The organism is Streptomyces sp. NPDC016469, from assembly GCF_040632905.1.
In the GTDB taxonomy this organism is placed as follows: Bacteria; Actinomycetota; Actinomycetes; order Streptomycetales; family Streptomycetaceae; genus Streptomyces.
In genome coordinates this window covers 1-82,916 of sequence record NZ_JBEYCQ010000032.1, presented here as the reverse complement: position 1 = coordinate 82,916, position 82,916 = coordinate 1, and the positions used below count along the sequence as shown (strand labels likewise).

At 67.7% G+C, this 82,916-nt stretch carries 85 protein-coding genes, 4 pseudogenes and 1 CRISPR repeat array; of the genes and pseudogenes, 53 read left to right on the top strand and 36 right to left on the bottom strand.

Features of this window, described 5'->3' with window-relative positions; translation table 11 throughout:
- Positions 1-304: 304 nt before the first annotated feature.
- Entirely contained in the window at positions 305-853 is a 549-nt protein-coding gene (locus ABZ565_RS29360; protein ID WP_361033317.1) for an ATP-binding protein, read from the bottom strand.
- 142 nt (positions 854-995) lie between these two features.
- Between ABZ565_RS29360 and ABZ565_RS29355 the strand changes: the two are divergent.
- A pseudogene (locus tag ABZ565_RS29355) lies at positions 996-1,136 on the top strand (IS5/IS1182 family transposase); the annotation flags it as partial.
- A 490-nt stretch (positions 1,137-1,626) separates the two neighbouring features.
- On the opposite strand, the gene ABZ565_RS29350 reads toward ABZ565_RS29355, so the two are convergent.
- Positions 1,627-2,541 (bottom strand): YncE family protein, encoded by a 915-nt coding sequence (locus ABZ565_RS29350; protein ID WP_361033314.1) that lies wholly within the window; start codon positions 2,539-2,541, stop codon positions 1,627-1,629.
- Between the two features lie 700 nt (positions 2,542-3,241).
- On the opposite strand from ABZ565_RS29350, the gene ABZ565_RS29345 reads away from it, so the two are divergent.
- From ABZ565_RS29345 to ABZ565_RS29330, 4 genes are all read left to right on the top strand, one after another.
- Complete coding sequence (locus ABZ565_RS29345; RefSeq protein ID WP_361033311.1) at positions 3,242-4,123, top strand: S8 family serine peptidase; 882 nt, start codon at positions 3,242-3,244, stop codon at positions 4,121-4,123.
- Positions 4,123-4,332 carry a hypothetical protein gene (locus ABZ565_RS29340; RefSeq protein ID WP_361033326.1) on the top strand — a complete coding sequence of 70 codons (210 nt, stop codon included), beginning with the start codon at positions 4,123-4,125 and terminating at the stop codon, positions 4,330-4,332. The genes ABZ565_RS29345 and ABZ565_RS29340 overlap by 1 nt, the downstream gene beginning before the upstream one ends.
- Positions 4,275-5,363, top strand: a complete 1,089-nt coding sequence (locus ABZ565_RS29335) for a hypothetical protein (protein WP_361033308.1) — start codon at positions 4,275-4,277, stop codon at positions 5,361-5,363. Before ABZ565_RS29340 ends, ABZ565_RS29335 begins: the two co-directional genes overlap by 58 nt.
- Before the next feature lie 739 nt (positions 5,364-6,102).
- Positions 6,103-6,531 (top strand): hypothetical protein, encoded by a 429-nt coding sequence (locus ABZ565_RS29330; protein WP_361033305.1) that lies wholly within the window; start codon positions 6,103-6,105, stop codon positions 6,529-6,531.
- 591 nt (positions 6,532-7,122) lie between these two features.
- Here the strand turns inward: ABZ565_RS29330 and ABZ565_RS29325 are convergent.
- Positions 7,123-8,442 carry a helix-turn-helix transcriptional regulator gene (locus ABZ565_RS29325; RefSeq protein WP_361033302.1) on the bottom strand — a complete coding sequence of 440 codons (1,320 nt, stop codon included), beginning with the start codon at positions 8,440-8,442 and terminating at the stop codon, positions 7,123-7,125.
- A gap of 636 nt (positions 8,443-9,078) precedes the next feature.
- Between ABZ565_RS29325 and ABZ565_RS29320 the strand changes: the two genes are divergently transcribed.
- The 11 genes from ABZ565_RS29320 (at position 9,079) to ABZ565_RS29270 (ending at position 18,395) form a co-directional block, all read left to right on the top strand.
- Positions 9,079-9,816 carry a hypothetical protein gene (locus tag ABZ565_RS29320; RefSeq protein WP_361033299.1) on the top strand — a complete coding sequence of 246 codons (738 nt, stop codon included), beginning with the start codon at positions 9,079-9,081 and terminating at the stop codon, positions 9,814-9,816.
- 2 nt (positions 9,817-9,818) lie between these two features.
- Positions 9,819-10,484: a dTMP kinase gene (locus ABZ565_RS29315; RefSeq protein WP_361033297.1), complete on the top strand. Its 666-nt coding sequence runs from the start codon at positions 9,819-9,821 to the stop codon at positions 10,482-10,484.
- Positions 10,481-11,356: an isocitrate lyase/phosphoenolpyruvate mutase family protein gene (locus ABZ565_RS29310; protein ID WP_361033294.1), complete on the top strand. Its 876-nt coding sequence runs from the start codon at positions 10,481-10,483 to the stop codon at positions 11,354-11,356. The genes ABZ565_RS29315 and ABZ565_RS29310 overlap by 4 nt, the downstream gene beginning before the upstream one ends.
- Positions 11,357-11,463: 107 nt before the next feature.
- Positions 11,464-11,934, top strand: coding sequence for an NUDIX domain-containing protein (locus ABZ565_RS29305; RefSeq protein ID WP_361033291.1), 471 nt, complete (start codon positions 11,464-11,466; stop codon positions 11,932-11,934).
- Positions 11,935-11,936: 2 nt separating this feature from the next.
- Positions 11,937-12,626: a TylF/MycF/NovP-related O-methyltransferase gene (locus ABZ565_RS29300; protein ID WP_361033289.1), complete on the top strand. Its 690-nt coding sequence runs from the start codon at positions 11,937-11,939 to the stop codon at positions 12,624-12,626.
- Positions 12,623-13,567, top strand: a complete 945-nt coding sequence (locus ABZ565_RS29295) for an NAD(P)-dependent oxidoreductase (RefSeq protein WP_361033286.1) — start codon at positions 12,623-12,625, stop codon at positions 13,565-13,567. The genes ABZ565_RS29300 and ABZ565_RS29295 overlap by 4 nt, the downstream gene beginning before the upstream one ends.
- Entirely contained in the window at positions 13,564-14,457 is an 894-nt protein-coding gene (locus ABZ565_RS29290; RefSeq protein ID WP_361033283.1) for a nucleotidyltransferase domain-containing protein, read from the top strand. Before ABZ565_RS29295 ends, ABZ565_RS29290 begins: the two co-directional genes overlap by 4 nt.
- A gap of 39 nt (positions 14,458-14,496) precedes the next feature.
- Entirely contained in the window at positions 14,497-16,371 is a 1,875-nt protein-coding gene (locus ABZ565_RS29285) for a radical SAM protein (protein ID WP_361033280.1), read from the top strand.
- Positions 16,368-17,081 (top strand): 2OG-Fe(II) oxygenase, encoded by a 714-nt coding sequence (locus tag ABZ565_RS29280; RefSeq protein WP_361033277.1) that lies wholly within the window; start codon positions 16,368-16,370, stop codon positions 17,079-17,081. Before ABZ565_RS29285 ends, ABZ565_RS29280 begins: the two co-directional genes overlap by 4 nt.
- Before the next feature lie 87 nt (positions 17,082-17,168).
- Positions 17,169-17,333: a hypothetical protein gene (locus ABZ565_RS29275; RefSeq protein ID WP_361033275.1), complete on the top strand. Its 165-nt coding sequence runs from the start codon at positions 17,169-17,171 to the stop codon at positions 17,331-17,333.
- A gap of 90 nt (positions 17,334-17,423) precedes the next feature.
- Positions 17,424-18,395 carry an HEXXH motif-containing putative peptide modification protein gene (locus tag ABZ565_RS29270; RefSeq protein ID WP_361033272.1) on the top strand — a complete coding sequence of 324 codons (972 nt, stop codon included), beginning with the start codon at positions 17,424-17,426 and terminating at the stop codon, positions 18,393-18,395.
- A gap of 893 nt (positions 18,396-19,288) precedes the next feature.
- Here the strand turns inward: ABZ565_RS29270 and ABZ565_RS29265 are convergent.
- The 6 genes from ABZ565_RS29265 to ABZ565_RS29240 form a co-directional block, all read right to left on the bottom strand.
- Complete coding sequence (locus ABZ565_RS29265; RefSeq protein ID WP_361033269.1) at positions 19,289-20,314, bottom strand: ATP-dependent DNA ligase; 1,026 nt, start codon at positions 20,312-20,314, stop codon at positions 19,289-19,291.
- Between the two features lies 1 nt (position 20,315).
- Positions 20,316-20,462, bottom strand: a complete 147-nt coding sequence (locus tag ABZ565_RS29260) for a hypothetical protein (RefSeq protein ID WP_361033266.1) — start codon at positions 20,460-20,462, stop codon at positions 20,316-20,318.
- A gap of 106 nt (positions 20,463-20,568) precedes the next feature.
- Entirely contained in the window at positions 20,569-20,778 is a 210-nt protein-coding gene (locus ABZ565_RS29255) for a hypothetical protein (protein ID WP_266541847.1), read from the bottom strand.
- Between the two features lie 79 nt (positions 20,779-20,857).
- Positions 20,858-21,235: a hypothetical protein gene (locus ABZ565_RS29250; RefSeq protein WP_361033262.1), complete on the bottom strand. Its 378-nt coding sequence runs from the start codon at positions 21,233-21,235 to the stop codon at positions 20,858-20,860.
- Positions 21,236-21,348: 113 nt separating this feature from the next.
- Positions 21,349-21,555 carry a hypothetical protein gene (locus tag ABZ565_RS29245; RefSeq protein ID WP_361033259.1) on the bottom strand — a complete coding sequence of 69 codons (207 nt, stop codon included), beginning with the start codon at positions 21,553-21,555 and terminating at the stop codon, positions 21,349-21,351.
- Positions 21,556-21,626: 71 nt separating this feature from the next.
- Positions 21,627-21,782: a hypothetical protein gene (locus ABZ565_RS29240; protein ID WP_361033256.1), complete on the bottom strand. Its 156-nt coding sequence runs from the start codon at positions 21,780-21,782 to the stop codon at positions 21,627-21,629.
- 296 nt (positions 21,783-22,078) lie between these two features.
- On the opposite strand from ABZ565_RS29240, the pseudogene ABZ565_RS29235 reads away from it, so the two are divergent.
- From ABZ565_RS29235 to ABZ565_RS29215, 5 genes and pseudogenes are all read left to right on the top strand, one after another.
- Positions 22,079-22,353 (top strand): annotated as a pseudogene (locus tag ABZ565_RS29235) (hypothetical protein).
- A complete protein-coding gene (locus ABZ565_RS29230) occupies positions 22,313-22,867 on the top strand; it encodes a DUF6879 family protein (protein ID WP_361033254.1) in 555 nt (184 codons plus the stop codon). Before ABZ565_RS29235 ends, ABZ565_RS29230 begins: the two are co-directional and overlap by 41 nt.
- A gap of 6 nt (positions 22,868-22,873) precedes the next feature.
- The gene (locus tag ABZ565_RS29225; protein WP_361033251.1) at positions 22,874-23,722 is read left to right on the top strand and encodes a helix-turn-helix transcriptional regulator; all 849 of its coding nucleotides are present in this window, start codon (positions 22,874-22,876) and stop codon (positions 23,720-23,722) included.
- Positions 23,723-23,818: 96 nt separating this feature from the next.
- Entirely contained in the window at positions 23,819-24,007 is a 189-nt protein-coding gene (locus ABZ565_RS29220) for a hypothetical protein (RefSeq protein ID WP_361033249.1), read from the top strand.
- The gene (locus ABZ565_RS29215) at positions 24,004-24,441 is read left to right on the top strand and encodes a restriction endonuclease (RefSeq protein ID WP_361033246.1); all 438 of its coding nucleotides are present in this window, start codon (positions 24,004-24,006) and stop codon (positions 24,439-24,441) included. Before ABZ565_RS29220 ends, ABZ565_RS29215 begins: the two co-directional genes overlap by 4 nt.
- A 167-nt stretch (positions 24,442-24,608) precedes the next feature.
- Here the strand turns inward: ABZ565_RS29215 and ABZ565_RS29210 are convergent, their stop codons facing one another.
- Together ABZ565_RS29210 and ABZ565_RS29205 are read right to left on the bottom strand one after the other, a co-directional pair.
- Entirely contained in the window at positions 24,609-28,085 is a 3,477-nt protein-coding gene (locus ABZ565_RS29210) for a tetratricopeptide repeat protein (RefSeq protein ID WP_361033243.1), read from the bottom strand.
- A 161-nt stretch (positions 28,086-28,246) separates the two neighbouring features.
- A complete protein-coding gene (locus ABZ565_RS29205; protein WP_361033240.1) occupies positions 28,247-28,579 on the bottom strand; it encodes a trypco2 family protein in 333 nt (110 codons plus the stop codon).
- Between the two features lie 326 nt (positions 28,580-28,905).
- Between ABZ565_RS29205 and ABZ565_RS29200 the strand changes: the two genes are divergently transcribed.
- Both ABZ565_RS29200 and ABZ565_RS29195 read left to right on the top strand, forming a co-directional pair.
- Positions 28,906-29,409: a lamin tail domain-containing protein gene (locus ABZ565_RS29200; RefSeq protein ID WP_361033237.1), complete on the top strand. Its 504-nt coding sequence runs from the start codon at positions 28,906-28,908 to the stop codon at positions 29,407-29,409.
- A 177-nt stretch (positions 29,410-29,586) separates the two neighbouring features.
- The gene (locus ABZ565_RS29195) at positions 29,587-30,021 is read left to right on the top strand and encodes a hypothetical protein (protein ID WP_361033234.1); all 435 of its coding nucleotides are present in this window, start codon (positions 29,587-29,589) and stop codon (positions 30,019-30,021) included.
- A 94-nt stretch (positions 30,022-30,115) separates the two neighbouring features.
- Here ABZ565_RS29195 and ABZ565_RS29190 read toward each other — a convergent pair whose 3' ends face one another.
- A complete protein-coding gene (locus tag ABZ565_RS29190) occupies positions 30,116-30,553 on the bottom strand; it encodes a peptidase inhibitor family I36 protein (RefSeq protein WP_361033231.1) in 438 nt (145 codons plus the stop codon).
- Positions 30,554-30,733: 180 nt separating this feature from the next.
- On the opposite strand from ABZ565_RS29190, the pseudogene ABZ565_RS29185 reads away from it, so the two are divergent.
- Positions 30,734-31,114: pseudogene (locus tag ABZ565_RS29185) on the top strand (transposase); the annotation flags it as partial.
- A gap of 17 nt (positions 31,115-31,131) precedes the next feature.
- On the opposite strand, the gene ABZ565_RS29180 reads toward ABZ565_RS29185, so the two are convergent.
- From ABZ565_RS29180 to ABZ565_RS29170, 3 genes are all read right to left on the bottom strand, one after another.
- On the bottom strand, positions 31,132-31,845 hold the full coding sequence (locus ABZ565_RS29180; RefSeq protein WP_361033228.1) for a hypothetical protein: 714 nt from the start codon (positions 31,843-31,845) through the stop codon (positions 31,132-31,134).
- A 76-nt stretch (positions 31,846-31,921) separates the two neighbouring features.
- Positions 31,922-32,134, bottom strand: a complete 213-nt coding sequence (locus ABZ565_RS29175; protein ID WP_361033225.1) for a hypothetical protein — start codon at positions 32,132-32,134, stop codon at positions 31,922-31,924.
- Between the two features lie 336 nt (positions 32,135-32,470).
- On the bottom strand, positions 32,471-32,806 hold the full coding sequence (locus ABZ565_RS29170; RefSeq protein ID WP_361033222.1) for a lysine transporter LysE: 336 nt from the start codon (positions 32,804-32,806) through the stop codon (positions 32,471-32,473).
- A gap of 387 nt (positions 32,807-33,193) precedes the next feature.
- On the opposite strand from ABZ565_RS29170, the gene ABZ565_RS29165 reads away from it, so the two are divergent.
- From ABZ565_RS29165 to ABZ565_RS29150, 4 genes are all read left to right on the top strand, one after another.
- Positions 33,194-33,361 (top strand): hypothetical protein, encoded by a 168-nt coding sequence (locus tag ABZ565_RS29165; protein WP_361033219.1) that lies wholly within the window; start codon positions 33,194-33,196, stop codon positions 33,359-33,361.
- A 76-nt stretch (positions 33,362-33,437) separates the two neighbouring features.
- Complete coding sequence (locus ABZ565_RS29160) at positions 33,438-33,992, top strand: hypothetical protein (protein WP_361033216.1); 555 nt, start codon at positions 33,438-33,440, stop codon at positions 33,990-33,992.
- Positions 33,989-34,414 (top strand): hypothetical protein, encoded by a 426-nt coding sequence (locus ABZ565_RS29155; protein ID WP_361033213.1) that lies wholly within the window; start codon positions 33,989-33,991, stop codon positions 34,412-34,414. The genes ABZ565_RS29160 and ABZ565_RS29155 overlap by 4 nt, the downstream gene beginning before the upstream one ends.
- A 176-nt stretch (positions 34,415-34,590) precedes the next feature.
- The gene (locus ABZ565_RS29150) at positions 34,591-35,187 is read left to right on the top strand and encodes a hypothetical protein (RefSeq protein WP_361033210.1); all 597 of its coding nucleotides are present in this window, start codon (positions 34,591-34,593) and stop codon (positions 35,185-35,187) included.
- Between the two features lie 88 nt (positions 35,188-35,275).
- Here the strand turns inward: ABZ565_RS29150 and ABZ565_RS29145 are convergent, their stop codons facing one another.
- Positions 35,276-36,046: an HNH endonuclease family protein gene (locus tag ABZ565_RS29145; protein ID WP_361033206.1), complete on the bottom strand. Its 771-nt coding sequence runs from the start codon at positions 36,044-36,046 to the stop codon at positions 35,276-35,278.
- A 455-nt stretch (positions 36,047-36,501) separates the two neighbouring features.
- Between ABZ565_RS29145 and ABZ565_RS29140 the strand changes: the two genes are divergently transcribed.
- The gene (locus ABZ565_RS29140) at positions 36,502-36,807 is read left to right on the top strand and encodes a DUF6247 family protein (RefSeq protein ID WP_361033203.1); all 306 of its coding nucleotides are present in this window, start codon (positions 36,502-36,504) and stop codon (positions 36,805-36,807) included.
- Positions 36,804-37,064, top strand: coding sequence for a hypothetical protein (locus tag ABZ565_RS29135; protein WP_361033201.1), 261 nt, complete (start codon positions 36,804-36,806; stop codon positions 37,062-37,064). Before ABZ565_RS29140 ends, ABZ565_RS29135 begins: the two co-directional genes overlap by 4 nt.
- A 352-nt stretch (positions 37,065-37,416) precedes the next feature.
- On the opposite strand, the gene ABZ565_RS29130 is transcribed toward ABZ565_RS29135, so the two are convergent.
- The 3 genes from ABZ565_RS29130 to ABZ565_RS29120 all read right to left on the bottom strand — a co-directional run bounded on the left by ABZ565_RS29130 (position 37,417) and on the right by ABZ565_RS29120 (position 39,072).
- On the bottom strand, positions 37,417-38,136 hold the full coding sequence (locus tag ABZ565_RS29130) for a hypothetical protein (protein ID WP_361033198.1): 720 nt from the start codon (positions 38,134-38,136) through the stop codon (positions 37,417-37,419).
- Positions 38,133-38,645 (bottom strand): hypothetical protein, encoded by a 513-nt coding sequence (locus ABZ565_RS29125; protein WP_361033195.1) that lies wholly within the window; start codon positions 38,643-38,645, stop codon positions 38,133-38,135. The genes ABZ565_RS29130 and ABZ565_RS29125 overlap by 4 nt, the downstream gene beginning before the upstream one ends.
- A gap of 220 nt (positions 38,646-38,865) precedes the next feature.
- On the bottom strand, positions 38,866-39,072 hold the full coding sequence (locus ABZ565_RS29120; protein ID WP_361033192.1) for a hypothetical protein: 207 nt from the start codon (positions 39,070-39,072) through the stop codon (positions 38,866-38,868).
- Between the two features lie 1,108 nt (positions 39,073-40,180).
- Here ABZ565_RS29120 and ABZ565_RS29115 point away from each other — a divergent pair.
- The 7 genes from ABZ565_RS29115 to ABZ565_RS29085 all read left to right on the top strand — a co-directional run bounded on the left by ABZ565_RS29115 (position 40,181) and on the right by ABZ565_RS29085 (position 46,442).
- Positions 40,181-41,713 (top strand): phage/plasmid primase, P4 family, encoded by a 1,533-nt coding sequence (locus ABZ565_RS29115; RefSeq protein WP_361033189.1) that lies wholly within the window; start codon positions 40,181-40,183, stop codon positions 41,711-41,713.
- A 151-nt stretch (positions 41,714-41,864) separates the two neighbouring features.
- Positions 41,865-42,254, top strand: coding sequence for a DUF6009 family protein (locus ABZ565_RS29110; protein WP_361033186.1), 390 nt, complete (start codon positions 41,865-41,867; stop codon positions 42,252-42,254).
- A 245-nt stretch (positions 42,255-42,499) separates the two neighbouring features.
- Positions 42,500-42,778, top strand: a complete 279-nt coding sequence (locus tag ABZ565_RS29105) for a hypothetical protein (protein ID WP_361033183.1) — start codon at positions 42,500-42,502, stop codon at positions 42,776-42,778.
- A 15-nt stretch (positions 42,779-42,793) separates the two neighbouring features.
- Positions 42,794-43,315, top strand: coding sequence for a hypothetical protein (locus ABZ565_RS29100; RefSeq protein ID WP_361033180.1), 522 nt, complete (start codon positions 42,794-42,796; stop codon positions 43,313-43,315).
- 545 nt (positions 43,316-43,860) lie between these two features.
- Complete coding sequence (gene istA, locus ABZ565_RS29095; RefSeq protein ID WP_361033177.1) at positions 43,861-45,120, top strand: IS21 family transposase; 1,260 nt, start codon at positions 43,861-43,863, stop codon at positions 45,118-45,120.
- Positions 45,117-45,932, top strand: a complete 816-nt coding sequence (istB, locus tag ABZ565_RS29090) for an IS21-like element helper ATPase IstB (protein WP_361033174.1) — start codon at positions 45,117-45,119, stop codon at positions 45,930-45,932. The genes istA and istB overlap by 4 nt, the downstream gene beginning before the upstream one ends.
- A gap of 36 nt (positions 45,933-45,968) precedes the next feature.
- Positions 45,969-46,442 (top strand): AAA family ATPase, encoded by a 474-nt coding sequence (locus ABZ565_RS29085; protein WP_361033171.1) that lies wholly within the window; start codon positions 45,969-45,971, stop codon positions 46,440-46,442.
- Between the two features lie 36 nt (positions 46,443-46,478).
- On the opposite strand, the gene ABZ565_RS29080 is transcribed toward ABZ565_RS29085, so the two are convergent.
- Genes ABZ565_RS29080 through ABZ565_RS29060 form a run of 5 tightly spaced genes read right to left on the bottom strand, consistent with a single transcriptional unit; the run spans position 46,479 to position 51,487 of the window.
- Positions 46,479-47,462 carry a DegT/DnrJ/EryC1/StrS family aminotransferase gene (locus tag ABZ565_RS29080; RefSeq protein WP_361033168.1) on the bottom strand — a complete coding sequence of 328 codons (984 nt, stop codon included), beginning with the start codon at positions 47,460-47,462 and terminating at the stop codon, positions 46,479-46,481.
- Positions 47,459-48,421 (bottom strand): phosphotransferase, encoded by a 963-nt coding sequence (locus tag ABZ565_RS29075; protein WP_361033165.1) that lies wholly within the window; start codon positions 48,419-48,421, stop codon positions 47,459-47,461. Before ABZ565_RS29075 ends, ABZ565_RS29080 begins: the two co-directional genes overlap by 4 nt.
- On the bottom strand, positions 48,418-50,112 hold the full coding sequence (locus tag ABZ565_RS29070; RefSeq protein ID WP_361033163.1) for a carbamoyltransferase C-terminal domain-containing protein: 1,695 nt from the start codon (positions 50,110-50,112) through the stop codon (positions 48,418-48,420). The genes ABZ565_RS29075 and ABZ565_RS29070 overlap by 4 nt, the downstream gene beginning before the upstream one ends.
- A 5-nt stretch (positions 50,113-50,117) precedes the next feature.
- The gene (locus tag ABZ565_RS29065; protein ID WP_361033160.1) at positions 50,118-51,200 is read right to left on the bottom strand and encodes a hypothetical protein; all 1,083 of its coding nucleotides are present in this window, start codon (positions 51,198-51,200) and stop codon (positions 50,118-50,120) included.
- 5 nt (positions 51,201-51,205) lie between these two features.
- Positions 51,206-51,487 carry a hypothetical protein gene (locus ABZ565_RS29060; RefSeq protein ID WP_361033157.1) on the bottom strand — a complete coding sequence of 94 codons (282 nt, stop codon included), beginning with the start codon at positions 51,485-51,487 and terminating at the stop codon, positions 51,206-51,208.
- Between the two features lie 41 nt (positions 51,488-51,528).
- Here ABZ565_RS29060 and ABZ565_RS29055 point away from each other — a divergent pair, with 41 nt between their 5' ends.
- From ABZ565_RS29055 to ABZ565_RS29030, 6 genes are all read left to right on the top strand, one after another.
- A complete protein-coding gene (locus ABZ565_RS29055; protein ID WP_361033154.1) occupies positions 51,529-52,014 on the top strand; it encodes a winged helix-turn-helix domain-containing protein in 486 nt (161 codons plus the stop codon).
- Positions 52,015-52,064: 50 nt separating this feature from the next.
- Positions 52,065-52,595 (top strand): transposase, encoded by a 531-nt coding sequence (locus ABZ565_RS29050; RefSeq protein ID WP_361033323.1) that lies wholly within the window; start codon positions 52,065-52,067, stop codon positions 52,593-52,595.
- 831 nt (positions 52,596-53,426) lie between these two features.
- A complete protein-coding gene (locus ABZ565_RS29045) occupies positions 53,427-54,863 on the top strand; it encodes a glycosyltransferase (RefSeq protein WP_361033320.1) in 1,437 nt (478 codons plus the stop codon).
- A 63-nt stretch (positions 54,864-54,926) separates the two neighbouring features.
- The gene (locus ABZ565_RS29040; protein WP_361033151.1) at positions 54,927-56,426 is read left to right on the top strand and encodes a DUF6056 family protein; all 1,500 of its coding nucleotides are present in this window, start codon (positions 54,927-54,929) and stop codon (positions 56,424-56,426) included.
- A gap of 1,103 nt (positions 56,427-57,529) precedes the next feature.
- A complete protein-coding gene (locus ABZ565_RS29035) occupies positions 57,530-57,745 on the top strand; it encodes a M20/M25/M40 family metallo-hydrolase (protein ID WP_361033148.1) in 216 nt (71 codons plus the stop codon).
- Between the two features lie 61 nt (positions 57,746-57,806).
- Positions 57,807-58,295 (top strand): hypothetical protein, encoded by a 489-nt coding sequence (locus tag ABZ565_RS29030; protein ID WP_361033145.1) that lies wholly within the window; start codon positions 57,807-57,809, stop codon positions 58,293-58,295.
- Between the two features lie 1,054 nt (positions 58,296-59,349).
- Here ABZ565_RS29030 and ABZ565_RS29025 read toward each other — a convergent pair.
- The 5 genes from ABZ565_RS29025 to ABZ565_RS29005 all read right to left on the bottom strand — a co-directional run bounded on the left by ABZ565_RS29025 (position 59,350) and on the right by ABZ565_RS29005 (position 63,185).
- Entirely contained in the window at positions 59,350-59,871 is a 522-nt protein-coding gene (locus ABZ565_RS29025; protein ID WP_361033142.1) for a DUF6529 family protein, read from the bottom strand.
- Positions 59,872-59,945: 74 nt separating this feature from the next.
- Positions 59,946-60,440, bottom strand: a complete 495-nt coding sequence (locus ABZ565_RS29020) for a hypothetical protein (protein ID WP_361033139.1) — start codon at positions 60,438-60,440, stop codon at positions 59,946-59,948.
- Between the two features lie 827 nt (positions 60,441-61,267).
- On the bottom strand, positions 61,268-61,915 hold the full coding sequence (locus tag ABZ565_RS29015) for a phosphatase PAP2 family protein (protein WP_361033136.1): 648 nt from the start codon (positions 61,913-61,915) through the stop codon (positions 61,268-61,270).
- On the bottom strand, positions 61,912-62,517 hold the full coding sequence (locus ABZ565_RS29010; RefSeq protein WP_361033133.1) for a phosphatase PAP2 family protein: 606 nt from the start codon (positions 62,515-62,517) through the stop codon (positions 61,912-61,914). The genes ABZ565_RS29015 and ABZ565_RS29010 overlap by 4 nt, the downstream gene beginning before the upstream one ends.
- Positions 62,517-63,185 carry a DedA family protein gene (locus ABZ565_RS29005; RefSeq protein ID WP_361033130.1) on the bottom strand — a complete coding sequence of 223 codons (669 nt, stop codon included), beginning with the start codon at positions 63,183-63,185 and terminating at the stop codon, positions 62,517-62,519. The genes ABZ565_RS29010 and ABZ565_RS29005 overlap by 1 nt, the downstream gene beginning before the upstream one ends.
- Before the next feature lie 117 nt (positions 63,186-63,302).
- Here ABZ565_RS29005 and ABZ565_RS29000 point away from each other — a divergent pair, with 117 nt between their 5' ends.
- The 4 genes from ABZ565_RS29000 (at position 63,303) to ABZ565_RS28985 (ending at position 67,517) form a co-directional block, all read left to right on the top strand.
- Positions 63,303-63,677, top strand: a complete 375-nt coding sequence (locus ABZ565_RS29000; protein ID WP_361033127.1) for a BlaI/MecI/CopY family transcriptional regulator — start codon at positions 63,303-63,305, stop codon at positions 63,675-63,677.
- Positions 63,674-64,606: a M56 family metallopeptidase gene (locus ABZ565_RS28995; RefSeq protein ID WP_361033124.1), complete on the top strand. Its 933-nt coding sequence runs from the start codon at positions 63,674-63,676 to the stop codon at positions 64,604-64,606. Before ABZ565_RS29000 ends, ABZ565_RS28995 begins: the two co-directional genes overlap by 4 nt.
- A gap of 486 nt (positions 64,607-65,092) precedes the next feature.
- Positions 65,093-67,045, top strand: a complete 1,953-nt coding sequence (locus ABZ565_RS28990) for an APC family permease (RefSeq protein ID WP_361033121.1) — start codon at positions 65,093-65,095, stop codon at positions 67,043-67,045.
- A 109-nt stretch (positions 67,046-67,154) separates the two neighbouring features.
- A complete protein-coding gene (locus tag ABZ565_RS28985) occupies positions 67,155-67,517 on the top strand; it encodes a VOC family protein (protein ID WP_361033118.1) in 363 nt (120 codons plus the stop codon).
- Positions 67,518-67,868: 351 nt separating this feature from the next.
- On the opposite strand, the gene ABZ565_RS28980 is transcribed toward ABZ565_RS28985, so the two are convergent.
- Positions 67,869-68,897, bottom strand: a complete 1,029-nt coding sequence (locus ABZ565_RS28980; protein WP_361033115.1) for a transposase — start codon at positions 68,895-68,897, stop codon at positions 67,869-67,871.
- Between the two features lie 753 nt (positions 68,898-69,650).
- Positions 69,651-70,099: direct repeats of the CRISPR family, unit length 26 nt; unit sequence CGGCCCGCGCGCGCAGGGACGGTCCC.
- Positions 70,100-70,250: 151 nt separating this feature from the next.
- Here ABZ565_RS28980 and ABZ565_RS28975 point away from each other — a divergent pair.
- The gene (locus ABZ565_RS28975) at positions 70,251-70,682 is read left to right on the top strand and encodes a DUF6300 family protein (RefSeq protein WP_361033112.1); all 432 of its coding nucleotides are present in this window, start codon (positions 70,251-70,253) and stop codon (positions 70,680-70,682) included.
- Between the two features lie 170 nt (positions 70,683-70,852).
- On the opposite strand, the gene ABZ565_RS28970 is transcribed toward ABZ565_RS28975, so the two are convergent.
- Complete coding sequence (locus ABZ565_RS28970) at positions 70,853-73,567, bottom strand: Helicase associated domain protein (protein ID WP_361033109.1); 2,715 nt, start codon at positions 73,565-73,567, stop codon at positions 70,853-70,855.
- A gap of 134 nt (positions 73,568-73,701) precedes the next feature.
- Between ABZ565_RS28970 and ABZ565_RS28965 the strand changes: the two are divergent.
- The 5 genes and pseudogenes from ABZ565_RS28965 to ABZ565_RS28945 form a co-directional block, all read left to right on the top strand.
- Positions 73,702-73,944 (top strand): annotated as a pseudogene (locus tag ABZ565_RS28965) (helix-turn-helix transcriptional regulator); the annotation flags it as partial.
- 195 nt (positions 73,945-74,139) lie between these two features.
- Entirely contained in the window at positions 74,140-74,775 is a 636-nt protein-coding gene (locus tag ABZ565_RS28960; protein ID WP_361033106.1) for a hypothetical protein, read from the top strand.
- 297 nt (positions 74,776-75,072) lie between these two features.
- Entirely contained in the window at positions 75,073-76,131 is a 1,059-nt protein-coding gene (locus tag ABZ565_RS28955) for an ABC-three component system protein (RefSeq protein ID WP_361033103.1), read from the top strand.
- Positions 76,128-76,610: an ABC-three component system middle component 2 gene (locus ABZ565_RS28950; protein WP_266526591.1), complete on the top strand. Its 483-nt coding sequence runs from the start codon at positions 76,128-76,130 to the stop codon at positions 76,608-76,610. The genes ABZ565_RS28955 and ABZ565_RS28950 overlap by 4 nt, the downstream gene beginning before the upstream one ends.
- Positions 76,607-78,445, top strand: coding sequence for a hypothetical protein (locus ABZ565_RS28945; protein ID WP_361033100.1), 1,839 nt, complete (start codon positions 76,607-76,609; stop codon positions 78,443-78,445). Before ABZ565_RS28950 ends, ABZ565_RS28945 begins: the two co-directional genes overlap by 4 nt.
- A 239-nt stretch (positions 78,446-78,684) precedes the next feature.
- Here ABZ565_RS28945 and ABZ565_RS28940 read toward each other — a convergent pair whose 3' ends face one another.
- The 5 genes from ABZ565_RS28940 to ABZ565_RS28920 all read right to left on the bottom strand — a co-directional run bounded on the left by ABZ565_RS28940 (position 78,685) and on the right by ABZ565_RS28920 (position 81,967).
- Entirely contained in the window at positions 78,685-78,882 is a 198-nt protein-coding gene (locus ABZ565_RS28940) for a hypothetical protein (RefSeq protein ID WP_361033097.1), read from the bottom strand.
- Between the two features lie 268 nt (positions 78,883-79,150).
- Positions 79,151-79,576 (bottom strand): hypothetical protein, encoded by a 426-nt coding sequence (locus tag ABZ565_RS28935; RefSeq protein WP_361033094.1) that lies wholly within the window; start codon positions 79,574-79,576, stop codon positions 79,151-79,153.
- Between the two features lie 727 nt (positions 79,577-80,303).
- The gene (locus ABZ565_RS28930; RefSeq protein WP_361033091.1) at positions 80,304-80,684 is read right to left on the bottom strand and encodes a hypothetical protein; all 381 of its coding nucleotides are present in this window, start codon (positions 80,682-80,684) and stop codon (positions 80,304-80,306) included.
- 105 nt (positions 80,685-80,789) lie between these two features.
- The gene (locus ABZ565_RS28925) at positions 80,790-81,263 is read right to left on the bottom strand and encodes a helix-turn-helix domain-containing protein (RefSeq protein WP_361033088.1); all 474 of its coding nucleotides are present in this window, start codon (positions 81,261-81,263) and stop codon (positions 80,790-80,792) included.
- Positions 81,260-81,967, bottom strand: coding sequence for a hypothetical protein (locus ABZ565_RS28920; protein ID WP_361033085.1), 708 nt, complete (start codon positions 81,965-81,967; stop codon positions 81,260-81,262). Before ABZ565_RS28920 ends, ABZ565_RS28925 begins: the two co-directional genes overlap by 4 nt.
- Between the last annotated feature and the right edge of the window lie 949 nt (positions 81,968-82,916).

Genomic DNA, 82,916 nt, shown 5'->3' with positions numbered 1-82,916 from the left:
CTTCTCTCTCTTTGCGGGGCGCGTTTTTTACTTTTTTATCCACCCTTTTTTAATACACTACCATTTTCCGGGCGGGGGGGCCCCTCACATATATCCGTCGCGGCCCACCCGCACGTCAGCTGTGTGCCCGCTGCCCAAAAACGGGCGAGAGTACGGGCATGGAAAATGCGTTGCGGGACACCCGGAGACGTTGGTCGGGGATCCCATCGAGAACCATGACCTCCAGTGATGGGATCCCCGGCCTGCGCCCGAACTTTGCTGATGGGGGGTGATGAATTCTCTCGCCGCTTCCCGGGCGGCACTGTCACTGATCCTGGCCGGCTGCTTCCGCAGGACTAAGAAATGCTGTGGCCGGGCGAAAGGGCGCCTTGTCGGGGCGCCTTCTCACGGAATCATCGGCAGTCAGCGAGGGCAGGCGGCGAAGTGTCGGGTCAGAGAGGGGCGCCGGCGTGAAGGTCGGCCCACACGGACATCCCCCACCGTCGGGACTGGATTCCCACCGGCCCTGGGTCACGGCGTCGATGATCGTGAGACCGCGACCGCACTCCGCTTCTGTCCCGGTCTGCCGCAGCCGCGGCACTTCCTTCGAGAAGTCCGACACCGTGAGCGGTGCAACCAGGAGTTCCGTTCGCGTCACGGTCACTCGCACGGTGCTCCACCGGGCATGCGCGACGGCGTTCGACATCAGCTCGGTGACGACGAGGGTGGCTGCGTCTTCGATGTCTCCCAGGCCCCACAGGCCGAGAGCCGAGGAGGCCAGGAGCCGCGCGTCGCGCGCGGCTCCTGGCCTCCTCGGCAGGGACATGCTGTAGGCGGGACGGCCGTCTTCGGCACATGCCTCCGCGATGGCCATGCGCACGCCGATCCTCACCGCCCTCTGTGTGCGTCCCTGGGCCGCGGATGGTTCTGTGTAGGACTCGTGACATGGGCTGCGGCGGTGGTGGCGGGCTCACGCATGCTCGTCACCGACCTGACGGTCGCCAGCCAGCCCGCGATGGCTCATGCACCACCGCCGCCTCGCCCGCGACTACGAAACCCGCCCCCACCGCTCGGAAGCCATGATCAAGGTGGCCATGGTCGACCTCATGAGCCGCAGACTCACCCACGAATCGACCCACAACTGGCGCGACGCCTGAACGGCAGCAGCGTCGGGCTCCTGCGAATCACAGCAGGTAGGGCCACAGGCTGACGCTGTTCCGCTCCACACTGATCTCGACCCACATTCCATCGACCACAGTCGATGGAATGTGGGTCGGCGAGGTCGAACAGGATGCAGGTTCCGGCTACTTCCAGGACGGCTCCACCATCGCCTGTCAGGCCCAGTCGCCCCCGAAAGACGATCCGACCGCCCTCCTCCTCATCCACCCCTGGTGAAAATGAAGTGGTCGGCCGTGTGTTGCTGCCCCAGGCCACGTCCTCTTCAACGGACCACTCCACATGATGTTCGCGGCCCACACCCGTCGGATCGCCGCACCAGAACGCCGCAGCGGCACCCACCTCCGAGCGCACCCGAACCGTCGCACGCCCGTCGGCGACCTGCCCCACCGCTTCCACTTGGACCAACACCCCGCAATCATCCACGGCAGGACTGCGTTGCCAAACACTCCTGCCAGGACAAAACGGTATTTAACTGGGGGAAAGGCCCACCGCCGTTACGGTGCCGTTGTCCCTGTTGGCGACATAGACGCGATCACTGTGAGGCTCGAAGGCCAAGCCCTCAGGATGGGATCCCACCGGGATGATGGCGTTCACATTGTGAGATGTGGCGTCGAGCACGGTCACCGTGCCGTCGACATGAGTGACGTAGACGTTGCCTCGGGAGTCGAGCGTCACGTCATTGGGTCCTGCAGCGACGGTGACATCAGTGACGCTGCCGTTGTCGGTGTCGATGACGGACACCGCGTCGAAGCCAAGATTAGCGACATAAGCACGATGTCGTTGAGCGTCGACCGCGATACCGGAAGGCTGCTGGTGTACCGGGACGGTAGCAACGACCTCGTTTTTTGCAGGGTCGACCACCGATACCGCGTTGGCGTCGGGGCGCGTGACATAAACGCGGTGATTTAGCGAATCGACGGCCACACCAAGGGAGCCAGTGACGCCGATGAAGTCGCGGGTGAAGGGAAGCGGATCACTACTAATGTGGAATACCGACACCCTGTCGCCAAAACGGTTCGTCATATAGGCGCGACTAAGAATATGATCGACGGCCACCCTCGTACCAAAGGATAGGCCGGGCGGACCTCCGGTACTGACGGTGGCAACGACGGCGTTGAATCTGTCGATCATCGACATGGTTCTGCTACCGCTGTTGGCTACGCAGACGCCGAACTGGGGGTCGGTCGCCACACCCTCTGGCCGCAAGCCGACGTTGATGGTGGTGCTCACAGTGTTAGTCAAGGAGTCGATCACCGAGACCGTGTTGCTACCGCTGTTCGTAACGAAGACATGATCGTGGACGTCCACCGCTACACCCACCGGCTGCACCCCCACTTGGATGTTGGCTACGACGCTCAGTTGTTCATCGCTGGGTGCATTCATGACTGCATGACCTTTGGAATCGAGCGGTTTACGGGTCCTGTTGCCGCGGTCGGCCTGTCCGGCGATCGTGGCTTGGAGAGCTAGGGGACCGGTGCGTCGCGGCGTCGTCACCTCCCATTGCTGTACGGGACTCGGGTACGAGGCCCGTACAGCCGCTCGGCATGGTGTCGCCTTCGTGCGTCGCTCACCCGGAGGTTGGCGGGGCAACCGGCAGCAGCGCAGCGCTGAGTGGCAGCAGCCTTTCCCAGTAGTGCACCACTATGCTCGCCGACCTCCAACGTGGTGTGGCCGAATTGTGTCCGCGAAGCTGACATGGAAGCCACGGCTCACTCAAGTATGGTCACAACCCCCTGAACTATGTCGAACGGGATCGCGGTGATAGCTGTCAGGTCGTCGAATTCGCAGGCAAGTTCCGAGCCGGCCACTGTCAAGGAGTCAAATATTGAATTTGCGATTGGTTGTCGTTCCAGAGGGTACTGACATCTGCGAAAAATTTTTGGCAGCGTTATGATGGCTATCGAAAGGTCTCGTCGGACGGGAAATCGAGCTACGAGAGGCCGATGACCGGCAGTCGAGTGGATCATTTGAAATCCGCAACTCCCGAACCTCTTTGGTGTTGAAGTGCTAAAGGTTTAACCAGTGCCTGTTTGACGGCTGCGTGAGGTCGAATTGGTGCACTGCTTGGCATGACGGGAATTCCATGAAGCCCTTGGATTTGGTACGCCTTCCTCCGTTGATGGCACTGACGGAGGGGACGCCACAGATTGATGTGGCACTGTTGGACGGCCCGGTTCTGCGAGAAAATTCCGAGTTGGCGATCGAGAACATGCACAGGCTTCAAGCCAAGCCGGGGCTGTTCGAGCCGTCCCATGGTGCGGCTTCGCGGCATGGGACGTTTATCGCCGGGATCCTCGCGGCACGACGTGGCCGAACGGCTCCCGCGATCTGCCCGAACTGCACCTTTCTGATCCGGCCGGTCTTCGCGGACGCGTCCGCGGGAGACCAGCATCCTCTGGGCACCACCGTCGACGAGTTGGCATCCGCCATCCTCGAAAGCATCAATGCGGGCGCACGAATCATCAACCTGAGCGTCGGGTCCACTTATCCCTCCACGGCTCGACAACCGCGACTTCGTGCGGTGCTCGACTATGCAGCCGAGCGTGGAGTGCTGATTGTCGCTGCCGCCGGAAATCAAGGAACGCTGGGAACCAGCGTCCTCACCCGCCATCCTTGGGTCTTGCCGGTCGCCGCGGTCAACCTTGACGGCCGGCCGAGTGGCCACACCAACCTGGCGCACGCGCTTGGCAAACGCGGGGTCAGTGGACCGGGCGAGAAGATCATGAGTCTCGGCATCAACGGCGACCTCTCGCCCACCTCCGGTGGCACGAGTGTCGCGGCGGCTTTCGTCACCGGTGCGGCCGCACTTCTCTGGTCGCTGTTCCCGTCAGCCGATGCCGCCGACATAAAGAATGCCGTGCTTGGTGGACGCGGAACTCATCGCAGCAGCGTCGTACCGCCGCTCCTGGACGCTTGGGGTGCGTACTCGCTGCTGTTGGAGACGAGGTCGAGGAGGGCTTCGTGATGGTGGACGAACACAGCGAGAAACGCCCGGACATGGGGAGGAGAACCCCTCACCGGGTGCGGCTGCCGGGATTCATCGAGGAGAAGGAGGTGGGACTCGGTGATGTAATCAAAAAAGTGACTTCGACCGCTGGAATCAAACCGTGCAGCGGATGCTCCCGACGCGCCAACAGTCTGAATCAATTGATGGTCTTCACGGGACGTCATTGAACGAAAAGTCTCAGAGAATGGAGAATTCGGACATGACTCCGGAACCCGCGTCCACAGAAGCCGTAGAGATCGTTCCTGCTGAGAAGCCGCAGGGCTCTGTCCCGCCTGCTCCTCCTCCAGGCGTGTCAGCGAGTCGGCCGCTCCCGACACGACCCACCGAGCCGGAGCAGCCCCCAGCGGGCAGTCCGCCGCAACAATCGTCCGGTGGCGAGCAACAGTCGGCCGCGAACGGCGGATGTTCCTCCTCCGGTGACAAGACCCCCGTCTCCTTCGTCTACGCCATCGGCCGCGTCGAACCAAGGTTCCCCAGCCTCGGCGTGGAGAAGGAGTTCGCACAGGCGGTAGGGCGGAGCGACACTGCCGGGCAAACGGACAGGCAGGCAATGCGGTCGGTCCTCGACGATTCGTCCACCAGGTATCTCGCCCGTCAGATCTGCTGGGTGTTCAGCATCGAGGGGCTCGACTCCTACATCCTGGCGCCCCGGGACCCGGCGGACTACAGCATGCTGATCGATGCTGTCAGGCCGGATTCAAACGGCGTCGACGTCGATGTGGTGATCGGCCTGCTTGGCCCCAGTGCCCCGCCACAGACGTGCGGCGGACTCGCCGTACCCATGGTGGCCTTCGACCAGTTGTACTCGTTCAGTCGTGAAGATCTGATCGACGGAATTCCGCGCCCCGAAGGCCAGTCCGCGGACACGTTCCGGGATTCGGCCGGCGAACTGTTCGACACCATTGGGCAACTGGCCGATAATGCTGGCTCAATCGACGAGCACAGGGCTCTGAACTATCTCGCGGTTCGCTACCCGGGAATCTACGCGAGGGCCGCTGAAGCTCACGCGGCGGAGAAGGCCATCAGTGGGGTCGAGGTCCGTCCCTCCCGACTGAGCGGTGCCCGGAACATCATGAATGTGATCTTCTCCTACACGAGTCGGCGGACGGACGTGACCGAGAAGTCCTTCGTCCGAGTCGACGTCACCGAAGAGTTTCCCTTCCTTCTCACGAAACTCTCTCCCTACTACGAGCGGTGACCCTCGCGGGCCGGATCCGCAATGGAGCCCGTCATGACGACACCACGATTTACTGCCGAAGCGGCGCTCACTCGGGGTGCGGCGCACGTATCGAACCCGTCAGCCGAAGAGCGGTTCACCGACCGGACGGAACGGGTGGTCGCTCAGAGCTGTGATTTCTGGGAGTGGATGGCTTGCGCTGGCACGGTGGCGGGATGCGCCCTCTCCTGCGCGGTCACCGGCAGCGAATGCTTCGACTGCTTCAAGCGAGCTGGGCGGGAGGTCTGTTACGCCTGCGTCTGAAATCAAATCCCAGGAGAATGTCATGAGCATACCAGGATTCGACGTGCTGCTCACACCTGAGAGCGAACCGATCCCCGGACCGGGAAAGCAACTGATTCCGCGGTCTTCAGCGAACACCGTCGTGCCTCAGGCTTACCCGACACAATGTCAGGGTGCCCAGGGGTTCGCCAAAACAGCCTGCTACGGCGTCGTCATGACGTGCCAGGACTGCTGCAAGAAGTGGAATTATCAGCAGTCACAGTATGTGGACGTCTGCGGATCCAGCTACGTCTGCGGCGCGTGCTTCGGCTTCGACTGGTAGACCGGAAGTTTCTGCGACCGACGGCCGTTTAATGCGGCTGCCTCCATTCCGAGGGCTGCTTGGTAACCCGTTCGAGCGGGCAATGCGCCCGTTCAGTGGGATTTGCAGGGCAGTCCTCGGTCACTTGTGATCGAGCTAATCTGCAGTCACTCGCTGATGAAGAACGAGCCAGAACGTGGGGTGATGGATATGCTCGCCATGCATTTTCTGTCTCTGACGTGCCACAAGTCGAGCCTGGGAGCGGGCGCGGATGAGATTTACTTGATAATAAATGGGCACCGCGTGTCAGCACCAGGGTTGCCCGACGTGTGGTCGTTGGATGATGGTGATTCCACCAGCCTTAACTTCTTCAACAGCGGCCTCCCTCCCGGGGTTCCGGAAACACGATTCACCATTACCTTGATGGATGAAGACACTTGGGATCTAGAATCGGACCTTTTCCATGATGATAACCTCGGAACTGTTTCCTTCACGGTAAATGATTTCGACTGGTTCGATGACTTCTGGGGCAAGATACGCGAATTCAAATTCTTTGGCAAGGGATCCAACTATTCGCTTTTCTGTCAGTTTATGGACATTGCTTGAACTCGCCCTGGCCCGCAGGCAAAGGCGCTGGCGACGGCCTGGAGCAGGGCGTCGCCAGCACCTGCCTCGAGCTTCGCCAGGCGGCTGGTCTCGTTGCCGGGGGTTCGGTGAAACGCCGCCGGGGCTGGAGCGAGGCTGTCTGCGATCCGTCGCGTGCCGGTGGAGTTTCTTAGCGACGAGCAGACCAAACGGCTCCGTGACGGGTGGTTGGCCCGGCAGCCCCGATGGCGGGCATGAAGAAAGTTCCTGATAGACGGGCTCACGGCCAAGATCACTAGTCCGCCAGGAAATTTCGCGTGCCTGCCTACCCATCCGGCATCGATCCGCCGAGCGCGGTGGTGGCATCCAGGTACAGACCGAGCACCCAGCCCGGGCTGAAATCGTGCCCGGGCGCAGACCACGCTTACCTGCCGCCCCCACCGGGGTGGTCACCGAGCCCCGCCCCGCACGATGCCCCCGGGATGCCCCGGGCCGACGTCGATCCAGCGCGGCGGCCACACCCGCACTCTGCCCGGCCGGGCAGGTCGGTTCGTCACCCATCCCTTCTCGTGCACGTCGCCCGGGCCCATTCAGCGACTCGGGGAAGGCGCGTCAGGCGGCCGCCCGCAGCGTGGCCAGTAGTTTTTGCACGCCGTGTACCGACTGGTGGGGCTGGTATTGGGGTGTGAGGGCGGCGATCTGCTGTACGCAGCGGGAGGCGCCGATGTGGTGCGCGAGTTGTAGGGCTTGGTGGGCGGTGGCAGCGCTTTGGTCGATTTCGCCCTGCTGTAGAAGGGTCTCGGCGCGGTAGGTGAGGAAAATCGCGCGCGTTTTCGCGCGGGCGGCCGGCAGCAGGGCGACGCCTTGGTCGATCTGCTGGAGGGCTGGGCCGGGTTCACCGAGGTCGATGAGACAGCGTCCGCTGTCGACGGCGAGATCGGCCTCGCCGTACCAGGAGCACCACAGGGGCGGTGTGGTGGCCGTGGCGTGAAGGAAGTGTTCTGCGGCGTCGAGGCTCCGGCGGCAGGCCTGGGCCTCGCCGTTCATGGCCAGGGCTCGGGCTTTGCGCAAGTGGAGCAGAGAGCGGGCCGTGGGGTCGGTGGTGCGGGTCAGGGCTTGGTCGAGGATGTCGATGGCCGGGGCTGCCTGGCCGAGCCAGACACTTTGGTAGGCGAGATCAGCGAGGATGCCGGCGCCGCGGTCGGTGTCGCTGGCTTGGTGTGCCGCGTGGAGCGCGGCGCTCCAGTAGTGGCCGGCGGCGGTGTGGTGTTCGTGGTCGAAGCGGTGCCAGCCGATGGTCTGGGCGAGCGAGGAGGCCAGGGCATGCAGTCGGGTGCCGGTTTCCGGGGTGTAGCGGGAGTTCTCCAGCAGGCCGACAACGGTGTCGTAGAAGCTGTCGAGGAGTTGTGTGGTGTGCTGGCGGTCGGCGGTGGCCATGTTCGCGAGGTCCTGCACGCTGGTCTCCAGCCAGCTGATCATTTCCGGGGCGACGGCTTTCCCTTCGGCAGCTGACGCTGCGACGTCGGGGTCGAGAGTTGCCCATTGCTGGGCGAGTGCCGTGAGGATGGCGGGAGCGAGCCCGAGCACGGTGCGGCGGCTGAGCATGGTGCGGCGTTGCGCCTCTCTGAGTGCGGTGACCGTCGCCCCGACGCCCAGGGGAACGGCAAGTGCGTCGGCCCCAGGAAGCCAATACGGCCACCCCGCAGCGGCGACGAGTTGGGGGTCGACGCCGAAGACATCGGCGATCAGTGACTGGAACCAGGCGTCCGGGACGCGGCTTCCGCTCTCCCACCGGGCAACCTGTTGCTTGGTGGTGCCCGCCATGCGGTCGCGGCGACGGGCGGCGCGCCTGATCTCTTCGGCCAGGTCGCGCTGGGAGAGCGCGTGCAGGGACCGGGCCACCGCGAGCGGGTGCAGAGGGAGTGCGTCCACACCCCCATCTGACCATCCGGCCGCTGTGGAGCGTGGCGAAACGGCGGATGCCGGATGACCCCCGGATGACGCCCGAACACTGGTTCCTGCGGGCGGGTTTGGGTGTACTCGCCTCGTCGGCGTCGTCGGTGCCGTGCCCTTCTGATCGGAGGCCCAGCATGGGCAACAGCAGGCTGAACCGGTCCGGCCACAGCGGTGCGCAAGGAACGGCTGCAGAACCGGCCGGGCCTGAGGCTTTCCGACCCCGGATACCACTGGGTTCGCAGCTCGCGGAGCGTTGGGAGTGCCCCCACGCCCAGGCTGCCGGCGGCTTGCGCGTCGAGGTGAGACTGTGGCGGTGCAGGCAGGCCCCGCGCACTCGGGCCAGTCCGGGGGCTGCGGGTCCTCGGATGCACGCCCCCAAATTCTGCCGAGGACGCTCGATTGAGCCATCTTCGCAGTTCCGTAGGTCAGTTCGAGAGCTCCGTGTTTTGGTAGGGGCCTCCCGCGAGATCTAGGATCGGGGAACGTTTGCCCCGGTTTCGGCCGCCAGTTGTCTGGACAGCACGCGGCCGTGATTCGTGAGCCCGGGTAGTGCGCCTGCGTCCGCTCCGTCTCCCAGTGATTTTCCGTCCGTGACCCGACGAAGGAGCCCATGTGTCACTTTCTCCACCCGGCCCGAACATGCAGGCGTCCTGGGAGGCGCTTGCAGACGGACTGCAGGTCCAGCGCCTGGCCCTGCACCTGCCGCAGCTGCGCGAACAGATTTCCAAGCCGTTGCGTGGCGTCGCGTTGTTCGCACACACCTCGCCGAGCGCACTGACCGCGCGCCCCGCCGCGCTCGCGGACCCGGCGGCCAACGCCGTTATCGACCAGGCCAGCCTCAAACACTGGCTGCGATTGCCGGCCGAATTCGGGACGGCCGGCACCGGGACGACCCCCTTGGCCGCGAGTGCCGACCAGGTCGCAGCCCTTCTTGTCGAGGCCCTCACCGATCCGGCGGTCCGTGCTGCGGTGGCCTCCGTGTGTACGGCGTCGGCTTGGTGGGTGGGCGCCTTCGCCGCCATCCGCCACCTGGGCGTCCACCACGCCTCCCTCCAGCCGGTCGATCCCACGATTGCTCTGGAGACGCTGCAGAGCGCGACGAGCATCGTGGCGCTCGGCACTGCCCAGCGGATCCTTGCCGAGCAGCTGCGCACTGGGGCGGCGGACGAGGCCGTGCACATGGCCTACTGCCGTGCGGTCACCGAGAGCATCGTTGTCGAGAGCCGGCTCCCCGAGGTGCTGGAGAAGTTGGGCGAGCTGCGGCTGGTCGACTTGGTGTCGACGTCAATCCCGTGGCGTGGCCGGTTCACTAAGTACGCCGGTGGCACCGGCGCCGGGCAGGTGGAGTAGGCATGAATCACTATCCGTTCATTGTCGTCGAGGGCTTGGATGGCACGGGCAAAACAACCCTGCGAAAGGGCCTGTTCCGCCTCTTCGAGGGCCTGTTTCGCGTCACACCGCTTGCCGTGCTGACGACCAACTTCCTCAACGCGGACGTCGTGCCGGACCTGGTGGAGGGCAAGTACCAGCCCACCGCGGCGAACCGCGACCGCTACCTGGCGGCACTCGCCGCGGACAAGCGGGCCACCACCGAGCGACTGATCGCCCCCTGCCTGCCGGCCCGACCGGTCATCGCGGACCGGTGGCTGCTGTCCGAGCTGGCCTTCTTCACGGTCAAGCACGACCTCGCCCCGAAGGACACGTATACGTGTCTCACCGAGCAGCTCCACGTGATCCCCGACCTCACGCTCATCCTGGACATCACGCCCGAGACCGCGATGGAACGGGCCGCCGACCGCTCCGGGGACGCCACGCGCCCCGACTGGGACGTGCTGGACATTCAGTCCAGGGTCCGGGAGGTCTACCAGTCCGTGGCCGACGCGCCAGCTGCGTTCCCCGCCCTGGGAAAGGTCATCCGGATCAACGCCGCGCAGGATCGTGCCACCGTCCTGCTGACCGCGTGGAAGGCCCTGACCCAGCAAGGGCTACTGCCCGACCTTGAAGGAGTCGCGCCGTGACCGCTCCCACCGAAGCCGGCATAGCCCCCCTCGTGTCGCGGCTTGCCGCCGCAACCCAGGCGCGTCGCCCGTTGCGCGCGATCGGGGCCGCGAACGCCGTGGCAGCCAAGGTTGCCGTGGAGACCGGCTTCGACGCCCTGTGGGTGTCCGGCCTGGAGGTTTCCACAGCCCTCGGCCTGCCGGACGAGAACGTGCTGGGGTCGCGCGACCTCGCCGACACTGTCCTTGCCCTCACGCGTACGGCGGAGCTGCCGGTGATCGTGGACATCGACAACGCCGGCGGCACGCTGGCAGCGGCCCGCCGGTTCGCCGGCGACCTCGCCCGCGCCGGAGCCGCTGCCCTCTGCTTGGAGGACAGTGCCTACCCGAAGGCCAACTCCTTTGCCCTGCACCGCAGCCAAGCGCTCGCCGACACCGACGCGGTGGCCGCCCAGCTGGTCGCGATGCGTGGCGTTGTCGGTACCCAGGTGGCTCTGATCGCGCGGACCGAGGCCCTGATCTGCGGGGAAAGCGTGACCGAGGCGGTGGAGCGGGCCGCAACCTACGCGGCTTGCGGCGCCGACGCGGTGCTCATCCACTCCAAGGACGCCACCGGGCAGCAGGCCCTGGCCGCGGCCGCCGCCTGGACAGGCACGGTTCCGCTGGTCACCGTACCCACCGCATTCGCGCACCTGTCTCCCGAGGACTTGGGGGCGGCCGGATTCGCCCTGGCCATCTACGCCAACCAGCTCTCGCGCGCAGCGCTCGCCGCGATGCGCAGCGTCGCGACCTCCTTTCAGACCACCGGCTCCTTCACCGCCGACGGGACCGCGCTGTCCGATGTCGCCGACCTCCTCCAGGTCGCTGACCCGGCCGCCCGCGCCTGCCTGTAAAGGGCGCCCCTGCATTGCTGCTCGGCCACGCATCCAACCCCGCACCACCAGCATCCGCCGGGCGGTAAGCCGCGGCGGGCTCGACGAGGGAAGGACCACATCACGCCATGACACCTCTGCCTCGCATCAGCGTGTCCGTCAAGGCCGCCATCGTCCACCAGGGCGAAGTCCTGTTGATGTCGTACGACGACCACTCCGGCTTCCACTACAACCTGCCCGGCGGCAAGGCGAGAGAGGGTGAGCCGTTGCGCGACGCGGTCGTGCGCAAGGTCCTGGAGGAGACCGGGCTGAGGGTCCGAACTTCTCGGCTCCTGTTCGTCGTGGAATACGTTCCCGGCAAGTACGACGGCGAGTTCGGCCCCGTTCACAAGACCCAGCACAACTTCCTCGCCGAGCTTGTCGACGACGGCACCACCCCGCGCAAGTCCGACCCGCCCGACCCGATCCAGATCGGCTTCGAATGGGTGCCGCTCAAGGACCTCGCGGAGAAGTACCTGCTGCCGCGGGTCAACCAGCAGCTGCTCGACGCACTCGCCGGAGCACCGGCCGACCGCGACGTCCTCGTGGACCGGTGGTGACCATGAACTCCCGTCGCCCCACTACGCCGAGCCTCGCCGACCTCCACGACTGGCTCCTCGAACACCATGCAGACACCGTGGACGCCGACCGCCTGCCCGCCATCCGTACCGAACTCGAACAGCTCGGCGGGCGCGGGGTGCCCGGCGACGTGGTCGAACTCGGCTGCTACAGAGGCGCCATGGCGCTATGGATGCGCACCGTGCTGGACGCCAGCGGCCAGAGCTGGCGCTCCATCCACGTCTACGACTCCTTCCAGGGCCTGCCCGAACGCGGCGAGAAGGACCCGGACCTCTTCGCCGCGGGATTTCTGCGGGCCGACCCAGAACAGCTACTCGCCCTCCACGACGGCTGGGACCGCACGCCGCCAAAGATCCACCCCGGCTGGTTCGCCGACACCCTCCCCGACCAGCTACCCGCCGAGATCGCCTTCGCCTACCTGGACGGCGACTACTACGACTCCATCCTCACCAGCTTGACCGCGTGCGTCCCCCGCATGGCCCCCGGCGGCACGCTGATCGTCGACGATTACGCTGACCTTCAGGCGAACCCGAAGGCGTGGGACGGGCTGCCCGGCGTCAAGGCAGCATGCGAGGACTACTTCCGCGCCCTCTCCCCGCTGGAGGTCGTGGAGGGGGCAGGGGACCTGGCCTTCGGCCGCTACACCGCTCCCGCCGCCGGGGCCGGTCGGTGAGCGCCGTACGCGAGGCGCCGCTGATCGTGAGCGTGCAGGGCGCGGCTGACATCGTGCTGCTGCGACGGCATCTGCCCGGCTGCGAGGTTCGGGAGATCACCACACTCGCCTCGGCGCACCCGGGCCTCGCCTCCCAGGCACAGGCGCTGGTTCTGCGCTCCGGACACCAGCTGGACTCCAAACGGCTGACACACTGGCCACGGCTGCGCCATGTAATCCGGGCTGGGTCCGGACTGGACGGCATCGATGTCCAGGCCCTCGCCGACCGTGGCGTCGCCGTGCACCGCAACCCGGAGCCGGCCGCCGATGCGGTCGCGGAATGGGCGCTGGCCGCTCTCCTCGCGCTCGCCCGCCGCATCCCGTACGGGCATGCCGCCCTGCTGCAGGGACAGCATGCCAAGCAGCAATGCCTCGCCCCGCCCGTCAACCGTATGCGGGTGGCGATCTGGGGCGCAGGCCCCGTCGGCAGGGCCTGCGCGAAGGCGCTCACCCCACACGTCGGCGAGATCGCCTTCGCGGCCCGCCGCAGCCTGCCGGCCGCACTGCCCGCACGGCCCGGCAGCGAACTGCCCGCATGGGCGGAGGCTCACGTTGTGGCGCTTCCCCTCATCGAGGAGAACAAGGGCGGGTTCGGGACCGAGTTCCTCGGCGCGGCACGAGAGAGGTGCCCGTTGCTGCTCTGCGTCGGCCGGCTCGGCACGCTGGACGTCCCTGCCTGCCTGGACGCGCTCGCCGGCGGAGGTCTCGGCGGCCTCGCCCTCGATCCTGTCGAGGAAGCCGACCTGCCGCTGTGGCCCCAAGACCGTACGACCGGTTCGCTGAACCTGATCGTCACCCCTCATATCGGTGCCCAACGGCACGATGTCCGGGCCCACCTCGACCTCTGGGTCGCCACCACCGCCGCAGCTCTCCTGAACAGTGCCGCACGGAGGGCCCGATGACAGACGCGCCGTGGCTGAACAACCGGCTCAAGATCGCTTCCAAGACGGCCACAGACCTGGCAACCGCGTACAACGGCGCGAAAGTATGGCTGGTTGGCGCGCTGGCCGAGGGCCTGGCCCACCAGCACAGCGACGTGGACCTGCTCCTCATCACCCCCGAAAGTGTCCCGGCACCGGGATCCTGCATCATCCACGGCATCCGTGTCGACGTACGGGCAGTACCCAGGAGCACCGTGCACACCTGGCGCGCCCTGCTCAACGAGTTCACCGTGACCCGCGATCACATCGAGGTGTTCCGGGCGGTTCGGGCCCGGCTGAGCGACCTCACCCTCCTGCGCACGGCCCGCCCGCTTCCGCACACACCGGGGCAGGCGGCAGTCCTGACGCCCGAACAGCGTGCTACCTACCAGCGGTGGGCGTTGGCGGACCGATGTGAAGCCGCGGCGAGCCTGGCCGAGGATCTGATCGGCCTCTCCCAGGCGGGCCTGTATCCGCACGCCGACCTCGTGTGGGTCCAGCTCGCCCGCGTTGTCGCACAGGCCGAGACCGTCGCCGCCGGAGCCGCGCTGCTCGGCGAGAAGTGGCTACCCAGCCTCCTGAGCAGCAACGATACTCATCCCACGCCGGTGCCTGCGCTCCCCGAGCCCCGCTGGACGAGCCCTGACACGCACGGTGTGGTCTTCGCTCCCGTCCAGGCCCGCCTTGCCGACGCGCTGCTCTCGCTCTGGCCCAGCGACGCCGAACCCGAACCGGTGGATACAGGGCTCGGCGACTTCGGATGGCTGCCCCAGCGCTACTCCGACGGCTGGTTCCTGCGCCGTGGCGAAGACCGCGTCCCCCTCACCGACAGGCAGATGCGGGCCTGGCCCCCGGCCCGCCGCACCCCATAGCTGTCCCATCCACTTCACCCGCACGCCGGGGAGGCCCCGATGACCAGCACACTCACCACCCCTACGACGACCCCCGGCACCGAGTTGTGGCGGCCCCTGGAAGACACCGGCCACGACACCGCGGTCTCCGTCGTCCTCAAGCTGCGCGGCGAAACCTGCGACATCGACTGCCTGTACTGCTTCGAGAAGCGCAAGCTCGCTCCCGGCGGCGCCCAGATCACCGTCAAGCACGTACGCCGCCTCGGCACGATCTTCGGTCAGAGGCCGCTCGCGATCGAACTGCACGGCGGTGAACCTCTGACCGTCGGCAAGCCCGCCATGGCCGCCCTGCTCGACGAACTCGCCGCCCAGCCCACGGTTCACCGCGTCCACCTGCAGACCAACGGCGTACGGCTGGACGCAGAGTGGCTCGACCTGTTCGACGCCCACTACCCGGGGCTGCACATCGGCATCTCCATGGACGGCGACGAACAGGGCAACTCCTGGCGCCTCGGCTACGACGGCACCGCGGCCTACCGGCACATCGTCAACGCACTGAACCTGCTCGCCGACCGCGGACGCACCTGCGGCATCGTCACGGTCGTCACCCCCGCCGTCCTGGGCCGCGCAGCGAAAGTCATCGACCACATCGCCGCCTTCGACGCCGTACGCGCCGTGCACCTCCTGCCCGCCTTCGACACCACCGTCACCAACCCGCTGGGAACCACCGGGCGGCGCCCCAGCCCCAGCCGCCGGCTCCAGGCCGAAGCGATCGGTGCCGACGGCCCGGCCTGGGCCATCACCCCCGCCCAGTACGCCGAATTCGTTCTCGACGCCACGGCACGCTGGATCGGCGCCGGCCACTTCCGCCGGATCAAACTCGACCCCGCCGTCGCCACGATCCGCCGCCTCAAGGGATTGGACACCGCCCACTGCCACTTCTCCGCGCACAAGTGCTCCCACGTCCTGACCGCATACCCCGACGGCCGCCTCGGCTCCTGCGATGAACTTCCCTGGCCCCGCGCCCATCTGCTGCCGCTCGCCGCCGCCCGCACCGAGAGCGACATCACCCAAGCCCAGCACGCAAACCCGCTGCTCACCGCCGGACGGCACCTCATGACCAAGTGCGCCGCCTGCCCCTACCACTCAGTCTGCGGAGGCGGGTGCACCGCCACCCGCTGGCGCATGGTGAAGGCCACCGGCGACGACGACGCCTACTGCGACCACCGCGCACGCCTCATCGACGGCATGGCCCACCTGCTCGCCGCCCCCGACCACCCGGCCGGAGCTCACTGCCTGCGCGCCCACTGGCGGCCTCTTGTCCCGAACGTCATGGACGACCCGGACATCTTCCTCGCCCGCTGGGACAACCCGACGGCTCCCCGACCCCCGGCCCAGCTCCTTGCGAGCGACCACGGCAACATCAACACCACCGGCCTGCCCGGCGAACACCCGGCCGACGACCTCGATCCGCACCACCCCCAATGGCGCGCCGGCATCGAGGACCGAGTCTGGCCACTGCTCGACACGATCACCCGCAGGTGGAACGCCGTCACCTACGACTCCTGCCAAGGCCACGCCCACAGCGGCACCACCCTGGCCCCGTCCCCGTTCCGCATCGGCCTGCTGCCCCGCAATCGCGCCGAATACGCCGCACTCGCCGCCCGCCTGTGCCACACACTCGCCGCCACCGACGGCTACCTGCCCGCCGCCATCACCGCACACCTCGACCGCACCGACCTCACCAGCGCCCGCACCGGCCGCCGACACCAGGCCCTCAACCTCACCCTCACCCCCGCCAGCACGTGGGATGACTACTTCACCGTCATCGACCAGGCCGTTCGCACGCTCACGCACGCCGCCCGCCACACCCCCGAGGTCACCACCTGCGCCTGCGCCACCCGCCCGCCCCGTCCCGCCCGGGAGACACGATGATCCACATAGCCGAGACGCTCACCGTCTCCAGCATCGAAAACTTCCTCACCCCGACGGAAAACGCCACGCTGCTCGCCATCATGGACGCCGCCCTCGGGGAGGACGGCCGCCGCCGCTACGACACCGAGCGCACCACCACCCTGCACTCCATCCCCGGCCACACCGCCGAGCAGACGATGGAGGTGTACGAGCCCGCCGGACGCCTCGAAATCCACCCCCCGCCCGAAGCCGCCACCACGATCCTCACCCAGGCCGTCAACCGCGCGATGCCAGCACTCCAGCGCGCCCTGCCCGCACTCACCTCCTGCCGCGACTGGATGTACGTCGAGTACGGGCCCGGCCAGCACATCACCCCGCACGTCGACGGCATCGCCCCCCACCCCGACGCCCCCGTCCGTCAACTCGCCGGGATCAGCGTCGTCCTCGAACACGCCCAAGAAGGGGGCGAGTTCTTCGTCGAAACCACCTCCGACCCCACCCTGTGGAGCCACCAGCACGGTGGTCACGGCTACCACTCCGCCATTGCGTTCACCCACGACGGTGCCGACCGCTCCGCCGACTGGTTCCGCACCATGCCGCGCACGCGCTGGAACGTGCGCCCCGCCGCCGGCACCGCCCTGCTGTACGGCTCCCAGGTCACCCACGGCACCGAACCTGTTCGGAGGGGCCGCGAACGCAAATTCATCAGCTGGCTGATCAACGAAGCGTGAGACAGACGTGCCCTCACCCATCCGGGGCCCGCCCAGCGTGCCGCACACCCAGACCAGCCCAGTCCGTACGACCTCGGAGGAAAAGAAATGCCGAACGCTGATGCATGCGTGGAGTTCCTCGCCGCCGTGGAGCAGCTGCACGACGAGCACACGGTGCGGCTGACCGCGCACACCTCCAGCGTCTCCGCCGACGCCTGGAACACCCCGGAGGCCCCCGCCCCGGACGCTCCGGCGGCGGCCAGCGCCGACTGAGCAGACCAGGCACCGCCTTGTCATCCCTGCCCCGGTGTCGGTGCCCTCGGGCCCGGCACCGGGGCCCCTTCAGTAAAGGAGTGACCCGCCGTGAACGAACTCGCCGCCGTCCTGAACCTGGACACCATCGACACCTACCGCCGCCAACGCACCGCAGCCGTCATGAAAGTGCTCCGCACCGATCACGCCTCGCCCCCGGCCGACGACGACGAACCCCTGCCGCTTCGGTACGCCCTCGCACACCACCGACTCGAAGGCGCCGAGAACGCCGCCCGCCGCGGTGACACGACCGCGCTGAACTGGTACCGCAACACCGCTGGCCCTACCCTGGCCAGCCTCGTCCGTTCCACCCGCCTCGGATCACGAATCGTGATCGCCCCGAACAAGTCCGAGATGATCCGCGGCCCGCACTCCGACACCCCTTACTACGTCCTTGGCCCCGAAACGACCAGCGCCGGTGAGCCCCTGACGTCGCTCACCGCCAACGCCCTCGACCACATCGCGACCACCGGCCTCAACGAGCTCGTCACGAAGCACGCCGCCGTGATCTGCCTGACCGGCCGGCGCCGGCCCGATCAGATCCTCCAGAGCTTCGCCATCACCCGTCTCCCGGCCACCGTGTTCACCGACCACACCGGAGACCCCGCCGTGCTGGGCCGCGACCTTGTCCATGAAGCCGCCCATAACTGGCTCAACGACGCACTGGCAGCACTCGAAGTAGCCATCCCCGACAACCTGAGGTACTTCTCCCCATGGCGTGGCACGGAACGACCGGCCTACGGCTTTCTCCACGCCTGCTTCGCTTTTCCCCTCACCGTGATCTATGCGACCCGGATACTGCCCGGTACCTCCGGAGCGGGACATGCGATCCTCGTCGATCACATACGTCAGCAGCAGGACCGGCTGTCTGCCGTCCAGGACGACTTCACCCGTGCGTTGAGGCTAGTCAGTAATCGCAGGCTGCGTGAACAGCTCGAAGCCGTCTTTCACGACGCCGTACGTGCCGCGGTGCTCAGCACGGGTGGTCCGCGCGGATCAGCCACAACGCACTCGGCGCCATGACCGGCCACTGCTGGACCGAACGCCGGCGTCTTCCCCGAAGCCGCGGCGCAACTGCGGCGGGGACCCGCCCCAGGTACCGGTCAACCAAGCCAGCCCACCCAACAAGGCGGTGATAAGCAGCTTCATGCCCTGCTCAACGACGCGCCCACCGGGTCGGATCTTCGCACCGCCGGTCGGGCCGCTGTATGCCAGGGCACCCGGGCCGGGCCCATGTGCCGTGGGGCGCCTATATCCTGCGATTCGTCCGAGGTCCCAGGGGGGAACGATGAATGTTTTCCAGGCGGAGCCTGGCACGTGGGCCGGTGTCCTGGTCAGTTTCCTTGCGATGGGCGTCGCCATATGGCAAGCACTCGTTGCCAAGCAGCAGGCGAAGCTCGCGAAGACGGCTGCTGACGACTCGCGGCGCCAAGCTGTGGCCGCCGAGGCCCAGGTCACGATCATGCAGGAGCAGCTGAATGGTGAGAACGCCGACCGGGCCGAAGCCCGCAGACCCCGCTTTAATGCCACAGCGAGTCCCATGGACTACAGCGACGCCAACCAGCGGTATGCCGAGATCGTTCTGACCCAGACCGGCGGGTTGCCCTGTCACGGATCGAGTGTCGGGCGACCGGTGACTACGTGGAGGGAATGCGTCAGGGCCGGGTCCCAAACGACGACGACATGTGGTCCCTCGGCGAGGAAGCGGTAATCGAGGGAATGGCCGCGGGTAGCGGTGAGGAAAAGCTGTTCGTGCATTTCGCATACCGACACGTCACTCCCATCCGTGTCGATCTGGAACTGCGCTGTACCGCGCGGGAGGGAGGCGGCTCCTGGACCGAGCACCTCCACCGGACAGTGACCGAACCCGTGCAGGTGTCGCCGGCGCGCAGGCGCCGATTCGGGGCATCCTTCAATTAGATCGAGTCATCCCCCTTGAACGAAGGAGGAATGGCATGCCCCAGTCTCGGAACCCTTTCAGGCGGTACGTCTCGGCGGAGTCGTACGAACCGTACGGGGTGCCGCCACACGCCGTGATCCTGGGCGGTGTCGGTGCTCACCTCGGCGACCTGGTCGGGGGCGACGAGTACGGGGTCGAGGAGGACGCGGCTTCCCCACCGAGCGGTGAACCGGACCCCGGTCCACGGATGCTCCGGGCCGGCCGGGGTAAGCAGGGCCGCGACGTCCTGGGCAGCCGCCGCCTTGAGCGGGACGGTCTTGCCCACCAGGCGGAGCCGGCCGGTGTTGTCGTAGCGGCCCAGGAGCAGAACGTTCGGGCGCCGGAGGGATCCGGTGACACCGCCGATGATCGCCTCGAACGACTCCCTGCGCCGAACCTTGGTCCAGCCGCGGACTCCGGGCCGGTACTGGCCGGTGAGGCTCTTGATGACGATCCCCTCGATCCCGGGCGTCCGAGTCCACTCGTTCAGCCACTCCTCAGCGGTCGCCATGTCCGTGGTCGAGGGGCACAGCGTCCACGGCGGCGTCAGCCCGTGTTCGACGAACAGGCCCTCCAGGAGGGCCCGGCGGGCGGCGTACGGCTCGTCCAGCAGCTCGCGGCCCTCGACCTGGAGGACGTCGAAGGCGATGAAGTGCGCCGGCAGGGCGGCGGCAAGAGCCTGAGCACCGCGTACGGTCGCGGCACGGCGCTGCAGCGCGGGGAAGGAGAGCTGCCCGTTCTCGTCGAGCACGACGAGCTCGCCGTCCAGGACCAGGCCGGACGGCAGCTGGCCGGCCGCGGAGACGAGGTCGGGGAAGCGGGACTGCAGCATCGTGCCGTGCCGCGACTGCACCAGCAGCCCCCCACCGCGGGTGTCAGTGGTGAACAGCAGGGCCCGGTAGCCGTCGAACTTCAGCTCTGCCGCCGCGCCTCCCGGGCCGGGGCGGGGAATGGCGTCGCGGGCCTGGGCGAGCATCGGCTCCAGCGGCGGGTTCAGCGTCACATCAGATGTCCGGGTGGGCGTCCGTCTTCAGCGCCCACGAACCGCCGGGACAGCCGGCCGGGAGCGGAGGGAAGCGGTGGCCTTTGACGTCGGTGCTCCAGTGGTGGCCGGCCCCGCAGTCGCACTCGTAGATACCGCTCTCGGGCACGATCTCCCCAGGACGCCACGTTCGCTGTTCGTCTCCCATACGTCTGGTGTACGTCGCCCGGGCGTGTTCGGCGACTTGGAGGAACATCCGCAGGAACGCGACGGCATCATGCGGCCTCGTACCGGTGAGCGCGGCCGCCGCGCCACTCGACCAGCGAGGAATCGTCCAGGAGCTGTTCCGCGTCGTGTAGGCCGGCACGGCGCAGGAACTCGACGACGTCCTGGTCGTCGTGGGCGAGGCCGGCGATCTGCCCGCGGATGGTGACCCGCCGCCCCCCGGTCGCGGATGGACGGTGGATGACGATGGGCGCGCTCATCCATCCAGCGTGCTCCTTTACCCCGCAGTCCGCTATCCACGGTCGGTCACCGCGGTCTGCTGCGCGGGCCGGATGAGCCTCAGCCGTGATCCGGCGTCCTGCTGTGGTTCAGGGCCGTCTTCGCTCGATCGTGGAGGTCCCTGGCCAGAGGGCTCGTCGTGCGGGGGGCCGTGGTGGAGATCAGGGTGCGGATCCGGTCGTCGCACCGTCCGGATTGCACGTGCGGGTAGTCGTCGAGTACGGCGTTCCAGGTGGCGACGGCTTCCTCCATCCGGCCTGCGGCCCACAGGCGCTCGGCGAGTAGCGCGTTGTAGCGGACCCGGGTGCGTCGATGGGTCGGCTCGCGGAGCCGGTCGGCCAGGTGCAGGCCGCACTCCGAGAGGCCCAGCGCGTCGTACGGCCGGGCGGACTGATCGCCGCCGCCGTCATCAGCCGCTACGCACTCCTCCAGGACCACGGCACCGTGACCAGCCTCACCGATAAGGACGTCAGCCGGCGCCTGCGAACCCGCCTGGTCAGCGGATACCACCCGGAGGCCGACGCCGATCCCACCGGACTCTTCACCGCGGCCTACTTCCACACCAGCAACGAACTGCGGGCGGAGGCCGCCGACGCAGGAATGACCGATACAAGGCTGTACGGCATCGAAGGCCCGGCCTGGGCATCCTCAAAGGCATCGAACGGCACACGGGCACCCCCCTCACCGACTTCAACGCCGCCCTCGAAGCCGCCCACCTCGCCGACCCGCACCCCGGCACCACCGAAATGTCCGCGCACATGCTCCTCGTCACCACAACTGCCTGATGTGCCCGCCCGGCGGCCTCTGACCCTCCACCGCCGGCACCGGCTCAGCCGATCCAGCCGATGTCGCGTACCTCGATCCCGTCGCGGTAAGCGACGAAGACGATCCAGCACGATGGCCCGAACGCCTCGGCGACCTCCTCGCCGCCCGGGGTGGGCCACGAGTCGGGGCGGCCTGCGGTCTCGACGAGCAGATTCCGCACCGCCGTCCCTCGGACGTCAGCTCGTTCATGACTTCGGTGGCCAGCCAGTCCAGTCGTACAAGTCGCATCCTGCCCCCGGTCGGTCGGTGGACAGCACGCTACGGCGAGAGGCCGAAGTCCGGACGACCCTGTGGATAACCGCCCGGTGCGTCTTTGCCGCGCGCAGTTGGTTACGACCGAGCTCGCTCCCGACGTGCGCCTGGACTGCGTCCTGTGTCCTCTTGACCGGCTCGTCGGGTCTGCGGGACGGTCAAGGTACGCAACTGCGCGCAACCCACTCGACACGGGAGCATGCAATGACGTTACGGTTCGTGGGGATCGACCCGAATACCGGCGGGGAAGGATCACCGACGGTGTGGGTGGAAGAGGAGAGCGCGGACCTGGTCATCCAGGGCGAGGAAGCCGACTCCCTCCTCAAGGACCTGGTCGGCACGACCGAGTGGGTGGCCGGCCACAAGACGGGGATTCCCCGCACGAGCGAGTGATCCGGATCCCGGCGCGCATGGTGCCGATTCTGAGGGAGGCGTGCGATGCCGCGGAACGCGCAGCTGACCACCGCGACGTTCGCTGAGCTGCTCGCCGCCACCCACCGAACAGCCGTCCATCTGGAGATGCGCGACGTCTACGCGGTCGGCGACGAAGCCGAGGACTTCGAGACCTTCCTGCGCACCGGCGTCCCGAACCTCGACCCGGGCCGCTCCTTCTGGCCCCAGTGGATGCCGCTCGTGACGGACGCGGTCGCCCGCGGCGTGGTCATGCGTCGGGCGAGGATCGTCTCCGAGCCGGTCACCGATTACATCCGCTACGAGCACGCCATCACCCCGCTCAACCTCCAGGCCGGGGAGGACGTGCGCTGGCTTCCCCGCCGCCTCACTAGCGATATCGCCTTGCCGGGCAACGACTTCTGGCTCCTGGACGACGAAGTGGTGCAGTTCCACCACTTCACCGGCACCGGCGACTGGGCGGCCAACGGCAAGGAACGCACCACCAACCCGGCCGCCGTCGCGCTGTGCCACACCGCCTTCAAAACGGTCTGGGACCGCGCCATCCCGCACGAGAAGTACGCCGTCCAGGCCACTGAGTAGGACACTGTGCCCATCTCCCCATCGTCCAGCGCGCAAGCGGCCCGTGAGGCACTCGCCGTGCGTCTTACGCACCTCCGCCGGGACGCCGGCCTCACCGGCAAGGAGCTCTCGGCCCGGTGCGGCTGGCATCCCGCGAAGACCACCCGCATCCAGAAAGGCGACGCCCCGCCCTCGGATGCCGATATCCGGGCCTGGTGCGCGGCGTGCGGCGTGGACGACCAGGCCGACGACCTCATCGCCACCGCCCGCGCGGTCGACTCCATGTACCAGGAGTGGCGCCGCCTGCACCGCACCGGCATGCGCAAGGTCCAGCAGGACTGGAACACCCTCCATGAACAGACCCGGATCTGCCGGGTCTACGTCTCCAACGTCTTCCCCGGCTTCTTCCAGACACCCGGCTTCGCCACCGCCCTCATGGAACAGATCACCGCCTTCCAGGGCACCCCCAACGACGTCGCAGAAGCCGTCGCCGCCCGCATCGCCCGCTCCCGCTTCCTCTACCAAGGCGGCCACCGCTACGTCGTCCTCATGGAGGAATCCGTCCTGCGCTACCGCACAGCCGACCCCGACGCGATGCGCGACCAGCTGCGCCACCTCCTGACCGTGATGCCGCTCGCCTCCGTCTCGCTCGGCATCATCCCCTTCACCGCGCAACGCACCATCTGGCCCCTGGAGGCTTTCTACCTCCACGACGACACCACCGTGGTGGTGGAGACGCTGACGGCGGAGATCAAGGTCAAGCAGCCGCGTGAGCTCGCCGACTACGCCAGTGCCTTCGCCGGCCTCGCGGAGATGGCCGTGCGCGGCGAGGCGGCCCGCGCCCTCATCCAGGCCGCGCTCGAGACCCTGGAGTGAAGTCCCGCAATTTCCCGCAACTTCGTTGAGCACCAGCCTGGCTGCTGCGTAGCTTCGACGGCACCGACAGACCACCGACCGGAGAGGCGGCGCCGCGTGCGCGCATCCACGGGCACCACCGTCCCGGCCGCTGAGGGCCGCGGCCTCCAGTCACCCGCCTACGGCACCCCCTCACCGGACCTGCTCGCCCGCGCGGACCGCGGGCTCGCCCGGTTCCTCGCCCGGCACACCGAGGACCAGGCCGGCCGTCGCCACGCCGAAGGCGGCGAGGACTCCCAACGATGACCGCCGACCCGAGCGGTGCCGCCCCAGCAGCGAGGCCCACCACGCACACCGGCACCCGCACGGTCCTGCACGACCCCGAAGGGGTCATCGAGGCGGAACTCCCGCCCATCCGGGAACCGTACGAGTGCCTGATCAAGGCCGCCCTGGCATGGACCGGCCCCCACACCCTCGCCGAACGCGACTACGAGCAGATCGCCCTCCAACTCACCGCCCAAGCCCGCGCCCTCGCCGCCGACGTCCACCGCCACACAGCACTGCTGCCCGAAGAGAGCGGCGCCCGGGCGCTCGCCGACATCGTCCTGGACGAAGCGCAACGCCGACTGTCCGTGCCGATCGAAGGCACCGTGTGCTGCGCCCAGAACCGGGCCCGCCTCGTACGCGCCCTTTACGAACGTCTGGAACGCCTGAAGGCCGCGAATCCCGTACGCGTCTGAACCGAGGCGATCTGGGCCAGCCCTGCCGCCCTTCATGCTCTGCTTGTGCTGCACTCAGTGCATCGCTCGTCCCTGCCGTGCCCCGGCCTCCTGCTGGTGCTGTTCCTTCAACACCTAGAACGCCTCCCGTACCGAGGGGCGGGAGCGGCCAAGAAGCAGGGGTGCCTCTACTCCGGAAGGGGTTCAAGCCAGGCGGCGACGTCCAGCGAACGTTGTAGGTTCGCACCGAAGCGCGCCCGGTTGGCTTCGGCGAGCACGCGGTAGTGGTGCGTTGCTTCTTGGACCGCAGCCAGGCCCTCCTCCCGGCGTCCCCTGTGCCCCAGCCGGACAGCAAGGTTGGTCAGTGACATGGCGAGGTCGGGTAGGTAGGCGTCCGGGTCGGCTTCAACGAGCACGCGGCGGATGCCCACGGCTTCCTCGACCGCAGCCAGGCCCTCTTCCCACCGTCCCACGTCCCCCAGCCGGACGGCGAGGTTGGTCAGGGATGTGGCGAGGTCGGGGAGGTGGGTGTCCGGGTCGGCTTCAACGAGCACGCGGTAGTGGCGCGTGGCTTCTTCGACCGCAGCCAGGCCCTCTTCGCACCGCCCCGCGTCCCCCAGCCGGACGGCGAGGTTGGTCAGGGATGTGGCGAGGTCGGGGAGGTGGGTGTCCGGGTCGGCTTCAACGAGCACGCGGTAGTGGCGCGTGGCTTCTTCGACCGCAGCCAGGCCCTCTTCCCACCGCCCCACGTCGCCCAGGTCGACAGCGAGGTTATTCAGGGATGCGGCGAGGTGGGGGAGGTGGGTGTCCGGGTTGGCTTCGGCGAGCACGCGGTGGATGCTCACGGCTTCCTCGACCGCAACCAGGCCCTCTTCCTGCCGTCGCATCTCCCCCAGCTGGATGGAGAGGTTGTAAAGGGATGTGGCGAGGTGGGGGAGGCGGGTGTCCGGGTTGGCTTCGGCGAGCACGCGGTGGATGCTCACGGCTTCCTCGACCGCAACCAGGCTCTCTTCCTGCCGTCCCATGTCCCCCAGCCGGATGGAGAGGTTGTGAAGGGATGCGGCGAGGTCGGGGAGGTAAGTGTCCGGGTTGGCTTCGGCGAGCACGCGGTGGATGCTCACGGCTTCCTCGACCGCAACCAGGCCCTCTTCCTGCCGTCGCATCTCCCCCAGCTGGATGGAGAGGTTGTTCAGGGACATGGCGAGGTCGGGTAGGTAGGCGTCCGGGTCGGCTTCGGCGAGCACGCGGCGGATGCCCACGGCTTCTTCGATCGCGTCTAGGCCCTCCTCCCGCCGCCCCATGCCCCCCAGCCGGACGAAGAAGTTGTTCAGGCACATGGCCAGGTCGGGTAGGTAGGCGTCCGGGTCGGCTTCGGCAAGCACGCGGCGGATGCCCACGGCTTCCTCGACCGCGTCTAGGCCCTCCACCCGCCGCCCCATGTCTCCCAGCCGGGTGGAGAGGTTATTCAGGGACATGGCGAGGTCGGGTAGGTAGGCGTCCGGGTTGGCTTCGGCGAGCACGCGGTGGATGCTCACGGCTTCCTTGATCGCGTCTAGGCCCTCCTCCCGCCGCCCCATGTCGCCAAGCCGGATGGAGAGATTGTTCAGGGATCCCGCGAGTTGGGGGAGGTAGGTGTCCGGGTCGGCCTTGACGAGCGGGCGATAGCGGCTGGTGATGACCTGGGCTAGGCGGGTAGCGGTGCGGAACAGACGCTGGGTGGAGCGCGGGAACCGGCTGTGCAGGTTGTTGAGGTCGTCGGGTGCGGCGTCGGGGTCGGTTACGAGGGCATTGAGGGCGGTGATGAAGGGCTGGGGGTGGTCGGCCTGGACGGCGGCGGCGATGACGTGGGAGGCGAGTTCCGCCGGCAGGTGGGTGCACAGGCGGGTGAGGTGGGCGTCGAGGCGGCCGTTGAAGACTGGATGGGCGGCGGCGCGGCTGTAGACGGTCAGGAGTTGGGCGGTTTGCGTGTCGTCGGCGCCGTCTATGAGGTGTTCGGCGATGGCGGGGTGGGCGTTCAGGATGCGTCCGATGTGGCGTTCGGCAAGCCGGTCGGGCTGGAGCGCGCCCCATGGGCGGCCCGGCGCGGCGGGCGGATAGAGGGCGGCGATCCAGGCGGTGACCAGGTCGCGCCGGTCACGTGGCTGATCGGCCAGGGCCGGAAGCCTGGACCACGTTTGGTCGGCTTGTTCCCGGTTGGCCGCACCCACAAGGTGGGCGGCGGCCAAGGCGGTTTCCAGTGTGCCGCTGCTCAGCGCCGGGGCGAGGCCGAGTGCTGTGGCGCCGTGCTGCCAGTAGCGGCGCTCGTGCCACAGCAGCCGGTCCTCCACGGTTTGCGCTCGCTCGGCTGTCAGCACTGTCGTCGCGTCGCTGTCCGCGATGGCGGTGTCGAGGAGGTCGGCGAGGGCGGTCATCTGCAGGGTCAGCGCGTTAGCGAAGGCGTCCTGGTCGAGTCGCGGGGTGGGGAGGCTGTCGGCGGCGGCGGGCCAGTCGTGGCCGGCCAAGTCACGCACCCGGGGGAGGGCGCCGGCCAGGGCGCGGGCGGCGGTGCGGTAAGCCTGTGCGCGCGGGCCTGGGGCCTGCTCCAGCGGTGCTAATAGCACGGAGGGCACATCGTCGAGGTAGTCCTCGTTGAGGCGGGTAGCGCTTCTGGCCTGGGTCCACCAGTCGCCGTCAGTGCGGGCCAGGAGCAGCACTTTGAAGGGGGTCGTGCCGGGGTGGTCGGCGGCGGCCTCGATGAGCGCGGTCAGCTGCCCGGTGCGGGTTTCGGCGTAGTCGAGGACGATCAGCAGCGGTTTGACCACATCCCGCAGCTCGCGCAGCTGCGACGCGTCGGCGTCCGAGCGTGGCCACAGCACGGCCCAGTTGTCGGCTGCCAGCAGTCCGGCCAGGTGGTGGGCGAGCCGGGTCTTGCCCTGCCCGCCGGACCCGTGCAGCAGCCACGCCCCGAACCCGCCCCGCCCAGACCACGTGCGCAGGTCGGTGAGCAGCTCGTCCCGGCCATGGAATGGCACCGTCTGCCAGCCTGCCTGCAGCAACACCGCAGGCGAAGCCGCACCCACCCCGCCCTTGCCGCCCGGGGCGTCGGCCAGGCGCTGAAACTCCACCGCCTCCAGGCCGGCCGGGTGTTCGCCGTGTTCGGCCAGCACCGCGCGGAACGCCGGGACGTGGTGCAGGACGTAGGCGGGGACGACGTTCAGCTGACTATGTGCGGAATGTGCCCGGTCGGAGGCCACCACTCCCGTCAGCAGCCGGTCGCAGAACACGGCCGCCCCGGAGAGCCCGCCCCACGGCGAGCTGCCGCCCTGGGACCACTGCGGGGGGTGTTGGAGCAGGTCCATCACGTACTGGTTGCCGACGAACCCGCTGCCCGGATTGATCCGCCCCTCCGCCTGAACTGCCTCCACCGGCTGCCCGGGCTGCTGGGCGACGTCCGGCACGCCCCAGGTCCGGCACGCGGCGCCGGGCTGGTCTGTAACCATCCGCCCCCAGTGCACCGTCCCCGGCGAAGACCACGCGGGGTCATCGAGCAGGACCAGCGCGGCGTCGTCCCGCCCGCCGGGCGTACCGCACCACACCACCCGCCCGCCACGCACACCGTCACGGCCGGGCCGGAACACCTCGACCCGCTCACCGGCCCCTGCCGCGACATGCGCGGAAGTCAGCACCAGATCTCCGCCCACCGCGTACCCGGACCCCGGACCGCCCGCACCGGCCACACCCAGCACACGACCCCGCTCCACCCCGCCCCCTCCCACAGATCTCCCGCACGCCTTGCATGCGCTGCCTGTCAGCCGCCCCGGGCAGACAGCCGGTGCCCTTCAGGTCCTCAGTCCGAGATGCGGTCCGACAGGTTCCCCGGGCCTGCGGTGCGCTCCTGGGCACCGCTGACCAGCAGGTCACCGCCGTGTGCGTTCCTCGGCGTGAGCGTGAACGACACTCGGTGAGTGCGGCCACGTGAAACCCCGGCCTGCGTCTCCGCGCCCACCGCCCACAGCTTGAACCCGGCCTTCGCCGACGCGTCCGCCCGCAACTCGACCTCGAACTCCATCTCCACCGGCCCCACCGCGAACACCACATCTGGATGCGCCCCACCCCGTGCCGCCGCCGCGACCAGCTCGTCCCGCACCGCTGCCACAGCATCTACCAGAGGAATATCCACCGACCCCACCCCAATTCGACGAACCGCTACCGCCCACACCGTAGAACCACCAGCACGCTTGTGTGGCGCGATCGAGCCTGACGGCCCTACTTCCGATGCCAGTTGGCCAAGCATGCGCACCGGGCACAGAGCGGGAGCGCCGCCCCATCCACTGGGCGCGTGCAGGATCCATGCCGCATCTGGTGGCGAAAATGGGATGAGCTGCCCCCGACGGGGAAAGGCGTCCGTCGTCGCACACACTTCCCCATGACCCTTCTTCACTTGGTGGTCACATTTGTCGGTAGGTTCCAGGGCGCTGCATCCGCACCACAGAGGGGGGACTCCTCATGCGTATTCGTCATGTCCTGACCGCTGCCGCAACCGCCGCGTCGGTCGTCTCGCTCGGACTTCTGGCCGGTGCTCCGGCCCAGGCGGCCGAGTACTCCTCGGTCCTGAAGATCAAGGGTGTCCAGTACGACGCCCCGGGCCGTGACTCCAACAAATGCTCGGGCGGCAACGCCGCAAGCGAGTACCTGACGATCAAGAACTACTCGCGCACCACGACGGTGAATCTCAAGGGCTACGTCGTCAAGGACGCCGCCGGGAACCGGTTCACGTTCACCAAGTCCCACACACTGCAGCCCGGCGACTACGTCAAGCTCCGCGGCAACCGCGGCACAGACTCCGACACCAAGAACGTCGTATACCGCCAGAACTGCAACTTCATCTGGAACAACGACAAGGACACCATCTACCTCTACAAGCCCTCCGGCGCCCGCGCCGACGTCCACTCGTACACGAAGACGGGCAACGACCGCGACGGAAACGGCTACATCACCTACCACGGGTAATCCGGTCGGCCGGCGGCCCCGGCCCTGCGATGCCCGTCGGCCATCGCAGGGCGGGGACCCGCCGACTCCCTGCTGCCAGCGACCCGCTCGCCCGCGGGAAGACTTGTCGGTCAAGCCTCGTGCGGGTGATTTGAATCTGTCGGCCGCACTTTTTGACGCGGTTCCCGTTGACCGGACATGCGGAAGATCATGATGTTGGCGGTTGGCGCCGCACTCCTTGTCTCTTTCCCGGCATCCGCGCAGGCGGCGCCCTCGCCCACGGCCGTTTTGAGCACTCACAGGTGTACCGCGAGCAGCGACTACTGCATCGTCATCGAGTACACGCGGGCCTCCCCGCACCGGGTACCGCTGCTCATTGCCCACAAGGTCTCGGGCCGTAAAGGTCACACCTACTGGGCTCGCTGGACCTACCAGAAACCCGGGAAGCGAATCACGGTCGGTGGGTGGAAGAAGTCCACGTGGACGGGCGAGAACGGGAGGGTACCCGGAGTCGCGGTAGAGACGCTGTGGGGTTACAGCGGTCGGCGCGGAGGGCCGAAGCTGCCGAAGAAGACGCTGGTGTGCACACAGTTCAAGGGCTCGAAGCAGAAAGCGTGCTACCGCCTCGGCTGACGACCTCAACGTTCACCACAGGCAGCGGGCCGGCCCGGGCAACGGTCTGCCCGGGCCGAGAGCCTCGGCCCGGGCAGCTGCCGCCTTCGTTGCGTCAGGCGCCGCAGGGCGTGTCGTTGTTCTTCAGCGAGTGCGTGGCGTCGTTCATGCCGTAGGAGCGAAGGTCGGCGATGGTGCCGCCTTCGCGTCCGACGCAGACGTGGGATCCGGTGTAGTTGTCCTTGGCGTAGACCCTCGCGGTGCGCCCGCTGTTGTTGATGACGGAGCTGCCGGCGCCGCGGATGGAGTCGGGCAGGTGCCGCACCGAGCCGTCGGTGGCGCGCTTGACGTAGGGCTGACCGACGAAGTTGATGTCGGGGTAGATACACACGAACCCGCCGGGGCAGGCGATCTTGCCCTGGGGCACGGCGGCTGCGCCCGGGCTTGTGGCGTGCGCCGGGGTCAGGCCGGTGAGGGAGGCCGCGAGGATGACAGGGACGGCGGCCGCGAGGAACGCGCTGGTGCTGGGCCGCCGGGTACGCAGGAGAGTCATGGCAGCTACCTGTCCCGGCGAAACGGTTCGCTACTCCGTCTCCGGCTGATGTTCGCCCGTACGGGGCAGCGGTGTGGAGCTCTCGCCCGGCGGGATGAAGGCGTCAGCGCCGTCGGCATCCTCGACGTGCCCCTGCTGCCAGCCCGGTTCGGGAGCTGGAAAACCGTCTACGAGCGTCGCGATAGCCCACAGCTGATTCCGGTCCTGGAACGCATCGGGGTCAAGCGCCCAAGTGGCGGCCACCCTCGTACCCGCCCCGACCACCTCGGCGGCGACAAGGCTTACAGCTCCCGCCGAAACCGCCGCTACCTGCGCAGACGCCAGATCAAGCACACCATCCCGGAGCCGAAGGACCAGCGGGCCAACCGCCGGCGCCGCGGCAGCCAAGGAGGCCGGCCCGCGGGCTTCGACACGGCGATGTACAAGCGCCGGAATGAGGTCGAGCGCACGATCAACCGGCTCAAGCACTCCAGGGCCATCGCGACGCGGTACGACAAGCGCGCTTATGTCTTCCACGGCACCGTCACCGTCGCGTCGATACGCCTGTGGCTCAGGCCCTGAATCACCGCACGGGGCCCCTACAGCAGACCCAGGACAGAGGCGCTCCACCCGACGGCCTCGGGTGTGTGCCAGCGGGGTCGCTCTCGTGTCCCGGTCATGGCCCGGCCCGCCGCGAACGCTTGCTGATGGGCCGGCTGATGTTCCTGGACCCTCCTCCAGAGCGCCTGCGCCTGCGGGTGGTGGCCGGTGCTGACGAGGAACTCGACCAAATCCTGCGCGAACCCCCACCCAGTGAGAAGTGGATCAGGAGCTGCCCGTGCGATCTGCTCGGGATCGGTGGTACTGGCGAACCATGGGAGCGCGGTGTCACGAAGGTGAGCTGCGAACTTCTCCAGTTTCGTTGGGCGCTCCTCGGGCTGGGTGAGCACCACGAAGTGCTGACCGGGCATGTCAACGAAGCTGGAGGCGCAGACGATCGACTCGACTGATTCGGGTCGGCGAACGGTCAGCTCGGGGTTGGCGCGACGCCACCGGCCCAGGCCGTCGTCGAAGACGGTCAGGCTCGTCACGGTGACCTTGATCAAGTGTCCCGATCGGTTCCACTTTGCCTTCTCCAGCTGGAGGACCTCCCGGCGAACCGAGTCCCGGCGCTCCAGCGAATTCCGAGACCTGACCCACCCGAACCCGTCGAGCATCCCAGCCAGGCAAGCGGCCCCGGCATGGACAACATCGGCTGGCTTATCGGCCTCAATCAGGCGGGTGATCAGGTCATCGGGCTGCGTCGAGGTCACCTCGCACATGATGCCGCACGAAGATCCGCCGGACAGGCCCTAGGGAGAACCAGCCCTTGGCGGAGACCTTCCTGCCTCACTCGGGCTTCATCACCTGGGCCAGGCCCTCAGAGGTGTCCTTCACCTCCGGCGGCGGCCCCGGATTGCCCCGATAGGTCACACCATCGATGGTGACCTTGCCCGTCGCTTCTGCCAGCGGACGGTGCTCGGTCAGACCATCAGCCGGCCCGCCGACGAAGGTCACCAGGACAGTGATCGAGTTCGGGTCCATCGAAGCCGTCGCCTCCACACGCTCTACTCCACTCGGGGCTGCAGCACCGTCACCGGAATCACTGCATCCCATGAGCGCAACCAGCAGGCCAGCACAGCCCACCATTCTTCGGGTCAATTCACGCATCCTGCCAGGGCCAGGTCAGACGGCTAACAACAGAGACGATCTTGTGACCTCGACGCAGCCCGGACCCCGAACGCGCGCCATCAACCGGGGACGTTCAACCGTACGCAACTGGGGCGCTGAGCCGTACTCCGACACCATGCTCCGCGACGGCACCTTCTACGAGTCACGCGTCCCCGAAACAGCTACCGCATGACCGGCCTCGGACTTGCGTAGCTGAACCAAACGGCCTCACGGACAGTCGCATCCTGTGGAGTAGAGCAGCAGGAAGAGGGCCGTCATGGCGGTCACGGTGAAACCGACAGCGGTCAGGGCGGCGGGGCCCCGACGGCGCCCCTTCGCGGGGGTGCGAAAGGTCTGCCAGGCGCCGTGGGCGAGGAGGAGGCTGAGCAGCCCAGCCCCCGCGATGGTGAAGCGCGGGCTGAGGGACCAGCTCAGGTAGGCGATCAGAGCCAGGCAGCCGAGCAGGGCACAGGCGAGCAGGCTGAGGATCACCTCGGCGACGGCTTCTCCCAGCGTCTCGACCAGGAAGTCGCCGACGCCTTTGGCTGCCCTGCGGACCCCCATGACGCTCCTCCCTCTTGCGTCGATGGCCCCGAGCGGGGCCTGGTAGGGAGGACCCCCGCCGAGCCGGAATGGTTGCCGGGATGCTCAAGAGCCGTCGACTGCGGCACACGGTCACACCTTGACGAAGGACATAGAGGCACCCCCCGGCACCGCCCGGCGCGGTCAGGCCGTGGGCGGTACCCGACGTGCGCGCCGGTCGCACCGGGGCCTGGGACGGAGGGCGCGGGCAGGGGGAGGGGGCCTGGCTGGCGCCGTACCCCGCGAAGTTGTCCCAACTCCGGCCGGTGCGGCATGAGGTGATGAGAGAGCAGAGCCATACCGCATTCCCGGGCGACGGCCTGCCTGCCCCGGAGCTCCGGGGCAGACAATCACCCGAAGGGATACCGCATGAACATCAATCACCCGCGCTCCACCGCGCAGCGCATGCTCGGTGTACTCCTGGTGGTCACCGCCGGCGTCATGGCGGCCCGCAGTCAGGCGTGGGAGAGCGCGCTGGGAACGGCGGCCGCCGTCTACACCGTCGTATCCACCATGGGCCCGGACCGGAGGAACTGACCATGCCCCGCAACAGCACGCCTTCCCGTCTCGAACTCGCCCTGATTGCCGAAGTGGACCCCGGCACGGCCACCGTGTGAGCGTCGCGCAGCTGGAGCGGTGGCGCCAGCATCTGTGGCTGCCCAGAACCACGGAGTGGCGCGGCGAGGATGGCGCCGTGCGGCCGGAGATCGTGCGCATCGCCGCCCTTCTCGCCCAGCTGTCCGGGCAGGGCCGCCGCGGCATCAGTTGGCTCGGGTGGGCTATCTGGGCACTCGCCGACACCCCGCAGACGGCCGAACGCCTGCGAGGTGCTGTGGTCTCCGCGCTGCGCACTCCCTTGGACAGGGCCGGGCTCGACGTCGCGCAGGTGCCCGTCGGCGACTCCGACGACGCCTTCGAGGCACGGCAGCAGCTCGCGGCGCAGCTGCTCCAGAACCGGCGGTCATCGCGCCTGGATCTGAACAGCACGCTGCGGGAATCCGCAGCGAGGGAGGGGGTGGAGCTGCCGCCGTCCTGGGTGCCCAACCTGCATCACCGCGCTGTCACCGGATTCGGGGCCCGCGTGCTGGTCGGCGGCACGGCCGACATCGGCTTCGAGGAGATGCTCGCTCGTGGGAGGCGGCCGCGCCGCCGGGAGCCGGGCCGATGATCGAGCACATCCGGGCCGTCCAGCAGGAGGCCGAACTCGCTGGCATCGATGTGATGGCCCTGTCCACCCTGGCCGACGGGCTCCGCGGGCTGGTGCGGACGATTGAGGAGGCGGACGACCGGACGCTGTGCGCGGCGGTGCGCGCGTGCACCAGGGCGTCCGGCACGCTCGAACGACTGTGGGAGCGAGCCGAGGAAAGGCCGGACATTCCGCAGCGGCTGATGGCGGATGTCATGTGGGACCAATGGGCCCTGGCGGGAGGTTTCGCCCCGTGCGGGACGACCGGCGAGATCGCGATCGCCATGAGCACGGTGCAGTTCCTGGCGACCCCCGGATGGGCCGACGACCTGCACCGCTACCAGGCCCTCATGGACGGCCTGCTCGCCACCGTGCCCAGTGGGCCGGTGGAGACGGCCTCGTAGCGGCCCGTCCGGGTGCCTCGCCAGGGCCAGCGCCACGCGGTAATCCCTCCTTCTTGAGGTCACCGGTTCGGGTGATCGGGACTCCCCGGCGGCCGGGCTCGGGCAGGGTCAAGACCAGGAAGCGGATACGAACGCACCACGCCACGAGCGTGGTCCGTGAGAGCAGGGGTGGGATCGTGGAGGAGACCGAGTTCGAATGGCACACCGAGGAGTTCGGCGCCTCGCACCGGGGGCGCCCGGGCCCGGTGCTGCCGGATGGCACGGAGCCGAAGCCGGTGTTCTTCGATCTGGGCAGCGGCACCCACTTTCACGAGACGAGTGACTGGTGGGTCTACGACGGCCACACCCGTAACGCTCCGCGGGCATCCGCGCTGCGCGGAGCGTGCTCGTGCGGCTGGCGCGGTACAACCCTGCACCCTGTCGACTGGCAGCAGGTCGCCGCCGAGGGCCCGGAGTGGTACGACACCAGCGGGCCGCACGCGGACTGGAAGCAGCACATGACGGAGGTTGAGCACCGCAGCGTCCCCGTTCCCGAGGACATCACAGATCTCCTTACCCGCCTGCGGGAGCGCCTGGTCGTCCTGGCCGACGACGCACCCCTGGCCGCACTCCGCATCGTCGCCGCCCTGGAGTCCACGATCGCCGAAACGGGTGCGGTCGCCGCGCACGCGGCCCGAGCCGACTCCGAGTCCTGGGAAACGATCGCCACGGGCCTGGGCCTCACTGAGCCCGAGGCCCGTACGCGTCTTCACCGCTACGCGCGCCGCTACTGAGCGGGGCCCGGGCGCTGGACGGGCTTGCGAAGCAGCCCGTCCAGCGCCGGTGCAGGGGAGTGGTGCGGGGCGGCCTGCAGCTCCTCGGTTACGGGGCCGTCTTGTACTGGACGACGGAGTCGGCGCAGGGCTCGGCGTTCTCAAGGAGCGCCTCCTGCTCGGCCTGGTCAGCGGTCAGGCCCCACCGCAGCTTCGTGGCGGTCCAGTCGACGAGGTAGGTGCAGGTGGCAGAGTCGGCAGGCGGCATCCACGCCGTCGGGTCCTTGTCGGCCTTGGAGCGGTTGGTCTTCGCGGTGACCGCGACCAGGGAGCGCTCGGCGACCAGGTCGTTGGCGTAAGCCTGTCGGCGCTCGGGGGTCCAGTAGTAGGCACCGCTGTCCCACGCCTCGGCGAGCGGCACCATGTGGTCGATGTCCAGCTTCTTCGCGTCGGTGACCTCGACATCGTCGTAGTAGGAGCGCCAACGGCCGCCGGTCAGGGCGCACCGCGCGCCCTGCTTCGGTGCGGTGACCGCCTCGGCGATCAGGACTTCCTGCCGGGTGCTGCAGCCGTCGCCGTCCTCGTCGACCCAGTGCTTGAAGCTGTCCCTCTCGTACCCGGTGCGCTTCTCCGCGGCGACGGGAATCTTCTTGATCGCGTCGGCCAGCGGGATGCCGGCCGCGTCCGGTGCTCCGCCCGGTGCGCCGGAGGGGCTGGTGGTGTCCGACTCGGTCGTGGCGGGCTTGGGGTCGGTGGCTTCAGTCGTGCCAGCGGTGCAGCCGGTCAGGACGAGGGTGGTGAGCAGGGCGGCGGGCAAGAAGCCGAGGCGGCGCAGTGTCACGGAGCACTCCAGCAGGTCCGGGGGCTGACGGGCGCTCATGGTCGCAGCGGACCGGGGCCTGTGACCTGCAATCACCGCGACTGTCACCTGATCGGGGAAGGCAGGCCCCAAGGTCCGCAGTCCGTTTGTGGCTGCGCCCTTACGGTGCGCGGCGCGGGCGGTGCTCCGTAGCCGTGGTTCGAAGCGGCGGTCGTGCCGGGATGTGCGAGTCGTGGGCGAACACACCGAGAACCAGGAGCACGGCGTCGAACCTGCGCGGACGTCGCTCACCGCGGCCCGCGCCCGGGAAATGAGGGCAGGGCTGCGCAAGGCCGTTTGGCGCTCCGTGGCGGTCCTCGCCGCGCACGCCGCCCGCGTCCGGTTCCCCCTGCTACCTGCTCTCGGTCTCGCATAGGAACGGCCCTCGCCCCGCCCGGCACGGAAACAGCGAGACCCAGGCCAAAGTTCCCTCTACTGCGCGTACCGTGAAGGGAACTACCTGCCGGGAGGACGAGATGAGCGCACAGCCCGACCACGCACCCATCACGCCGTACGCCCCCGCGCCGGGAGCGCCGGCAGAACTCCTTGCCCAGCTGCGCGCCAGCAGGCGTGCGAGCACATGGGTGCCGGCCTTCGAACAGGAGTGGGCGGCCGCTCTCGAAGAATCACGGCGTACGTTCTCCCTCGCCGGCCTGTACAAGGTCATCCAGGACTGGCAGGGCCGCATCGCGCACGCCCCGGCCGTCGACGCGTTCGTCGCCTCCGGTTACGACGACAGCGACGCCATCGACCTGGCGGAACTTCGCAGGCGGTGCAGGTGAGCGGACAGCCGTACGCGGTGCGCGTCTCCGCCGCGGCCGCCAAGGTCCTCGGCGCCCTGCCCGACCACGCCGAAGACACCGCGTGGGACATCCTGACTGCGGCCGCCGACAACCCGTGGGTCTTCCCGCAGTTCGACGCGGACGACCAAGAGGGCGAAGACGTCCGCTACGCAGCCGTCGGCCAGCTCTCCCTGACTTACTGGATCAACCGGCACCGGCACAGCTTGACGGTCCTCAACATCGTCTGGCTCGGGTAGCAACATACGCTTTCATCCGCGCGCCTTGCTCGGCCAGGGTGGCTGCTGCTCGCTTCCGACAGAGCCTGAACCTTCAAGGACGCCGGCCTCGATCTGGGCGACTGCCTCACTGGCCACCCGGACGACGCCGAGCTCCTGGTCGACGATGCCGTCCGGCGTGCCCGCGCGGGACGCAGTCGCGGGTTCGGTCCCGTTCAGTCCCGTACGGAGAAACTCCAGGTCAGCTAGGGCGACCCGATCGTTCACGGGACTGACGGGACTGAATCTGTCAGTTATTACCTCTACGGAGTCGGACCGCACGCCGGCCGCAGTCCAGCTCTTGGATCAGGGCCCGCCGGATGCGCCGGCGTGGTCAGCGCAGGTGTTCCTGGGGCGAGGTGAGGACGTCGCCGCGCGGGGTTGGCTGTCCGGTGTCCTTGGTGAAGTGCAGCCACGCGCTCAGCGCCGCCTGCAGTTCGACCACTGCCGCCCGGTCGAGGCCCTCGCCCGTCGGTCCGACGTGTAGCCGCACGCCCTGACCGGTCACCGTCCATCCGACGGGGCGCTGCCGGGCCGGGGTGAGCGCGGACCCGTGCTCAAGGGTGCGCAGCATCGCGGCGACGCGGGGCGGTAGCTCTTTCCTGCGGGGTGCCCAGGCGACGTGTTCGGGCCGGGAGGCCAGACCGAGTTCTGCACGGAAGGCGGTGATGGCCGCTTCAAGGGACTGTGGGGTGGTGGGCGCTGCGCCGATGAATGCCTCGAACAACGCCCGGAGTGCTGCCGGGGTCAGCTCCTGGTCCTCGTCGAAGGTCAGACGCACGACCGCCGGCGGAATGAGGATCCGGGTGTAGCCGTTCGTCGTGTACGTGGCGTGGTGCTTGCGCAGGTCGGCGATGGGGCGGGCGAGAGGGTGCTCGCCCTGGAACGCCGGGATGCGGGTGCTCAGCGCAAGGGACTGCTCGGGGCGGGACAGGCGCGCCCGCTTTCCGTAGATGCCCTGGGCTCGGTACAGGACGGCGGCCTGGGTCACCAGGACGGTCACCTGCCGGGTTGTGGTGTCGTTGCCCAGCCGGAATCCCACGGTCAGCGTCATGTCTGCGCGGTGGCGTGGTGGTCGGCGGCCGCGATCTGGTCGTCCAGCCAGATGACAGCGGACGGGTCGCCCTGGCCTCGGCCGGCTGCCAGGTTCCCCAGAGCTTCGGAGATGGCCCGGCCGACGCGGCGTCCGATGCCGCGTTCGAGATCGGTGTACAGGATGCCCTGCACCTCGAAGCACCAGTGCAGAATCGCAGCGAGGGACGAGCCTCCGAGAGGAACGGTGACGACACCGTCAGCGCTGGTGGTGATCTCATCCCCGGTGGCCGGGCGGAATGCGTCCGGGCGGTACCTGTTCTGGCGCTCGCGCCAGTGCTTGGCCCCTTCCTGCAAGTAGTCCCAGGTGGTGGTGTGGCAGCGGATCCGGATCACGCCGATACCGGCTGCCTTTGCCACTTCATCGGCGCAATCACGGCGTCCGGGCCAGGGGTCTGCCTCTGCCGCTCTTGCCTGTGCGGGGACAGTGCGGCGATCTGCGTTGTTGCGCCGCTTGCTCAGAATGCCCACGACGTCTCTCCTCCGAAATGCCATCACTATGTGACCGTGTGTTGTTGGCCGGTCACTGGTCCGGAGACGACCGTACGACGCGTCCGATCATCGGCGGGGAGGTTTCGCGGACTCTGTCCGACATCGGTGTCCACCGTGGCGCATTGACTTCCCGCTCCCTGGAGGAGGGCTGGTGCTGCCAGGGCAAGCTACGACCTGAAGGTCAACAAGCCCTGGATGCTCAGTCTTCGGGCGGGTAGTTGGGCACATCGACCTGCTGCACCTGGAGGTCGATGATCCACTCCGCCAGGAGCCTCCTGCTGTCGCGCAGCGCCACCACTCGGGCGAGCAGGTCGGCGGGCCTCGCAGACCCGACCGCGGCTACTTCGTCCCGGAGCCGTTCGGCATCGGACACGAGCACCAGCGCCAGGGCGCGCACGTCATCCACCGACCGGTGCGAAGGCTCGGCCCCCATTCCTTCGCTCACCCCCTCTCAACGCGCGGGCCGCACCCCGGACACGGCTCTGTCCTCCCGGAACGGCTCCGCTTGGGCGGGCTCCCGGTACCGGCGTCCTCGACGTGAACGCGCGGCAGGACCAGGAGGTGGCCGGCGTTGACGCACGGCGTGGAGAGCGAGCTTCACCACGGCGGCCACCCGCCCTTCCGCCCTCATCGGTCCTCGTTCGAGCGGGGTTCGGCGACGCTGTCGAGGTCCAGGGCTCGGTGCTTGATGTTCTACCGGAAGCCGCGTGCCGGTGCTGTGCTGGCCGTGGCTCCGACCTGACCTGTTCAGCAAGCAGTCCCCCGTCCGGGGCTGACGGGACTGAGTGCTCCAGGTTCAGAGGCTTGCGGTCGGCCGCGGCGTTCTCGGTCCCGTGCCGTGTTCAGTCCCGTGGCGTGTTCAGTCCCGTACGGAGAAAGACCAGGTCAGCGGCGGTGACTCTATCTTTCACGGGACTGACGGGACTGAACCTGTCAGTTATCACCTACATATGTACTGTCGTGTACACGCGGGCGCGCGCATATAAAAGAGTGCTCTACGTAGCTTATAACTGACGGCTTCAGTCCCGTCAGTCCCGTTGGGCAAGCCCTTGAGTCGCTGACCTGCGTAAATGTGCAACGGGGCTGAAGCCCACGGCGGCTGACGGGACTGAACTCTCACAGGAGGCCGGCGCGCGGGCCCGGCTTGCGGGACTGACGGGACTCAAGTTCCGGGACACGAGAGCAGAAGCTCTTCAAGGGGCGGGGAGTGGACTACGCTCTGCATCGCAATGCCGACAACTCAGTCCCGTCAGTCCCGTTGAACCCGTCCCTCCCCGTGGGCCGGGTGACGGCCGGGTGTGGACTGGGCGATGTGGTCCCGCACGTATTCGACAAGGACAGCCGTTGTTCCGTCAGCCCCCGAGCCCGTCGACGGTTCCCGCCGCGCTGAACGACGGCGCCTACGACTGGGAACGCCTCTTGGACGGGCTCCCGGCCCCGGCCTTCGGTGGCAGGGCTGTCCGATGCGTGTCGTACGTGCGGGCCGACTGCCGAGCCCATCTTCGAGGACGGTCATGAACGCCGAGCCGGCGGGTTTCGACGCGCAGAGCGCAGCCCAGCAGATCCTCGACCTGGCGGTGGCGCAGCCGTTGCTGCCGGCCCAGCAGTCCGACGCCCGGTACGCGGCCCCTGACGCGGGGGTGCTGCCGGACGCGCTGACCGATCGCGGGAACGCGAAGCTGTTCGCCCGCCTCTACGCCGATCAGTTCCGCTACGTGGTCGGCATGGGCTGGCACTCGTGGGACGAGTACCGGTGGAAGCTGACCGGCGGCGAGGAGGCCGCGGTCTGGGCGGCCGGTGACATGGCGGAGACCTTCGCCGACACCGATCCGAAGGGCCGGTTCAGCAGCCGCGACCTTGCCGCGCACCGCAGGCGCTCGGAGTCGACGGCCGGCGTGAAGGCCATGCTCTTCCAGGCCCAGGCTGCCCCCGGCATGCGCATGGACCCCCAGGTCCTGGACGGCGACATCTACTCCCTGTGCACGCCGGGCGGGGTCGTGGACCTTCGTACCGGCAAGCTCAGCGACCCGAACCCGCTGAGCGACATGCACTCGCGCGCCACCCAGGTCGCCCCCAGGACCATGCCGATCCCGCGCTGGCAGCGGTTCCTGAGCGACACCTTCGGCCGGGACGAGCGGGGACTGGAGACCACCAACTTCCTCCACGTCCTGCTCGGCTACTCCATCACCGGCGACGTCGGCGCCCAGGTCCTGCCCTTCCTCTACGGGACGGGCGCCAACGGCAAGTCGGTCCTGCTCGAAGTCATCACCCAGATCCTCGGCGACTACGCGAACGCCGCCCCACCGGGCTTCCTGATGGAGAAGGGAAAGTTCGCCGAACACAGCACAGAGCTCACCGAACTCCACGGCCGGCGGATCGTGGTGTGCAGCGAGCTCAAGCAGAACGACAAGTTCAACGAGTCCCGCGTCAAGCTCCTGACCGGCGGCGACCGCATCACCGCCCGCCGCATGCGGCAGGACTTCATGACCTTCGCCCCGACACACAAGCTGTGGCTGCTAGGCAACCACCGCCCCGAAGTCGGCACCGGCGGCCACGCGTTCTGGCGCCGCATCCGCCTCATCCCCTTCGAGCGCACCGTCCCGAACGAAATGAAGATCGACAACCTCGCCGCTGAACTCGTCCAGGACGAGGGCCCCGGCATCCTGCAGTGGCTCATCGACGGCGCCCGCCGCTACCTCAGCACCCGCGACCCGCTGACCGGCCCCGACTCCGTACGCGTGGCGACCGCTGCGTACGAGACGACCGAGGACCACATCGGCCGCTTCCTGTCCGAGCTCTGCACCCGAGGCACCGACGGCCGCCCGAACCCGGAGCTGCGGGTGGAGCAGAAACTCCTGTACGAGGTCTACGGCCGCTGGTGCTCGGAGGAGATGATCCGCCCCTCCACGAGCCGGGCCTTCGCGGCGCGCATCCGCCAGGAACTCGGCCTGGCCTCGCCCGCCGACATGATCAAGAACAATGCGACCAAGCTCTACCCCGGCCTCGCCCTCCTCGCCGAGGCCAGCGACGGGCAAGGAACACCGTGATGACGACGACTGGCACCCCCAGGCCGCGGGAAGAACAGCCGTACGATGGAGGGTGCCCTCCACAGCAGTTCCGCTCGCCCCACCGAAAACGGGGCAGTATGAACGCAGCATCTGCCGGCGGGCACCCGGCCGCAGACCACCAGGAGGCGACATGAGCGCGATGCCACGGGAAGGCGATCTCGCCCAGGAAGCCGAAATCGTCTGGCTGGAGAGCACCGAGGACCTCGACTACGTCCGCCAGGCCCTCGACAAGGTCACCACCCGCCGCGGCAAGCCCCGCTACGAACGCGGCGGCCGGCTCGTCGGCTACAGCAACCTCGTACCCAAGGCGCGGGCGCTGCCGGACAGCGGCCTGTTCGTCCGCCGAACGTTCTTCCTCCTGCCCCATGACCGCCCCAACCAGCCCGAAGACGCCGACGGCCCCTACGCGGTCGGCTCCCCCCTCGAAGCCGTCGACCCCCGGACCATCGACGTGGGCAAGACCGGTGCCAAGACGCCCCGCTCCCAGGCCACCGCAGAGATACAGGCCGCCTCTTCCTGAAGCAGCACGCCGCCGAGTCACCGGGGCTGTGACGCCCGGCTTTTGGTCTGCCCGGCGGGCAGTCCCCTTGTCCTCGATCCGGCTCCGGGCGTGGTACGGCTGAGGTGCGCCGTCGACCGGCGACCGGCTTGAGCCCCCCCTGGCGCCGGAGCAAAGGCGACCTGCCGCAAAACCTATATCCCCTCAATTACAGCAGCTCAGTGCCTACTTGGACGGCTGTCAGTCGTGTGTGGGAGCGTGGGGGCATGACGAACTCGCCGTTCTCCGCCGTCGACTACACCGGCGCGCCGCTTCGCGTTGGCCAAGATGTCGCCTTCATCGCAGAGCGAGATGGCCATGTGGGTCGGCCTCGCCTGTATACCAGCGAGGTCAGGCTGGTCGGCGAGGAGCAGATTGTCATCGAGTCGGGGGCAAGGTTTTTCACGATGCAGGGGCAGGACATGAGGGGACAGATGGAGGAGGATGTCGTGATCTACTTCGAAGTCATGGGACATCCCTTGGTCGCGACACAGGCTTCGGACTGATTCGGAGCCGCGATCGTGGAAGGGTTTCTCGACGGTCTGGGCCGCGCGCTCAGCGATCAGAACTGGCACGCTGCTCTGGTGATGAGCCTGACGCTGCCGGACATCTGTGTGAAGGCCTCCGACCTCAGCAAGAAGACAAACCGCCACAAGTATGCGACCTGGTTCGATGAGAATGTGGGCCATAAGTACACAAGCGCATGGCCTCTCGCGCCGGGCGAGAAGCCGCATGTCTTTCTCTCCGGGTACGACTGTTACGCCTTGCGGTGCGCAATGCTTCACGCCGGGTCTGCTGACATAACGGGTCAGGAAGTCCGTAGGGCCCTGGAGAGTTTCCACTTTTGCACTCCGGGGGTTCGGGACAACCGCTGGCACAACGTGCAGAGAGACGGCGCCCTACTCCTCATGGTTGATCAGTTCGCGCAGGACATGCTTGAAGCCGCGCACGTTTGGTGGGGAGCACTGGATCCAAACCGTCGCGATTTGGCACGAGACACTCACCTGACCTTGCTGGACTCTGATCGACTGACCTCGTTCTGAGCACGACGCGCTGTGTAGCTCAGGTGCGGCACCGCCTTCTTTTCTGGGCACCGTCGTGGACGGCAGCGCCTGACAGCTGGGGCCGGTCCGATCGCCCGTACCGGCCCCAGCTGTCAGGCGCATCCCTGCAAGGCATAGGCCACGCACGTAGCGTGGTGGCAAGGTCGCCCCCGTAAAGCGGTCACTCCGTGCCTTGGGCCGGAGCGGGAGAAGGCCGGTCTTCCCGCGCTGTAAGGACCGTGTCGACGAAATCCCGTACGAGCGTCGTGACCTCGGACGCCGTGACGTCCTTGGTCCAGAGACTGGCCGCGTGCCAGCCGCTGCACTCCAGCTGAAACCGATAGATACCGCGGGTGTGCTCCCCCTCACGAACGTACGGCAGTCGGCGGCAGCGGCCATGCCGCTCGGTCTTCTCCAGGTGCGTGCGGACGATATCCAGGTGGAAGCGTCGCGGCAGGGTCTGCTGTTCGAGGCAGCTGTGTCGCCGGTTCGTGAAAACTGACCCCCTAGCGATCCTTGAAAGTTGACCCCCCGACGCTAGGGAGGTGCTGAAAGTGGAGGACTGGGCAGAGATACGCCGGCTGCATCGAGCTGAGGGTGTGCCCATCAAGGAGATAGCCCGTCGGATGGGTGTGGCCCGCAACACCGTACGGGCGGCGCTGGCGTCCGACCGGCCGCCGAAGTACGAGAGGCCCGCTCGCGGATCGGTGGCCGACGAGTTCGAGCCGCAGATCCGGGCGCTGCTGCACGACTACCCGCGGATGCCCGCACCGGTGGTCGCCGAGCGGATCGGCTGGCCGTACTCGTTGTCTCCGTTGAAGAAGAAGCTGGCGGCCATCCGGCCGGAGTACGTCGGCATCGATCCGGCTGACCGCACGGTCTACGAGCCGGGCCAGATCACGCAGTGCGACCTGTGGTTCCCCGAGACGCGGATCCCGGTCACGGCCGGCCAGGAGCGGATGCTGCCGGTGCTGGTGATGACGCTCGGGTTCTCCCGGTTCACCACCGCGACGATGATCCCGTCCCGTCAGGCCGGGGACATCCTGGCCGGGATGTGGCTGGGGATCTCCGGGATCGGCCGCGTCACCAAGACGCTGGTCTGGGACCGGGAGTCGGCGATCGGCGGGACCGGGAAGGTGTCGGTGCCGGCTGCGACGTTCGCCGGGACCCTGGCGACACAGATCAGACTGGCGCCGCCGCGGGATCCGGAGTTCAAGGGCATGGTGGAGCGGAACAACCAGTTCCTGGAGACCAGTTTCCTGCCCGGCCGACGGTTCGCCTCGCCCTCGGACTTCAACGAGCAGTTGACCGACTGGCTCATGAAGGCCAACGCCCGCACCGTCCGCTCGATCACCGGGCGGCCGGTGGACCTGCTGGCGACCGACTACCGGTCGATGACCCCGCTGCCGCCGGTCGGCCCGGCCGTCGGACTGAGCCACCGGATCCGTCTGGGTCGGGACTACTACGTCCGGCTGGACACCGTCGACTACTCCGTGGACCCGCGGGTGATCGGCAAACTCGTCGACGTCACCGCAACCGCAGACACCGTCACCGCGTTCTGCGACGGCCAGATCGTGGCCCGGCATACCAGGTCGTGGGCAAAGGCCCAGACGGTGACCGACCCGGCCCACGCCGCCACCGCCGCGGCGATGCGCGCGGCCCTGGCCCACGACCGGCAACGCCGCGCGGCCGCCACCCGCTTCCACACCGACGGCCATGCCGTCGCGCTGCGGTCGCTGCCGGACTACGACGCTCTGTTCGGGGTCGACTTCACCCATCCATCACAGAAAGCGAGCACGCAGTGACAACCACCAAGGCGAAACCCGGCATCACGAGCGGAACCAAGGACGGGATGCCGTCGATGATCGCCTACCTGACGCGGGTGCTGAAGACCCCGACGATCGGCGCGTTCTGGGAGGAGTTGGCCGAGCAGGCCCGAGACCAGAACTGGTCCCACGAGGAGTACCTCGCCGCGCTGCTGCAGCGCCAGGTCGCCGACCGGGAGTCCAAGGGCACGGTGATGCGCATCCGCACCGCCCACTTCCCGCAGGTCAAGACCCTGGAGGACTTCAACCTCGACCACCTGCCCTCACTGCGCCGCGACGTGCTGGCGCATCTGGCGACCGGCACCTTCGTGGCGAAGGCCGAGAACGTGATCCTGCTGGGGCCGCCAGGCTTGGGCAAGACCCACCTGGCGATCGGACTCGGGGTGAAGGCCGCGCACGCCGGCTACTCGGTGCTGTTCGACACCGCCAGCAACTGGATCGCCCGGCTGGCCACCGCGCACCAGGCCGGCAGGCTGGAGGCCGAGCTGAAGAAGATCCGCCGCTACAAGCTGATCATTATTGATGAGGTCGGCTACATCCCGTTCGATCAGGACGCGGCGAACCTGTTCTTCCAGCTTGTCGCATCCCGCTACGAACAGGGCTCGATCATGGTCACCTCGAACCTGCCGTTCGGACGGTGGGGAGAGACCTTCTCCGACGACGTCGTGGCCGCCGCGATGATCGACCGCCTCGTCCACCACGCCGAGGTCCTGACCCTCACCGGCGATTCCTACCGAACCCGCCAGCGGCGCGAGCTGCTGGCCAAGGAGAACCGCGCGGGTCACGGCTGACCACGGCCGCTGCGGCAACTCCCATAGCCTCAGAGCATGACGAAGGTCTTGATCACCGGCATGTCGGGAACCGGCAAATCGACGGCACTGGAGCACCTGCACTCGCGCGGGCACCGCACGGTCGACACCGACACAGATACCTGGAGCCAGTGGGTGACGCTGCCAGACGGGTCCACCGACTGGATCTGGCGCGATCAGGCCATCACCGACCTCCTCACCGGCCATGGCACCAGCACCCTGTTCGTCGCCGGCTGCAAGACCAACCAAGGACAGTTCTATCCGCTGTTCGACCACATTGTGCTCCTCAGCGCTCCCGCGGAAGTGCTGCTGACCCGCATCGCAGCACGGACCAACAACCCATACGGCAAGCGGCCCGAAGAACGTGACGCCGTCATGGACTACCTGGCCACCGTCGAGCCACTACTGAGGGCGACCGCGACCGCCGAGATCGACGCCACCGCGCCGATCGAGCGCGTCGTCCAGCAGTTGGAAGAACTCGCCGAGCCTTAACCCGGGGACGACCGTCCCGGGTAACGAAGATCGGGGTCAACTTTCCGGGACCCGCAAAGGGTCAGTTTTCGCGAGGCGTTGACAGTTGCCGAACGCTTCGGCATCGAGAGTGAACGCCAGAGAGAACCGGCCGTGTCTGGATACCCGTGAGTCGAGATCGGCGGGCACAGGCCGCAACCCCGGCACGCCGGACAGCGCGCTGGTGAGGAAGGCCGCGCCCTTCGTCTTCGCTGCGAGCTGGTAGTCCAGGCGTTCAAGCTGGACGCCCAGTACGGCGGACTGGAACTCGCTGAGCCGCAGGTTCCAGCCCAGTTCGGGGTGGTGACCGGCGACGCCGAGGGGACGGCCGTGATCGCGTAGCGATGCGATACGTGCTGCGAGCCCACTGTCCCGCGTGACGACCGCTCCACCCTCGCCGGCGGAGATGCTCTTCGTACTGGCGAAGCTGAACACGCCGACCCTGCCCAGCGAACCGGTGTGAGCGCCGTTCCAGGTCGCGCCGAGAGACTGGGCGCAGTCCTCGACGATCGGGACACCACGTTCGGCGGCGATCCGCCCGAGACGGTCCATGTCTGCCGGGTGCCCGCCCAGGTGAACTGCGATGATCGCCTTCGTCTTCTCACTGATCGCGGCTTCCACGGACGAGGGGTCGATCGTGTGGGTATCAGGGGCGATGTCCGCGAACACCGGCACGGCGCCGAGCACGGACACCGCGGTGGCCGTCGCCACATAGGTCATGGCGGGGACGACGACCTCGTCACCGGCCCGGACTCCCAGAGCTCTCAGGGCGATCATCAGCCCGGCAGTGCCGCTCGAGACCACCGCCACGTGCGGCACACCGAGGTACTCGCCGAGCGCCCTTTCGAACGCCTCACCTTGCGATCCGCTGTGGATCCCGCCCCACCGGCGGCTGGCGAGGACACCGGCAAGCGCACCGAGCTCCCTCTGGTCGGACTGCGGCCAGGGCTGGAAGGCGCGGGTCCGTATGGGCGGCCCGCCGTAGAGGGCGAGGGTGGTCACGGCTGAACCTCCTTGGCGACCCCGCGTAGGAGGCCGCTGTGCTCGATGATCCAGGTCAACTGCTGGTGGCGGGCCCGCGCGAATGCCGGCATGCCGCGGATCTCGCCCTCGGGCGTGGTGAAGGTGCGCGTCTCCGCCGCCTGAACGGTGAGGTAGAGGTCGATCATGATTGACCGGTCCGTCGCGGGGATCGGAGCGACGGCCTGATAGGCGTTCAGATAATCCCGGAACGTCGAGCCCAGCAGGTGCGCGGACAGGCGTGGGCTGATGCAGGCCATGAAGGCCCGGACGATCTCATAGGGCCGCGGGAAGCGGGAGACTTGATCGAAGTCGATGAACAGGCAACGGTCCGGGCTGCGCGTGATGAGCAGGTTGTCCGGACGTGCGTCGCCGTGCACCCAGCTTCGGGGCATGACAGCCAGCGACTGCGCGTCGAGCCCGAACTCCGCGAGGATCTTGATCCGCCAGTCGATCGCTTCCCGGCTGGCTGCATCGTCAGTCTGCCGCCGGATCCGCTCCAGGTCTACTGCGGGAGGGTCGGGCAGCTGAAGGAAGTCGGCGCAAGGGCTCTGCGGGCTGAAGTCTTCGAAGTGGTTGTGCAGGTCGGCGAGCGCGGAGGCAAAGGCAGCCGGCTCAGCCCGCTCCGCCTGATCGACGTACTCGGCCACGGTGTACGTGGCGTCGGCGACCTGGGCGGTCCATCGGCCATCTCGCGTGAGCCGCAGGGGCGGGGCGAGGCCGGCCCGGGCCGCGTGCTGGTGTGCCTGAGCCGCGAGTTGAACGCGTGCCGGGTCGAACCGCCGATTGAACCGTTTGACGACGAGCAGCCCATGGGCCGTGGGAACCACGACGGACTGTCCGACATGCCCAGCGGGAAGCAGCCGGGCAGGTCCGCTCGCCTGCAATCCGTACTGGCTCAGGCACGCGGACAGCTCCGTCGCGCCCATCGTCGTCGTCACTTCGTCAGCACCCGATTCCCCATGACGAGGACGTCCAGTCCCGAAGAATAGAAGGTGCGGATCGCGTCCTGGGGGCTGCACACGATCGGTTCCTCTGCCAGGTTGAACGAGGTGTTGAGGACCGCGCCGACGCCCGTGCGGTCACGGAATCTCGTGATCAGCCGGTGGAAGAGCGGATTGGTGTCCACGGTCACGGTCTGCGGCCTGGCGGTGCCGTCGACGTGGACCGCGGCCGGGATGAGGCTCCGCGCCTCGTCCCGCACCGGCAGCGTGCGCTCCATGAAGTACACCGCCGGTTCCGGGCCGAAGTAGATGGCGAAATCCTCGGCGAGTACGGCCGGGGCGAAGGGCCGCCATGGCTCACGGAACTTCACTGCGTTGTTCACCTGGTCACGCATGCCCACGCTGCGGGGATCAGCGAGGATGGAGCGGTTCCCCATCGCGCGCTGCCCGAGTTCCATGCTTCCCTGGAACCAGCCGGTGATCTTCCCCTCGGCCAGAGCGTGTGCAGCGGCATCGGCCGGGTCGTCCACAGCCGGTGCGCGGAGCTTGGCCCGGGACAGTGCCTCGTCGATCGCGGTCTGCTCAAAGGAGGGGCCGTAGTAGTTGTGCTCCATAGCCGGACCGCGCTCGCCCTCAGACAGGACGCAGTGCGCGTACAGGGCCGCGCCGATAGAGGTGCCGCTGTCGTCGGGGCAGCTTGAGATGAAGACCTCGTCGAACGGCGTCGAGGACGTGATCTTCCCGTTGAAGACGGAATTCATGAACGTCCCTCCGCCCACGGCAACCCTCCTCATCCCTGTCTTCTGGTGCAGGTCGGTGAGAAGGTACTGGAGGGCGTCCTCCAGCACATGCTGGACGGCCGCGGCGATGTCATGGTGCCGGGCGGTGATGGGTTCGTCCGGCCAGCGCGGCGGCCCGAAGCGGTGGACGAACGCCTCGCTCACGGCACCGCGCGAGGGACGAAGGTAGTAGCCGAAGTAGTTGAGGTCGAGGCGGATCGTGCCGTCCTTGAAGTCGACGAGGTCCCGGAGCAGCTTGTAGGCGCTGCTGCTGGGGTCTCCGTAGGCGGCCAGCCCCATCACCTTCCACTCGTCCCGGTCGATCCGGAAGCCCAGATACTGGGTGACCGCTCCGTACAGCAGCCCTACCGAGTGGGGGTAGGGGATGGTGTCCATCGTGGTGAAGGAGTTGCGGTTCCCGACGGCGCGCAGCGCGGTGCAGTCCTCGCCCCGGCCATCGACGGTCAGTACGGCGGCCGACTCGAAGGGGGAGAGGAAGAAGGCGTTCGCCGCGTGTGCGTCATGGTGGTAGACGTAGTCGATGGTCAGCGGCTCACCGGGAGTCTGCAGGATCTGCGTGGCACACCCTTGATACGGCGCGTCCAGCAGAGCGGCGAGGTTGTTCGGGATCGAGTAGAGCCCTTCGGGATGCCAGCGTGCGCGTCCGGCATAGCGGCCGTCGGGCACGCTCAAGTCGATCGTCGGGTTCGTGCTCACCGCGATCCGGTCCACGCCACGCAGACCGTCTGGGACGGTGGACAGGCAGTACTCGATCGCGCGGGCGGGGAAGTCGCGCGAGTGCTTGCGCCGGGTGAAGCGTTCTTCCGCCGCTGCCGCCACCACGTGTCCGTCCTCGATCAGCGCGGCCGAGGAGATGTGCAGATCGCTGGCGATTCCGAGAATGCGCATCTTCCTTATCCCTCCACCGACACGCGGCATACCAGGTCTTCGATCACTCGGCTCGTCAGCGGGCCCGCGGCCGGCGGTTGGATCAGCCGGTACGCGGGAACCTGCGGAATCCGCAGCTCGGTCTCGCTCGCTGTCCAGGCCAAGGCAGCCTGCTGGGGGAAGACGTCGGCTGGACGGCGCAGCAGGTTGTGCGTCCACAGCGTCCGGCGTTCGTCATCGCTGAGCCTCTCCAGACGCGGTGTGACCGCCTCTGAATCAACGTACGGTTCGATGGCCAGGCCGAGACGACACCGAGGCGTCACCGTGCTGTCTGCCGCGGCGGCCAACTCCTGCGGGCGTATCCCCAGACGCGTCTCCAAGTCATCGCGGTGGGCTTCGACGCCGCCGAACCGCTGCGACCACCGGCGCGTGAGAGAGGTCCGCAGTGGGCCGTCGCCCAGGGCCAGTACGCTGCCCGCACGGATCCCGATCTGAATGGGGAAGCCGAGAGCGTCGTCGGCGTCCGAGTCGGCGTCCTGGACGAGGGCGAACTTGTCGTTGCCCACGAGTACGGCTTCGAGGCTGTCCAGGCAGTGCAGCAGCAGCGTCGTCTTGCCGGCCATCCGCCTCCCGACCAAGGCCACGCCCACCCCGTGCAGCGTGAAACACGCCGCGTGGAAGAACGGGCAGCCGTCCCCGAGGAGTGCGCGAAGTACGAGCGCGCGCAGTATCCGGACCGCCACCAGCTTGGGCTCGTCCCTGGTGGCTGCCGCCAGGAACAGATGGACCGTCGAGTGCGTGTCATCCACGAAGCAGACCGTGTCCGGTGCGGTGGGCAGCATCGCTCGGCGCAGGGGAGGTGTGAGCCGGGCGTCCTTGGCCGAGCCGATCCGTTCCGGGTGCGCGTCATGAATGACAAGCCGTGCTCTGGCCGGGGAATCTCCTCGCTCGAAGAAGCCTTCGGTGTACCACGCCACGTAGTCGACGACCGGTGACGGAGCGAGGATCTCAACCCCAGCCCTCTCGAGGCCGAAACGGTCTCGGCGAAGGGAAGTGGAGGGGCGTCGTGCCCAGTCGTCCAGATCGTTGACCGACAGGCTGTCCTGCACGGATGTCACCTCTCGATCAGGTAGGCGCCGCCGTTGACCAAGTCGGCCACCTGCCCCTCCAAATGATCGATCCCGCTGGTCGCCGCGACCTGCTTCGCTTCTGCCAGAAGACGGTTCGACCGGTTCTTGAACGGGTCGCACACCTTGGGGCAGATCACCGGGAGCTGGCTGCGCAGCTGTCGGCGCAGCGCGCCTTCCCAGACCGTCGCGAAGGACTCCTCCAGCGCGCTGCCGTAGCTGAAGCCGCCGGGCCGGGGGTGGTACTGAGATTGAACTCGTGAAGTCATAGGGGCTGACGTGTGGTGTCTGCCTGCGGTATCACCGAGGGATGAGGTATCCACAGGGTGGCGGGCTGACCGCTGAACGGCAGTGCAAGCGCGAGGAGTTACGGCTTCAAGCGGCGGTGCGTTTCGCCCGGGGCGAGGGCAGTTCGGCGATCGCCAGGGATCTGCGGGTCAGCGTCCGATCGGTCCAGCGGTGGCGTCAGGCGTGGGCCGAGGGCGGACCGCGATCCCTGCGATCGCAGGGGCCGGCATCACTGCCGCGTCTGAACGAGAAGCAGTTCGCCCAGTTGGAGTCGGAGCTGGCCAAGGGGCCGGCCGCGCACGGCTGGGAGGACCAGCGCTGGACTCTGAGCCGTGTGAAGACGGTGATCGGACGGCGCTTCCACCTCACTTACACGATCCAGGGTGTACGCAAGCTGTTGGTGCGTAACGGCTGGTCCTGCCAGGTTCCGGCCCGTCGTGCCATGGAGCGCGATGACGACGCGGTGGCCGGGTGGGTCAAGGAGGTGTGGCGCCGCGCGGAAGGCTAGCGGCGGCTCGTGGAGCCTGGCTGGTCTTCGAGGACGAGGCTGGCTTCTCCATGACGCCGTCGCAGGCAAGGACCTGGTCCCAGCGCGGCCGGACCCCGGTGGTGCGGGTCCGTGGCCGCTCTCGCAGACGCATATCGATCGCCGCGCTGACCTGTTACAAACCGGGCCACCGATCCCGGCTGATCTACCGGCCGCGACGAGACGACGGCCGGCGCGACGAGCGCAAGAGCTTCTCCTGGCGCGACTACCGCGATCTTCTGATCGCAGCCCACCAGCAGCTCGGCGGTCCGATCGTCCTCATCTGGGACAACCTCAACGTGCACAAAGCCAAAGGTCTGCGGGAGTTCGCCGCCTCCCGGGACTGGCTCACCATCCTCTACCTGCCGCCCTACGCTCCCGACCTCAATCCGGTCGAGGGCATCTGGTCCCTGCTACGTCGCGGCTGGCTCTCCAACATCGCCTTCTCCACGCCAGAACATCTGATCCGCACCGTCCGGAGCGGCCTACGGCACATCCAGTACCGCAGCAACCTCATCGACGGCTGCCTCACCGAGACCGGCCTGACCATGAGATCGGCATGACGACACCACGAGTTCAATCTCAGTAGTTGCCTTCGAGGACGACTTCCAGCGCGGTCCAGGTCAGCCGGTAACCGGGATGCCCGCACAGACTACGGCGTCCCTAAATGCCGTCGTCGCCGATAAGCGCGAGGCTGTCAGCACGGCCTGCGCCCTCGTGGCCGACCTCCTTGCCGACAACCGATGGCTCCGAGAGGCGCCAGGTAAATAGGCAGGAAGAAGGGCCTGCGCCGATCTCTCGCCGTGCGCCCAGTGAGCGGCGACGGGAGAGGTATGGGCAGCAGTGAGCAAGCCGAGGCGGTGCAGTGCCACCGATGAGGCGAGGCTGATGAGCGTTCATGACCTCAGACGAGGGCTGCCGGTGAGCTCTCCGGAGTCAGGCCGGTGAGCGAGGCCGCGAGAAGGCGTCCGAGCTGATGCGGGCGTGTGCGCAATTAGAGTTTTTCCTGTCCACGGCTCGTGCGGTGCTCGGCCGGCGGGATCAATCGCGGCGATTTCGATGGCTGGATAGTGGCCTGTTAAAGGCCCTTCCTCTCTCCAGTGTCTATCATTCGGCTTCCCCCATAGCGCTTCTACTCTTCTTCTGATGTCTGTACTGGATGACATCCCGGATGTAATCGCAGCAAGAGGCGGACATTCCAGCGGCAGCGCTCCCCAAGGATTTCCTTGGTCGATCTGCATGGCATTAATATTTTCTTCGGATGTTCGGAAGTTGGAGCGCTGCGCGTGATCCCGATCCGTCGCCTCGCCGCGTTCCTTCCGTGCACGCTTTACCATGCTGCGGGAATAGGATGCGGGTTCATTGCCCTTTTGACTGCTTCCGTTGGGGGTTGGGTGAGGGACTGTCAACTTTCCGTCGTGGTGCCATGCTTTAACGAGGAGCAGGCTGTCGGTGTTTTCCATCGGACGCTGGTCGATGTGCTCGAACCGACGGGCGAGAGTTTCGAGGTCTGTTATGTGGACGACGGCAGCGAGGACCTCACCCGTACTCGGCTGGCGTCCTTGGCATCCACCGATGTACGGGTGCGCTTCATCGCTTTCAGTCGCAACTTCGGTAAAGAGGCTGCGATGCTGGCCGGGCTGCGGATGAGTCGCGGTGAGTCGGTGGTCCTCATGGACGCCGACCTTCAGCACCCTCCCGACCTCGTACCGCGCATGCTGGAGTTGCAGCGGCACGGCTACGACCAAGTCGTCGCCCGCCGAGACCGTGCGGGCGAGGGGTTGGTAAGGTCGTTCCTCAGCCGCTCCTATTACCGCATCATGGGTCACTTCATGGACGTGTCCGTGGTCGACGGCGAAGGGGACTTCCGGTTGCTGTCGCGCCGCGCCGTGGACAGCGTGCTCACCCTCCCCGAATCGAACCGCTTCTCCAAGGGCATCTTCTCCTGGATCGGCTTCGACACCATCAGCTTCACCTATCACAACGCCGAGCGAGTGGCGGGGCGTTCCAAATGGGGCGGCAGACGCCTGCTCAACTACGGCATCGACGGACTGCTCTCCTTCAACAGTCGCCCGCTGCGCCTCGCCATCTACGCCGGTCTGCTGCTCGCCCTGACCGCGGCGGCATACGCTGCATGGATCGTTGCGGGCGTGGCGCGCGGCGGCGTCGGAATTCCCGGGTACGCGAGTCTGCTGACAGCCGTGGTGGCCCTCGGTGGAATCCAGCTCGTCACGCTCGGGATCGTCGGCGAGTACGTCGGGCGCATCTACTGTGAGACGAAGAACCGGCCGCACTACCTCATCCGTGAATCAAGTGTCCACCCGGATCCACCGGTCCCACCGAAACCGCCGGTGCTCTCCCGGGGCAGCGCCTCGAGTTCCTCCGGCCCGATGAGGTTCCGTACCCTGCGCCAGTTCTTCACCTTTGCGGTGATCGGTGTTGTCAATACCATCGTCTACCTGGCGGTATACGCGGCACTCAACCACTGGATCCCCTACCTGGCCTCCCACGTCATCGGATACTGCATCAGCATCGTTGGGTCCTTCCTTCTCAACTCGTTCATCACTCTGCGGATCAAGCCGACTTGGCGCTCCTTCCTGCGCTATCCGCTGTCGAGCCTCGTCAACCTCGTACTCTCCGGTGTCCTGCTCTATATCGGTGTGAGCCATCTCGGCATTGGAAAGAACATCGCCGCGCTCGGAGCAGGGATCCTCGCGACACCGTTCTCCTTCCTCGTCGCTCGGTGGGCCATTACCTCGGGTGCTGCCGCCTCCTTGGCACCGGAGACCGGTCAGGTCTCCGACACCCGAGCAGGAACGACTGGCGACTGACAAGACGCCGCGCCACACCGCAGCACGCAAACAGCGGCATCGAAACGAAGGGGACCGAGCAGCATGACCGCAGAAACACCGAAAGCGGCGGGAACCCCACGGCCCCCGGGCACTGCGGCCCAGCAGACCCGTCGCGCAACCGGACGCAAGTTCGGGGCTCCCTTCTGGGCGGCCGTCCTGGCCGTCTTCCCGCTGGGACTGCTGGGCGCGGCGATGTGGATCGGCCGGCTGGTACGGCCCGGCGGAGACGACTGGTGCTTTCTGCCTGTGCTGCGGGACGACGGGGTCGCGGGGATGATCGGGAAGTTCTACCTCCACGACAACGGACGCATCGCGAACGCTCTGATGGTCGCGGCGTACGGGGCCTTCGGCGTGGCTGGCCACCAGTGGTTCGCCGCCGTCAGCGGAGTACTGATCCTGGCGGCCGTGTGGGCGCTGGTCGCCGCCGCCCTGCGGCGTGCCGGGCGAACCGCCCCACGCGGCATCCCGCTGCTCACCACATCAATGATCGTGGCGGTATTCCTCTTCTCCACCCCGAACACATACAAGACGTACTACTGGCCCGCCTCCTCCGTCTCCCACACACTCGCCCCCGCCCTGGCCGCCGCGGCGGTGATCCCGTTCCTGCGCGCCCGGACCCGCCGCGGACACACGATCGCCCTCTGCGTCTGCGCACTGGCGGGCCTGTTCATCGGCACCCTTTCCGAAGGAACCGCGATCACCGCGGGCGTCCTGCTCTGCACCGTGCTGCTCCTCAGCTTCCGCTCGCCGCCCGGACTGGAACGCACCCGCACCCGCCGTTGGTGCGGCGTCGCGCTCGCCGCCCTGCTCCTGGCGGGAATCATCCTCTACACGTCACCCGGCTCCCGCGCACGCCGTTCCCGATTCAATACCGGTGCCACCTCCATGACCGAGCCTCAGTCGCTCGGCGCCGCGCTGCGCACTTTCAGTGACATCCTGGGAACCGTCGTGACCACCTGGACCTACCTCGGCGCCCTGGCTGTGGGCGTACTGCTCGGCGTCCTGCTACGTGCTGCCGACGCGCGCACCGACGGCCCCCAGCTCAGTCGGCCATTCCTCCCCGCTGCGGCAGGTGCGGCCGCCCTCCTGGTGGCCGGATACCTCTGCACCCTCATCACGCTGCCCGCCTTCCGCCACAACCTGATGACGTATGGCACCCGCACCTGGAACGACTACCTCTTCGTGTACGTACTGCTCCTCACGGCAGTCGGCGCCCTGCTTGGCAGAGCCCTGCGGGACGTCTCTGGATATGCCGCCGCTTTCACGGTTGGGGCTGCGCTGCTGTGCGTGGCCACGTGCGTGGGGCTCGCCATTCCCCTGCTCGGACTCGAGCGGGACATGGCCGCCCGAGCAGCTCACTGGGACAAGCAGGACCAGGTCCTGCGGGAAGGCGCACAACAGGGCGCCGAAGTACTGCCCTATGTCCCCGCGTCCGTGGGGCACATGCGAGACCCCTTCGGCAACCACGGTCGCAAGCTGTGGCCCGCCACCTGCGTGGCCGACTTCTACCACCTGAAGCGGATCACCTACGCGACAGACTGACCCGGCTCGGCCACCATGCCACAAAGGGCTCGGTCTACCACCGGCTGCCCGCCGGGTGCCAGGTCGGCTCAGGCCGCAGAGGTGCACACGGGCGCAGGACCAAGCGCGGATACATGGCTGCCAAGTTGTCTGGAACAAACGGAGGGCACCGGATTCGGCACGCCTGTATGCGTCACCAGGCCGTGGAAGGACTCCCTGTTCCGGTACACCGTCCTGCTGACCGGGATAGGGAGACCCCTCCGACAGCAACTCTGGGGAAACCCTCATACCCGGCGGCCCACGCCCCCCGCCCTCCGGACCGCGCCCGGACATTCCCGCGATCACGCCGTTGTGAGGCGGCACGCGTATCGAAGGCGGTTTTGTCCTCGCAGCCCCCGGCTGGGGGCTGCGAGGACCTGTGCGACGAGGCCGTCTACGCCGTCGCTCCCGGCCGCGAGGGCGACGACGCGGCCCTCCTCCTCGCCCGCGCCAGGTCCTGCAGGGACGCCGCGGCCTGCTGGGAACCGCCGCCGGAGCCGCGCTTCGCAGGCACCGTCCCGGGAGCTGGCGAGCGGGCAGCTGGCGGCTTGCGGAACTGACCGATGCCACAGAGCTCATCGTCAGCGAACGTGTCACCGACGCTGTCCGCCATGGCAAGCAGTCCCTGACCTTGCGTGCTGATGGCCACCAACCGGGAACTGTTCCGAGTTCACCGGCGGGGGCAGCACCTGGCCACCGTGCGGCTGGCCGTGGAGACCGTCGAGGGCGGCCGGCGCCTCTTCCTAGTCATGCACCTCGCCACCGCTGGGGGACACGCGACGAGGCACGGGGGAAGACCGTCTGGGCGAGTCAGCTTAAGAGGCGTGGGCACCTGGCTCCGGCTTTGCGACAAGTCCGGTTGAAGGCGCGTGCCGCAGGACCCAGTTCGCGGGACACGGCCGCACGGCCCACCGGACATGAGCGCATGAGCGACACGGACAACAGCGGCGACGTCCCGGCAGCATCCCTTCTGCTCGTGAGACTGCCCGGGCGGAGGACCTTGCGGACCTCTAACGGGATTTGTCTACCCGAACTCTCCTTCGCGGTGACCCGCACCGCCGGCCCCGATCGGCTGCGCGGGCTGAATGGACGTCACCACCGGTCTCGGCCGCACAGGCGTCGTCGGTGTCCTGGACAACGGCGACGGCCCCCAGCTCCTGCTGCGCGCCGACTTCGACGGCCTTCCCGTCATGGAACAGACCGGTCTGCCGTACGCCAGCGAGACTGCGGGCGTGATGCACGCCTGCTGTCACGACATGAACGTCAACTGCCCGCTGGGCGCGCTGGACCTGCGGGCCTAGGGCAGAGCGCACTGGCCGGGGAGGGCTCTCGGCAGTCTTCCCGCCGGCGGAGGAGATCGGCTTGGGGCCCAGGCCATGGTCGATGGCGGCGCTCTTGCACACGGCCGGCAAGCCGGACATCGTCCTCGGCCAGCATGCCGGCCCCTTTCCCGCCGGCACGATCGGCTGCCACGCAGGCCCCGCGCTCGCCGCCACGGATGCGCTCAAGGCCGCCCTCCACGGCAAGGGTGCCTACGGCTCCCGATCCGAGGCCGCGATCGAGCCGGTGGTGATGGCCGTGTCCACCGTGATGAGGCTGCTGACCGTGGTCTCGCGCGAGATCGCCGGCGGCGACAGCGCAGTGGTCAGCGTGGGCGCCCTCAACGCGGGGACGAAGGGCAACGTCATCCCGGACACCGCCGTGCTGAAACCCGGCATCCGCACGTACGACGAAGCGGTACGCAAGACGGTCCCGAGCGCGGTGAAGCGCATCGTCGAAGGCAAGGCGGCGGTGCCGGCGCCACACGGAGCCTCGACTACGAGCCGATCGACACCTTTCCCAGCCTGGTGAACGACGAGTCCGCCGTGGCCCGTACCCTCGCCGCCTTCCGCGATCACTCCGGCCAGCCTCAGGTCTTCGACCCCGGGCCGGCGACCGGCAGCGAGGACTGCGGCGTCCTCGAAACCGCGCCGGACACACCCGTCCGCTATCGGTTCTCGGCGGCATCGACCCGCAGACGTCTACAAAGGCGCAGCGGCCCGGGACGGTCAACCGTAATGCCCCCTCCAACCCCTCCCCGTACTTGGCACCGGTCATCAAGCCCACCCTCTCCACCGGCGTCGAGACGATGACCGTCGCGGCCCTCACTGGCCGCCGGGAAAGGGAAACCGCCTCGCAAACGGGCGCCCGCGTGATCGTCCTGGCACCCCGACCCGCCCTGGACGGCCTCGGCCGTGCCCCGGCAGCCCCTCACCAGTACGACCACGAGGGCATCACCCGCAGCCTCCTTCCGGCACCCGCCCGTGCTCCCAACCGCCGGGCGGGATGCGATTGTGGAGTCCGGGTGACTCTGCGGCGGGCCTTGGACGGACGATCGTGGTCGTTCATGTGGCGCCTGGCGCAGCGGCGCCTCTCGGTCAGGCATCAGGGTCCCGTGTGGACCGGCGCCCGGCGCAGTGCTGCCTGCGGATCTTGTTGGCGTCGCGTCGGGGACTGGGGCAGGGCCGGTGATGCGGAGCTCCCGGGCCGTTGCTTTGACGGCTCCGCCCCGGGAGCTTCGGCGTGCTGACGCCAAACGGGGTCGGCCCGGGCGCAGCCGTTTCAGGTTCCCCTGTAGAAGGCGACTGCGTCAGTGACGCGCGGCCCTGCGAGATGCACATCACCTGTTCAGCGCTCATCGGTGAGTGCCTCGGACGGCGGGCAAGTGAGTCGAGGGGAGGTGCCGCAGCGTCAGTAGTCTGTGGCCAGGGCGATGGCGGCAACGAAGAAGCCGACGAGGCCGACTGTCGCGGCGATGGGTTCGGCAAGGGCTGGGCGCTGCCGGCCTGGACCTTGCATGGGTAAGTGGAACGAAAAGCCCCATTACGGGGCGACCTAATGCCGCCGCGTGCCCGGAGCGGGGGTTTCAGACGGAGGAGAAGCCTGGTGCCGAGTCGCCGTTGAGGGCCCACAGGGCGGCGGTGTACCAGAGGAGGGCCACGCCGAGTACGAGCAGGGCGCCCACCGCTGGGAGCAGCCAGCCGGGCAGGCGTCTGCTGCGCACGACGATCAGTTTGGCTACGAACGCACCGTAGAGGGCGCATCCGGCGAAGGAGTGGATCGTGGCCCGCGGGGACATCGTCTCGATCCCGTAGGTAGTAAGACAGTGGTAGGAGATCGGTAGCGAGAAGAGGAGGCTGAGAAAGCCGAGCGCGCGGTGTCCCCGGCGCACCGGTCGGGGCGAGGAGCGGGTACCGGGCACGCGGCCGTACATCCACAGGGCGAGGCCGAGCTGAATGATGGCGAAGCCGAGCAGGGCGGTGCTGAGCTGGGCCTTGAGTTCGACTGCGGCGCTGCCGTGCTCCCCGAAGAGCCCGTTGCTGTAGCGCGGTGTGTGGTGGGTTCCGAAAAGGTAGATCCCGACAGCTACCGCGCTAGGCAGCAGCACGACAAGCACGACACTGGTTGAGAAGGCTTTGCGGTCGGCTTCGCCTTGGCGCGAACTCATGCCGTTCTACTGGCTCAGCTCTCGACCTGCTTGCCCTTGGCGTCCAGGACGTACCACTCGGCGCCGAACTGGTCGAGGGCCTGGCCGTTCGTCTGGCCAGGCTTCTTGTCGCCGGTGTAGTAGTACAGGGGATGGCCGTTGTACGTGACCTGCTGGTCTCCGCCGGAGCGTTTGGTGATGTCGAGAAGTTTCTGGTTGACGCCCTTGCCGGCCTTGGCGTTCCCCTTGCTGAGCAGCGGAGGCCAGGCTTTGGCGCAGTCACCCGTGCAGTTCGATTTGTTCTTCTTGTCGGCAAGGAAGAGGTAGAGGGTGCGGCCCTTCTCGTCGACGAGGATGGCGCCGAGCTTGTCCACGGACTTCGTGTCGACGGCGGCCGGTTTCGAGGGCGAGGCACTGGGAGTGGAGCCGTATGCCTCCTGCGATGTGTCGCTCGTACTGTCGGAGCACCCGGTCAGGGCTGCGGCGAACAGGACGGAGGCACAGGCGGTGGCCATGGTGGCACGCTTCATCTACGGCTCCTTGGGAGGGTGCGCGGCGTGGCCCCATGTCTCTCCCCGTCGGTGCCTGCCCACTCACAGTGCCATCCTCAACGCCACTCACCCGGCGCAAGTGCTCTCCCGCGAGACCCCTCACGAGGCGGTGGGCACCTTCATCCCCGAGTACATTGTCGGCGGCTGGTGGGGAAAGCCTCCTGCTTAACCGGTCCGGACCACCTCCCTGGGGTGTAAGAGGCCCTCGGTCGAGGCGATGAGGGCGGCCAGCAGTCCGATCCCCGCGGCGGTGCAAGTGAAGCGCACCGGGTCGAGGACCAGGTCACCGTTGACGGCTGGATCCTTCGGGCCTGTCCGTCTGCTCGCTGCCCGCAGGCGGCGAGCTCGGCGAGGTGGAATGCGTTAGCCAGGTAGTCGTCACGGACTGCGGAGGATCCGGTGAGCCGGCCAGTGATCGTGTGATGCGCTGTGAGAATCAGGGCCCCGTCGCGGACGGGATTCACCAGGGAGTCGTCAGCGTAATGCGCCTGGGAGGCGCCGAAGGTGGATACGGGTCGAGGCTGCGCCCGCTCCTCGACGACCATCTCCTGGTGGACCGCGAACCGTCTGGATCGCCGAGGCCGGCGAGAGGGGCGCAGTATCCGTTGGGCCGCAGGACTTGGCACACGCCCCGGCCTACCCCGTCCGCAGTCCGACGTCTGGCATGACCGCGTCGACCTTCGGCGGCCGGGCGCAGGCACTCTAGTTCCGGGCGGGCGTCGGGTCGAAGCCTTCATCCCGCAGGCCGCGCAGGATTACGTCGCGCAGGGCGTGGTCGCCTTCCACGACGAGGATCCGGCCATGGGTCACCTCGCAGTGGCTCGACTGGCCAGCAGGTACGCGCAGGCGGTCAGAGCCAGCCATGCGGTGGCAAACAGCCAGGCTCCGATGACGTCGCTGACCCAGTGCACGCCGAGGTAGATCCGGCTCAGGCCCACGGCCATGCCCCACATACCGATCAGGACGGCGGCCACGGGCGGGAGACGCGGACCACGCACATACAGCGCGGCCATCACAAGGCCCGCGGTCATCGCACTGGTGGAGGCGTGGCCTGAAGGGAAGGACCAGCCCGATGCGAGCGTTGCCCAGTCGGCGCGCGGTGGTCTGGGACGCGAGACCAGTGCCATGACTGCGTAGCGCAGTGCCTGCCCGGAACCGAGACAGAGCGCGAGTGCGGCCGCAGTGGCGGCCCGCCGCCTGACGGTGCCGTGCACGCACAGGCCCGCGAGGAGGACTACGACAAAGGGGATGACACCGGTGCCGGTCGCGGTGACGGCGCGGGCGAGGGCCAAGCCGGCGCCGGGCCGATGCGTCACGGACCAGTGGTGCAGCATCGCGTCGCCGGGCAGCAGCCTGGGCGCCGCACCGACCACGACTACGGTGATCAGGGTAAACGCCCCTGTTGCCGCCAGGGCCACGCCGCTGCACAAACGTGCACGCGGGCGACGGGTCACGCGGCAACCAGCAGCGGTCGAAGCGGGCCGTCCTTCAGCCACGCGGCAATGGCGTCCTGCCTGCGCCGCACCGGCCAAGTGGTGAGGAACGCGACCAGGGCGCCGACAAGGAGCCCGGCCAGGACATCGTGCGGGTAGTGCACGCCCACCCATACCCGGGAGGCGGCCATCAGCCCCGCTGCGGCCAAGGCGATGAGGCCCAGTCGGCGCGAGACGAGAAGGAGCGCGAAGGCCGCCGCGGAGGCGAGGGCCGCGTGGTTGCTGGGGAAGGACCAGTCACTGGGCGCCGGGCACGCTTCGAGGCTGGCGACGTGCAGCTGGTCGCAGGGCCGGTCCTCGTGGACTGCCAGTTTCAGAAGGGAGTCGACGCCATAAGCGAGGACGGTGACCAGGGGGACGGCCAGCGCGGTCACCACCGTTGGCGCCCCAGCCCGGCGGGCCTGCCACCAGGCGACGAACATCAACAGGGCAAACACTCCCAGTCCGTAGGCCGACCAGGTGGTGACCAAGCTGTCGACCCATTCGGGCGCCCGGTGGGCGAGAGTGACGATCTTGAGGTAGGCGGGGCCGTCGATGGCCGAACCGTCGTAGGCGAGACGCATCAAGGGTTCTCATTCCGTTGCTTGGCGGCCCGCCGGGAACGGAGCAGTTCTGCTGCGAGCGGCACTAGGGACACAGCGACGATCACCGCGATGATCGGCAGCAGGTAGCGGTCCACGTTGGGGACGGAGGAGCCGAGGGCGTATCCGGCCAGGACCAGGCCGGCCGTCCACGCCAAGCCACCTGCCGCCTGCCAGACAGTGAAGACCCGGGCGGGGACGTTCAGCGCTCCGGCGAGCGGGTTCAAGACCGTGCGCACGACGGGGACGAAGCGGGCCAGGACGATCGCCTTGGCGTGGCCGTATCGCTCCAGTAGCACTTCGGCGCGCTCGGCACCCTGGTGCAGGCGCGCGGACCGGCTTCGGGAGAGGGCCGCTGCACCTGCCCGGCGCCCGATGAAGTATCCGCACTGGGCGCCGGCCAGCGCACCGGCCGCCGAGGCGACCAGGACCCACGGCAGGGACAGCGTCGCAGGCTTGTCCGCGCTACCCGCGCACAGCAGGCCGGCGGTGAAGAGCAAGGAATCGCCGGGCAGGAAGAAGCCGACCAGCAACCCGGTCTCGGCGAACATGACCACCGTGATACCCAGCACGCCGAAGGCAGACAGCAGCGACTGAGCGTCGAGGACGTTCACCGCGAGCGAAGTCGCGGTGACGGCGGGTACGGCCATAAACGGGTGGCCTCTCACTGAATGCGGGCAGGGGGCGGTTGGGACAGGACAGCCGATGACTACAATGCGGTAGACGGTCTACCGCACTGTAGACGATCCGGAAGCGAGGGGAACGCAATGGCGGAGCACGCTGCCGAGCGCAGAGCGGCTGGGGAGCTGGAGACGAGCGTGCTCGCGGCGCTGTGGGCGGCGAACGGCCCCCAGACCGCCGGCCAGGTACAGCGCAGCCTCACGGTCGAGCTGGCCCGGACGACCGTGACAACGGCCCTGACCCGCCTCCACGCGAAAGGGGCCGTCGGCCGGGAACGTTCCGGTCGCGGATTTGCCTACTACCCCGTCCGGGACGCCCACGGTCTGACCGCTCAGCGTATGCACCACGAGCTCGACAAGGACCACGACCGCCACAGCGTGCTAGCCCGGTTCGTCTCCGACTTGGATCCCGAGGACGAACGCATACTGCGAGACCTGCTGGGAAACGGTGACGGCCAGTGATCACCGCCCTGATCGTGCCACTGCTGATGCCACTCGCGACGCCGGTACTCGTTCGGCTGGTGGAGTTCCGTCAGCGTCCCGCGGCTGCGATGTGGGCGCTGACCGCGACCGCGTGTGTGCTGGCGGCCGGTTGGATCGCGGCACTTGGCGGCCTTCTTCTCACAGGGATGCTCGCCGTGTCACCCCTTGCCCGACTCGGCCATCTGATCCACCCCCTGAACGCGGCGCCGCCCCCGGTCGCCTACCCGGCGGCCGCGCTCGCCGTCGGCACGCTTCTCATCTGCGTTTGCGCCGTGGCCCGGGCGGCGCTGCGCCAACTCCACCAGTACCGCACCGCGCACGCGCAGCTGCGCGACGCGCCCTCTGCGGGAGGCCTCAGTGTCCTGGACACCCCAGAACCCGACGCCTACGCCCTTCCCGGAAGCCCGGGGCGCATCGTCGTGACCTCCGGCATGCTGCGCGCCCTGGACGGACAGGAGCGAGAGGCTCTCCTCGCTCACGAACGGGCTCATCTGGCGGGGCGACACCACTACTTCCTCGCCGTAGGTGACCTTGCCACCCGCTGCCATCCCGCGATGCGCTCACTGCGTGACGCCATCGCCCTGGCTGTCGAGCGAGTCGCTGACGAAGCCGCCGCGACCGCGGTCGGCAACCGTCATCTGACAGCGCGCGCCATCGGTCGCGCAGCCCTTGCCAAGAGCACCGGCGTTCCCATCCGGCCCTCCTTCGCCGCAGGAGCCGCAGGCGGACCCGTGCCGCGGCGCGTGAAGGCACTGCTCCAGCCGGTGGCAACTTCTCGCAGACTGGCAGTCGCGGCAGCCGGCCTGCTACTTGCCTGCTCAGCCGCAACAGGTGGCGGAGCCGCAGCTGGGCTCGTGAGTCTGCATCACAATGTAGAGATCGCCCAGGGCGAAGTGCCGGACGGCTGACCGGGCGGCGCTCGCAGGATCGACCGCCGCCGCGACCTTCCTGCGCTCGTCCCCGCCGTCGGACCTCAGCTATCCGCATCGGGCCCCGCAGCCGGGCCTTGGCCCCTCGCTTCGACCTCGCCAACGCGCGTACACCCGCAATGGAGCCAGCAAATCACCCAGGCCCGGTGTCTGGAACCCTGACTTCGAGCTGATGAGCGAGCAGGCATGACGGATATCCGGACTCAGCCCCTGCCGACCAGGTCGAACTTCAGCGTGGGGGTCCTCCGTCCCGGACGGACGACTACAGAGCCTTCCCAGCCCGGTTGAGGGGTGGCCCGGTTCCGGCAGTGAGGTGCTGTCCTCGAGGAGTGTCAGGGCAGGGGACTTTGCGGCCGAGGCGGCGGGGGCGTGTGGGCCGGTTCACGGAGCCTGGCGTGTATGGGTCAGTGCGTTCCCCGTGGTGTCTGCCCAGTTCCTGAGTAGAAGCCCGTTCTGATGGGGGGTATGACCCTTGAACGGCCGATGTACCGCGTCAAACGGCGGCTCCTTGGCAAGCCGCTCACCACCGCGCGTGTCAGTGAGGAGAAGCTGAGCAACCGGACGGCGCTCGGTGTGCTGGCGTCCGACTGCATCAGTTCGTCGGCCTACGGCTCCGAGGAGATGCTCCGGGTCCTCGTGCCAGTGGTCGGAGCGGCCGCCTTCACGCTGGTCATGCCGGTGACCGGTGCGATCCTCCTGGTGCTCCTGCTCCTGACGGTCTGCTACAGCGACGTCGTCAGCATCTACACCCGGGCCGGCGGCTCCTACGTGGTGGCCCGGGAGAACTTCGGGCCGAACGTCGCCCAGGTCGCCGCCGTGGCCCTGCTGGTCGACTACATCGTCACCGTAGCCGTCCAGGTGTCGGCCGGCACGAACGCGCTGATCTCGCTCGCCCATCTGGCGGGCAATGGCTGGACGGGGCTGGACCACCTCCAGCTGCCGGTCTCAGTGCTGGTGATCCTGGTGCTCACGTACGGGAATCTGCGCGGAATCCGCGAGGCGGGCCGGGCGTTCGCGCTGCCCGCGTACCTCTTTATTGCCGCCATGAGCCTGGTCTTCATCGTCGCGGCGGTCCGCGCGCTCACGGGCGGACTGCCTCACGCCGACCTGAACGCGTCCGGTGCCGTGCCGCTGGGGGCTCCCGGCGACGGCTGGCTCCAGGGTGCGTCGCTGTTCATCGTGGCGCGTGCCTTCGCCAACGGCGGCTCGTCCCTCACCGGCCTCGAAGCGATCTCGAACGGCATCTCCGCCTTCCGCGAACCCCAGGGCCGAAACGCCCGGCGCACCCTGATCGCCATGAGCTGCGTGCTCGCCGTCCTGGTCCTGGGCGTCTCCACCCTCGCGCACTTCACCCATGCCGTCCCGTACACCGACGGGACCCCGACCGTCATCGCTCAGGAGGCGAGGCTCGCCTTCGGGAACAAAACAGTGGGGACACTGGGTCTGGTCCTCGTCCAGCTCGCGACCGCGCTGGTCCTCTACACCGGCGCCAACACCCCCTTCACCGGGTTCCCGTTCCTGGCGAGCTTCGTTGCGCAGGACCGGTTCCTTCCACGGGTCCTCACCCGGCGCGGGCACCGGCTGGCCTTCTCCAACGGCATCGTCACCCTCTCCGCTCTCTCGCTGGCCCTGTTGCTCGTCACAGGCGCCAGCGTGGACAAGCTCGTGGCGCTCTACGCGATCGGCGTGTTCACCGCCTTCACCATGGCCGGGGCCGGCCTCACCGCGTACCACCTGCGCAGGAGCGAGCCTCTGCGCCGGGCGAAGATCACGGCCAACACCCTCGCAGCGGGCGCCTCCGGCGCCGTCGTCCTGATCTTCGCCGTCACGAAATTCACCGAGGGCGCCTGGCTGGTCGTCGTCATCTTCCCGCTCGGAGTCTGGATGCTGATCCGCATCAACCGCGAGTACCGGCGCGAGGCCGCGGCCCTGGAACGGCTGCCCCCGGGCGCGGACCGGCCACGCACACACCGCCATCAGGTGTTCGTCCTCGTCGAGGCACTGGACCTGGCCACGCTGAAGGCCCTGCGGTACGCCCACGAGCTGCGGCCGGACACCGTCCGGGCCGTGCACTTCGCCATCGACGAGGACCACGCACGCCGGCTGTCCGCCCTCTGGGCGTCGACGGCCGCGACATCCGTCGAACTGGAAGTGGTGGCCTGCCCCGACCGCCGGCTGCGTCACGCGATGCGGGAACTTGCCGTCCGCACCACACAGGACCGGGAGACTTCCCTGACGGTGCTCGTACCACGACGTCTGTACGCCAACGCCCTCGGCAAGCTCCTCCACAGGGACACCGGCGAGAAGATGTCGAGGACGCTGGGGCAATTGCCGCACGTCGCGGTCACGATCCTGCCGTTCAACGCATCGCACGCCATGCGGGCCCTGGAGACCCATCACCTGCCCGACACGGACTGAGATGAGAACAGGGCTGCGCGGCCCCTTGAGGCGGCCCTGCCGGGGGCCCATCGCCAGGGCGTTTCGTATGGATCAATTCGTTGGAGCGGCATTCAGCTACAGTGCGCGCATGACAATTCGCCGCATCATGCCCAATGTCGCGACCCAGGACATTGAGGAGAGCCGGAGCTTCTACAGCGATTTCCTGGGTATGGAAGTGCGCATGGAGGAGCCAGGATTCCTGATGTTGGCCTCGCCGGAGAATCCGACGGCGCAGATGACCGTCGTATCCCCTGCCGCAGACTCATGGGACCCTCATACGTCGCAATCGGCAATGGCCGTCGAAGTCGAGGACATTGACGCCGCGTACACCGCAGCCGAGCGCCGTGGTTACCAGGTGGTCTATCCCTTGACCACGGAATCCTGGGGGATCCGGCGCTTCTTTGTTCAATCACCCGACGGAAGTGTCATCAGCGTTCACAGCCACGTCTGAGGGTGAAGGTGTTCACCCGGGCGTAGCCAGTGGGGATGTCGCGGCACGGTTCCGTGGGGGACACGAGACCTGACTCGGCGAAACCGAGGTCTCTCTCTGGTCACCGCCGACACGGGTGCCCGCGCTGCACAGCCCTGGTGCCGCGCAGCTGAGCTACCTCGCAGCGAAGAGCAGGGATGAACGGAGCGTCTTCCCGCATCAGGGAAGACGCTCCGTTCATCGTGGGGGCACCATGCTCTCCCCGACAGCTGCCGATGACGAAGGCAGCAGAAGCGTCGACGAACTGCGTACGGACCTGATGGACCAGTTCGGCCTGTAGAGACACGGCGCGCCCCGCCCGCACCCTCAGCTCTATCGGGGTGCGGTGGGGGTGTCGAGGTCGAGGGCGCGGTGCTTGATGTTGTGGGCGGCGCCGACGTCGGCGTGGGTGACGTGCCCGCACCGGGTGCACTCGAAGAGGGAGCGGGTGCGCCGGCTCTTGCGGTCGACGTGCCCGCACCGGTGACAGGTCTGCGAGGTGTAGGCGGGATTGACCGCGGTGACCCTCACGCCGTGCCACTTCGCCTTGTACTCGATCTGACGCCGGATCTCCCCGAACCCCACATCCAGGATCGCCCGGTTCAGCCCCGCCTTCGCCGCCACGTTCCGCCCCGGCGCCTCCACGGTGCCGCGCGCCGTGCGCGTCATGTTCTTCACCCGCAGGTCTTCGAGCGCCACGTGCTCGAACTGCATGACCAGCTGCTTGGTCAGCAGGTGCTGGGTCGAGGCGCGCCGCTGCGCGACCAGCCCCATGAGGTGCGCGACCTGGTCCCGCGCCTCGCACCATCCCGCGCTCTGACGGTGCGCCGGCAGCCCCTTCACATGGCGGCGGGCCATACGCCGCTGCCACTTGTTCAGCTGCCGGCGCGCGTTGTCCAGATGCCGCGGGTTGACGAACAGCTGTTCCTTACCGGCCGCGGTGAGGACCGGCTCCGACGTCGCGGCGAACACCGCCACCCCCAGATCAACCCCCACCGCCCCTGCCTCCTTCTGCCGACGGGAGGGCCGGGCGGGCGGCGGGACGGGGACCCGGACGTTGAACGACGCCCACCACTGACTGCCCTCACGCGCGACCGTCACCATCTTCACCACCCCGCCCCGGGCGATTACCCGGGCCAGCCGCCGCGCCGGCCGGTGCAACCGCACAATCAACGCCTTCTGACCGGCCGGGTCCTTCTCCCCACCGATCCGCACATGCCGCAGATCCGTCCCCACCAGCCGCACACTCGTCATCCGAAACGAATCCCGACACCGCCCCACCCGCTTCAGCCGCGGATACCCCACCCCCCTCCCCAGAACGCCGACCGGAACTGCGCCAGTTCGCGAACGCCGTATCCGCATCCCGAAATGCCTGCTGACACACAATCGCGTTCACCCCCGCCCACCACCGAAACATCCGCCGGTGCTCCGTCTCCCCCTCCCGAAGCGGCCCCACAACCGGCAGCTCCCGGACCGCGAGAAAAATCCGCTGCACTTCCGACCCCCGCGGCACGAACACCCTCGGAGCCCGCCGATTCGCCTCCTCACGACTCAGCCCCTCCGCCACCAACCGATCCCGCCCCCGAACCCACCGCTGCTGTGCCTCGTGCTTGAGTCCGTAGGCGAAGTTGAAGCTGGCGCGGGAGGCGTTGGCATAGCGCTTCAGCACGAGGAGCTGCTCGGGTGTGGGGTCCAGCGGCTCGCGGACGACGATGGTGGTGGTGTTCTCGTTGGCGGTCATGCTGCGGAGCCTGACATGCGCCACTGACAACGCTTGCCCTAGAAAATGCAAAAGTGTAGCTTACGGGTTGATTCAGGTTCTTTGGTTATGTTCGAGCCCTGGTCGCCCTATGGGGAATGGCCTCGTCCCCTGGATGGGGGAGTAGAGCGTCTGTGGACTGCACCAGCCACACGTGGCAAGGGCAGGGAATCCTCCGAGTTCGGAGACGGAAGCAGGCAGACCTCGCCCTCACGGGCAGGCCAACGTGGCCGGGAAACCGAGCCACCCGTCCCCTATGCGGGCACCCCGCTGTCAATACAGGGCTTTTGTCGCGATCGGTGAAAGTGGGCACGTAGACCATGTTCTGAGTGCTGCGATGCAGGTCAGCGAGAGTACGGCCCGCGCGCGCAGGGACGGTCCCAGATAGTTTCAGTTGATCAACGGTGCGTGTGTGTACGGCCCGCGCGCGCAGGGACGGTCCCGACACAGCGGGAGCCCCACCGCCATGCCAGCCGTACGGCCCGCGCTCGCAGGGACGGTCCCATCAACCCCAGCAGGCGCAGAGCCCACGCGGTGCGGCCCGCGCGTGCAGGGACGGTCCCGCCCGGTACCAGAAGGCGTACGAGGAGCTGCCGTGCGGCCCGCGCGCGCAGGGACGGTCCCCTCGCGGACTACCTGCGCGGGGGTGCGACCGGGTACGGCCCGCGCACGCAGGGACGGTCCCAGTCACGCACGCACCGCTGATCACTTAGCACTGTACGGCCCGCGCACGCAGGGACGGTCCCAACTGACAGCATCAGCCGTACGCCTCCAACAAGTACGGGCCGCGCGCAGGGAGGGTCCCAAGCGGATGCTCACGAATCTGTGATCCTGGCGCGGTGTGGTGCCCTTGCCCGGTGGGTGGGGGATCGGGCGGGTAGACCCCTTGACGCTGGTTGGTGGGTGGGCGGATCGTGGCGGTTCGCTTTACGTTCCGCCCCGAGAGGGGGACTTGTATGTCGTTCACCTGGCGCTATGTCGTAAGCCCCGACGGTTCCTTCTGCCGTATCGGGAACCTCAATGGCAGCCTCGACAACACCAGCGACGAAGAGCTTGCCGCGCTTCATCCCGTCCGTGCCGAAGACGAACAGCCGGCCCGGCCTTGCTCGCGGTGCGGTACTGAGCTTTTGCTGCACTGGCACGGTCCGTGGATGACCGGTGTCGACTGGCTGGAGCTCTGCCCGGCCTGCGACGCCGGCCGCCCTGCAGCTCGCGCGTTCATCCAGTGGCACCGCGACGCCGGTCGCGACCCTGGGGCGTTGCCCCAGCTGTTCGAGGACTGGGAGGCAGAGACCATGCACGCCCATGGCTGGTCCCGCGCCCCGCAGCCCGAGGCCCCGTCCAGCCCGCCGGCCCATGTGAGCCTCGTGCCACGCGGACAAGGCTGAGCGTATGGAAGACGAAACCTCCGGGGAAGGATCCCGGAGGCTTCCGTTTCGGTAGACAGCCGTGGGACGCGGGCGTCAGGCGACTGGCCTTCGGCGAGCCCCGACAGCGCGAGACCCCGGACTAGAAGGGTCCGGGGTGCTCTTGGCGGAGGTCTGTGGGCAGCAGGGGTTTATCGGGCGGCCTCGGTGGCCGGGACGGCGTCGGCCCACGCGATGCCGAGTTCGGCGAGTGCGGCGAGCTGCTCCGGGGCGAGCTTGTCGCGCCGTGCGCGGGTGTTGGACAGCCATACGCCCAGCTTGATGGTTACCGGTTCGGGTTGGTCGTTGACGGTGATGTCGACGGTGGCCGAGCGAGGGACGGGCCGCTGCCCCTCCTGCTCCACCCACTGGGTGAGGGCCGCCAGTCCGCGTTGAAACGCTGCCTGCGACTTACTTCCGGCCTTCGCCGGGCCCCTGACCGCACGCGTCCCCGCCGGGGCGGCCGACGGCGCGGTCGCGCCCTGGATGCCGAGCTTCGTGAGCCGTTGGCGCTGCTCGGGCAGGAGCTGGGCCCAGGTGCCCGGTTCCTGTTGCCGCCAGCGCCAGGTGCCGATGTCGTCACCGTCGTAGACGACGCCGCCCGCAATGTAGGGCAGGTGACCGTCGGCGTCGACCAGGTCGGCGAGCACCCGGTACTGGCGCTGCCAGTCCAGCGGCCACGGGCAGTTCCAGTCCTCATCGATCGCCGCCAGCTGCGCCGCCCGTTTCGCTGCCCGGTCCCGGTCCTTACCGAGGCCGCCCTTGCGCCGGAGGTTGGCCAGGTGCTGCCCGATCGGCACGGACCCAGTGCCGGCCGGGTCATCCCAGAGGGCGTCCTGACGGGGTGCGAGGTGCCCGGTCGACTTCCGGTAGGAACGCAGGACCGCGAGCTTGGCCTCCCACGCCTCCTCGCCCGGCTCCCACACCATCCCGGCCTCCGGCGCGTCCAGGAGCTCCTCGCGGTGAGGATCGAGCTCCCCCGCCCTCCGGGATTTGCGCTGCTGGTGCACCCAGCGGCCCAGCGGAAAATTCTTCGTCACACCGACTTCGACCTCGACGTCGTAAGGAACGGCGTGCAGTCCGGTGATCTCGTTCTCGGCCCGCCAGCGCAGCAGGGCTTGGTAGCCCTCCAGCCACACCAGCGACTCCGGCCGGTAGACCCGTGTCCGCAGGAACGCCGAGATCGTCGCCGCGTCCCGGGGCGTGGAGAAGTGCAGCAGCGCGGACTCAGCGGCTGCATCGGTGTCCCCGTCGTGCTCCTGGTCCTCGCCGTCGCTCTCGCCACCGCCCCCGACGATCCGCCCGTCCTCGTCGCGCCGGACGTGGATTTGCCGCCGGCCGCTGGTGAGGGCGCGGGAGGCCAGCTGCTCGACGAGGTGGGCGTCATGCGAGCGCAGGCCCTGGAGCACGGCAACCAAGGGGCGGAAGCTGGCAGAGGCGACCATGTCGGTGGGGTCCTCGCCGGGCTCCAGGAAGATCGGCACGATGATCCGGGCCACCTTCGTCGAGCCGTCCTTGTTGAGACGCAGCGCCCGGCCGATGTTCTGCACGATCTCCACCTGGGAGCCGCGGGTGTCCGCGAAACAGACCGCCTCCACGCCCCGCTCACCCGTGATGTCCACCCCCTCACCGAGCACACGGCAGCTGGCGAGGAAGGCGCGGTGCACCCGGTGCCCGGCCGCATCGATACCGTTGGCGAACTGCCGCAGCACCTCACGCCGCTCGGACACGAGGTGATCGCCGCACAGCCACGCCGACCACACCCGGTCCGGCGGCACGTGGCGGCCGGCCTCCAGCTCATAGAACTCCGCGTCGATCGACGACGCCGGCAGGGCCTCCGCGGCGGCCAGGTCCGCGTCGGAAGCATCGTTGGCGTACAGCTCGGCCGCCGTCTCCGGCAGCTTGTCCGCGAACACCCTCGCCTCCTCGACCTTCTGGTGGAACGTCATGACGGTACGCAAGTTGTGCGCGGCCGCGTGCTCCAGGAGCGCCGCCTGCAACAAGGCGAGCCGCCGGCCGCGCCGGGCCTCCTCCGTCTCGCCGAGGACGGGGGAGGGGTCGCGGATCTCCAGGACGTCGATCTCGAAGCCGGCGAGGATCTCCCGCTCGATCGCCTCCGACAGGCCGAGCTCGGCGCCAGGGAGCCACGCGCCGTAGATCCCCTCCGGATCGTCCGACATCGTCGCGATCTCCACCTCCTGGCCGTCGCCGCCCTTCCCCGGCTGGGGTGCGGCAAGGATGCGCGGGGTCGCGGTCAGGTAGAGCCGGAAGTCCGCCGGGATCCGGGTGTTGTCGTGAATCGCCGCCCACGGACGACCAAGATCACCAGCGGTCGAGTGCGCCTCGTCGACCACGGCGAGGTCGAACGGAGCCATCTGCTGGCCATAGAGCCGCTCCCCACCCGCGAGGGCGGCCTCCAGCGGCCCGCGAACCCTCCGCCGGCCCGTCGGGTCCTCCAGGTCCTCTCGGTCCACGAGGGAGGCGTACGTAGCGAACACGACCACCGGCCCGGTCCGGGCCCACAGGGCGAGCTGGACTGGGTTCGTCGTCGTACGCACCCCCAGCGAGTTCAGCACCGGGTCGTTCTCCAGCGAGCACACCGCGACCATCGGGGAGCGGTGACCCACTAGACGCCACGCCTGGGCGGTCTGCACGAGCAGGTCCAGGGTCGGCACGGTCACCAGAACCCGGCCGGCCGCGAACGACTCCAGCGCGCACGCGGCGGCCGTGATCGTCTTCCCCGACCCGGTCGCGGACACGATCGTGCCCCGCGCCCCCCGCGCCGGCACCCTGGCAGGGAACCCAACCCACTGGCGGAACGCGGCACGTTGAGTGACCTGGTGCTCCCTGAGCTGAATGCCTGACATCCCTGTGCCTCCCCGAGCGCCGGACTCCTGTGTCATTCACCGGTCCGCAAGCCCAATGCGTACGCCGTACGTACGGTAACTGTACGTGGAAAGTGCGGTTACTGGCGGTAGAATGGCGACTCAGGAGGTACTCCATGTCCGAACTGTTCGACGCAGTCGACGCCCTGGTCGCATCCCGCGCCGTGCTCCCGCCGGCCCAGGAACGCAAGCGGCTGCGCATCGCGCACGGCCTGACCATGGATGATGTCGCCCAAGCACTGCAGGTGCGCCGGGCCACAGTCTCCGCCTGGGAATCGGCAACGAAGCCCACCGAGCCGCGCGGCCCCGAACGCGAGGCGTACGCCCGGCTGCTGAACCAACTGGCAGAGTTCTACCCCACCTGAAGTCCGCACGATCGCACCGGTGCCCCCCGGCCGATACCCTTTGCCGATGTCCTGCGTCTCTGCGGCGGTGCTCCCGTCACCAAAGAGCACGTCTTCCCTCAGTGGCTGAACGAGTACCTCCCTTCAGGACGACAACAGACCGAACAGGCCCGTTACGGCGAGGGCGCCTACGACAAGACTCGGCAGACCGTGGGTCTGGACTTCACGGTCAAGAAGGTCTGCGCCCCGTGCAACAACGGCTGGATGTCGCAGCTGGAAGTCGTTTCCAAGGCCGCCCTCGCGCCTTTGATTGTCGGGCAAGACCTCGACCTCGAACTCATCTCCCTACGCCAGCAGCGTCAGATCGCGCTCTGGGCCACAAAGACAGCGATGATGGCCGACCAGGTCCAGTACACACCTCTCCTGCCTTCCCATCAGCTCCGGAGGATGCGCACTCACCGGGCGATACCCGGTGGTACGCGCGTCTGGATCGGAGCCTGCCAGCAACGCGAACCCCTCGTCACCAGCACCACCGTGAGAGTCGACCTCACCGGCGTAGGTGCGCCTGGGAGCCCGCAGCCGGTGGGGTTCTACTGTTCGATGAAGATCGGGCACCTCTGTCTCTACGTGTACTTCCCGGCCGTAGACGTCGTCATCCAGCACGCTCGTGAGTTTCACCTGTCGGTCGCTCGGATCTGGCCCCGCCGCTCCGGCGACTTGCCGTTTCCCCCTCCCGTCCAGCCGCGGAATGGGGAAGCCTTTGAGTACTTCGCCATGGCACTCAAGGAAAGCCTGTATCTCTACACACCCGAGGAAGCAGCTGCGCACAAGCTGCGAGAATCTTGATGCCGGGGCCGGACACGGTGTAGCTCCCCGGCAATCAAACCGCCAGCTATCCCGCCCCGAGCGAAGGCTGGCTGGTGCTGTCCGCTGCTCCGCGTGCGACAGCGGGCCGCTCGCGAGCGTGCACGTTGTGTCCCCAACCCTTCACGATGGACACGCGGGAATGATAAGACTGCGTTGCGTGATCATGCGTGGCAGCTCAGTGCCGGGGGGCGGTGAAGTGTGGCTGGGGAGCTTGAGTCAGGCAGCGATGGGGCGAGGCCGGTCTTCGAGAACATTCCGGAGCCAGACTCGCCTCCGGTGGTGGTCACAGTGCCGCAGGGCTCTCCTGCTTTCACCCCCCAACAGCTCCTGGCCCACGTCTACAAGGCCGATGACTGGGAGGACTTCACCGTTGAATGGGTTCGGGCACTCGGCCTGTGGAACGGGCGCCCCTACCTTCGAGTGAAAAGAATGGGCGGCTCAGGCGACCGAGGAGCAGACGTCGCGGCCTGCATGACCCCTCAGGGCACCGCTGGCGAGTGGCACTGCTACCAGTGCAAGCACTACAACAAGGCGTTGACCCAGAGCGATGCGTGGCCCGAGATGGTCAAGATCTTCACGGCGAAAGTGCTGGGTGAGTATGAGCTGCCCACTCGGTACGTCTTCGTGGCACCGAAGATCGGTCAGACCCTGGATCGGCTCCTCCTCCACCCGCCGAAACTGAAGAAGGATTTCCTCGAAGCTTGGGACAAGGCGGACTCCAAGCTTGGGGCGGACCTTGGCCCGGCCATACGTCGGGCGGTTGGGGACCTCGCTCGACAAACAGAATTCTCGATGTTCGAGGCCGCGAACATCGAGAACATTCTTGAGCTGCACGCCACGACCCCGCACCACGTACGGCGCTTCCCGGAGCGGCTCAAGCCGCGTCCAGATGCTGATTTGGCGCCCGCAGAGCAGAGGGCCGACGAAGCCGTGTACGTGCGGAAACTCCTGGACGTCTACAACGAGAAGTACGGCCTGCGCCTGGAGACTCTTGCCCAGGCTCGCGAGCACGAGCGGATCAACCGGCACCTGTCCCGCCAACGGGAGGCGTTCTTCCACGCAGACGCGTTGCGGCTCTTCGCCCGCGACAGCGTCCCCGAGGCCACCTACCAGAAAATCGAGACGAACCTGTACAACGCTGTGGTCGACATCGAGGACCGCGACTACCCCTGCGGACACGATCGCCTTGACGCCGTAATAGACGCCGCTGCAGCCCACCAGCCCAATCCGCACAACATCCTCGCCGCCGTCGTGGAAGTCATCGACCTCAAAGGTCTCTGCCACCATCTGGCGAACGACCACAAGCTGACCTGGTGCAAGGGGGAGTCTGCATGAACCCTCTCAACAGCCCCCTGGAAGTTGGCATCCGCGCCCTGGTTCTGCTGTCCGAGACTTTCCCCCGCCGCCTGGACGTCGCCCAGCTCGTCTACCTCGACCATGCGATGCTCCATAGCGGCGACCTCACTGACGGTCCATCCAGTCTCCACCCCGACCTGCCCGTCGGCCCTGGTGAACTCGGCATGCGACGGCGCCTCATTGAACAGGGACTCGTTGTGCTGATGCGCGCCGGGCTGGCCGACATGAACGCCACCGACGACGGCTTTCTCTACGGGGCCACAGAGGAGGCCGCCAGCTTCCTCAATGTACTGGAAGCCCCCTACGTCGGACTGCTCACGGAGCGGGCCTCCTGGCTGGTCAGCACCTACATGCACGAAGAATCGGACGTCCGTGACGGCATGAAGCAGATCACCCGGCGCTGGTTCGACCGCCTCATTGCTGACGCTACTCACCCAGCCGAAGGGGATGTGCTGTGAACAGGTTGACGCTGGTACACCTGACAGCCCTCGGAGTGGGCAAGCATCCCTCGACCGTTGAGTTCAACCCGGGCTTGACAGTCATCTACGGCGCTTCCGAGCGCGGCAAGTCCTACGTCGAGAAGGCCGTGGACTACATGCTCGGTGCCAGCGAGCTCAAGCCCATCCCAGAGGACAAGGGCTACAGTCGCATCCTGCTCGGGCTCCGAGCAGCCGACGGCAGGGTTCTGACCCTCTCCCGTGGGCTCGCGGACAGCACCATCGACGTGTTCAACAGTGACCTGCGCCAGCTCACCACGGCGCCGGCCGACGCCACGGTCAGTTTCAAGCACAGCTCGACCTCCCAGCGGAACATCTCCCGATATCTCCTCAAGATGCTGGGGATCGACGGGCTGAAGATCCTCAAGAATTCCCGCGGCGAAGTACGGCTGCTCAACTTCCGAGATCTGGCTCGGCTGTCAGTCATCAATGACTCGCGTATGGGCGGTGAGCGGTCTCCGGTCTTCGCCACGGGAATGCCGCAGAACGAGACAGGTGAGAAGTCAGTACTCAAGCTCCTGCTTACCGGGCAGGACGAACCAGTCGGCCCGACCGCTCCCGGCACTGTGGAGAAAAAGGTCGGCAAAGGCCAGGCCGAGATCCTGGACCGTCTCATAGACGACAGCCGTGCAAAGCTCACCGTAGCTGCGAACCCGTCCGAGCTACGTGAACAGCTGGCGCGCCTGCAAAACTCACTGGACGACGCCACTTCCCGATCCGGTCAGCTCATCGCTTCCCGCTCCACCCTTGTACAGCGTCGCCGCGCCCTCGAAGTCGGCGCGAGCGCCAATCAGCAGCGCACCAGCGAAGTGCGTCAACTTCTAGCCCGGTTCTCACTGCTGCGCGAGCAGTACGAGTCAGACCTCGATCGCCTGCGCATGGTCGGCGAAGCGGGGAATCTCCTCGGCTACTTCCAAACCGGCACCTGCGTCTTCTGCGGGGCAGAGCCAGAGCATCAGCACCTTGCGCATCACCTTGCTGAGACAACACAACTGGTGGCAGCTGTTACCGCCGAGACCCGGAAGACCACTGAGCTGCACCGTGACCTTCTCATCACGATCGAAGACCTTGACGCTCAAACGGCAGATCTGAACGCGGAGAGCGCCCGCCACGATGAGCAGCTCACAGCCATCGACAGTGAACTGCGCGTTCTTGAGGAGCAGCTCGCACCACTCACGACCGACACCAGTGAAGTTTTCACAGCGCGCGCCCGCCTGGAGCAGGAGCTAGCCATCCACGCCCAGATCGAGCAGCTTGAAGACATGAAGGCATCACTGCCGAATGCCCTACCCGTCCCACCGCCAGCGAGGCCAGACAGCATTCCCGCTGCCGACATCTCAGACTTCGAGCAGGCGATTCACCAGACGCTTCAAGCCTGGCATGTCCCCGGCGAAAACCGCGTCATCTACGACCCGTCCAGTGCAGAGATCGCCGTCGATGGTCGCCCCCGAGGGAGCCGAGGCCAGGGGATGCGGTCCATCATCCACGCGGCTTTCACCGTATCGCTGGCACGCCGCAACAAGGCTCGCGGCCTGATTCACCCCGGATTCGTAATGCTCGATTCACCCGTCGTCACATTCCGACAAGCCGAGAACCGGGAAGCCGATCCAGAACTGATGACCCACGACGTAGTCGAACACTTCTACCGAGACCTGCTTGAAGACCCCCCAGGCCAGGTCATCATCATCGAAAACGGCACTCCGCCCGCAACCATTACCGAACGTGCCAGGATCTACGCCTTTAGCGTCGACGGTTCAGAGCGTTTCGGCTTCTTCCCACCACAAGATCAGACTTAAGAGCCAAGCACCAGAATTGGGGTGACTCTGCCGGCGGGACCTCGGGCCGAGAAGCAGCTCGGCTGGTCGCGGGCGGTGATCGATTCTTCCCACGTGCGGGCCGCTCGGCGCGGCCCAAAACCGGCCTCAGCCCGGTTGACCGCGCACGGCCGGGCAGCAAGCAATTGCAGCCGTCTCCAAACAGCCTGAGAGCCCTGGACCCGCTGTGGTCCGGGGCTCGCTCGCGTACGCGGAGGCCGTTATGCCTGGACCGTCGTGTCCGAGGCCGGATAGCGGGGGGCCGGGATGGAGGCGCCAGCCTGCTCGGCGGCAAGCGCCTGGTCGACGAACTCCTTCACGAGCGCCGCCGTCTCAGCGACCGTCACGTCCTTCGTCCACATCGCCTTGTGCCACCAGCAAGACAGCTCGAAGCGGTACGTGCCATGCGCGAGCTCCACGTGTTCGATCCACGGCACGTGCTTGCACCGGCGCGCACGGATGATGTGGCGTTCCGCCGCCTCCACGTACATCTGGGCGAAGGCGGCGTGATATCGGGCGGGCAGGGTGCGTTGCTCCCGGCAGCCTCGGCACTCCAGCAGGTGCAGCGCTGCGCCCTCCTTGTTGTGGAGGAAGGACTGCGGAGTGCTCTTTCCCTCATAGGTGTTGCAGCTGCCGCACAGCGGCCCTTCTCCGAACTACCGGTTCGGCACGAGGGTGCGCGTTGAGTCAGGAGCGTCCCGGCTCTCGGTTGAGTTCGTGGTACGAGCGGAAGTCGAAGAAGCGCAGACCGTCGATCACTGCTCCGGACCGGATTTCCTGCACGGTCCAGGGGTGGGCGGAGTAGTCATCGATCGCCACGCCTCCATGTTCGAGTAGCAGCGCGATCAGCTGATGAACTTCTGCGGTGCCGTCGATCCGACCGGAGATGTCGATCTGCACGGCCCAGGTGGGGTGGCATCCGACGGCCCTGTCGAGGACCGTCACGTCGTCGGGCTCCCAGTCAGAGAAGAGGCAGCCGTTCTGCTCTTCGTCGATGTCGATGTAGAGGTTGCCGTCCAAGGTCCAGGGATGGCGCTGTTGGTTCAGGTGTCGATCAAGTGCGGCGATGGTCTCAGCTCGCTCACCTGCGGGGAACACGAACACTGTGCGCATGGATTGGAGCCTAGGCGGTCCGTCTTCGAGGCGGCTACGAGCAGCTGGTCGAACAGCCGCGCGATCGACGGTCTATTCGCCGTCATCGAGGACACGATCGAAGCTCTTGAGGACGGGATCCAGTTGCGCGGCCGCCATCCGGAGCGCGCAGTAGGTAGGCGCGACGCGAAGCGATCTGCACTAGGTGGTCGTGGAGGCCATCGAGGACGCCTATCTCCGTCAATGTGGTGGCGGCCGTGCGGGCTGGAAAGTGAAATTCACGGACGTGGAGTGGTGGAATACTGCGTTTAGCAGCGCGTGCTTTGGGCGTGCGGTAGACCTGAGGGCCGGACCACCGAGTCGCGTTACCGGCGGGGCTTTCAATTTCCTTATCCGATCTGAAAGCGAGTCCCGATGAGCACGTCCGACGGATGGCGGCCGCGCTGTGTCCCCGATGCCCGCGGGCGCACCGGGGCCCCGCGCACGCTGATCGACTACGCGAAGGTCGGCCAGTGTACGGCGCCGCGCGCGGGCATGACGTACAGCGAGGCGGTTGCAGCGTTCGAACAGACGGAGCAGCAGGCGCATCTGGAGCGTCGCGACGAAGCGGCCGACGACGGCGGCCGCCGTGCTGCGGAGCTCGCGGAGTGGCAGCGCGTCGCGCAGCTGCTCGCCGCAACCGGCAGCCGGTTCGACCCGGACTCTGACGTCGTCGTCCAGGTTGTTGGGGCTGGCCCGTGGCGTCCAGCTATGAGCACGCCTGCGCCGCGCACTCGAAGTACACGTCGATGTCCACACGGCGCCCGCGGCGTGCGACCTCGTACGCACCCTTCAGCGCCTCAAAGGCGGCCACCACCGGCAGAGCGGTGTCCTCGTACGTCCTGGTCGCCGTGTCCAGGTAGCGGGCGAAGCCGAAGTTGTACGTGTCCTCGCACTCCGCCTCGGTCACCCGCTGGTGCGCCTCGCGGACGGCCTCGAACCATCGCAGTCCGTCGTCCACACCCATGGTGTCCACGACGATCGTGAGGAACGGGGCCACCCGCTGCGCGGTCTCGGGCCAGCTGTCCGTGGCCGGGCCGAGGCGGTTGCCCAGCTCCTGGGCGAAGTAGACGCCGAAGTCGTACCTCACGCCCCACTCCTACCGCGCCGGCCGGCCCCTGGGCGCGTGGCACGCGGAGTCCCACCCCCGAGAACGCTCATACGGCCTGGCTACCTGTCGCGAACTCTGAGCGGGTCAGCTCACGGCGTGGAGGGCCCCCCGCCTCTTCGCGGCCGCAGCCTTCTTCGCGGCGGCGGCAGCCGCACGCTTTTTCCGTTGCTCGGCTAGCTGATCCTGGTAGGCGGCAACAGCGCGGTGGTAGTCGGCGACGTAGGTCTTGCTGTCCAGCCGGTCGGCCCTGGGCATGGCTTTGACAGCATCCAGGGCGTCTTCGGGGGAGTTGTAGCCAGCGAGCATCGGGTTGATCTGGTAGATGCCGTTACGGACCTTTCTGACCAGCTTGGCCAGCTCCAGTTCGCGCAGCGCGGCGTTCACGCTGGGGCGGCTGAGCCCGAGCAGCTCACCAAGGGTGGCCTGGTCCATCGCGATCCGACCGCCGGCCTCACTGCGAGCCCGCAGCTTCAGCAACGCCCGGTAGGCGGCAGGCGGCAGGTCCAGGTCGGCGAGAAGACCGTCGGCGTTAGTCGCCGACCACTTCAAGGTACTCACTGGGCTGACCCCTCCTCCTGGCGCTGCGCCCGGGACAGCCGGCGAGCAGCGCGTTCCTCAGACCGCTTCTTGCGCAGTTCCTCGATCGCCTCCCGCATGTGCTCCAGCGATGGGAACCGCACCAGGTCCGGCAGGCTTTCGTCCCTGCGGATCTTCGCGATCGTCTTGTTCTGGTCGATCTGGACGTACTCCGCCTCGACCAGCTCCGTGCCCGGGATGAACTCGGCTACACGGTACGAGTAAGGCGGGTTGAACTGGTAGACACCCCGACGCACCTTGAAGACGATCCCGTGCCCCATGATCTCCCGCAGCGCCTCGTTGACCTTCGCGCGGGGCACGTCCAGGACCGTTGCCATCTCCTCCTGCGTCAGACGGATCCGGCCGCCGGCCTTCTGGCAGGCGATCAGCAGCAGGATCAGCCGCAGCGGCAGCGCCTCGCGGAAGTACTGCGCGATCAGGAAGAAGAACTCCAGCGAATCCATGGAGAACGCCTTGGGCCGCTCAGGGGTGTCGTACACCTCCAGCGGCGTGCGCTCGCTGCTGATCGACACAGCCCGGCGCGGGTAGCGGCGCGCCACCGAGTCCAGGTCCTCAAGCGGCCGCGTCGGCGCCGACCACGCCTGAATCTCGTCCCCGGAGGGCAGTTCCGTACGGCGCGGTGCGCGCTTGGGCGCGGGACGACGGCGCTGCGGCTCGGGTGTCATGTGGCTCTCCACTCCGCTGATCATGGACGCCCGCAGTATGTCAGCCACACTGACAGATATGTCGGCACCACTGACATTCCGGCGAGTTGTGTCCCCCCGGCGGGACACAACCTCTCCTGCGTTCGCTGGCGGACCGCGGCACGGGCACCACAGCCAAAACGTCGGGCTCACTGACGTTCTGCGCGCAAAACTGTCAACCGCGCTGACATTCTGGCCGCGATGTGACTGCTCAGGAGGTACACAACGCCAGCGATATGTACCTCCTGAGGTGACAGACCGAGACTTTCACAGGGCTCTGACCAGCAGGTTCTTGATCGGCTTAAGTATTAAGTGGCTGAGGTCCACCCACCGGTGCCGACTGGACCCCGTTGTGGTCCAGGCCGCTTCGCGTGCGGGCCATCGACCCAGCGCCGACCGTAGGCGGCATCAGCGGTGCCGAGTCTCGGGTGGTGCCGGCCGTGACGAGGGAGCACCAAGGAGCAGGGGCCGGTCTCCGTGGGTGGTTCCGCTGTATGGCCCTGGGGGCCATACAGCTCAGGTACCTCCGCACGCCGAAATTAACACCTCGCGATATCTGAAGTACCGTTCTGTGGCTCAGGTTCACCCCTTCCCTATTCGTTATTCCTCGCCGCTCCAGCGAAATTCAGTTCGCCGCCTCTGCCCTCCCTTCCCATGTCCCACAGTTTCGCCAAAGCTACATTTGCATCAGCTGGGCGAAGCACCATCCCTCCCCGTAGCCAGCCGCCCGCGAAGCGGGCTTCCTGGTCCGGGAGCGAAGCGGACGGGCCGGGGTGGAGCGAAGCGGAACCCCCGACAGGCAGCCGCGAAGTGGCGACCTGTCAGGGCATCGCGCAGCGATGCCCGTTCACTGCGTTCACGGAGCGAAGCGCCCGGGTGAAGCCGCGCTCCGAGTCCAGCTCTCCGGACAGCGCCTGGAGCTCGGTGTGGT

Coding starts and splice junctions, on each gene's coding strand:
- ABZ565_RS29060 (WP_361033157.1), bottom strand. CDS start 51,487: ATGACTTCACGAGTTCAATCTCAGTACCACCCCCGGCCCGGCGGCTTC.
- ABZ565_RS29275 (WP_361033275.1), top strand. CDS start 17,169: ATGCCGAACGCTGATGCATGCGTGGAGTTCCTCGCCGCCGTGGAGCAG.
- ABZ565_RS29195 (WP_361033234.1), top strand. CDS start 29,587: ATGCGGAAGATCATGATGTTGGCGGTTGGCGCCGCACTCCTTGTCTCT.
- ABZ565_RS28935 (WP_361033094.1), bottom strand. CDS start 79,576: ATGCGCACAGTGTTCGTGTTCCCCGCAGGTGAGCGAGCTGAGACCATC.
- ABZ565_RS29140 (WP_361033203.1), top strand. CDS start 36,502: ATGAGCGCACAGCCCGACCACGCACCCATCACGCCGTACGCCCCCGCG.
- ABZ565_RS29010 (WP_361033133.1), bottom strand. CDS start 62,517: ATGCGTCTCGCCTACGACGGTTCGGCCATCGACGGCCCCGCCTACCTC.
- ABZ565_RS29215 (WP_361033246.1), top strand. CDS start 24,004: ATGACCGCCGACCCGAGCGGTGCCGCCCCAGCAGCGAGGCCCACCACG.
- ABZ565_RS29340 (WP_361033326.1), top strand. CDS start 4,123: ATGGTGGACGAACACAGCGAGAAACGCCCGGACATGGGGAGGAGAACC.
- ABZ565_RS29035 (WP_361033148.1), top strand. CDS start 57,530: ATGGACGTCACCACCGGTCTCGGCCGCACAGGCGTCGTCGGTGTCCTG.
- ABZ565_RS29345 (WP_361033311.1), top strand. CDS start 3,242: ATGAAGCCCTTGGATTTGGTACGCCTTCCTCCGTTGATGGCACTGACG.
- ABZ565_RS29110 (WP_361033186.1), top strand. CDS start 41,865: ATGAGCGCGATGCCACGGGAAGGCGATCTCGCCCAGGAAGCCGAAATC.
- ABZ565_RS29000 (WP_361033127.1), top strand. CDS start 63,303: ATGGCGGAGCACGCTGCCGAGCGCAGAGCGGCTGGGGAGCTGGAGACG.
- ABZ565_RS29005 (WP_361033130.1), bottom strand. CDS start 63,185: ATGGCCGTACCCGCCGTCACCGCGACTTCGCTCGCGGTGAACGTCCTC.
- ABZ565_RS28975 (WP_361033112.1), top strand. CDS start 70,251: ATGTCGTTCACCTGGCGCTATGTCGTAAGCCCCGACGGTTCCTTCTGC.
- ABZ565_RS29230 (WP_361033254.1), top strand. CDS start 22,313: ATGCCGCGGAACGCGCAGCTGACCACCGCGACGTTCGCTGAGCTGCTC.
- ABZ565_RS29305 (WP_361033291.1), top strand. CDS start 11,464: ATGACACCTCTGCCTCGCATCAGCGTGTCCGTCAAGGCCGCCATCGTC.
- ABZ565_RS29360 (WP_361033317.1), bottom strand. CDS start 853: ATGGCCATCGCGGAGGCATGTGCCGAAGACGGCCGTCCCGCCTACAGC.
- ABZ565_RS29070 (WP_361033163.1), bottom strand. CDS start 50,112: ATGCGCATTCTCGGAATCGCCAGCGATCTGCACATCTCCTCGGCCGCG.
- ABZ565_RS28970 (WP_361033109.1), bottom strand. CDS start 73,567: ATGTCAGGCATTCAGCTCAGGGAGCACCAGGTCACTCAACGTGCCGCG.
- ABZ565_RS29085 (WP_361033171.1), top strand. CDS start 45,969: ATGACGAAGGTCTTGATCACCGGCATGTCGGGAACCGGCAAATCGACG.
- ABZ565_RS28950 (WP_266526591.1), top strand. CDS start 76,128: ATGAACCCTCTCAACAGCCCCCTGGAAGTTGGCATCCGCGCCCTGGTT.
- ABZ565_RS29255 (WP_266541847.1), bottom strand. CDS start 20,778: ATGAGCGCGCCCATCGTCATCCACCGTCCATCCGCGACCGGGGGGCGG.
- ABZ565_RS29115 (WP_361033189.1), top strand. CDS start 40,181: ATGAACGCCGAGCCGGCGGGTTTCGACGCGCAGAGCGCAGCCCAGCAG.
- ABZ565_RS29145 (WP_361033206.1), bottom strand. CDS start 36,046: ATGAGCGCCCGTCAGCCCCCGGACCTGCTGGAGTGCTCCGTGACACTG.
- ABZ565_RS29300 (WP_361033289.1), top strand. CDS start 11,937: ATGAACTCCCGTCGCCCCACTACGCCGAGCCTCGCCGACCTCCACGAC.
- ABZ565_RS29200 (WP_361033237.1), top strand. CDS start 28,906: ATGCGTATTCGTCATGTCCTGACCGCTGCCGCAACCGCCGCGTCGGTC.
- ABZ565_RS28980 (WP_361033115.1), bottom strand. CDS start 68,897: ATGCGGATACGGCGTTCGCGAACTGGCGCAGTTCCGGTCGGCGTTCTG.
- ABZ565_RS28920 (WP_361033085.1), bottom strand. CDS start 81,967: ATGACACCCGAGCCGCAGCGCCGTCGTCCCGCGCCCAAGCGCGCACCG.
- ABZ565_RS29165 (WP_361033219.1), top strand. CDS start 33,194: ATGAACATCAATCACCCGCGCTCCACCGCGCAGCGCATGCTCGGTGTA.
- ABZ565_RS29170 (WP_361033222.1), bottom strand. CDS start 32,806: ATGGGGGTCCGCAGGGCAGCCAAAGGCGTCGGCGACTTCCTGGTCGAG.
- ABZ565_RS29055 (WP_361033154.1), top strand. CDS start 51,529: ATGAGGTATCCACAGGGTGGCGGGCTGACCGCTGAACGGCAGTGCAAG.
- ABZ565_RS29330 (WP_361033305.1), top strand. CDS start 6,103: ATGAAGAACGAGCCAGAACGTGGGGTGATGGATATGCTCGCCATGCAT.
- ABZ565_RS29105 (WP_361033183.1), top strand. CDS start 42,500: ATGACGAACTCGCCGTTCTCCGCCGTCGACTACACCGGCGCGCCGCTT.
- ABZ565_RS29335 (WP_361033308.1), top strand. CDS start 4,275: ATGCTCCCGACGCGCCAACAGTCTGAATCAATTGATGGTCTTCACGGG.
- ABZ565_RS29130 (WP_361033198.1), bottom strand. CDS start 38,136: ATGACGCTGACCGTGGGATTCCGGCTGGGCAACGACACCACAACCCGG.
- ABZ565_RS29190 (WP_361033231.1), bottom strand. CDS start 30,553: ATGACTCTCCTGCGTACCCGGCGGCCCAGCACCAGCGCGTTCCTCGCG.
- ABZ565_RS29280 (WP_361033277.1), top strand. CDS start 16,368: ATGATCCACATAGCCGAGACGCTCACCGTCTCCAGCATCGAAAACTTC.
- ABZ565_RS29040 (WP_361033151.1), top strand. CDS start 54,927: ATGACCGCAGAAACACCGAAAGCGGCGGGAACCCCACGGCCCCCGGGC.
- ABZ565_RS28985 (WP_361033118.1), top strand. CDS start 67,155: ATGACAATTCGCCGCATCATGCCCAATGTCGCGACCCAGGACATTGAG.
- ABZ565_RS28990 (WP_361033121.1), top strand. CDS start 65,093: ATGACCCTTGAACGGCCGATGTACCGCGTCAAACGGCGGCTCCTTGGC.
- ABZ565_RS29020 (WP_361033139.1), bottom strand. CDS start 60,440: ATGAAGCGTGCCACCATGGCCACCGCCTGTGCCTCCGTCCTGTTCGCC.
- ABZ565_RS29285 (WP_361033280.1), top strand. CDS start 14,497: ATGACCAGCACACTCACCACCCCTACGACGACCCCCGGCACCGAGTTG.
- ABZ565_RS29050 (WP_361033323.1), top strand. CDS start 52,065: ATGACGCCGTCGCAGGCAAGGACCTGGTCCCAGCGCGGCCGGACCCCG.
- ABZ565_RS29315 (WP_361033297.1), top strand. CDS start 9,819: ATGAATCACTATCCGTTCATTGTCGTCGAGGGCTTGGATGGCACGGGC.
- ABZ565_RS29290 (WP_361033283.1), top strand. CDS start 13,564: ATGACAGACGCGCCGTGGCTGAACAACCGGCTCAAGATCGCTTCCAAG.
- ABZ565_RS29350 (WP_361033314.1), bottom strand. CDS start 2,541: ATGAATGCACCCAGCGATGAACAACTGAGCGTCGTAGCCAACATCCAA.
- ABZ565_RS29155 (WP_361033213.1), top strand. CDS start 33,989: ATGATCGAGCACATCCGGGCCGTCCAGCAGGAGGCCGAACTCGCTGGC.